Source organism: Mycolicibacterium frederiksbergense, assembly GCF_012223425.1.
Taxonomy (GTDB): domain Bacteria; phylum Actinomycetota; class Actinomycetes; order Mycobacteriales; family Mycobacteriaceae; genus Mycobacterium; species Mycobacterium frederiksbergense.
Genome location: NZ_CP038799.1, coordinates 57,672 through 172,198 on the forward strand (window position 1 = coordinate 57,672; position 114,527 = coordinate 172,198).

The 114,527-nt window shown below is 67.5% G+C and carries 106 protein-coding genes and 2 pseudogenes (2 of these 108 cut by a window edge); 39 read left to right on the top strand and 69 right to left on the bottom strand.

Features of this window, described 5'->3' with window-relative positions; all coding sequences use genetic code 11:
- Both EXE63_RS03335 and EXE63_RS03340 read right to left on the bottom strand, forming a co-directional pair.
- Positions 1-426 carry the start of a cytochrome P450 gene (locus EXE63_RS03335; RefSeq protein WP_168140793.1) on the bottom strand. 804 nt of this gene lie to the left of the window's left edge, so the window shows 426 of its 1,230 coding nt (coding positions 1-426); its start codon is at positions 424-426; the stop codon falls past the left edge of the window.
- Positions 423-1,127, bottom strand: a complete 705-nt coding sequence (locus EXE63_RS03340; protein WP_168140794.1) for an NIPSNAP family protein — start codon at positions 1,125-1,127, stop codon at positions 423-425. Before EXE63_RS03340 ends, EXE63_RS03335 begins: the two co-directional genes overlap by 4 nt.
- A gap of 67 nt (positions 1,128-1,194) precedes the next feature.
- Between EXE63_RS03340 and EXE63_RS03345 the strand changes: the two genes are divergently transcribed.
- Complete coding sequence (locus tag EXE63_RS03345; RefSeq protein WP_168140795.1) at positions 1,195-1,998, top strand: SMP-30/gluconolactonase/LRE family protein; 804 nt, start codon at positions 1,195-1,197, stop codon at positions 1,996-1,998.
- 19 nt (positions 1,999-2,017) lie between these two features.
- On the top strand, positions 2,018-2,833 hold the full coding sequence (locus tag EXE63_RS03350; protein WP_168140796.1) for a thioesterase family protein: 816 nt from the start codon (positions 2,018-2,020) through the stop codon (positions 2,831-2,833).
- Positions 2,834-2,955: 122 nt separating this feature from the next.
- On the opposite strand, the gene EXE63_RS03355 is transcribed toward EXE63_RS03350, so the two are convergent.
- From EXE63_RS03355 to EXE63_RS03365, 3 genes are all read right to left on the bottom strand, one after another.
- The gene (locus EXE63_RS03355; protein WP_168140797.1) at positions 2,956-4,260 is read right to left on the bottom strand and encodes an HNH endonuclease signature motif containing protein; all 1,305 of its coding nucleotides are present in this window, start codon (positions 4,258-4,260) and stop codon (positions 2,956-2,958) included.
- 223 nt (positions 4,261-4,483) lie between these two features.
- A complete protein-coding gene (locus EXE63_RS03360) occupies positions 4,484-6,412 on the bottom strand; it encodes a flavin-containing monooxygenase (RefSeq protein WP_168140798.1) in 1,929 nt (642 codons plus the stop codon).
- Complete coding sequence (locus EXE63_RS03365; protein WP_168140799.1) at positions 6,409-7,665, bottom strand: cytochrome P450; 1,257 nt, start codon at positions 7,663-7,665, stop codon at positions 6,409-6,411. The genes EXE63_RS03360 and EXE63_RS03365 overlap by 4 nt, the downstream gene beginning before the upstream one ends.
- Positions 7,666-7,805: 140 nt before the next feature.
- On the opposite strand from EXE63_RS03365, the gene EXE63_RS03370 reads away from it, so the two are divergent.
- Positions 7,806-10,004, top strand: a complete 2,199-nt coding sequence (locus EXE63_RS03370; protein ID WP_168140800.1) for a glycoside hydrolase family 3 C-terminal domain-containing protein — start codon at positions 7,806-7,808, stop codon at positions 10,002-10,004.
- Here the strand turns inward: EXE63_RS03370 and EXE63_RS03375 are convergent.
- Positions 9,992-11,165: pseudogene (locus EXE63_RS03375) on the bottom strand (CaiB/BaiF CoA transferase family protein). The gene EXE63_RS03370 and the pseudogene EXE63_RS03375 sit on opposite strands and share 13 nt — an antisense overlap.
- 53 nt (positions 11,166-11,218) lie before the next feature.
- On the opposite strand from EXE63_RS03375, the gene EXE63_RS03380 reads away from it, so the two are divergent.
- From EXE63_RS03380 to EXE63_RS03400, 5 genes are read left to right on the top strand one after another with little or no spacing between them, the layout of a single operon-like run.
- Entirely contained in the window at positions 11,219-12,349 is a 1,131-nt protein-coding gene (locus tag EXE63_RS03380) for a phosphotransferase (RefSeq protein ID WP_168140801.1), read from the top strand.
- Positions 12,350-12,374: 25 nt separating this feature from the next.
- Positions 12,375-12,914: a TetR/AcrR family transcriptional regulator gene (locus EXE63_RS03385; RefSeq protein WP_105366563.1), complete on the top strand. Its 540-nt coding sequence runs from the start codon at positions 12,375-12,377 to the stop codon at positions 12,912-12,914.
- Positions 12,915-12,967: 53 nt separating this feature from the next.
- Complete coding sequence (locus tag EXE63_RS03390) at positions 12,968-14,452, top strand: aldehyde dehydrogenase family protein (RefSeq protein WP_168140802.1); 1,485 nt, start codon at positions 12,968-12,970, stop codon at positions 14,450-14,452.
- On the top strand, positions 14,452-14,844 hold the full coding sequence (locus tag EXE63_RS03395) for a nuclear transport factor 2 family protein (RefSeq protein ID WP_234904354.1): 393 nt from the start codon (positions 14,452-14,454) through the stop codon (positions 14,842-14,844). Before EXE63_RS03390 ends, EXE63_RS03395 begins: the two co-directional genes overlap by 1 nt.
- Entirely contained in the window at positions 14,841-15,257 is a 417-nt protein-coding gene (locus EXE63_RS03400; protein WP_168140803.1) for a nuclear transport factor 2 family protein, read from the top strand. The genes EXE63_RS03395 and EXE63_RS03400 overlap by 4 nt, the downstream gene beginning before the upstream one ends.
- A gap of 4 nt (positions 15,258-15,261) precedes the next feature.
- Here the strand turns inward: EXE63_RS03400 and rlmN are convergent, their stop codons facing one another.
- Positions 15,262-16,359, bottom strand: coding sequence for a dual-specificity RNA methyltransferase RlmN (gene rlmN, locus EXE63_RS03405; protein WP_168140804.1), 1,098 nt, complete (start codon positions 16,357-16,359; stop codon positions 15,262-15,264).
- A gap of 277 nt (positions 16,360-16,636) precedes the next feature.
- On the opposite strand from rlmN, the gene EXE63_RS03410 reads away from it, so the two are divergent.
- From EXE63_RS03410 to EXE63_RS03420, 3 genes are read left to right on the top strand one after another with little or no spacing between them, the layout of a single operon-like run.
- Entirely contained in the window at positions 16,637-16,963 is a 327-nt protein-coding gene (locus tag EXE63_RS03410) for a WXG100 family type VII secretion target (RefSeq protein WP_168140805.1), read from the top strand.
- Between the two features lie 3 nt (positions 16,964-16,966).
- A complete protein-coding gene (locus tag EXE63_RS03415; protein ID WP_168140806.1) occupies positions 16,967-19,252 on the top strand; it encodes a TPR repeat domain-containing protein in 2,286 nt (761 codons plus the stop codon).
- Between the two features lie 4 nt (positions 19,253-19,256).
- On the top strand, positions 19,257-20,123 hold the full coding sequence (locus EXE63_RS03420) for a hypothetical protein (RefSeq protein WP_168140807.1): 867 nt from the start codon (positions 19,257-19,259) through the stop codon (positions 20,121-20,123).
- A gap of 12 nt (positions 20,124-20,135) precedes the next feature.
- Here EXE63_RS03420 and EXE63_RS03425 read toward each other — a convergent pair whose 3' ends face one another.
- The 4 genes from EXE63_RS03425 to EXE63_RS03440 form a co-directional block, all read right to left on the bottom strand.
- On the bottom strand, positions 20,136-21,005 hold the full coding sequence (locus EXE63_RS03425; RefSeq protein ID WP_168140808.1) for a phosphatidate cytidylyltransferase: 870 nt from the start codon (positions 21,003-21,005) through the stop codon (positions 20,136-20,138).
- Positions 21,005-21,562, bottom strand: coding sequence for a ribosome recycling factor (gene frr / locus EXE63_RS03430; protein ID WP_057168055.1), 558 nt, complete (start codon positions 21,560-21,562; stop codon positions 21,005-21,007). The genes EXE63_RS03425 and frr overlap by 1 nt, the downstream gene beginning before the upstream one ends.
- Entirely contained in the window at positions 21,559-22,317 is a 759-nt protein-coding gene (pyrH, locus tag EXE63_RS03435) for a UMP kinase (RefSeq protein WP_105366558.1), read from the bottom strand. The genes frr and pyrH overlap by 4 nt, the downstream gene beginning before the upstream one ends.
- 127 nt (positions 22,318-22,444) lie before the next feature.
- The gene (locus tag EXE63_RS03440) at positions 22,445-23,122 is read right to left on the bottom strand and encodes a class I SAM-dependent methyltransferase (RefSeq protein WP_168140809.1); all 678 of its coding nucleotides are present in this window, start codon (positions 23,120-23,122) and stop codon (positions 22,445-22,447) included.
- Positions 23,123-23,158: 36 nt separating this feature from the next.
- Here EXE63_RS03440 and EXE63_RS03445 point away from each other — a divergent pair, with 36 nt between their 5' ends.
- Entirely contained in the window at positions 23,159-23,593 is a 435-nt protein-coding gene (locus EXE63_RS03445; RefSeq protein ID WP_168140810.1) for a MarR family winged helix-turn-helix transcriptional regulator, read from the top strand.
- Between the two features lie 15 nt (positions 23,594-23,608).
- Here EXE63_RS03445 and EXE63_RS03450 read toward each other — a convergent pair whose 3' ends face one another.
- From EXE63_RS03450 to rpsB, 8 genes are all read right to left on the bottom strand, one after another.
- On the bottom strand, positions 23,609-25,588 hold the full coding sequence (locus tag EXE63_RS03450; RefSeq protein ID WP_168140811.1) for a primary-amine oxidase: 1,980 nt from the start codon (positions 25,586-25,588) through the stop codon (positions 23,609-23,611).
- Entirely contained in the window at positions 25,585-27,096 is a 1,512-nt protein-coding gene (locus EXE63_RS03455; protein ID WP_168140812.1) for an APC family permease, read from the bottom strand. Before EXE63_RS03455 ends, EXE63_RS03450 begins: the two co-directional genes overlap by 4 nt.
- Complete coding sequence (locus EXE63_RS03460; protein WP_168140813.1) at positions 27,093-27,812, bottom strand: ABC transporter ATP-binding protein; 720 nt, start codon at positions 27,810-27,812, stop codon at positions 27,093-27,095. Before EXE63_RS03460 ends, EXE63_RS03455 begins: the two co-directional genes overlap by 4 nt.
- 2 nt (positions 27,813-27,814) lie before the next feature.
- Positions 27,815-28,378 (bottom strand): FtsX-like permease family protein, encoded by a 564-nt coding sequence (locus EXE63_RS03465; protein ID WP_168140814.1) that lies wholly within the window; start codon positions 28,376-28,378, stop codon positions 27,815-27,817.
- Positions 28,375-29,568, bottom strand: coding sequence for an ABC transporter permease (locus tag EXE63_RS03470; protein WP_168140815.1), 1,194 nt, complete (start codon positions 29,566-29,568; stop codon positions 28,375-28,377). Before EXE63_RS03470 ends, EXE63_RS03465 begins: the two co-directional genes overlap by 4 nt.
- Positions 29,569-29,656: 88 nt before the next feature.
- Positions 29,657-31,051, bottom strand: a complete 1,395-nt coding sequence (locus EXE63_RS03475) for an amidase (protein ID WP_168140816.1) — start codon at positions 31,049-31,051, stop codon at positions 29,657-29,659.
- Positions 31,052-31,142: 91 nt separating this feature from the next.
- Positions 31,143-31,958: a translation elongation factor Ts gene (tsf, locus tag EXE63_RS03480; protein ID WP_168140817.1), complete on the bottom strand. Its 816-nt coding sequence runs from the start codon at positions 31,956-31,958 to the stop codon at positions 31,143-31,145.
- Positions 31,959-31,977: 19 nt separating this feature from the next.
- A complete protein-coding gene (gene rpsB, locus EXE63_RS03485; RefSeq protein ID WP_168140818.1) occupies positions 31,978-32,805 on the bottom strand; it encodes a 30S ribosomal protein S2 in 828 nt (275 codons plus the stop codon).
- A gap of 302 nt (positions 32,806-33,107) precedes the next feature.
- Here rpsB and EXE63_RS03490 point away from each other — a divergent pair, with 302 nt between their 5' ends.
- Entirely contained in the window at positions 33,108-33,638 is a 531-nt protein-coding gene (locus EXE63_RS03490) for a M23 family metallopeptidase (protein WP_168140819.1), read from the top strand.
- On the opposite strand, the gene EXE63_RS03495 is transcribed toward EXE63_RS03490, so the two are convergent.
- From EXE63_RS03495 to EXE63_RS03530, 8 genes are all read right to left on the bottom strand, one after another.
- Positions 33,586-34,488 (bottom strand): tyrosine recombinase XerC, encoded by a 903-nt coding sequence (locus EXE63_RS03495; RefSeq protein WP_168140820.1) that lies wholly within the window; start codon positions 34,486-34,488, stop codon positions 33,586-33,588. The two genes, EXE63_RS03490 and EXE63_RS03495, sit on opposite strands and share 53 nt — an antisense overlap.
- Before the next feature lie 31 nt (positions 34,489-34,519).
- Positions 34,520-35,680, bottom strand: a complete 1,161-nt coding sequence (locus EXE63_RS03500) for a lactate 2-monooxygenase (protein WP_168140821.1) — start codon at positions 35,678-35,680, stop codon at positions 34,520-34,522.
- Between the two features lie 4 nt (positions 35,681-35,684).
- Entirely contained in the window at positions 35,685-36,536 is an 852-nt protein-coding gene (locus tag EXE63_RS03505) for a siderophore-interacting protein (protein ID WP_168140822.1), read from the bottom strand.
- Positions 36,537-36,606: 70 nt separating this feature from the next.
- Positions 36,607-37,755 carry a DNA-processing protein DprA gene (gene dprA / locus EXE63_RS03510; RefSeq protein ID WP_168140823.1) on the bottom strand — a complete coding sequence of 383 codons (1,149 nt, stop codon included), beginning with the start codon at positions 37,753-37,755 and terminating at the stop codon, positions 36,607-36,609.
- Positions 37,752-39,263, bottom strand: a complete 1,512-nt coding sequence (locus tag EXE63_RS03515) for a YifB family Mg chelatase-like AAA ATPase (RefSeq protein ID WP_168140824.1) — start codon at positions 39,261-39,263, stop codon at positions 37,752-37,754. Before EXE63_RS03515 ends, dprA begins: the two co-directional genes overlap by 4 nt.
- A complete protein-coding gene (locus EXE63_RS03520) occupies positions 39,263-39,631 on the bottom strand; it encodes a YraN family protein (protein ID WP_168140825.1) in 369 nt (122 codons plus the stop codon). The genes EXE63_RS03515 and EXE63_RS03520 overlap by 1 nt, the downstream gene beginning before the upstream one ends.
- Before the next feature lie 90 nt (positions 39,632-39,721).
- Positions 39,722-40,219 (bottom strand): GAF domain-containing protein, encoded by a 498-nt coding sequence (locus EXE63_RS03525; RefSeq protein WP_168140826.1) that lies wholly within the window; start codon positions 40,217-40,219, stop codon positions 39,722-39,724.
- Between the two features lie 56 nt (positions 40,220-40,275).
- Positions 40,276-41,085, bottom strand: a complete 810-nt coding sequence (locus tag EXE63_RS03530) for a DUF1206 domain-containing protein (protein ID WP_168140827.1) — start codon at positions 41,083-41,085, stop codon at positions 40,276-40,278.
- Between the two features lie 179 nt (positions 41,086-41,264).
- Here EXE63_RS03530 and EXE63_RS03535 point away from each other — a divergent pair, with 179 nt between their 5' ends.
- The gene (locus tag EXE63_RS03535) at positions 41,265-41,888 is read left to right on the top strand and encodes a superoxide dismutase (protein WP_168140828.1); all 624 of its coding nucleotides are present in this window, start codon (positions 41,265-41,267) and stop codon (positions 41,886-41,888) included.
- Between the two features lie 41 nt (positions 41,889-41,929).
- Positions 41,930-42,748: a DUF1206 domain-containing protein gene (locus tag EXE63_RS03540; RefSeq protein ID WP_168140829.1), complete on the top strand. Its 819-nt coding sequence runs from the start codon at positions 41,930-41,932 to the stop codon at positions 42,746-42,748.
- Between the two features lie 5 nt (positions 42,749-42,753).
- Here the strand turns inward: EXE63_RS03540 and EXE63_RS03545 are convergent, their stop codons facing one another.
- Complete coding sequence (locus EXE63_RS03545) at positions 42,754-43,110, bottom strand: heme-binding protein (RefSeq protein ID WP_168140830.1); 357 nt, start codon at positions 43,108-43,110, stop codon at positions 42,754-42,756.
- Between the two features lie 84 nt (positions 43,111-43,194).
- Here EXE63_RS03545 and EXE63_RS03550 point away from each other — a divergent pair, with 84 nt between their 5' ends.
- The 5 genes and pseudogenes from EXE63_RS03550 to EXE63_RS33400 all read left to right on the top strand — a co-directional run.
- Complete coding sequence (locus EXE63_RS03550; protein WP_168140831.1) at positions 43,195-44,043, top strand: hypothetical protein; 849 nt, start codon at positions 43,195-43,197, stop codon at positions 44,041-44,043.
- A 51-nt stretch (positions 44,044-44,094) separates the two neighbouring features.
- Positions 44,095-45,111, top strand: coding sequence for an iron ABC transporter substrate-binding protein (locus tag EXE63_RS03555; RefSeq protein WP_168140832.1), 1,017 nt, complete (start codon positions 44,095-44,097; stop codon positions 45,109-45,111).
- Entirely contained in the window at positions 45,112-46,674 is a 1,563-nt protein-coding gene (locus EXE63_RS03560; RefSeq protein WP_168140833.1) for an ABC transporter permease, read from the top strand.
- Positions 46,671-47,729, top strand: a complete 1,059-nt coding sequence (locus EXE63_RS03565; RefSeq protein ID WP_168140834.1) for an ABC transporter ATP-binding protein — start codon at positions 46,671-46,673, stop codon at positions 47,727-47,729. The genes EXE63_RS03560 and EXE63_RS03565 overlap by 4 nt, the downstream gene beginning before the upstream one ends.
- 287 nt (positions 47,730-48,016) lie before the next feature.
- Positions 48,017-50,002 (top strand): annotated as a pseudogene (locus EXE63_RS33400) (AMP-binding protein); the annotation flags it as partial.
- Positions 50,003-50,118: 116 nt separating this feature from the next.
- On the opposite strand, the gene EXE63_RS03575 reads toward EXE63_RS33400, so the two are convergent.
- Genes EXE63_RS03575 through EXE63_RS03585 form a run of 3 tightly spaced genes read right to left on the bottom strand, consistent with a single transcriptional unit; the run spans position 50,119 to position 52,799 of the window.
- Positions 50,119-50,916, bottom strand: coding sequence for an acyl-CoA thioesterase (locus tag EXE63_RS03575; protein WP_168140835.1), 798 nt, complete (start codon positions 50,914-50,916; stop codon positions 50,119-50,121).
- Positions 50,913-52,100 (bottom strand): CoA transferase, encoded by a 1,188-nt coding sequence (locus tag EXE63_RS03580; protein WP_210000573.1) that lies wholly within the window; start codon positions 52,098-52,100, stop codon positions 50,913-50,915. The genes EXE63_RS03575 and EXE63_RS03580 overlap by 4 nt, the downstream gene beginning before the upstream one ends.
- Before the next feature lie 21 nt (positions 52,101-52,121).
- Positions 52,122-52,799 carry a hypothetical protein gene (locus tag EXE63_RS03585; RefSeq protein WP_168140837.1) on the bottom strand — a complete coding sequence of 226 codons (678 nt, stop codon included), beginning with the start codon at positions 52,797-52,799 and terminating at the stop codon, positions 52,122-52,124.
- A 48-nt stretch (positions 52,800-52,847) separates the two neighbouring features.
- On the opposite strand from EXE63_RS03585, the gene EXE63_RS03590 reads away from it, so the two are divergent.
- Entirely contained in the window at positions 52,848-53,543 is a 696-nt protein-coding gene (locus tag EXE63_RS03590; RefSeq protein ID WP_168140838.1) for a dienelactone hydrolase family protein, read from the top strand.
- A 59-nt stretch (positions 53,544-53,602) separates the two neighbouring features.
- Here the strand turns inward: EXE63_RS03590 and EXE63_RS03595 are convergent, their stop codons facing one another.
- The 4 genes from EXE63_RS03595 to rplS form a co-directional block, all read right to left on the bottom strand.
- Entirely contained in the window at positions 53,603-53,908 is a 306-nt protein-coding gene (locus EXE63_RS03595; protein ID WP_019511324.1) for a DUF2469 domain-containing protein, read from the bottom strand.
- Entirely contained in the window at positions 53,905-54,624 is a 720-nt protein-coding gene (locus EXE63_RS03600; RefSeq protein ID WP_168140839.1) for a ribonuclease HII, read from the bottom strand. Before EXE63_RS03600 ends, EXE63_RS03595 begins: the two co-directional genes overlap by 4 nt.
- A gap of 11 nt (positions 54,625-54,635) precedes the next feature.
- A complete protein-coding gene (gene lepB / locus EXE63_RS03605) occupies positions 54,636-55,451 on the bottom strand; it encodes a signal peptidase I (RefSeq protein ID WP_210000210.1) in 816 nt (271 codons plus the stop codon).
- An 85-nt stretch (positions 55,452-55,536) separates the two neighbouring features.
- Positions 55,537-55,878, bottom strand: a complete 342-nt coding sequence (gene rplS, locus EXE63_RS03610; protein ID WP_168140840.1) for a 50S ribosomal protein L19 — start codon at positions 55,876-55,878, stop codon at positions 55,537-55,539.
- A gap of 315 nt (positions 55,879-56,193) precedes the next feature.
- Here rplS and EXE63_RS03615 point away from each other — a divergent pair, with 315 nt between their 5' ends.
- A complete protein-coding gene (locus tag EXE63_RS03615; RefSeq protein WP_168140841.1) occupies positions 56,194-57,129 on the top strand; it encodes a serine hydrolase in 936 nt (311 codons plus the stop codon).
- Here EXE63_RS03615 and trmD read toward each other — a convergent pair.
- The 8 genes from trmD to EXE63_RS03655 all read right to left on the bottom strand — a co-directional run bounded on the left by trmD (position 57,126) and on the right by EXE63_RS03655 (position 64,528).
- On the bottom strand, positions 57,126-57,833 hold the full coding sequence (gene trmD / locus EXE63_RS03620) for a tRNA (guanosine(37)-N1)-methyltransferase TrmD (protein WP_168140842.1): 708 nt from the start codon (positions 57,831-57,833) through the stop codon (positions 57,126-57,128). The two genes, EXE63_RS03615 and trmD, sit on opposite strands and share 4 nt — an antisense overlap.
- Positions 57,834-57,840: 7 nt before the next feature.
- A complete protein-coding gene (rimM, locus tag EXE63_RS03625; RefSeq protein WP_168140843.1) occupies positions 57,841-58,368 on the bottom strand; it encodes a ribosome maturation factor RimM in 528 nt (175 codons plus the stop codon).
- 64 nt (positions 58,369-58,432) lie between these two features.
- Positions 58,433-58,675, bottom strand: a complete 243-nt coding sequence (locus tag EXE63_RS03630) for an RNA-binding protein (protein WP_056548932.1) — start codon at positions 58,673-58,675, stop codon at positions 58,433-58,435.
- Positions 58,672-59,148 carry a 30S ribosomal protein S16 gene (gene rpsP / locus EXE63_RS03635; protein WP_168140844.1) on the bottom strand — a complete coding sequence of 159 codons (477 nt, stop codon included), beginning with the start codon at positions 59,146-59,148 and terminating at the stop codon, positions 58,672-58,674. Before rpsP ends, EXE63_RS03630 begins: the two co-directional genes overlap by 4 nt.
- Positions 59,149-59,316: 168 nt before the next feature.
- Positions 59,317-59,736 (bottom strand): nuclear transport factor 2 family protein, encoded by a 420-nt coding sequence (locus EXE63_RS03640; RefSeq protein ID WP_168140845.1) that lies wholly within the window; start codon positions 59,734-59,736, stop codon positions 59,317-59,319.
- 15 nt (positions 59,737-59,751) lie between these two features.
- Positions 59,752-60,975 carry an osmoprotectant NAGGN system M42 family peptidase gene (locus EXE63_RS03645; protein ID WP_234904683.1) on the bottom strand — a complete coding sequence of 408 codons (1,224 nt, stop codon included), beginning with the start codon at positions 60,973-60,975 and terminating at the stop codon, positions 59,752-59,754.
- A gap of 35 nt (positions 60,976-61,010) precedes the next feature.
- Positions 61,011-62,729, bottom strand: coding sequence for an N-acetylglutaminylglutamine synthetase (gene ngg, locus EXE63_RS03650; protein ID WP_168140847.1), 1,719 nt, complete (start codon positions 62,727-62,729; stop codon positions 61,011-61,013).
- Entirely contained in the window at positions 62,726-64,528 is a 1,803-nt protein-coding gene (locus tag EXE63_RS03655; protein WP_168140848.1) for an N-acetylglutaminylglutamine amidotransferase, read from the bottom strand. The genes ngg and EXE63_RS03655 overlap by 4 nt, the downstream gene beginning before the upstream one ends.
- A gap of 113 nt (positions 64,529-64,641) precedes the next feature.
- Here EXE63_RS03655 and EXE63_RS03660 point away from each other — a divergent pair, with 113 nt between their 5' ends.
- From EXE63_RS03660 to EXE63_RS03670, 3 genes are all read left to right on the top strand, one after another.
- Positions 64,642-65,517, top strand: coding sequence for a D-alanyl-D-alanine carboxypeptidase family protein (locus tag EXE63_RS03660; protein ID WP_168140849.1), 876 nt, complete (start codon positions 64,642-64,644; stop codon positions 65,515-65,517).
- A 63-nt stretch (positions 65,518-65,580) separates the two neighbouring features.
- Positions 65,581-66,396: a D-alanyl-D-alanine carboxypeptidase family protein gene (locus tag EXE63_RS03665; protein WP_168140850.1), complete on the top strand. Its 816-nt coding sequence runs from the start codon at positions 65,581-65,583 to the stop codon at positions 66,394-66,396.
- Positions 66,397-66,487: 91 nt separating this feature from the next.
- Positions 66,488-68,101 (top strand): diflavin oxidoreductase, encoded by a 1,614-nt coding sequence (locus EXE63_RS03670; RefSeq protein ID WP_168140851.1) that lies wholly within the window; start codon positions 66,488-66,490, stop codon positions 68,099-68,101.
- A 1-nt stretch (position 68,102) separates the two neighbouring features.
- On the opposite strand, the gene EXE63_RS03675 is transcribed toward EXE63_RS03670, so the two are convergent.
- Complete coding sequence (locus EXE63_RS03675) at positions 68,103-69,170, bottom strand: amidohydrolase family protein (RefSeq protein ID WP_168140852.1); 1,068 nt, start codon at positions 69,168-69,170, stop codon at positions 68,103-68,105.
- A gap of 2 nt (positions 69,171-69,172) precedes the next feature.
- Entirely contained in the window at positions 69,173-70,732 is a 1,560-nt protein-coding gene (gene ffh, locus EXE63_RS03680; protein WP_168140853.1) for a signal recognition particle protein, read from the bottom strand.
- 91 nt (positions 70,733-70,823) lie between these two features.
- Here ffh and EXE63_RS03685 point away from each other — a divergent pair, with 91 nt between their 5' ends.
- Complete coding sequence (locus EXE63_RS03685; protein WP_436277735.1) at positions 70,824-73,007, top strand: molybdopterin-dependent oxidoreductase; 2,184 nt, start codon at positions 70,824-70,826, stop codon at positions 73,005-73,007.
- A 1-nt stretch (position 73,008) separates the two neighbouring features.
- On the opposite strand, the gene EXE63_RS03690 is transcribed toward EXE63_RS03685, so the two are convergent.
- The 4 genes from EXE63_RS03690 to ftsY form a co-directional block, all read right to left on the bottom strand.
- Entirely contained in the window at positions 73,009-75,504 is a 2,496-nt protein-coding gene (locus tag EXE63_RS03690; RefSeq protein WP_168140854.1) for a [protein-PII] uridylyltransferase, read from the bottom strand.
- A gap of 67 nt (positions 75,505-75,571) precedes the next feature.
- Positions 75,572-75,910, bottom strand: coding sequence for a P-II family nitrogen regulator (locus EXE63_RS03695; RefSeq protein WP_019511304.1), 339 nt, complete (start codon positions 75,908-75,910; stop codon positions 75,572-75,574).
- 39 nt (positions 75,911-75,949) lie between these two features.
- Positions 75,950-77,194 carry an ammonium transporter gene (locus EXE63_RS03700; protein WP_234904684.1) on the bottom strand — a complete coding sequence of 415 codons (1,245 nt, stop codon included), beginning with the start codon at positions 77,192-77,194 and terminating at the stop codon, positions 75,950-75,952.
- Positions 77,195-77,469: 275 nt separating this feature from the next.
- Positions 77,470-78,819 carry a signal recognition particle-docking protein FtsY gene (gene ftsY / locus EXE63_RS03705; protein WP_168140856.1) on the bottom strand — a complete coding sequence of 450 codons (1,350 nt, stop codon included), beginning with the start codon at positions 78,817-78,819 and terminating at the stop codon, positions 77,470-77,472.
- Between the two features lie 22 nt (positions 78,820-78,841).
- Here ftsY and EXE63_RS03710 point away from each other — a divergent pair, with 22 nt between their 5' ends.
- Positions 78,842-79,621 carry a methyltransferase domain-containing protein gene (locus EXE63_RS03710; RefSeq protein WP_210000576.1) on the top strand — a complete coding sequence of 260 codons (780 nt, stop codon included), beginning with the start codon at positions 78,842-78,844 and terminating at the stop codon, positions 79,619-79,621.
- Entirely contained in the window at positions 79,618-80,655 is a 1,038-nt protein-coding gene (gene fni, locus EXE63_RS03715; protein ID WP_168140858.1) for a type 2 isopentenyl-diphosphate Delta-isomerase, read from the top strand. The genes EXE63_RS03710 and fni overlap by 4 nt, the downstream gene beginning before the upstream one ends.
- On the opposite strand, the gene EXE63_RS03720 is transcribed toward fni, so the two are convergent.
- From EXE63_RS03720 to EXE63_RS03735, 4 genes are all read right to left on the bottom strand, one after another.
- Positions 80,652-82,355 carry an HNH endonuclease signature motif containing protein gene (locus tag EXE63_RS03720; RefSeq protein WP_168140859.1) on the bottom strand — a complete coding sequence of 568 codons (1,704 nt, stop codon included), beginning with the start codon at positions 82,353-82,355 and terminating at the stop codon, positions 80,652-80,654. The genes fni and EXE63_RS03720 overlap by 4 nt on opposite strands.
- Before the next feature lie 147 nt (positions 82,356-82,502).
- The gene (locus EXE63_RS03725) at positions 82,503-82,772 is read right to left on the bottom strand and encodes a cytochrome C oxidase subunit IV family protein (RefSeq protein WP_168140860.1); all 270 of its coding nucleotides are present in this window, start codon (positions 82,770-82,772) and stop codon (positions 82,503-82,505) included.
- On the bottom strand, positions 82,772-83,353 hold the full coding sequence (locus EXE63_RS03730; RefSeq protein WP_168140861.1) for a cytochrome c oxidase subunit 3: 582 nt from the start codon (positions 83,351-83,353) through the stop codon (positions 82,772-82,774). Before EXE63_RS03730 ends, EXE63_RS03725 begins: the two co-directional genes overlap by 1 nt.
- Entirely contained in the window at positions 83,350-84,009 is a 660-nt protein-coding gene (locus EXE63_RS03735) for a hypothetical protein (protein ID WP_168145376.1), read from the bottom strand. The genes EXE63_RS03730 and EXE63_RS03735 overlap by 4 nt, the downstream gene beginning before the upstream one ends.
- A gap of 395 nt (positions 84,010-84,404) precedes the next feature.
- Here EXE63_RS03735 and EXE63_RS03740 point away from each other — a divergent pair, with 395 nt between their 5' ends.
- Together EXE63_RS03740 and EXE63_RS03745 are read left to right on the top strand one after the other, a co-directional pair.
- Positions 84,405-85,382: an ESX-1 system-associated protein gene (locus EXE63_RS03740; protein WP_168140862.1), complete on the top strand. Its 978-nt coding sequence runs from the start codon at positions 84,405-84,407 to the stop codon at positions 85,380-85,382.
- A gap of 1,173 nt (positions 85,383-86,555) precedes the next feature.
- Positions 86,556-87,677: an EspK C-terminal domain-containing protein gene (locus EXE63_RS03745; RefSeq protein WP_168140863.1), complete on the top strand. Its 1,122-nt coding sequence runs from the start codon at positions 86,556-86,558 to the stop codon at positions 87,675-87,677.
- Positions 87,678-87,689: 12 nt separating this feature from the next.
- Here EXE63_RS03745 and EXE63_RS03750 read toward each other — a convergent pair whose 3' ends face one another.
- The 4 genes from EXE63_RS03750 to EXE63_RS03765 form a co-directional block, all read right to left on the bottom strand.
- Positions 87,690-88,460: a hypothetical protein gene (locus EXE63_RS03750; RefSeq protein WP_168140864.1), complete on the bottom strand. Its 771-nt coding sequence runs from the start codon at positions 88,458-88,460 to the stop codon at positions 87,690-87,692.
- A gap of 73 nt (positions 88,461-88,533) precedes the next feature.
- Positions 88,534-92,118 carry a chromosome segregation protein SMC gene (gene smc, locus EXE63_RS03755; RefSeq protein WP_168140865.1) on the bottom strand — a complete coding sequence of 1,195 codons (3,585 nt, stop codon included), beginning with the start codon at positions 92,116-92,118 and terminating at the stop codon, positions 88,534-88,536.
- Between the two features lie 26 nt (positions 92,119-92,144).
- Positions 92,145-92,438 carry an acylphosphatase gene (locus EXE63_RS03760; RefSeq protein ID WP_168140866.1) on the bottom strand — a complete coding sequence of 98 codons (294 nt, stop codon included), beginning with the start codon at positions 92,436-92,438 and terminating at the stop codon, positions 92,145-92,147.
- Complete coding sequence (locus tag EXE63_RS03765) at positions 92,431-92,841, bottom strand: OsmC family protein (protein WP_168140867.1); 411 nt, start codon at positions 92,839-92,841, stop codon at positions 92,431-92,433. The genes EXE63_RS03760 and EXE63_RS03765 overlap by 8 nt, the downstream gene beginning before the upstream one ends.
- A gap of 61 nt (positions 92,842-92,902) precedes the next feature.
- Between EXE63_RS03765 and EXE63_RS03770 the strand changes: the two genes are divergently transcribed.
- Complete coding sequence (locus EXE63_RS03770) at positions 92,903-93,550, top strand: Rv0361 family membrane protein (RefSeq protein WP_168140868.1); 648 nt, start codon at positions 92,903-92,905, stop codon at positions 93,548-93,550.
- Here the strand turns inward: EXE63_RS03770 and mutM are convergent.
- From mutM to EXE63_RS03785, 3 genes are read right to left on the bottom strand one after another with little or no spacing between them, the layout of a single operon-like run.
- The gene (gene mutM / locus EXE63_RS03775) at positions 93,537-94,406 is read right to left on the bottom strand and encodes a bifunctional DNA-formamidopyrimidine glycosylase/DNA-(apurinic or apyrimidinic site) lyase (protein ID WP_168140869.1); all 870 of its coding nucleotides are present in this window, start codon (positions 94,404-94,406) and stop codon (positions 93,537-93,539) included. The genes EXE63_RS03770 and mutM overlap by 14 nt on opposite strands.
- Positions 94,390-95,106, bottom strand: a complete 717-nt coding sequence (rnc, locus tag EXE63_RS03780) for a ribonuclease III (protein ID WP_210000222.1) — start codon at positions 95,104-95,106, stop codon at positions 94,390-94,392. Before rnc ends, mutM begins: the two co-directional genes overlap by 17 nt.
- Positions 95,096-95,650 (bottom strand): YceD family protein, encoded by a 555-nt coding sequence (locus EXE63_RS03785; RefSeq protein WP_168140871.1) that lies wholly within the window; start codon positions 95,648-95,650, stop codon positions 95,096-95,098. The genes rnc and EXE63_RS03785 overlap by 11 nt, the downstream gene beginning before the upstream one ends.
- Before the next feature lie 197 nt (positions 95,651-95,847).
- On the opposite strand from EXE63_RS03785, the gene EXE63_RS03790 reads away from it, so the two are divergent.
- From EXE63_RS03790 to EXE63_RS03810, 5 genes are all read left to right on the top strand, one after another.
- On the top strand, positions 95,848-97,029 hold the full coding sequence (locus EXE63_RS03790) for an LLM class flavin-dependent oxidoreductase (protein WP_168140872.1): 1,182 nt from the start codon (positions 95,848-95,850) through the stop codon (positions 97,027-97,029).
- 94 nt (positions 97,030-97,123) lie between these two features.
- Complete coding sequence (locus EXE63_RS03795) at positions 97,124-97,498, top strand: cupin domain-containing protein (protein ID WP_057166351.1); 375 nt, start codon at positions 97,124-97,126, stop codon at positions 97,496-97,498.
- A 36-nt stretch (positions 97,499-97,534) separates the two neighbouring features.
- Complete coding sequence (locus tag EXE63_RS03800; RefSeq protein ID WP_436277736.1) at positions 97,535-99,805, top strand: trimethylamine N-oxide demethylase; 2,271 nt, start codon at positions 97,535-97,537, stop codon at positions 99,803-99,805.
- 20 nt (positions 99,806-99,825) lie between these two features.
- The gene (locus EXE63_RS03805; protein ID WP_168140874.1) at positions 99,826-101,163 is read left to right on the top strand and encodes a trimethylamine monooxygenase; all 1,338 of its coding nucleotides are present in this window, start codon (positions 99,826-99,828) and stop codon (positions 101,161-101,163) included.
- Positions 101,164-101,257: 94 nt separating this feature from the next.
- Positions 101,258-102,475 (top strand): SfnB family sulfur acquisition oxidoreductase, encoded by a 1,218-nt coding sequence (locus EXE63_RS03810; RefSeq protein WP_168145377.1) that lies wholly within the window; start codon positions 101,258-101,260, stop codon positions 102,473-102,475.
- A gap of 47 nt (positions 102,476-102,522) precedes the next feature.
- Here the strand turns inward: EXE63_RS03810 and sepIVA are convergent, their stop codons facing one another.
- The 7 genes from sepIVA to EXE63_RS03845 form a co-directional block, all read right to left on the bottom strand.
- Complete coding sequence (gene sepIVA / locus EXE63_RS03815) at positions 102,523-103,260, bottom strand: cell division protein SepIVA (protein WP_168140875.1); 738 nt, start codon at positions 103,258-103,260, stop codon at positions 102,523-102,525.
- 112 nt (positions 103,261-103,372) lie between these two features.
- Positions 103,373-103,849 carry a pantetheine-phosphate adenylyltransferase gene (gene coaD / locus EXE63_RS03820; RefSeq protein WP_168140876.1) on the bottom strand — a complete coding sequence of 159 codons (477 nt, stop codon included), beginning with the start codon at positions 103,847-103,849 and terminating at the stop codon, positions 103,373-103,375.
- Positions 103,850-103,860: 11 nt separating this feature from the next.
- Entirely contained in the window at positions 103,861-104,412 is a 552-nt protein-coding gene (gene rsmD / locus EXE63_RS03825) for a 16S rRNA (guanine(966)-N(2))-methyltransferase RsmD (protein ID WP_168145378.1), read from the bottom strand.
- Positions 104,409-107,795: a pyruvate carboxylase gene (locus EXE63_RS03830; protein WP_168140877.1), complete on the bottom strand. Its 3,387-nt coding sequence runs from the start codon at positions 107,793-107,795 to the stop codon at positions 104,409-104,411. Before EXE63_RS03830 ends, rsmD begins: the two co-directional genes overlap by 4 nt.
- Before the next feature lie 58 nt (positions 107,796-107,853).
- Positions 107,854-108,417, bottom strand: coding sequence for a vitamin K epoxide reductase family protein (locus EXE63_RS03835; RefSeq protein WP_168145379.1), 564 nt, complete (start codon positions 108,415-108,417; stop codon positions 107,854-107,856).
- A gap of 86 nt (positions 108,418-108,503) precedes the next feature.
- The gene (locus EXE63_RS03840; protein ID WP_168140878.1) at positions 108,504-109,244 is read right to left on the bottom strand and encodes a DsbA family protein; all 741 of its coding nucleotides are present in this window, start codon (positions 109,242-109,244) and stop codon (positions 108,504-108,506) included.
- 9 nt (positions 109,245-109,253) lie between these two features.
- Positions 109,254-110,336 (bottom strand): alpha/beta hydrolase, encoded by a 1,083-nt coding sequence (locus tag EXE63_RS03845; protein WP_168140879.1) that lies wholly within the window; start codon positions 110,334-110,336, stop codon positions 109,254-109,256.
- On the opposite strand from EXE63_RS03845, the gene EXE63_RS03850 reads away from it, so the two are divergent.
- Positions 110,335-111,183, top strand: coding sequence for an aldo/keto reductase (locus tag EXE63_RS03850; RefSeq protein WP_168140880.1), 849 nt, complete (start codon positions 110,335-110,337; stop codon positions 111,181-111,183). The genes EXE63_RS03845 and EXE63_RS03850 overlap by 2 nt on opposite strands.
- A gap of 6 nt (positions 111,184-111,189) precedes the next feature.
- Positions 111,190-112,029 carry an aldo/keto reductase gene (locus tag EXE63_RS03855; RefSeq protein WP_168140881.1) on the top strand — a complete coding sequence of 280 codons (840 nt, stop codon included), beginning with the start codon at positions 111,190-111,192 and terminating at the stop codon, positions 112,027-112,029.
- A gap of 77 nt (positions 112,030-112,106) precedes the next feature.
- Here the strand turns inward: EXE63_RS03855 and EXE63_RS03860 are convergent, their stop codons facing one another.
- Both EXE63_RS03860 and EXE63_RS03865 read right to left on the bottom strand, forming a co-directional pair.
- On the bottom strand, positions 112,107-113,249 hold the full coding sequence (locus tag EXE63_RS03860; RefSeq protein WP_168140882.1) for a hypothetical protein: 1,143 nt from the start codon (positions 113,247-113,249) through the stop codon (positions 112,107-112,109).
- Entirely contained in the window at positions 113,242-114,168 is a 927-nt protein-coding gene (locus EXE63_RS03865) for a metal-dependent hydrolase (RefSeq protein WP_168140883.1), read from the bottom strand. Before EXE63_RS03865 ends, EXE63_RS03860 begins: the two co-directional genes overlap by 8 nt.
- Positions 114,169-114,263: 95 nt before the next feature.
- On the opposite strand from EXE63_RS03865, the gene EXE63_RS03870 reads away from it, so the two are divergent.
- Positions 114,264-114,527: the beginning of a TetR/AcrR family transcriptional regulator gene (locus tag EXE63_RS03870; RefSeq protein WP_168140884.1), read on the top strand. Its footprint extends 360 nt past the window's final position; only the first 264 of its 624 coding nucleotides appear in the window; its start codon is at positions 114,264-114,266; the stop codon falls past the right edge of the window.

The following is a 114,527-nucleotide window of genomic DNA, read 5'->3' on the forward strand; positions in this document are numbered from 1 at the left end:
GGTTCCGCGGGGCAACAGCTCGTCGAGTCGTTCGTTGGCCAATGTCCGGATCCGGTCGGCGAGTTTGGCCGCCGACCGCGGCCGGAACTGCGACGAGGTGCAGCGCCGCACGTTCTCATACAGCGGCGAATCGAAGTTCGCGTGAAACGGCATGGGATGCATGGGTGGATCGGCGACCGGGCCGGTGTTGTGGTGCTCCAGCACGGCCGCGGACGGCAGCGTCCCCTCCGACGCCACGAAGGTGCCGTCGGTGAGCCGCAGCGCCTCCCAGATGTCGGAGAACCGGGACAGCGCGTAGGTGTCCCACTTCGGCAAGTAGTACACCGGGTGCTCATCGCGCAACACCCGGTAGTACGGAAGCGGGTCGGCCATCACCTCCGGGTCGAACGGATCATACGAGAAATCCGACGTCACAGGGGCTTTCATTGCAGCGGGGACGCGGGTAGCGCGGCCAGGATCGAGTCTTCCCAGCCGTCACGCAGCGCGGGCGCCACCGACATCCAGGTGACGATCTCGGGCGGCGGGGCGTCCTTCCAGGACGGGTAGTGGTTCTCGAAGCAGTCCCACCCGCCGTCCAGCGCCCAGTAGTGGATGACCTCGTTGAACCGGAAGGTGGTGGTGAACGATCCGAGCCAGCGCTTGCCGGTGCTCTCCGACCAGGGAACATAGAGCCGTTCCAGTTCGCGGATGTAGTCGTCCTGCCTGCCGGGCTTGGTCTGCATGATCTCCTGGATCACCAGTTCGGCCGTGAACCCTTCCTCCCGCAGTTCGGCCAGGTTCCGGTTCTGCGGTGCGGCGTACATGATCCGGCCCTCGCCGTGTGCGCCGATCCCGGAAAGGTAGGCCGCCCACTCGGTGGCCGCGGCGGCATGGCTGCCGCCGCGGGCCTGCGCCTTGCCGATCCGCGCGTAGTCGGCGAACGAGTCGATCTCCCAGATGATGGTGACCTGCGGCCAGCGCCCGTTGTAGGGAGTCGTCTCCCAAAGCGCGAACAACCGAGCACCGAGCTGTTCCATCATCGGCTGGTAGGTGCCGGTGAAGCGTTCGCTGAACTCATCGCTGCCGCCGCTGCCCAGCTCGATGGTCTCGTGCAGATACAGCAGCGTGTGGCGGTGGTATTTACGCACCCAGCGAGCGTGACATTTGAGCCGTGTTTTGTAAAGGTACGGGGGCCGCGTCGGCTATCGTTGCCCCATGACCATCGAGCCGCTGGCCAACGGGTTCTGCTTCGGCGAGGGCCCACGCTGGTTCGAGGGGCTGGTCTGGTTCTCCGACATGCTCGGCGAGGCCGTGCACACCGTCACGTTGCACGGTGAGATGTCGACCCTGCCGCTGCCCGGTCACGCGCCGTCGGGACTTGGCTTCCGGCCGGACGGCACCTTGCTGATCGCCTCCACCCGGCGACGCCAAATCCTGGCCTATGACGGTGAATCCGTCTCGGTACTGGCCGATATCGCCGATCTGGTGCCCGCGGACCTCGGCGATATGGTCGTGGACTCGGCGGGCCGGGCCTACATCGGTGCGCAGGCCCGCGACGGCGGCGTGATCGTGCGGCTGGACCTCGATGGCCGGGTGTCGGTGGTCGCCGGCGATCTCAGCTTTCCCAACGGCATGGTGATCACCCCCGACGGCGCCTTCGTGGTCGCCGAATCCACGGCCCGGCGCCTGAGCGCCTTCACCCTCGCCGACGACGGCGCCCTGCACGATCGACGGGTGTTCGCCGACGGGTTGGACGGCCCACCCGACGGGCTGGCCGTGGACGCCGATGGCGGGGTGTGGGCGGCGATGACCCTGGCGCATGCGTTCGAGCGCATCACCCCCGAGGGCGTCACCGACCGCATCGACATGGCCGGGCGGACTGCCATCGCCTGCGCACTGGGCGGGCCGGAGGGACGGACCCTGTTCCTGCTGTCCAGCACCGGCGCCTACCCGGAGCGCCTCATCGGCACCAAGCTGTCCACCCTCGACGCGGTCAGCGTCGACATCCCCGCGCCCTGACCCTCTGGAGACCACGAACGTGTCGGACTGTTATTACGAGCTCCTCGACGCCGACGACCCCGTCGGCGAGCGATTCGCCGCCACCGATCTGGTGCGCAGCACCTGGTCGGCGTCCATCCAGCACGGCGCCCCGCCGTCGGCACTGCTGGTGCGCGCCCTGGAACGTTGCGAGCAGCGCGAGGACACCCGGCTGAGCCGGGTGCTGATCGACCTACTGGGACCGGTGCCCGCCGAGGGCGACCTGTGGGTGCGGGCGCGCCGCGAGCGCTCGGGGAAGCAGATCGAGTTGATCACCGCCGAGATGCTCGCCCCCGGCCCGGATGGCTCCCCGCGCGCCGTCGCGCGCGCCAGCGGGTGGCGGTTGCAGCAGCAGGACACCACCGAGGTGGTGCACGCCCCCGCCCCGCCACTGCGTCCGCTGGCCGAGGCCCGCAGCAGGGACATGGCCAAGGACTGGGACACCAACTATGTGCACAGCATCGATTGGCGTTGGCTGACAAAGCCTTTGGCCGATGGACCCGGGGAATCCTGGCTGAGCCCCCTTGTCGACGTGGTCAAGGGCGAGACGATGACACCGTTGCAGAGACTGTTCACAGTGGCAGATGACGCCAACGGGATCGGCACCAAGATCGACATCCGGCAGTGGACGTTCCTCAACACCGACCTGGTGGTGCACATCCACCGGGTACCCGAAGGACCGTGGATCGGCATCCGGGCCGAGACGAACTACGGACCCGACGGTATCGGCACCACCCTGGGCACACTGTTCGACGAGAAGGGTGCCATCGGGGCCATCCAGCAGTCGGTTCTGGTGCGCCGCAGGCAGAGTCGCTAACGGTCCGCCTCCGACCGGGGCGCCGGCCTGGTGCGGCGTGGCGGGTCCGGCGCGGTTGTCTATGCCGGTTCCCGCCGCCGCTCAATGTCTCTGTGTAGTTTTCAAGGTGCGTGGAACGTTGGTTATGCGGCGGTGGACAGGGTGGTCATGGTGCGGCGGGCATGCGATCTCAGGTGCGCCGGTTCAGGTTCATCCGGGCGGTGGGGCGGGATGAACCAGGGGTGGCGGTCAGCGCCGAGGTAGACCTGCCAGCCACCGTGGTGGATCGCGGTGTGGTGCAGTCGACACAGCAGCACGCCGTTGTCGATGCTGGTGGTGCCGCCGCTGGCCCAGGGTTGGATGTGGTGGGCATCGCACCAGGACACCGGCCTGCCGCAGCCGGGGTGCGCGCACCCACCGTCCCGTACCGCCAACCCTTTACGTATGGCGGGTGTGAACAATCGTTCGGCGCGCCCCACGTCGAGTGGGACGCCGGCGGCATCGATGGTCACCGCGGTCAGAGTGCTGTCGCACGAGACAAGCTCTGCGGTGCCTGCGGTGATGGGGCCGGTGAATCCGAGGGTGTCGACGAACCCTGTTGCGGCGGGCCGGATCAGGGTGACGTGCGGCAGCACACCACCGCTCATCGGGCGCTGCGAGCTCGACAGATAGGTGCGCATGATCTGTCCGAACGCATCCGCGCGGCGCCGCCCGACCGGGCGTGGGTCCGGGGACCCGTCCGGCAGCGGTATCGGCCGGCACAACGGGTCCAGTGCGGCCAACAGTTCCTCCGCGGTGAGCGCGTCGAGATCCAAGCTTGCCGCGACCCGGCCGTCCTCGGTCTGCACCACCGTCATGTCGTTGAGGTCGGCGTTCTCGGCGACCGGCACCGTGCCCTCGTCCTGCGGCGATGTGGCGGCCTGCGCGATGGCGATCTCGCGGGCCTTCTCGGCCACCTGCGATGGCGTGGTCTGAATCATCAGCGTCGTCACGACGCTCGCCCGCTCCTCATCGGACAGTTCGGCCCGGGCGTTGATGTGGGCGACGCCGCGTCCGACGGCGTCGGCGAATTCGATGCCGATCCCACCGAGACGCTGCTGCTGGGTCAGCGCCGGCAAGGTGTGCGCGGCCCGCCCCACCCGCGCGGCCCGGTACGCCGCCCCCGGCGCCACACCCAGGGCGGTGAGCAGATCGGCCCCCGAACCCAGGTGCTTACGCGCCGGAATCCCGGCCCGCTCAGCCGCCGCAACCGCCTGGGCGATCACATGGTCCAGCAGGTTGCGGGCCACCACCGCAGCGGCCATCACCGCCAGCAGAGGCTGTTCATCGAGGACCCGGCGCGGGCAGTCCAGCAGATGAAACAGTGTGCGATTCTCCTCCCGCACAGGCGAGGGGGTGAGGTCATCGATGAGCGCGTCAATGAAGGTGTCGAGATGGGTGGCGTCCATGTGGATACCGGCTTTCACAGAAGGTGCCCAAAGGGCACGATCAGTCACAACGGTTCGCACAGTCCCGTGGGGACCATCGAACCTCTCGGCGACCGGAGTCGCGGTCTGTGCTCACCGGGTGATGATGGGAGCAACTACGCATTCGAACTTGTGTTCGATATTACGCCGAATCAAGGACCCGCGCAAGAGAAATTCTGCCGACCTCGGAGACAGTTCGGCTGGTTTACCCCAGCTGGTGATCCGCGTCGGCGAGCACGCCGGTGCGCTTCCAGTACTCCACCGACCCGAACGGACTCAGCACGTAGACGCCGCCGTCGGGCGACTTGTACCAGGAGTGTTCGATCGACGGATGGCCCCACATCAGGGTGGCCACCTCGTCCTGGAGCTCACGGTTGTAGCGCGCGTAGGCCTCGGCGGTGGGTTCGATGGTGCGCTTGCCCCGTTCGATCACCGTCCGCAGCGCCGCACCGATGTAGCGCATCTGGCATTCCAGCATGAAGATCACGCTGCCGGCGTGGGCGAGCCCGGTACCCGGCCCGGCCATCATGAAGAAGTTCGGGAATCCGTTCACCGAAATACCGTTGAAGGCACCGGGTTTACCGTCCCAGACCGCGGATATCGGCACCCCATCGCGGCCGATCACCTCCATCGGGCAGAGCACCTCAGAGGCGCGGAAACCGGTGGCCAGCACGATGACGTCAACCTCATGGCGGCCTTCTGCGGTGTTGATCGAGGTCCCGTCGATACCGGTGATCGGATCGTTGACGAACGTCACATGCTCGCGCCGCAAGCAGCGCAGCCAGCTTCCGTTGTCCTGCAGCATGCGTTTGGCCATCGGCGGATAGTCCGGGGTGACCTTGGCGGCGAGGTCAGGGATGTCGCCGACCTGATCCTCGATCCACTTCACGAAAAACTCGCGGCGGGCGGCGCTGGCCTCGTTCGCGGTGCGCGGGAAATCGTGCCAATCCGGGTCCGCACGAACCAGTTCCAGCATCTTGTCGCTGGACTGCCACATCAGCATGAAGCGGTACCAGCGAGAGTACCCCGGCAGGTGACGCATCGCCCAGCGCTCACCGTCGGTGACGCTCGCGTGATAGCGCGGGTTGGGCGCCATCCACTGCGGCGTCCGCTGGAACACCACCAGATGATCGACCTCCTCGACGATGGCGGGGCCGATCTGGAATCCGCTGGCGCCGGCTCCGATGAGGGCGACCCGTTTGCCGCGCAGGTCCACCGCGTGATCCCACTGCGCCGAGTGAAAGGCCGGGCCCGCAAAGCTTTCCAGCCCGGGCAGATCCGGGATGAGCGGGCGGTTGAGGAAACCGACGCCGGAGATGATCGCCGAGGCGCGCCGGTGTTCTGTCGACCCGTCGGCGCCGCGCAGCGTCACCGTCCACTGGCCACTCTGATCATCCCACTGTGCGTGGGTCGCTTCCCGCCCCCAGGTCACCTGCGCATCGATCTGATGGTCCTTCATCACCGAGCGGAAATAGTCGTAGAGCTCGGGCTGGCGGGTGTAGTAGGCGCTGAAATCGCCGACGTGCTCGAAGGAATACGAGTAGAAGTGGCTCGCCACGTCCACCCGGCAGCCCGGATAGCTGTTCTCGAACCAGGTCCCACCGACATCGGGGTTCTTGTCGACGACCTCGAACGGAATTCCGGCCTCCTGCAAACGGATCGCCGCCAGCAGACCGGAGGCGCCGAAACCGACGATGAGCACCGAGAAGCCCGGTGGCGGCGTCAACCCACCCGGGGCGATGGCACGTGGGTTCCGGCCATCGAGGTCCATCTCCTCGATGTAGAGCGCCGCGTTGTCATCGGGCACCGGTTCGCACGCAATCCAGTCCATCACCTCACGGATCAGTTCGGTGCCGATCGGCGGTGTGGGTGGGCACCCGGCGTCCCGCCAGGCGCAGATGGCCTCGAGCGCGAAGAGGCGTAGCTGCGACTTGCTCGGCTCGTCGAGCTGGCCCTGAAATTCGTTCTGCACGAACTGGACCGGCCGAATCGACCCGCGGATGAAGGACGGGTCACCGGTGATCTGGACGACCGAGGCGATCAGTGCCGGGACCGACAACTGCTCGAGCGCGGCGGCGATGGTCGCGTCGTCGACGCCGTCGATCGGTTCCGTGCCGAGGTGCCGCACATTCATCGCACGTGCGCGGGTAGCCGTTTGATGCCGTGCACGAAGCTGCTGTACAACAGATCGGGCTCCCCCAGTTCGATGGTGGTGAGCCGGGTCAGCAATTCGCGGAAGATGTTCCGCAGCTCGCTCTTGGCCAGCTGGTTACCCAGGCAGAAGTGCGGGCCGCCCGCGCCGAAGCCCACCTGCGGGTTGGGTGAGCGGCTCAGGTCGAACTTCTGCGGTTCGGCGAACACGCTCTCGTCGCGGTTGGCCGAACAGTAGAACAGGCCAACCTTGTCCCCCGCGTTGATCCGCTGGCCCGCGACCTCGACATCCTGGGTGGCGAACCGCGCGAACTGCAGCACCGGGGTGGACCAGCGCACGAACTCCTCGGTGGCCATCCCGATCCGGGCGTCGAAATCCTCCATCAGCCAGTCTCTTTGGTCCGGATTGGCCGCCAGCGCCAGCATGGCATGGGTAGTCGACTGTTTGGTGGTGTCATTGCCCGCCGAGGCCAGCAGGATGAGGAACGCGCCGATCTCCTCATCGGTGAGGCGATGCCCGTCCACCTCGGCGTTGACGATGCTGGTCATCAGATCGTCGCCCGGGTTGGCGCGCCGGAACTTGGCCAGTTCCACGCCGGTACCCGAGATCAGCATGATCTCGTTGATGGTGGCCATCGCCCGCTCTTCCAGCGTGGAGAATTCGTCATCGCTCATGCTGAACAGCTTCTCGGCCGCCTTGGCCAGGGCCGGTTGGTCGGCCGTCGGTACCCCGAGCATGTCCGAGATCGTCCGCATCGGCAGCTGCGCCGAACAGGCCTCGACGAAGTCGATGTCACCGGCGCCGATGAGGTCGTCGACGATGGCGACGGCGTTGGCGTGGATCTGTTCCTCGATCCGGCGCACATTGCGCGGTGTGAAAGCCGAACTGATCAGTCGCCGATAGGTGGTGTGCTGCGGTGGATCCATGCCCAGGAAGAAGGTCGCGAACTTCTGCACCTCGGCGGGCATCGGATCGAGCGCCACCCCCTGTGCCGAGGTGAACAGATCCGGGTTCTGGCTGGCGAATTGGAGGTCGGCGCGCCGGGTCAGCGCCCAGAACCCCGGCTCTTCGATGTCGAACAGTGTCGGCAACGGCGGATGCCAACTGATCCCGTCGAGGGCCCGCAACTCGGCGAAGGTCCGGTCGCGGATATCAAACGGCTGACTCCAGAAGTCGTGTGAAGTGATGTCGAACGGGCTGTATTCGCGTGCCTGTGGCGTGCTGGCAACTGTCACGGATATTTCCTCCTCCAGCGCGTGCGACGTCGACGCCGCGACAGATTCAGCGTGACAGTTCGACAATAGTTTGTAAAGCTACGGCGATGACCGGTGGGACGCCACCTGAGCCCGCCCACGCCACGCGGCGAGGGTGAAGAATGGGAACGGTGACCGACTCCCTCGAAGAGCAGGCCGCCCTCGGCAGCGGCGCCACCTTCTGGACCACCAAGGCGGTGGGCGACGTCCCGTCCATACTGCTGACCGACGGCCCGCACGGGGTCCGCAGACAGGCCGGGAGCACCGGTGATCACCTGGGCCTGGGCCGTAGCGAACCGGCCACCTGTTTCCCGCCGGCGGTCGGGCTCAGCCAGACCTGGGATCCCGAGCTCGTCGAACGTGTCGGCGCCGCACTGGGTGCCGAAAGCCGGGCCCTGGGCGTGCGGGTGCTGCTCGGCCCCGGCGTCAACCTCAAACGGGATCCGCGGTGCGGGCGCAATTTCGAGTACTTCTCCGAAGACCCGCTGATCGCCGGGGCGCTCGGTGCGGCGTGGGTACGCGGCGTGCAGGGTCAGGGCGTGGGCGCCTCGCTGAAGCACTTCGCCGTCAACAACGCCGAAGACGACCGGATGCGATCGAGCTCGGATGTGGATGAGCGGACACTGCGTGAGCTGTACCTGCGTGCCTTCGAGCACGTCGTCACCGCGGCCCGGCCCTGGACGGTGATGTGCGCCTACAACCGGATCAACGGGGTGTACGCCGCCGAGAACACGTGGCTGTTGAGCACGGTGCTGCGCGAGGAGTGGGGTTTCGACGGCGCTGTCGTCAGCGACTGGGGCGCCGTCAGAGACCGGGTCGCCGCAGTGGCCGCGGGCCTCGATCTGGAGATGCCTGGCGGCAACGGGGCGAGCGACGCCGACGTCGTCGCCGCCGTCGAGGCCGGCACCCTGGACGCGACGGTGGTGGCCCGCGCCGCCGACCGAGTGGCCACCCTTGCCGCCCGGGTCACCGAAAACTGCAGTAGCACAGCACGCTTCGATGTGGATGCGCACCACGATCTGGCCAGGGAAGCCGCCGCCCGCTCGATCGTGCTGCTGCAGAACAAGGACAACCTGTTGCCGCTCACACCGTCCGCGCTCGCGGTCATCGGCGGGTTCGCCGTGAGGCCCCGCTATCAGGGCGGTGGCAGCTCCCATGTCACTGCGACCCGGGTCGACGTGCCACTGGAGGAGATCCGCCGCTACGCCGGTGGCCATCAGGTCACCTACTCCGAGGGTCTGACCGCCGACACCCTCGCAGCGGCCGCCGATGCCGATGCCGCGGTGGTGTTCCTCGGGTTGGCGGCCGAGGACGAATCCGAGGGCTTCGACCGCACTCACATCGACCTGCCCGCCGACCAGCTGCAGCTGCTGTCCGCGGTGGTGCAGGTGCAGCCACGGACGGTCGTCGTGCTGGCACACGGCGGGGTGGTGGCCCTCGACGGGGTGGCCGGCCTGGCCCCGGCGATCCTGGACGGCGCCCTGCTCGGACAGGGCGGCGGGCGCGGGATCGCCGACGTCCTGTTCGGCGCGGTCAACCCGTCGGGGCGTCTCGCCGAGACGGTGCCGGTGCGACTGCAGGACAGCCCGGCCTATCTCAACTTTCCCGGCGAGGACGGCCACATCCTCTACGGGGAACGGGTATTCGTCGGATACCGCTGGTACGACGCCCGTGCGGCGGCGGTCACGTTCCCGTTCGGGCACGGGCTGTCCTACACCCGATTCGACTACACCGACCTGGTCGTGGTTTCCGGCACCGAGGACCTGACGGTGCGGGTGTCGGTGGCGAACACCGGCGACCGCGTGGGCCGCGAGGTGGTTCAGGTCTACGCCGGGCTGCCGGCGTCACGGGTATCGCGCCCGCCGCGGTGGCTGGCCGGTTTTGCCGGGATCACCGTGGCACCCGGCGCGCTCGCCGACGTCGAGATCCGTGTTCCCCGTGACGAACTCGGCTACTGGGATGTGCAGGCCGGGCGGCGGCTGGTCGAGGCCGGTGAGTACACGGTGTCGGTCGGCGCGTCGAGCCGTGATCTGCGTCTGCACACCGACGTGACCGTCGACGCAGACGTTGCCCCGGCCGTCACCTTCACCGTCGATTCCACACTCGGCGAGTTGCTCGGCGACCCGGTGGCCGCCCCGATCGTGGCGGCTGCGCTGGCAAGCGCGGTGCCCGAAGGCGCGGCGGGTTCCGCACTGGGCACCGACATGCTGCGCATGCTCGGGTCCATCCCGGTCGGGCGGATGGTGTCGTTCAGCGGTGGCGCGGTCAGCCGGGCACAGCTGACCGAATTGCTCGATGAGGTGAACCGTCAGCGGTCCTGAGTGCCGCCGAGTTCGGCGAGGATCTGTTCGGTGTGCTCACCGAGTTCGGGCGCCGGACCGCGCGGACGCCACGGCGTGGCCGAGAAGTCGGCGGGGCTGGCCACCATCGGCGTGCTCGAATCCCCTCGGGCACATCAACGATGCCCCGGCGGCGTGGAACTGTTCGTCGGCGACCACGTCGTCGAGCGAATTGATCGGTGACCAGAAGAAGTCTGGTTCACCCGCGAACACCTGCTCCCATTCCGGCAGTGTCCTGGTCGCGAAGAGGCTGTCGAGTTCGGCGATGATGTCTCGGGCATGGGTGAACCGGTCCCGTGGCGTCGGATACCGGGTCAGCCACTCCGCACGCCCGACCGACCGGCACAACGCCGGCCAGTGCCGTGCCACGTCGAGGCCGACGATCCAGAATCGCCTGCCGTCACCGGCGGTGTAGTTGTTCATGCACGGGTTACCCATTGCCTCCCGCTGGCCGATGGCCACCTGCTGGCCGGACATCAGCAGGGTGTTGAGATCGAAACTCACCGTGTAGGCACCCTGGCGGTATAGCGAGGTGGTCACCAGTTGCCCTGTACCGGTGCGGGTTCTGGCCAGCAGCGCGGCGCACACCGCCGCCGCCAGCGTCATCCCCGCGGAGTGATCTCCCATGCCGCCGCGCTGAAAAGGTGGGGTGTCCCCGGGCCTGGTCAGCAGGTCGGCGATCCCGGCCCGCGCCCAGAAGGCGGCCACGTCGTAGGCGGCCCGGTCCGCATCGGGGCCTTCGGTGCCATACCCGGTGATGAGCCCATACACCAGCCGGGGGTTGTGCGCGGCCGCCGAACTGAAATCCAGGCCCAATCGGGCCAGCGCGGCCGGACGGATGTTGGTCAGGAAAACGTCTGCGCCGGTGATCAATTCGACGGCGGTCCGCCTGCCGTTGGGGGTTCCGAGATCGAGCACGATGCTGCGCTTGGACCTGTTGTCCATCTGAAAGGGCGGATTGGACGCGCTACCGAGGTCGCTGTCGAGCCCCATCATCCGACCGAATGAGCGGGCCGGATCACCGGTGGGCGGTTCGATCTTGATGACATCGGCACCCCAGTCGGCCAGGATCGCCCCCGCCGCCGGCGCCGCCACCCAGACACCGAGCTCGACGACCCGGAACCCCTCCATCGGTCCAGACATGGGAATCCCTTCAATAAGCTTTACAATATTGATTTGATTTGTAAGCTTGCACGATGCCTCCGCAGGTCAGCAGCATCGCCCCGGTGTTCGGTCTGGCTGCGCATCTCGGGCGCGGGATGCAACGTATCGCAACCGACGCCATATTCGGGCGGGCGCGCGCAATCCCCCGCCACATCGGCGGTCTGGACGCGGCCTATCTGTCGGGCCTGCTCGGGCGCAGCGTCACCTCGGTGTCACTGCTCGACGGCGACGCCGGCACCTCGTCGCGGGCCCGGCTGGCCCTGACCGGTACCGACGTGCCCGGCTCGGTCTTCGTCAAGATGCCCGCCGAGACCGCAGCCACCCGAATGATGGGCGAACTCGGACGGCTCGCCGACACCGAGGTGCGGTTCTATCGGGAGCTGTCCGGCCAACTCGGCGATGTGCCCGTCTGCCACGGCGCGGCCCTCGACCCCGTCACCGGGCGGTTCGTGCTGGTATTGGAGGATCTGGCGGCCGACGGGCAGCCGGCCTGTGAATTCCCCGACACTCTGCACCCACTGGACCCGGACCGCGCGGCGCTCATCGTGGAACTGCTGGCACGGGTGCACGCCACCTTCTGGCGACGACTGGACCCCTACCCGTGGGTCTACACGGCATCGGGCGATGCGACGTCGCTGCTGACCGGGTCACTGGCCAACGCCGCGGCCCGCCGGCTGGAGGGCAAGACCGCGATCCCGGTGCGCACGGGTCAGTTCATCAATGACAACTACCGGGCGGTGGCCACCCTGATCGACCGGGGTCCGCACACCATCATGCACGGCGACGCACATCCGGGAAATGTCTACTTCCGCAACGGAAAAGCCGGACTACTCGACTGGCAAGCGGTGCGCCGCGGGCATCCGTCCCGGGAACTGTCCTACACCTTGATCACCAGCATGACCACCGACGCTCGGGTAGGAAATCAGCGCGAACTGCTGGACGTGTACCGCGGTGCCCTGCACGCCGCGGGTGGGCCCGAGATGGACCGCGACGAACTGTGGCAGCGGTACCGCCAAGCGGCGCTCTACGCCTATGTGGCCACCGTGATCACCGCCGGGATGGGCGGGATGCAGGACGAGGGCATCGCCCTGGAGGGCCTCGGCCGGGCGGTGTGCGCGCTGGAGGAACTCGACACGGTTTACGCGCTGAAGGCCTCTTTGTGATGGCACAACCACTACCATCGGTACCGTGAACAAGCCCCTTTCCGCGCACGCCGACGCCGCCGAGGACACCTCGACGCGGCGCCGGATTCTGGCCGCGACGGCTGAGGTGCTCGGACGCAGCGGGCAGACGAAGCTGAGTCTGTCCGAGGTGGCGCTACAGGCCGGGGTGTCCCGGCCTACGCTGTACCGCTGGTTCGCCTCCAAAGAGGAACTGCTCGGCGCGTTCGGCGTCTACGAGCGCGAGATGTTCGACACCGGGATCAGTACGGCGACCGCCGGCCTGCGTGGCACCGAAAAGCTGGACGCCGCACTGCGATTCATCGTCGAGTACCAGCAGTCCTACTCCGGGGTCCGGGTCGTCGACATCGAACCCGAGGTCGTCATCGCCCAGTTGACCCACGTGATACCGGTGATGCGGGCACGGCTGCTCAAACTGCTCTCCGGGGCCAATGCCCAGGTGAAGGCGTCCACCGCGATCCGGGTGGCGATCTCGCACTACATCGTCCGCAGCGATGACGAGGGAGATTTCCTCGCACAGCTGCGGCACGCCGTCGGCATCAAGTAGCCGATTCGGCCCAAGGGGCTGACACTGCCGCGCCGATTTGTAATGCTGAGCAGATGACCAGCGTGCAGAGTGACACAGGAGTCCTGGCCGGCGAACAGCGCATGCTCATCGACGGGGAGCTTCAGCTCACCGCCAGCGGAGCGCTGTTCGATGTGATCCACCCGGCCGACGAGCAGGTGGCCGGTCAGGCCACCGACGGCACCACCGACGATATGGCGCGTGCCGTCGCCGCGGCCCGGCGCGCCTTCGACGACACCGACTGGAGCCGCGACCTCGACTTCCGCCACCACTGTCTCACCCAGTTGCACGAGGCGTTGGAACGCAACAAAGAACATCTGCGCCGGGTGCTCATCACCGAGGTGGGCTGCCCGGTCAAGGTCACCGGCAGCCAGATCGAGAGCCCCATCGAGGAAGTCAAGCATTGGGCCGAGCACGGCAAGAACTTCGAGTATCTGGCCGACAACGGCGTGCACGACACCCCGCTCGGGCCCGCCCGGCGCAAGATCCACTATGAGGCGGTCGGCGTCGTCGGCGCCATCACCCCGTGGAACGTGCCGTTCTATCTCAACATCGCCGAGACCGTGCCCGCCCTGATGGCGGGCAACACGGTGGTGCTCAAACCCGCGCAGCTCACCCCGTGGTCGGGCAGCGAGTACGGCCGCATCGTGGCCGAGGAGACCGACATCCCGCCCGGCGTATTCAACGTGGTGACCTCCGATGCCAATGCGGTGGGCGCCGCGCTGGCGGCCGACCCGCGGGTGGACATGATCACCTTCACCGGATCGACGGCGACCGGCCGGGCGATCCTGGCCGCCGGTGCGCCGACGGTGAAGAAGACGCTGCTGGAACTCGGCGGCAAGAGCGCCCACATCGTGCTCGACGATGCCGATTTCACCATGGCCCTGCCGATGGCCGCGTTGATGGCCTGCGTGATGAGTGGCCAGTCCTGCATCCTGCCGTCCCGGATCCTGTTGCCGCGCAGCCGCTATGACGAGGGCATCGAGATCATGAAGAACATGATGGAGAACTTCCCGGTCGGCGATCCGTGGGATCCGGCCAACATGCAGGGCCCGCAGATCAGCGAGACCCAGCGACAGAAGGTGCTCGGCCTGGTCAAGAACGCCGTCGAATCCGGGGCGCGCCTGGTCACCGGCGGCGGTGTGCCGGAGAAGCTACCGGTGGGCTACTACACCCAGGCCACCCTGCTCGCCGATGTCGACCCCGACAGCCAGATCGCCCAGGAGGAGGTCTTCGGGCCGGTGCTGGCCGTCATCCCCTACGAGGGCGACGACGAAGCCGTCGCGATCGCCAACAACTCCATCTACGGACTTTCCGGGGAGGTCAGCGGCGGCGATCTGGACCGGGCGTTCGCGGTGGCCACCCGGATGCGCACCGGCAACGTCACGATCAACGGCAAGAGCCACTTCGGTATCGACAGCCCGTTCGGCGGCACCAAGCAGAGTGGTCTGGGCTACCGCAACGGCGCGGAGGGCTACCGGGAATACCTGGCCGCCAAAACCATCGGCATGCCCGAATAGTGTCGGTCACCGACGCACTGGAGATCGAGGCCCTGCTGAGCCGGTATTGCCGCGCGGTCGATTCCAAGGACTGGGTGTCCTACCGTGAGTTGTTCACCGATGACGCGTGGGTCGACTACTCGGCGGCCGGACTCATCGTCGGAACCGTGGCGGACGCGGTCGAGTTTCTGGGACGCCGTCAGCAGTCGATATCGGTGGGTATGCACTACGTCACCAATATCGAGAGCACCGTCGAGCACGATCGCTCGCAGACAGTTGCCATGTGGTTCAACGCCGTTCAGTTACCGGGATCGGATGAGATCAGCTACTTTGCCGGCCGCTGGCATGACGATCTGGTGCGCACGCCGGCGGGCTGGCGCATCCGCAATCTGCGGCTGGAGGTGGCCAGATGAGCTGGGCGGACGATCAACTGGAGATCCGGGCGCTGCTGGCCCGCTACGCCCGCGGGGTGGACACCAAGGACTGGGAGCTCTACCGCTCGGTCTTCACCGCGGACGCCCATATCGACTACACCTCGGCGGGTGCCATTGCGGGTGACCGGGATGAGGTGATCGATTGGCTCTCAGCGGGTTTCGCGACGATTCCGTGGAGCATGCACTACATCACCAACATCGAGGCCGATATCGACGGCGATGCTGCGACGGCGCGGGCCATGTTCTACAACCCGATGATGCTACCCGGGATGTCGACCCAGAGCGCGTGCGGTGGGTACTACCACCACGAACTGGTGCGCACCGCCGACGGTTGGCGCAGCCGGAGCCTGCGCGAGGAGAACGTCTGGTTCAGCAACCCGCCGGCACCCTGAGGGATCAGCCCTCGGCCGCCAACTGCCCGCAGGCCGCGGCGATCTCGCGGCCGCGGGTGTCGCGCACCGTGCAGGAGACGCCCTTGGCGATGACCCGTTTCACGAACTCGCGCTCGACGGGTTTGGGGCTGGCGTCCCATTCACTGCCCGGTGTCGGGTTCAGCGGGATGAGGTTGACGTGCACCAACGGACCCAGCTTGCTGTGCAGCTTCTTGCCGAGCAGGTCCGCGCGCCACGGCTGGTCGTTCACATCGCGGATCAACGCATACTCGATGGACACCCGCCGGCCGGTGCTGTCGGCGTAGTAGCGCGCCGCGTCGAGCACCTCGTCGACGCTCCAGCGGTTGTTCACCGGCACCAGGGTGTCGCGTAGTTCGTCGTCGGGGGTGTGCAGCGACACCGCCAGCGTCACGCCAAGCCGCTCGTCGGCCAGCTTGCGGATCGCCGGCGCCAACCCGACGGTGGACACCGTGACGGAGCGGGCGCTGATCCCGAAACCCTCCGGCGGCGGGGCGATGATGCGCTTGACGGCGGCGAGCACGCGGTTGTAATTGGCCAGCGGCTCTCCCATACCCATGAAGACGATGTTGGAGAGCCTGCCGTCATGCTCGGCGCGCATGGTCGCCGAGGCGGCCCGGACCTGCTCAAGGATCTCGGCGGTGGACAGGTTGCGCTGCAGCCCGCCCTGGCCGGTCGCGCAGAACGGGCAGGCCATCCCGCAGCCGGCCTGTGACGAGATGCACACGGTGTTGCGCTGCGGATAGCGCATCAGCACCGACTCGAAGGTGCTGCCGTCGACCGCACGCCACAACGTCTTCCGGGTCTCCCCGGCGTCGCACTGAATCTGCTTGGCGGGCTCGATCAGGGTCGGGAACAGTGCTCCGGCGACCTGCTCACGCACCGCGGCGGGCAGATCGGTCATCTCATGCGGGTCGGCGATGAGCCGCCCGTAGTACTGGTTGGCCAGCTGTTTCGCCCGGAACTTGGGCAGGCCCAGCTCGGCAACGGCGGCCACCCGGCCGTCGGCATCGAGGTCGGCGAGATGCCGCGGCGGCAGAGCGCGTCGCGGGGGATCGAAAACAAGCGGAAGCGAGATGGCCATGATGTTCGTCCAGTATCTCACCGCGGACGGTGAGGCCACGAATCTTGCCGGGGATCGACTCACCGCAAGGCAGTTTCTCCCCCTCAACAACCGCGTAACTCAGTCGAGGTGATGCTGCGGACCGCACACGAAAGCTCGCGCCGGCTTCTCGGTAACAACCGGTCACCGCAACGTCAACGGTGACGTCGAAGGCGCGGTTTTAGTGTCAAGGGGTGCGCTCGCAGGCCGATATCATCGAAAGGAAACTCTTGCTCAACTCTTCGAAGGGGGACATTCGATGAGCGTGGAGGGCCTGCGGGTCGATCCGACAGAGGTTTTGATCGCCGCCGACCATGTCGACGTCGCCGCTGACAACTTGCGCGCGGACCATGGCTCTGCGCATTCCCGTATCGGCGCCGCCCAGCCCGGATGGATCGGCTCTAGTGCGGCCGCGCTGACCGCATCCGCCGCGAAGTGGGAGGAAGATTCCACCCGGCACTACAGCGAGTTGGTCGGTCATGTCGAGGCACTGAGGTCCGCCGCATCCATGTATACGGGTACCGACTCTCAGGAAAAGGCGGCCATCGACACAGCCGCATCCGGTCTCGACTCAATGGGTTTGTAATCGTTGACAACGACGCTGGCTGATATTGGCCGCTGGGACCCGGAGCAGATCGATGAAGTGTCTGAGGCGGCATCCCAGCGTGCGCGGAGCAGCGGCCAAACTGCCGAGACCCTGCGAAACCTCTCGGTGTTTCAGACATGGCAGGGCGAGTCGGGCGAGGCCGCGCAGCGCGCGATCGAGCAGTCGGCCGCGAAGCTGACAGTCTCTCAGCAGGAGGCCATTCTGGTCTCGCTCGGCGCGCAGAAATCCGCCCAGGACGTACGCGCAGTCAAGAACGAGCTGCAGAGCCTCCTTGACTACGCGGCCGCGGCTCCACACGTCCAGATCGACCTGGCCACCAATTCGGTGATCCCGCCCGACACCACCGGGTGGACTCAGGAAGAAGTAGACGCACTGGTCACCAAGACCGCCGAGGTCGAAAACAAGATGACGGCCGTACTCGCTGCCGCCGAAGAAGCCGACGCCGACCTGGCGCGGGTGCTGGCTGCGGCGACCGGCGGCGATCCGGAGCTACCCGGCGAGCAGGGCACCAACGATGGGCAGTCGCTTCAGGACGGGCGGCTCACCCCGGAGGAAATGGCGCGTTTGGAGGAAAACACCAACCTCACGCCCGAGCAGCAAGAAGCTTTGATGCGCGGTGAGCTGGTGTTGCCCACAAGCCAGATGGAATACCTGAACAACCTGTCGCGATCGCTGGATGGCAAGAGCCCAGCCGAGATTCGCTCGATGATTGATCAGATGAACGCCAACGGCCAGAACGGCGGCGCCGTCACCGACGCGCTCCAGCTGCTGGGCAACGAGAACATCAGCACGGCAGGCGAGCCCGGGGAGGGCGTGCCCACCCAAGGCGGCATGCAGAACCTGCCATCGGGCATTCGAGAGACGTTCGAGCGCCCGACGCGCGGTCCCGCCGTTCCGACGCAGGGCACCAACGAGCAAGGCAACCCGACAATCAACATGCCCGACATGGAGAAACCGTTCCCCGAGATCGACAACTACCGCGACGTCGCGGCGATCGTGTCGGCAGGAGATCCCGCGCTGCAGCAGGGCACCGCGATAGACGCGGCGCTCCTCGACAAGTCGGAGGAGATCCTGCACGGTCTGCACAATCCTCCCCACATCCCGTGGGAGGGCAATGCTGACATGACACAGCGACTGATCGACCCGGCCGTGCAGGACATGCTGTCCGCCGCGGGACGCGACCAGATGGCCGTGCACACCGAGCTCACAGGCGCCGACGGGATGACACCCAACGGCGCGTTCATCGAAGACCTGTTCACCCATCAGTGGGCAGACGACGGCGCCGCGGCTGGCACGCTACTCAACGGCACCGGCGCAATACCAACCGACCTGACCGACCCCACGCAGATGGACCAGGCCCTCCGCGCTGGGCAAATCATGCATGCGGTCGACTCCTATGTCGGCGGCGAGAACACGCCGAAGTTGCTTGACATCCCCGGCACTGACGGGCAGTCGGTCGGCCAGGTCAACCCCGAGCTCACCCAGGCACTCGCGGAGGCCAACAAGCCCTACATCGACGACATGCTCGGCAATTCCCTGGACAGCAGCCAAGGTTTTCTCCCATTGGATGACATGAAGAACCCGGAGATGCCGGTCATGCGGGATCTGTTCGCCGTGATCGACAGCAATGCGGACGCCGCGACCACCCTGAACAGCCAGGCCTATCTCAACGGCCTGCAGTACCAAGCCAACTTTGAACAGTCCATCATCGACGGCGGCACGGTCAACACCGGCGATCTGCAATCAGCGGGCACGTTACGCGGCGTCATCGATTCCGCGGCCAACATCGCCGACAATGACGCCATCGAGTACGGCAACCTGCAGGACGTGAGGGCCTACGAAAGCCGCGGACAATGGTTCGATGTCGCCAAGACCCTCGGTGGGGAGATCCCCGGCGTCTCAACACTGTTGGAGTGGAACGACAAGATGCCTGTCGACCCCCTGCACCAGATCTTCGTCGGCGATGCACCCGTGGGCGCCGACCCCACCTACATCGCCCAGCAGAGTTCCGAGATGATGCAATACGCCGTGGCCCAGCGATTGATCGACGCCAACCTGGGCGACCCGGCCGTCTTCCAGGAGTTCGGCCTGATCGACCCCGAGACCAACCAACTCAAGCCGATGAAGCAGGACGACTTTGGCGACTTTCGCTCGGCGTTCACGGATTACTTCATGGGAATCGACCCGACGGTGAAGGTCGGTATCGAGGACTACGAGGACGCGTACCGGGACGCGCTGCCCACTCCGACAGGGCACACGGGAGGATAAGGACGTGTTGTCGACGATCCGGTGGTGCGCGGTCGTACTGCTGGCAGCCCTGGGGCTGTCGGGGTGCCAAGGTGACGAGGCTCCGCCCGCGCCGACCTTCGCGAACTGGCCGCAAAGTCTGGCCGACTTCCGCTTCCGCTGGGCCGCGGAGCCAGGCATCGAATTGGTGTCGGGCCCGGCGGTGCCCTTGCGCGCGTATTTGGAGTCCTATCGGATCGGGCAACTGACTGGCGATATCGGCGACACCTACCCGGGCTTCGATCGGGCAGTGCCCGAATTGCCCGCGCCAAAGCCTGATCCCCCCGCCCAGTTGGAGGCCGTCCGACCGGTACCCGGCGTCGAGCGATTCGGTCCGCCGGGGCCGTTCTACGGCAACGAGTTCTTCCACATTCTCGAGATCACGCCGGTCGAGGATGGTTACCGCGCCTACGTGTGCGACGGCCTGTACAAGGTCTTTCGCGAGGGCGACGAGCGGGGAACGTACGTGTCCGTCGTCAAATATGCCGCGAGCCACACGGGCCTCAACGACGTCAACGGCATGAAGGTGTGGCGGGTCGAGTTCACCGACGCCCCGCCGACCGCCGATGCGCCTGCGATGGTGGCCGGCGAACAACGTGGGCCGAATCCCGCACCCGCCGGAGACGTGTTCGGTCCGTGGCGCGTCACCGGCGCCAGCGACATCGCCTGGGGAACGAACATGGACCTCGAGTACACCTCCGACGAACAGGTCGACGGCGCTCAACGGCTCTCGCAGTGCTCCGATCTGCTGCCGCACTGGCGCACTGAGCGCGACGCGAACATCAAGGCCTCGCTCGACACACCACCGTCCGCCGAGCCCGCATCACCGGGCTGGCCCGACAGCACCAGGTAGCTCAATCTCGGATCAGGTGAGCACCGTCAGCACGATCCAGGTGGCCACCGCGGACGGCAGCACCGAATCGAGCCGGTCCATCAGACCGCCGTGCCCGGGCAGCAGCGTGCCCATGTCCTTGATGCCGAGGTCACGCTTGACCTGAGACTCGACGAGATCGCCGAGAGTGCCGGTGACGACCAGCATGATCCCCAGCGGGATACCCACCCAGGCCGGCTGGTCGAGCAGGTACTGCACCGTGAGCACCGATACCGCGATGCCCAGCACCAGCGAGCCGACCAGCCCTTCCCAGGACTTCTTGGGGCTGATCGCCGGCACCATGGGGTGCTTACCGAACAGCACGCCCGCGGCGTACCCGCCGATATCGGAGGCCACCACGCCCAGCATCAGGCAGAACACCCGCCCGGCGCCGTCCTCGGGGTAGATCAGCAGGGCACCGAAGGCGCCGAACAGCGGGATCCAGGCGGCCAGGAAGATCGTCACCGCGACGTCGCGCAGATAGTTGGTGGGTGCGGCGCTCAGGCCCCCGCTGACCAGCCGCCAGATCAGGCACAGCACCACGGTCGCGCCGAACGCGCCCAGCGCGCCGGTGGCGCCGTAGGGCCAAGTCAGCCAGACGATCGCCTGCCCGCCGATCAGCAGCGGGATCACCGGGATGGAGAATCCGCCATCCCGCAGACGGCGCACCACCTCGTGGGTGGCGACGGCCATCGCCGCGGCGACGACACCCACCCAGACCAGCGGTGCGAACAGCAGAATGGCGATGAGGGATCCGCCGAGGAGGGCGCCGACGACGATGGCGGCCGGCAGGTCGCGACCTGCGCGCGACGTTTTCTTCGGCGGTTCGGGGTCTACCACTGGACTGCCCTGCTGAAAGGTCATCAGACCTCCAACAGCTCGCCTTCTTTGTGTTTGACCAGCTCGTCGATCTGGGTTGTGTACTGCCCGGTGCTCTTGTCCAGATCTTTCTCGGCGCGCCCGACCTCGTCCTCGCCGGCCTCGCCGTCCTTCTTGATCCGGGCCAGTTCCTCCATCGCCTTGCGGCGGATGTTGCGGATCGAGACCTTCGCGTCCTCACCCTTGGACTTCGCCTGCTTGACCAGCTCGCGGCGGCGTTCCTCGGTGAGCTGCGGCACCGAGATCCGGATGACGTTGCCGTCGTTGGACGGGTTGACGCCGAGGTCCGAGTTGCGGATGGCGTCCTCGATCGGCTTGAGCTGGCTGGCCTCGTAGGGCTTGATGACGACCAGACGCGCCTCGGGGACATTGATGCTGGAGAGCTGGGTGATCGGCGTCGGGGAACCGTAGTACTCGATGTTCAGCCGGGAGAACATGCCCGGGTTGGCCCGGCCGGTGCGGATCGACGACAGGTCGTCGCGCGCCACCGTCACCGCCTTCTCCATCTTCTCTTCAGCGTCGAAGAGGGTTTCGTCGATCACGGTGTCTCCTTGTCCGTGGTGACCAGTGTTCCGATCTTCTCACCTGCAACCGCTCGCGCGATATTTCCGTCGGTGAGGAGATTGAACACGAGGATCGGCATGCCGTTGTCCATACAGAGGCTGAAAGCGGTGGAATCGGCGACCTGCAGTCCCCGATCGATCACCTCGCGGTGGGTGATCGCGGTCAGCAGCGTGGCATCGGGGTTCTTGCGGGGGTCGTCGGTGAACACCCCGTCGACGGCCTTGGCCATCAGCACCACCTCGGCTCCGATCTCCAGGGCGCGTTGTGCGGCGGTGGTGTCGGTGGAGAAGTAGGGCAGTCCCATGCCGGCGCCGAAGATGACGACGCGGCCCTTCTCCAGATGCCGTCGGGCGCGCAGCGGGATGTACGGTTCGGCGACCTGCCCCATGGTGATGGCGGTCTGCACGCGGGTGTCGATACCTTCCTTCTGCAGGAAGTCCTGCAGCGCAAGGCTGTTCATGACGGTACCGAGCATGCCCATGTAGTCGCTGCGGGTGCGTTCCATCCCCCGCTGCTGCAGCTGGGCGCCGCGGAAGAAGTTACCGCCGCCGATGACGACGGCCACCTGGGCGCCGGCACGCACGACATCGGCGATCTGCCGGGCCACCAGGGCCACGACATCGGGGTCGAGGCCCACCTGCCCGCCACCGAACATCTCGCCGCCGAGCTTCAGCAGCACACGCGAATACGCGGGCCGGATGACTCCGGGGCCGGCCTTGTCTGGCTCCGCCATCAGACTCCTTGCTGTCCCGACACAGAATCGCCACCCAGGCGAATCCGCACGGACGGCGTCACCAATCCTGCCTCATGACGGCGCCCCCGCCACGTTCGGGTGGCGGGGGCGCCGTCATGAGGTGGGATCAGCCCAGGTGCGCAGCCAGCAACCACGCCCCGACCGACCTGCGGCCATTGCCCTCATCGCGGATGTCGTTGCCGGCGAAAACGCCGGCGTTGACCACCTCGTCGGGCAGATTGGCGTGAATGCGGGCGGCCCGGATCTCGTCGATCTGCCAGTACCTGCCGACCACGTCACGCAGTTCATCGGCGGTCACCGCGTTGATCGGGCCGCCGGCGGGTACCGCCGCGGCGTCGAAGACCAACACGAAATAGGCGGCTCCGGGAGCGGCCGCGCGCACGATCGACTGCTGATACCCCTCGCGCAGTTCCACCGGCATGGAGTGAAAAAGGGTGCTGTCGATGATGGTGCCGAACCGCCCGTCATACCCGGTGAAGGCGCTGATATCGGCCACCTCGAAGGTGACGTTGTCCAGGCCACGCCTGGCGGCCTCGGCCCGGGCCAACTCGATCGCGGTCGGTGACATGTCCAGGCCCACCGCGGCGAAACCCCGCTCGGCCAGCGTCAACGCGGTCGCGGCCTCGCCGCACCCGGCGTCGAGGACATCGCCGTGCACCTTTCCCGCGTCGATCAGTGCGGCGATCTCGGGTTGTGGCGCGCCGATGCTCCACGGCGGACGGACGCCCTCGAACTCCGGAGCGTCGCCGCGGTAGGCGGATTCGAACGTGTCGTCTGTGCTCATGGTTCCGGTATATCAATCTAGTTGATATGTGTCAATATGATTGACATGGCTGAGCACCCGCACGATCAGCCGCTCGGCTATCTCCTGCACCGGGTGGCACAGACACTGCGTACCGAGGTCACCACCACGGTGCTGGAGCCACTGGAATTGGGCTTCCCGCAATACATCTGCATGCGGATACTGTCCAAGGCGCCGGGCCGCTCCAATGCCGAACTGGCCCGTGATCTCGCGGTCTCGCCGCAGGCGATGAACATGGTGCTGCGCGGGTTGCAGAGCCGCGGGCTGGTCTCGCGGCCGACGAGCGTCTCATCCGGGCGGGCGCTGCCCGCGCAGTTGACCCGCGAAGGCCTTGCGCTGCTCAAGCGCACCGACGAGGGCGTGCGCGCGGCAGAGCTCCGCGTGCTCGGGCATGTCAGTGACGGCGACCGGGATGCACTCAAACGCATCCTGGCCGCCGTCGGCACAGACTGACGAGCGCTGGACGATCTAATGCCCGTGGCACGCCTTCGGCGGTGACGGCGGCAGGTCCAGCGCCGGGTTGCCGTCGAAGAAGCCGATCGGCTTGAGGTGGAAACCGGTGTACGCGCACGGCATCACCGGCCAGTCCTCCGGCCGCACGATGTGATGCGCCCCCAGGGTGTACCAGAGCACCACGTCACTGTCCTCCAGCGGCGCGTCGTCGGCGACGAACTCCGGCAGCCCCTGAACGTCGGCCGATTGGTACATGTAGTCACCGGCCGCGAACTTCTCGGCCGGGTCGTACTTCGTCACCCAGAGGTTGTGCTGCAGGAACCGGGCGCGGTCGTAGATGAAGGAGCCCTCCTGCACCATGACCGGCACGACGTCCTTGGGTACCAGCTTGTAGGCCACCGGGATTCCCAGTTCGTTCTTCTTCGACGGGTTGGTCACCTTCCAGTACCGGCCGGTCGACCAGTTCCAGTCGCGCGCACCGGCGGCCTCGGAGGCCACCAGCGTGTCCTGGGTGATCCAGGCGTTGTGGTGCGGGTTGAGCTCAGGGTCCGGCTCGGGAATCGAATCCACCTCATAGACACTGTTCCCCGCGCCGTCGACACTCATGTCGAGCCGGAAATTGAAGAAGTGCTGGTGATTCGGACCGTAGATGCCGGGAGCGACCATCTTGCCCCAGCGCGGCTGCTCACCGGATTCGACCTCGACCGCACCGGTGGTGAGGACGCCGGAGAGCTTCACCTCGACCTCGATGGAGGCATCGTTGTAGAAGTACCAGAAGAACCCGTACTCGTAGTTGCCGACGGTGCAGATCATCGAGACGACCAGCCGGCGCGACCGCCGCACCTCGACCTCACCGGTGCGGAAATCGGTGTGCTTCCAGGAGATGCCGAAATCCTCCTCGTGCATACAGATGGCATTCGGGATGGTGACCGCATTGCCGTCGGAGTCGTTCACCGTGCCGTCGAAGTAGTGGATCTCCCCGAGACAGTCGCACCCCAGGGTGAGCGGGTTGGCCGAGAAACCCATCCCGACCTCGCCCATGTCGAAGACGTTCTTGTTCCAGTGTGTGGGTGCGGTGTCGCCGTAGGGCACCACCATCTCCGACAGCGACCCCCGGTACAGGATCGGACGCGTCTGGCCGCGGTCGGTGTAGGTGACCTCGTGCAGGGTGATGCCCTCGCGCGGGTTGAACCCGATACGCAGAGACCACTTCTGCCACTGCACCTTCCACCCGTCGACGGTGAAGCTCGGCCCGTCGGGCTGGGTGATCTCGATGGGTTTGACATCATCACGGAACGCGGTGAACGCCGGCCGGTTGTTCTCGTCGAACATGAACTTCGGGTCGTAGTTACCCGCCGTCGGAGGCAGTGGCACCACGCCGTGGTCCTCGATGCCGAGCACCTCCATCTTGTCCAGGTCGAAGGTGACGATCAGCCCCTCGACCGGGCGGGCGTAGCCGTGCTCGGACGGTGCCGCCCGCATGAACGTCAGCGGACGGCAGATCAGTGGCGAGTTGTCGTAGTGGTCCCCGGCACCGTAATAGCCCGCAGGCCACGGATCGATCATCGCGAGGCTGAAGTCGGTGACGCCTCGTTTGCGCATCGCTTCCTGCCAGCGCGGGTCCTCCCGGACCTTCTCCTCCACCCCGGTCATGTGCTCGACGAGGTAGGACGGGAAGCGGCCCGGGATCGGCGTCCAGGAGTCGATCACCCGCGCGTCGATATCGACGACGGCCTCGTAGATCAGTTTGGCCGCGGCGTCATACATCGTCACGAACGCCTGCCGCGGAACCTGCGCGCCGGTAAAGGTCAGCTCCGCGGTCTTGGCCGGCTCCGCCAGGCTGATCATGACGAACTTCAGCGTCGGTGTCGCGTAGTCGGATTCGGAGATGATGGCGGCGGCTGCCTCGATCTCCGCCCCGCTCAGCGGGTCCAGAGGGTATCGGGTGGCATCCTCGGTGAGATCGGTAGTCAGCACCGTGCTGTCCATCGTCATTTGGCTGTGTCCTCTGCTGTCTTGGTGAGGTCGAAAACGGCCAGGTGGGCCAGTGCGTCGTCCTGGGAGACCTTCCGCGCCGAGCGGCGCCCGAAGATGTAGACGGTCAGGCCGAGGGCGAACATACCCAGGCTGATCCCGCCCACCCAGGTCATCCACGTCGCCTGCGGCACGTCGATCCAGGGCGTGACGAACGAGTAGTAGATGCCGCCGACGGTGCCGATGGAACCGACCACGGCGACCGTCCACACGCCGGCCATCCCGCCCGGAATCCGCCAGAACTTTTCGGTGGCATACCGATCGGCGTACTTCTTGCGGGCGACGATGACCGGGATCAGGAAGAAGAACCCGGACAGCAGCCACACGGTGCTCAAGCCGCCCTGCAGATAGATCGTGACGTTGGCCATGCTGCTCTGCGAGTACAGGCCGACCAGGATCAGCGAGGACAACACACCTTGAATCAGGATGGCCGACACCGGGTTCCGGGTGCGCGGGTTGAGGTGGGTGAAGATGCGCGGCAGGTGACGTTCCAGGCCCGAGACGAAGATCAGCCGCGAGTAGGCCACCTGGTAGGTCATCAACGCCACGATGATGATGAACGCCAGCACGATGGCGCAGATCTCCATCAGCCCGGGGAAACCGGCGACGTCGAGCATCCCGATCACACCGGTCACCGGATCGATCTGGTCACCGGGCAGCGCCATCATGGTGCCCAGCGTGGTCAGCAGGTAGATCGCGACCAGCGCCACCGACCCCCACAGGATCATCTTCGGGCCGCTCTTGCGCACCGAGAGGAACTCCGCGCCCATGTTGTACGGGGTCTCCACACCCAGCAGGTACAGCAGCACGGTGCCGTACAGGAAGCCGGCCACGGCGAAGTTGGGAATGGTGGCCTCGGCCCAGCTGAACGGCGTCGCCGATCCGTTGTTCACGGCGAACAGCAGTCCCGAGACGAAGATCGTCAGCGTCAGAATCCCGTAGACGACGAAGACGATGTTCATGATCTTCTGGTTGGCCGCGAGTTTGGCCAGTGCCAGACCGATCACGGTCCACAGGATCACCAACTGCAGGATGATGCTGGTGGTCAACCCGAGCTCGGCGTGGAAGGCCAGCAGCAGGAACTGCAGCACGACCGCCGGTGAGGATGCGGCATTGAGGATCACCGGCACCCAGGACAGGTATCCGCCGATGAAACCCCACGTCTCGCCCATCGTCCGAGTGGCCCAGATGTACACACCACCCTGCCCCGGCCACAGGTTGCCGAGCTCCACGACCGCCATTCCCGCCGGGATCAGGAAGGTCAGGATGCCGAGGACCCACATCGGGATGGCGGTCCAGCCGCCGCCGGCCATCACCGAGGATCCGGTGATCCAGCAGATGATGAACACGTATGCGGCGGTGAGGCCGAACGTCGTCATCACCTTGGGCAGGATCTGTTCGGGGACAAGCTCGGTGGTCATGAGCTTGTCGCGGTCTGCTGACGCCGGCGCCTCTAATTCTGCAGTCATACGATCTCTCCGTCCCTCATCTGAACGACACGGCTTGCTTCTTCGGCCACTCCTGCGTCATGGGTGCTGGCGACGACGGTGACACCGAGCGTCGAGCACAGGTCGCGCAGCATGCGCACCACCGTCTCCCCCGTACGGTGGTCCAGGTTGGCCGTGGGTTCGTCGGCCAACACAAGGGTGGGGTTGCTGATCAGCGACCGCGCGATGGCGGTGCGCTGCTGTTCGCCGCCGGACATCTTCGTCGGCTGGTGGTGTATCCGGTGCCCCAGTCCGACGATCTCCAGCAGTTCGGTGGCGCGCCTGCGCAGCGCCTTGCGGTCGTAGGGCTCGAACATCAGTGGCAGTTCCACGTTTTCGACGGCCGACAGGAACGGGATCAGGTTGTAGCTCTGGAAGATGAAGCCGATGGTGTCGTGCCGCAGCGCGGCAAACTGGCTCTCGCTGAGCTGGGCGGTGTCCTGGCCGGCCACCGTCACCGAGCCCTTGGTCGGCCGGTCCAGCCCACCCATGATGTTCAGCAGGGTGGACTTGCCACTGCCGCTGGGCCCCATCAGGCAGACGAATTCGCCCGGCATGACCCGGAGTTCAACGGCGATGAGGGCCTTGACCACCTCATCGCCGAGCTTGTGCAGCTTCCAGACGTCGGAGATGTCGACGACGGGAGCCGGTGTCACCGATGCGGCGACCTTGACGGGAGTCTCATCGATGGCGGTCATGGCTATCCTCCGCTGCTCAGTGATCGGATCGGTGGCCGCGATGCGGCATTCCAGGTGGGGATGATGCTGGTCGCGACGGCCGCGACGATGCTGACCACGACCCCGATGGCCGCGCCGAGCGCGAGTCCGCCGCCGTCGACACCGCCGGGTGCGAGGCCGGTGACGTCGAGAGCGATGCCGGTGAGTACGGCCAGCCCCGCCCCACCCACGGCGCCCACCACCGCGGCCACCACCGGCTCCACGAGCAGGGCGGCCACCACCGGTAGTCGTGGGATACCGTTGGCGCCAAGGACTCCGAGCTCACGGGTGCGGTTGGCGACGGTGCGGGTGGTGGCCACCGCCACCTCGACAACACCGACCAGCAGGACCGTCACCGCGATCAGCACCACCGCCGCGCCGATCTCATCGGCGTTACCGAGTGCGGCGGACTGTGCACCGATACCGTCGGACATCCCGAACACGATGACCACCAGGAAGGCTCCGGTCGCGGTGGTGACGGCGGGCAGGATCATCTCGCGCAGCCGGCGTCGCGCCGACAGCCAGCCGTAGGTGAGTCCGTACTTCATCGGCCCCCCAGCAGGTCGACGGGCCGCTGCTGCAGCAACCGGTGCACGGGGACCAACGCTCCGACGATCGCCATCGCGGGGATGAACGCCGCAACCATCCCCGCGGCCTGCCCCCACGCGGTGAGCGTCGCGATCTGCGGGATCACCAGCGCAACAGCCACTCCCGCGCCCAGCACGCCGACGAGATAGGCGGCCAGGAAGGTGATACCGGATTCGACGAGGAAGAAGTACAGCACCTCGTCGGCCAGTCCGATGCTGCTCATGATGCCGAACTCCCGTTTGCGTTCGGCCACCGCCGCCAGGAAGGAGGACACCGCGATGACGAAACCCAGGATCAGGCCGATGGTCGAGATCACCCCGAGGGTGGAGCTGGTGACCTTGCCGGAGAACAGCGCCGAGAACTTCTGCTCGAAGGTCAGCGGCCCCGCTCCGCCCACCGTGTCGTAGATCAGTCCGGGGCCGGTGGCCTCGGGCTGCACGGACGGGTCCGCCGTGGCGGGCAGACCGGTGGCGGTCCCGAACTCGCTCGCGAGGTCGCGACGGTGTTCCTGCCCGGTCGGTGCGCCGACCGTCCACCACCCGTTCTCGCCGACGACTGAGCGGGCCAGATCTGTTGACACGGTGATGGATTGGCCACTGCCGGTGATCTCGGCGAGCAGTGGCTGCCCACCGATGTCGAGGGTCTCCCCCGGTGCGATGCCGAGCCGGTCGGCGAGACCCGCGCCGACGACGGCCTGCCCGCCGGGGACCCCGTCGGCGCCGCGCAGGGACACCGTGGCACCGTCGAGGGTGGTGGTGCCCGACAGCGTCCGTGTCGTGGTCCAGCCCTGGGGCGCGGAGAAGGTGGGCGCGGCCCCGTCGGCGACCAGTGCCTGAGCGTCGGGGTCATAGTGCACGCCGCCGGCAGGCACCACCCACAGCTGGGCGTCGCCGAGCACGTCGGTGACCGAATCTTCGCCGGTGATGGCGAAACTCGCCGAGATGGTGCGCACGACGGTGACACAGGCGATCGCCAGGGCGATGCCGAGGACGGCTAGCACAAAGCGTTCAGGACGCCGCCGGATGTTCGCGACCGCGAATCGGACAAGGCACCCGAAGGTGTTTCCCGATGTGCGGGCGATCTCCGGTGACCGAACGATTGTGGGTGCGAGGGGCTCCACGAGGACGATGGTGGGCGCGCCGTGTTTCATCGAACGCGATTCGCGGTATCGGTGGAGTTACGCGAATCCTCGTGCGATTACAACAAGGTGACCCCCTCGCAACGGATTTCGTCGCCGATCAGTCCTGGATGCGCGCAAACGGGCTGGCTTCTTCGAGCTGAAAGGCCAATTGCAGCAGGCGGCGTTCCTGTCCGGTGGTCGCGCCGAACATCATCCCGATCGGCAGCCCGGTGGCGGATCGTCCCAGCGGCAGCGAGATCGCGGGGTCTCCGGTGATGTTGGCCAGCGGGGTGAACGCCACCCACTCGGTCAGCCGGTCGATGATCTGCTGATAGTCCGCAGTCGGGTCCAGGTGCCCCACCGGCGGAGTCACCTCGGCCAGGGTCGGGGTCAGCAGCACGTCGTACTGAGCGCCCAGTCGTGCGGTGATCCTGCGCGTCCGGGACAGCCGTGCGATGGTCAGCGGCATCCGGTGCAGGTTACGGGCTGCCAGTTGTTCCAGCCCGAGGGTGAGGTTGTCCAGTTTGTGACGGTCGAAGCTGGGCCCGAAGGTCTTCTTTCCGCCACGCACCAGGGCGAACGCCAGCAGCGACCAGTACAGCAGGAAGTCGTTGATGAAGGCCTGCGGAATCGGGTTGGCGATCTGGGTGACCCGGTGCCCGAGCCCCTCCAGCAGCGCTGCGGTCTTGCACGTCGCCTCGCGGATCTCCGGGCTGGCTTCGCGGGCAATCGATTCCGTGGTGAAGGCAATCCTCAGCGGGCGGTCACCGGGGCCGGTCACGTCGCCGATGGCAGGCATCTTCGGGTTGCGCCACAGCAGTTCGGCCTCCCGATAGAAGGCCGCGGTGTCGCGCACCGACCGGGTGAGGACGCCGTTGGCGACGATGCGCAGCGGCATCTGACGCATCTGCTTGTCCAACGGCAGCCGGCCGCGCGAGGGTTTCAGTCCGACAAGGCCATTGCAGGCCGCCGGAATCCGGATGGAGCCACCACCGTCGTTGGCGTGCGCGATGGGGACCACCCCAGCGGCCACGAAGGCGCCCGAGCCCGACGATGAGGCACCGGCGGTGTGATCGGTGTTCCACGGGTTGCGCACCGCACCGAGGCGGGGATGCTCGGCGGCGGCACTGAAGCCGAACTCGGAGAGCTGGGTCTTGCCCAGCGCCACCAGACCGGTGCCCAGGTAGGTGCGCGCGAAATCCCCGTCGGCCGGGGCGGCCCGCGGCGTCCAGGCATCGGTGCCGTCCATGGTCGGCATACCGGCGACGTCGGTGTTGTCCTTGACGAAGGTGGGCACGCCGGAGAAGAAGCCACCGTGCGGGCGGGCGCCGCGGGCGGTGTCGAACGCCCGGTGGGCCAATCCGTTGAGCGCGGGATCGACGGCCTCGGCGCGGGCGATCGCGGCCTCGATCACCTCGGCGCGCGATACGGCGCCGCTGCGCAGCGCGGCGGCGAGCCCGACCGCGTCCAGATCACCGAGAGCGTCATCACCGAATGCGTGGATACGTGCCATGGCGCCGACGGTACCAGCACGTACCAGAACGGTCCGCAAAAGCACAGAACCCCGCGTCACCGAGATGACGCGGGGTTCTGCTGGGTTCTTACTAGGCCTGGCCGACCTCGAACCGGACGAACCGGGTCACGGTCACGCCGGCCTCGTCGAGCAGCGCCTTGACGGACTTCTTGTTGTCCGACACCGACGGCTGATCGAGCAGCACGACGTCCTTGTAGTAGCCGGTGACGCGACCCTCCACGATCTTGGGCAGCGCCTGCTCCGGCTTGCCCTCCTCCTTGGCGGTCTCCTCGGCGATACGACGCTCATTGGCGACGACATCGGCCGGCACGTCCTCACGGGTGAGGTACTTGGCCTTCAGCGCGGCGATCTGCAGTGCGACCGAGTGTGCGGCCTCCTGCGAGTCGCCGGTGAACTCGACGAGCACGCCCACCGCGGGCGGCAGATCGGCGGCACGCTTGTGCAGGTAGGTCTCGACCTGGCCGTCGAAGTACGTCGCGCGGCGCAGAACGAGCTTCTCGCCGATCTTGGCCGACAGGTCCGCGATGGCCTGCTCGACGGTGATGTCGCCGATCTTGGCTGCCTTGAGGGCGTCGACGTCGGCAGCCTTGGCGGCTGCGGCGGCGGTGACGACCTTCTCGGCCAGCTCCTGGAACTCTGCGTTCTTCGCGACGAAGTCGGTCTCCGAGTTCAGCTCGATCAGTGCACCGTCCTTGGCTGCCACCAGCCCCTCGGCGGTGGCGCGCTCGGCGCGCTTGCCGACGTCCTTGGCACCCTTGATACGCAGCACCTCGACGGCCTTGTCGAAGTCGCCGTCACTCTCGGCCAGCGCGTTCTTGCAGTCCATCATTCCTGCGCCGGTCAGCTCCCGCAGTCGCTTGACGTCGGCAGCGGTGTAGTTCGCCATAACAGCTGTCTCCTGGAGATTAAGAGGCGTCGGTGGTGGGCTCGGCGGCAGCAGTGCTGTCGGCGGCGGGGCTGGTCGTGGCTCCCGCCAACAGCTCCTGCTCCCACTCGGCGAGCGGCTCGACGGCGCCTTCCTGGCCGGCCTCGGTCTTGCCGGCACCGGAACGGGCCTGCAGGCCCTCGGCGACCGCGGAGGCGATCACCTTGGTCAGCAGGGCGGCCGAGCGGATCGCGTCGTCGTTACCCGGGATCGGGTAGTCGACCAGGTCGGGATCGCAGTTGGTGTCCAGGATCGCGATGACCGGGATGTTCAGCTTGCGAGCCTCGGCAACCGCCAGGTGCTCCTTGTTGGTGTCGACGACCCAGATGGCCGACGGAACCTTGGCCATGTCCCGGATACCGCCGAGGCTGCGCTCGAGCTTGTTCTTCTCACGCGTGAGCATGAGGATTTCCTTCTTGGTGCGACCCTCGAAGCCACCGGTCTGCTCCATGGCCTCAAGCTCCTTCATCCGCTGAAGGCGCTTGTGCACGGTCTGGAAGTTGGTGAGCATGCCGCCCAGCCAGCGCTGGTTCACGTACGGCATGCCGACGCGGGTCGCCTCTTCGGCGATGGACTCCTGCGCCTGCTTCTTGGTGCCGACGAACATGACGGATCCGCCGTGAGCGACTGTCTCTTTCACGAACTCGTAGGCCGAGTCGATGTAGGTCAGCGTCTGCTGCAGATCGATGATGTAGATGCCGTTGCGGTCGGTGAAGATGAACCGCTTCATCTTGGGGTTCCAGCGTCGGGTCTGATGCCCGAAGTGAGCGCCGCTGTCGAGCAGCTGCTTCATGGTTACAACAGCCATGGCTGTGCCTTGCTTTCGTTGTCGGTTGACGTCCGGAATCGGGTGAATCCGGACCCTGGCGACTGCGGCTGCCGGACCTGACTCGGTTTCCCGGTTCAGGACCGCCCGGCATGCTGGTGCAACCTGAGGAGCGGGTTGCGGTGCAGACGCGCGAAGTCAGCCCACGGATGTGAGCTGCGGGGAGAAGTTTACACCGTGGGAACCTGTGCTTTGACCACGCAAGTAGTGCACAACCGCCGGTTCATCCACAGCTTGCCCGGACGGGGCTTCCTTGGCCTGGATCGAAGCGCTGAACTGGGCTGATGAGGGTTCTGACGATGCTCATCATGGCGGTATTGGCCGCCACCGCAACCGCCACCGCGACGGCGGAGGCGGGCCGGCTGCAGTGGCCGGTGCGGCCCTCGGCGGTGGTGACGCGCGGTTTCGACGCACCGTCGCCGAACTGGACGCGCGGGCATCGCGGCGTAGATCTGGCCGCAAGTGCAGGTCAGACCGTGTTGGCGAGCGCCGGCGGCACGGTGGTGTTCGCCGGTGAGCTGGCGGGCCGGCCGCTGGTGTCGGTCCAGCATCCGGGTGGGTTGCGCACCAGCTACGAGCCGGTGCGCCCGGCCGTGCGGGCCGGGCAGCGAGTGGAGGCCGGCGCCGCGCTGGGTGTGCTCCTGGACGGTCACGCGGGCTGCCCGGTGCGGGCCTGCCTGCACTGGGGTGCGATGTGGGGGCCGGCCTCGCGCGCGGACTATGTGGACCCGCTGGGACTGCTGGCGTCGACGCCGATCGTGCTCAAGCCCGTGGATGGGCCTGATCGTGCACCGCACGCAGCCGCGCGACCGTGACGTGGGTGTAGAGCTGGGTGGTGGCCAGCGTCGAATGACCGAGTAGTTCCTGGACGACGCGCAGGTCGGCGCCACCTTCCAGCAGATGGGTCGCGGCGCTGTGGCGCAGCCCGTGCGGGCCGATGTCGGGGGCACCGTCGACGGCGGCCATCGTCTGGTGCACCACGGTGCGGGCCTGCCGCTGGTCGAGGCGGGCACCGCGCGAACCCAGCAGCAGCGCCGCGCCGGACGACGCCTTCACCAGCTCCGGGCGGCCGCGGTCCAGCCAGGCCGCCAGCGCGTCCTCGGCGGGCTCGCCGAACGGCACCGTGCGCTGCTTGTTCCCCTTGCCGAGCACCCGCAGCAACCGGCGCGAGCGGTCGACATCGTCGATGTCCAGCCCGCACAGCTCGCTGACCCGGATACCGGTGGCGTACAACAGCTCGACGATCAGCCGGTCCCGCAGGGCCATCGGATCACCTTGTTGCGCACCCGAATTCAAGGCGTCCATGGCGTCGAGCGCCTGATCCTGACGCAGCACCGACGGCAGCGTGCGGTGCGCCTTCGGGGTTTGCAGCCGGACCGCCGGGTCGGTGCTCAGCAGGCCGCGGTGCAGCGCCCACGCGGTGAACGTCTTGATCGCCGAGGTGCGCCGAGCCAGCGTGGTACGCGCCGCCCCGGCACCGGCCTGGGTGGCCAGCCAGGACCGCAGCCTGGGCAGGGTCAGCGTGTCCAGACCGCCGCCGGTGAAATCGAACAACGACCGCAGATCACCCAGGTAGGCGCGGCGGGTGTGCGCCGAACGACCTCGTTGCAGCGCCAGGTACTCGTCGAACTCCTCCAGCAGGGGTTCGAGGTCGGGCTTGCTCACCGTCCTACCGTCGCAGATGCCCGCGGGCTGTCTAGTGGACGCGCCGCAGCGTGTCCGGGGTGAGATCGGCCAGCCCCGGGTAGCCGTCGATGGCCATGGTCAGATCGAGCTCGGCCAGCAGTGAACGCAGCACGTGCACCACACCGTCGGTGCCGCCGAGCGCCAGGCCGTAGACGTAGGGCCGCCCCACACCGACCGCGGTCGCGCCCAGCGCGAGGGCCTTGACGATATCGGCGCCGCTGCGGATGCCGGAGTCGAACAGCACCGGCAGACCATCGGCGGCGGCCACCACATCGGGCAGGCAGTCGATGGCCGGGATCCCGCCATTGGCCTGGCGGCCGCCGTGGTTGGAGCAGTAGATGCCGTCGACGCCGGTGTCGCGGGCGCGGCGCACGTCGTCGGGGTGACAGATGCCCTTGACCACCAGCGGCAGCCGGGTCAGCGACCGCAGCCAGGTGACATCGTCCCAGGTGACGGGCTGACCGAAGGTGGACACCCATTTCAGGATGGCGCCCTGCGGGTTCTCCTCCGGCGACTGCGGCAGGCTCGACCGGAAGACCGGGTCGCTGAAGTAGTTGGACAGGCAGTGTCCGCGCAGCTGCGGGAAGTTCGAGGTGCTCAGGTCGCGGGGACGCCAGCCGGGCACCCAGGTGTCCAGGGTCACCACGATGGCCTTGTACCCGGCCGCCTCGGCCCGCGCCACGAAGCTGGCCGCCAGATCGCGGTCCTTCGGCGTGTAGAGCTGGAAAAACCCCGGGGTGTCGCCGAATTCCGCGGCCACATCCTCCAGCGGGTCGGCGGTCAACGTGGACACCGTCATCGGCACCCCGGTGCGTGCGGCGGCGCGGGCAACGGCCAGATCGCCGTGGCCGTCGCGGCTACATATGCCGGTGACGCCGATCGGCGCCATGAACACCGGCGATCCCAGCGTGATCCCGAAGAGGTCGACGCTCAGGTCGCGTTCGGTGGCGCCGACACCCATCCGCGGCATCAGGCCCCAGTGGTCGAAGGCGCTGACATTGACGCGCTGGGTCCGTTCGTCGCCGGCACCGCCGGCGACGTAGGACCACACCGACGGTGACATCGCCGCCTGTGCCCTGGCCTCCAATTCGGCGAACGCCATCGGCAGCGAGGGCACCACCCCGGCCAGTCCCTGCAGATAGATCTCGAGCTGGTAATCGCCGAATGCCATGGGATCAGTCTCGCTGGCTCGCCTCCGCCTTGGCCAGTTCCGCCTTCCATTGCCGGAAAGTTTCTTCGGTGCGCCCGCGCCGCCAGTACCCCGAGATGGACGCCCACTTCGCCTCCACCCCGCGTTCCTTGCGCAGGTAGGGACGCAGATTGTGCATGACGGCCTGCGCCTCACCGTGGGCGAACACCTGGACCTGGCCGGGCAGCCACAACATCTCCTTGACCGCGGCGACCAGTGGCGCGTTGTCCCCGGCCTTGTCCTCGCTGACCAGGTCGGCGCGTCCGCCTCGGTAGATCCAGTGCACGTCGACCCCGTCGGGCGCCGTGAGTGCAATCTCGTCGTCGGGTCCGCTGACCTCGATGAAGGCCTTGCCGATCGCATTGGGCGGCAACGCTTCCAGCGCCGCGCTGATCGCCGGCAGACCGGACTCGTCACCGGCCAGCAGATGCCAGTCCGCGGCAGGGTCGGGTGCGTATGCGCCGGACGGCCCCATCAGGTAGGCCGGTTGGCCGGGCTGGGCGGCGGCGGCCCACGGGCCGGCCACGCCCTGCTCCCCGTGCACGACGAAGTCGATGGCGATCTGGCGCAGCGAGTCGTCGACCGATCGCACGGTGTAGGTGCGCACGGCGGGGCGCTTGTTCTCGGGAAGCACGTTGAAGCTGTCGAGCGTGAGTGGGTGCGGCAGCGAAACGATGTCGACGTCCGGGGCGACGATGACGATCTTGACGTAGGAATCGGTGTAGTCGCCGGGGGTGAAGGTGTCGAATCCGACGCCACCGAGCACCAGTCGGATCATGTGCGGTGCCAGCTGTTCAGTGCTGATGACCTCAAATGTGTGAATCGGACGTCCCGCCATAGTGAGCCTCCCACAATACTTTTAGCTGATCTCATGACCACTGTACGAGTAGCCGCCCACCGATGGTCGGCTACCGCGCTGCCGGTGCTGCGCCCCGTGCGATCCGCCACTGCCCTTCGTGGCACTCGACGCGACCGGTGATCTCCAGCAGCGCCAGCGGACCGAGTACCTGCTCAGCCGGTATGCCGGCATCCACGGCGATCTGCTCGATACTGTGCAGACCCCGCGCCGGCAGCGCCTCGTACACCAGCGCCTCTTCCCGGGAGAGCCCGTCCAACGGGGTGTGGGGATGCTCGGGATCGTCGGCAAGTTCGCCCATCTTCCCGACGATTTCGATGATCTCTTCGGCGCGGCTGATCAGCTGCGTGGATTTCCGCCGCAGCAGCACGTGGCAGCCCGCCGACGCCGCAGAGGTCACCGGGCCCGGCACCGCACACACCACCCGTCCCATCACGTCGGCCCACGCGGCGGTGTTGGCCGCCCCGCTGCGCAGGCCAGCCTCCACCACGACGGTCGCACCGCTCAGTGCGGCGACCAGCCGGTTGCGGGTCAGGAACCGGTGCCGCGCGGGCCGCACCCCGGGCGGGTATTCGGTCACCAGCAGCCCACTGCCGCCGATCCGGTGCAGCAACGCGGAATGCCCTGCGGGATAGAGCACGTCGATCCCGCCGGCCAGCACCGCCACCGTGACCCCGTCGACGCCGAGCGCCGCACGATGGGCCGCCCCGTCGATGCCATAGGCACCGCCGGACACCACCGCGACATTGCGTTCGGCCAGCCCCGCGGACAGGTCGGCGGCGACGTGTTCACCGTACGCGGTGGAGGCCCGGGTACCGACGATTGCCGCGGCCCGGGCGGCCACCTCGTCGAGCCGGGCCGGGCCGATCGCCCAGAGCACCATCGGGTGTCGGCCGGATTCCTTCTTCTGCACCAACTCGGCATTGAACACGGTGAAGGCCAGATGCGGCCATTCCGCATCGTCCGTAGTGATCAGACGACCGCCGCGACGGTCCAACATCTCCAGATCCGCTGCGGCACTGTCGATGTGTGAGCGCGCGTTGACGCGGCTCTGCATCTCTTCGGGCGCCAGTCCGGCCTTGATCCTGGTAGCCGCCTCCACCGGACCGACATCGGCCACGAAGTTGGACAAGGTCGCGCACGGTGACTCCGCCACCCGCGACAGGTAGGCCCACGCGCGCCGCACGGTGTCGTCGGTCATGACACACCGCCCTGCCGGAAGCTCAGCGCCGTCGCGACATGCTCCGGCGTCGGTGAGTTCACCCCGGCCAGATCCGCGATCGACCATGCGATGCGCAAGGTGCGGTCGGCACCACGCAGGTTGAGCTTGCCGCGGTCGACGGCGGCGCGCAGCACCGCCATCGTGGCGTCACTCGGACGGAATTGCTGGCGCAGAGCGGGTCCCGGCACCTCGGCATTGGTCCGCACCCCGATCGGTGTCCACCGCGCCGCCGCCGCGGCGCGCGCGGCGGCCACTCTGCTGCGCACCGCGGCGGTCGATTCGCCCACCTCGTGGGTGAAGGCACCCGCACGGATCGGATGCATCTCGACCTTCAGATCGACCCGATCCACCAGCGGGCCCGACAGCTTGCCCTGATAGCGGCGTTTGGCGCCGGCATTGCACAGGCAATCGTTCGGGTCGGTCGGCGCACAGGGGCACGGATTGGCGGCCAGGATGAGCTGGAACCGGGCCGGGTAGCGTGCCACGCCGTCACGGCGAGCCAGCCGAATCTCGCCTTCCTCCAGGGGAGTTCGCAGCGATTCCAGCACATGGGTGCCGACTTCGGCGTACTCGTCGAGGAACAGCACCCCGCGGTGCGCGCGGCTCACCGCACCGGGGCGCGCGATTCCCGTTCCCCCGCCCACCATGGCGGCCACCGTCGAGGAGTGGTGCGGGGCGATGAAGGGCGGCCGGGTGATCAACGGAGTGTCGGGAGACAGCGTCCCGGCGATCGAATGGATGGCGGTGACCTCGATGGCCTCCTCCTCGGTCAGCGCCGGAAGCAGCCCCGGCACCCGTTGCGCCAGCATCGTTTTGCCAATCCCCGGCGGCCCGGTCAGCATCAGATGATGCGCGCCCGCCGCGGCGATCTCCACCGCCACCCGCGCCGCGGTCTGCCCGATCAGATCCGCGAGGTCGCGACACTCCGGCGGCACATACGGCGCCGCGTCGGTGACCCGTCCCGCGAGCGCGACCTTGCCGCGGAACCAACCCTGCAACTGGCGCAGCGTCTGCACGCCCCACACGTCGATACCGTCCACCAAACTGGCCTCGGCCAGATTGTCGACGGGCACCACCACCGCCTGCCAGCCATCGCGCTTGGCCGCCAGCACCGCCGGCAGCACACCCTTGACCGGGCGGACCCGACCGTCGAGTGCGAGTTCACCGAGCAGCACCGTCTTCTCCAGCCGCGCCCACGACTTCTTCAGGTGCGCCGACAACACCGCTGACGCCAAGGCCAGGTCATACATCGAACCCACCTTGGGCAGAGTGGCCGGGGACAACGCCAGCGTCAGACGGGTGTCCGGCCACGTGTTCCCGCAGTTGGTGATCGCCGCCCGCACCCGGTCCCGGGATTCCTGCAGTGCCGTGTCGGGCAGCCCCACCAGGTGCACGCCCGGCAGCCCGCCGGTGATATCGGCCTCGATCTCCACCGTGATGCCGTCCAGACCGCGAATCGCGACGGCGAAGGCGCGTCCCAGAGCCATCAGCCGACCGCCTGCAGATGGGTGAGCTCCGGTGTGCGGGTACGGCCGAACCGCACCCCGATCACATCGATACGCACCCCCGACCAACTCCCGCCGCCACAGGCCAGCCACAACCCCGCCAGCCGTCGCAGCCGACGGACCTTGTCCGGGGTGACCGCGTACGCGACACCGCCGAACCGGTCGGTGGTGCGCGCCTTCACCTCGACGAAGACAACCACCCGCGCCGCCTCGTCCAGCGCGATGACATCCAGTTCGCCGTACCGGCACCGCCAATTGCGCTCCAGCACCGTCAAACCCAAGGCTTCCAGATGCTGCACCGCCAACTGCTCACCGAGTGCACCGATCTCGGCGCGAGTCCAGGTTTCCATGAACCCACCCTCGCCGAGACCGCCGACAGAACCGCCGCAGCCAGACGCAGAAAGCCCTAGTTATCCCCAATCACCGATTCATCCACAGGGTCAGCCCAGGGCGCCGGTGTCCTTCGCGACGATCGCCTCGACATCCGCGCGCACCCGCTCCAACTCCGCGCGCTCCTGCTCGGAGTACTCCCGGGCCGTGTCATCGAGCACACACACCGTCCCCACCACCCGGCCCTCACCGTCATGCACCGCGACACCCAGGTAATTGTGCAGACCGAACTCGGTCTCATCCTCATTGCCCGCGAACGTCTCATCGGTCCGCGAATCCTGAACGTAGAGCGCCTCATCGGTATCGACGACCCGTTCGCAGTACAGCGGTGTCCGGCTGGTGTCCTCACCGGCCTTCTTTCCGGCCGCCCCGACCGTGTAGTGCTGGGTGGCTTCACCGGCGGTGGCCGCGACCACCATGGCATCGGGTTCCGAACGCATCACCAGGACGGATTTGACGCCCAGCCGGGAGGCCAGCGCTTCGAGTTGAGGAGTGAGCGCGGACAGCGCCGGAGTGGAATCGGTGGCAAAAGGTTCGGCTGGGGTCATGGCCGCGATTATGGTCACACCTCTCCCGTCGCACAACCATTGTGCTCACCGGGCAGTCACATTCGCGAATATTTCGTCAGCGCAACGCTGTACAAGCCGTACGCGGCGAAACCGACTGCCGCCGCCAACAACGTCGCCTGACCGTACTCCGTCTGACCCAGCGCTCTCACCGACGCATCCAGTCCCGTCGCCCTCGACGGATCGTGCAAGAACGAGGCGCCCAGGACCAAGATTCCCGCCCCGAAAAGCACGATGCCCTCCCCGATATGGCCGATGAAGCCCAGCGTTGTCATCAACCGTCCACCCGGCACCGTCAGGTCTGCAAGGAACTTCCGAGATGCGCCCTTGTAGATGAAGTACCCGCCGAATGCCGCGATCGCCACACCTACGGCGACCAGAACAGCTTTACCCCCACCGGACTGCATCAACCGGGCACTCAGTCCTTCGGCCCGCTCACTCCCGCGCCTTCCCACGCCCACCGCGAACTGCACCGCCGCGAAAGCCAACGCCAGGTACACGAGCGCAAGTCCCAACGCCTTGAGCCGGTTCACCGGCGGCGTGTGCCGCTTGTCAGCATGGGTGCTCTCGCCCGGATGCAGACCCAGCACGACCTCGGCCAGTCGCCACATCGACAGCGCGAACAGGCCGAACGCCACCACCCACAACGACATCGAACCACCGCGTTGCTCGGCGAGCACCGCCAAAGCCCCGGTCTGGTCGGCCTCGCCCCGGAAACCGAACGCGATCCGCACGATGATGTAGGCGATCAAGAGGTGCAGCAATCCACTCACGGGATAGCCGGCACGGGCGATCGCCTCGACAGTGCGACTTTCGGTGGCACGGTTGACCGCGCCCTTGAACGTCATCCAGCCACTGCCAGGTCGAGCACCGTGCACGTCTACCCGCCTTGCATGTTCGAAAGGGACTCTCCGACCAACGGTATAGCGGCACGTTCTGTCGGACGGTTTCGGCATATCGCACGCCTTGACCTCAACACCCGTTGAGGTTCTACGTTGGCGGAGACAACGACGACGAGAGGAACCCAGTGGCTGAATACACACTGCCAGAACTCGATTACGACTATGGCGCGCTGGAGCCCCACATTTCCGGGCAGATCAACGAGATCCACCACAGCAAGCACCACGCCACCTACGTCAAGGGCCTCAACGACGCCCTGGCCAAGCTCGAAGAAGCCCGCGCCGGCGACGACCAGTCGGCGATCTTCCTCAACGAGAAGAACCTCGCCTTCCACCTCGGCGGACACGTCAACCACAGCATCTGGTGGAAGAACCTGTCCCCCAACGGCGGCGACAAGCCCGAAGGCGAACTGGCCGCCGCCATCGACGACCAGTTCGGATCCTTCGACAAGTTCCGCGCCCAGTTCACCGCCGCGGCCAACGGCCTGCAGGGATCGGGCTGGGCCGTGCTGGGCTACGGCAGCCTGGGCCAGCGCCTGCTGACCTTCCAGCTCTACGACCAGCAGGCCAACGTGCCCCTGGGCATCATCCCGCTGCTGCAGGTCGACATGTGGGAGCACGCCTTCTACCTGCAGTACAAGAACGTCAAGGCCGACTACGTCAAGGCCTTCTGGAACGTCGTCAACTGGGCCGACGTCGCCGACCGCTACGCCAAGGCCACCGCCAACACCGGCGGACTCATCTTCGGCTGAGTCGGGTTTCGCGCGCGTCAAAAACGGGGACACCGCAGTCCATGAACAGAAGCTCCAGCACCGTCCACGGTGCGGTGGACAAGGCGACCGACAACGACGCCTTCCAGTACGCCGCGCGTGCGGGCTACGCAGCGAGTGGAGTCCTGCACCTGCTGCTGGGCTACATCATCCTGCGGCTGGCCCTGGGCACCGGCGGCAACGCCGACCAGTCCGGGGCGCTGGCGGCCCTGGGCGCGCAGACCGGCGGCCAGGTCATGCTGTGGATGGCAACGGTCGGGCTGTTCGCGCTGGGGCTGTGGCATCTGGCCGAGGCGGTCGTGGGCTCCAAGCCCAGCGAGCGCTCCGGCGACGACGATTCACCAGCGTGGAAGCGTGCCAAGTCGGTGGGCCTGGCGATCGCCAACTTCGCGATCGCCTTGTCCGCCATGCGGTTCGCGACGGGCTCCGGTCAGTCCAGCGGCCAGCAGAACTCAGGCCTGTCCGGCCAGCTCATGCAGTCCGGCTGGGGTAAGGCACTGCTGATCGCCGTCGGTCTCGGGGTGCTCGCCGTCGGCGGCTACCACGTCTACAAGGGCGTGACCAAGAAGTTCTTCAAGGATCTGCGGGTATCCGGCGGAACCGGTATCACCGCTGTCGGTGTCGCCGGATTCGTCGCCAAGGGCCTGGTGCTCGCCGGCGCCGGCATCCTGGTCATCTTCGCCACGCTGCAGGCCGATCCGGCCAAGGCCTCCGGTCTGGACGCTGCGGTCAAGACGCTGGGCCAGGCCCCGTTCGGCAAGTTCCTGCTCATCCTCGCCGCCCTGGGCATCGCGGCATTCGGCGCGTACAGCTTCGTGCGCAGCCGCTACGGTCGGCTCTGACCCGGTCAGCTCAGGGCGTCGATGAGCGCCGCCAGCTGCCCGGGTGACACCGCCACCCCGCACTGGCGCCGCAGATCGATCAGCGGGCGCGCGATGTTCTGCAGATCGAGGAACTCGCCGGGATGCGTGAGGAAATAACCGCGCACCGAGTTCTCGGCATCGACCGTCGACTGACTCCCGGCCGCCGTGAGCACATCGTTCGCGCCGGGATGGGTGTCCAGGTAACCGCCCGCCTGCCCCAGCACCCCACTGGCGACGGTGGCGAGGTTGCTCGCCGAACAGGGTGGGGCCGCCGTGGCAGTCGGGGCAGCGATCACGGACGCGGCGAGTCCACCGACGACGAGCATGGCAAACGGTTTCATGCGTCGATCCTGCGGCACAGGCCGCCGCCCTGCACGATCTTGTCGCGAACTGGATATGTCGGTGCACCCGGTTACCGTCGCGCCATGTCGTTTCCCACCCTCGCCCGCCAGGTCGACATCCCGGCTCCGAACGGGACTTTTGACGCCGAGAGAGCCGTCGCCGCGGCCATCGATTTCTGCACCGCCCACGACGTCGCCCGGCACACCGGATACTCGGTGGTGCCGCGGCTGGATCAGGCGTTGCGCATCGCCGCGGCGACCGGCCCGGACCGGCGCTGGCGACGGATGGCCCGCTGGTCGGGGAACAACGATATCGAGGGGCTGCCCGAGACGGTGCAGCTCACCGATGAGCGTGATGTCCTCTACAACCGGTTCGTGGCCGCCCTTCCCGACGCGGACTGGCTGCCCCCGAACACGGTGACCTCGGTGAGCCGCTGGGCACGGTTCTCCCCCGCCATGCGCGAAGCCCAGAAATTGGGCCTGGGCTGGATCCTGCCTGTTCAGCGGGAGGTTCTCCTGGTCCCGATGCCCGCGACCCGCTACGCCGACAGCAGCGCATGCGTGCTGCACTGCGATACCGGCCGGCCGGCCATCGAGTGGTCCGACGGCTCTGGACCGTTCTATCTGCACGGCACCGAGTTCGACGAAGGCCTGTACCGGGCGGCGCTCGGCGGTGAGCTCTCCCTACCTGCCATGGCCGCCATCCGCAACGCCGATCAGCGCTCAATCGCCATGCGCTACTTGACGTTCGACGCGGCCGAGACCGCCGGAGCCCGGCTGCTCGACGACAACGTGTACCGGCTGGCACTGCCACCGCGCATCGCACGGCACCACGGCACGTTCGCCTACTTCACCCGGGTGGGCGAGAGCCAATCCATCCAGTGGGTGGATCCGCGGGGCAACACACCGGAGGGGTCGATGCGCACCCTGTGAATATCGCGGGTAGGCCACCCTATCCTTATCGGGGGATGAAAGGATTCCTCCATGAAACTCCGGTGGAGCCGCGTTGCCGCGGCGTTGTCCGTCATCGCCGTCGTCGCCTCGGCGACGGCGTGCTCGTCCGACGACGGGGGCGACGAACTGCTGATCTACAACGCGCAGCACGAATCCCTGACCAAGGAGTGGATCGACGCGTTCACCGAGGAGACCGGCATCAAGGTCACCTACCGGCAGGGCGGTGACACCGAACTGGGCAACCAGCTGATCGCCGAGGGCGACGCCTCCCCCGCCGATGTGTTCCTCACCGAGAACTCGCCGGCGATGGCCGCGGTCGAGGACGCCGGGCTGTTCGCCGATGTGGACGCCGCCACCGTCGAGCAGGTGCCCGCCGAGTACCGTCCCTCGACCAACAAGTGGACCGGCGTCGCCGCGCGCACCACGGTGTTCGTCTACAACACCGAGAAACTGCAGCTCGGCGAGCTGCCGCGGTCGATCATGGACCTGCAGCAGCCCGAATGGAAGGGCCGCTGGGGCGCGCCGCCGCCCAAAGCGGACTTTCAGGCCATCGTTGCGGCGATGCTGCAGCTGACCGGCGAACAGGCCACCTCCGCGTGGCTGACCGGGATGAAGACCAACGCCACCCTTCTTCAGGACAACATCGCCACCCTGCGGGCGGTCAACGACGGTGAGATCGAGGGCGGGATCATCTACCACTACTACTGGTACCGCGACCAGGCCAAAACCAAGGAGATCAGCGCCAACACCGCGCTGCACTACTTCCGCAACGAGGATCCGGGCGCATTCATCAGCATCTCCGGTGGCGGCGTGCTGGAGTCGAGCACGAAGAAGGACCAGGCCCAGCAGTTCCTGAAGTACATCACCGGCAAGGCCGGACAGGAAGTGCTGGAGAAGGGCACCTCGTTCGAATACCCGGTGGCCAGCGGCGTCCCGGCCAACCCGGCGCTGCCCGCGCTGGACACCCTGCAGGCACCGAAGGTCGACCCGTCCACCCTGGACGCGGCCATGGTGACCGACCTGATGACCAAAGCCGGCCTGCTCTAGGTGGTCTCCACCCAGCCCGACCGCCCGACCGCCCGACCGCGACCACCCGCCCGGCCGGGGCCCTTGCTGACCGGGGGGATCGGTCTGCTGGTCGCGGTGACCTTCGTGCCGCTGGGCTATGTCGCGTGGGCGGTGATCAGCACCGGTCCGACCCGCATCTACGAACTGGTGGTGCGGCCCCGGGTGGCCGAGCTGCTGTTCAACACCGTGGGGCTGGTGGTGGTGACCGTGCCGCTGTGCGTGGCCCTCGGCATCGGGGCGGCCTGGCTGGTCGAGCGCACCGATGTCGCCGGCGCCGCGGTGTGGCGACCGCTGCTGGTCGCCCCGCTGGCGGTGCCCGCCTTCATCAACAGTTATGCCTGGGTCAGTGTGTGGCCGACGCTGCACGGGTTCGGCGCCGGCGTCCTCGTCGCCACCCTGTCGTACTTCCCGTTCGTGTTCCTGCCCGCCGCGGCGACGTTGCGCCGGCTGGACCCGTCCATCGAGGAGTCGGCGCGGGCGCTGGGTTCGGGCACCGTGGGCATCTTCTTCCGGGTGGTGCTGCCGCAGTTGCGGCTGGCCGTTCTCGGCGGTGGGCTGCTGATCGGGGTGCACCTGCTCGCCGAGTACGGTGCGTTCGCGATGCTGCGCTTCTCGACGTTCACCACCGCCATCTTCGAGCAGTTCCAGGCGACGTTCGACGGTGCCGCCGGCGCCACCCTGGCCGGTGTGCTGGTGCTGCTGTGCCTGATGCTGTTGTTGAGCGAGGCGCTGCTGCGCGGCAACGCCCGATTCGCCAGGATCGGATCCGGCGCGCCACGCGCGGCGACCCCGATTCGCTTGCGCGCGGCGAACATTCCGGCCACGGCCGGTCTGGCCGCGCTCACCGTGCTGGCGCTGGGCGTACCGGTCTGGACACTGCTGCGCTGGCTGTGGATCGGCGGCACCGAGGTCTGGGAGATCGCCGATCTGAGCGAGGCACTGGGCCAGACCGCGGTGCTGGCCGCGGTGGCTGCCGCGCTCACCACCGTGGCGGCGTTCCCCTTCGCCTGGCTCGCGGTTCGCTACAGCGGCGTATTCGCCCGGACGGTCGAGGGCGCCAACTTCGTCACCAGTTCCATGCCCGGCATCGTCACCGCGCTCGCGCTGGTCACCGTGGCCATCCGGTTCGCTCCCCCGCTGTATCAGACCGCGGCACTGGTGTTGTGTGCCTACGTGCTGATGTTCCTGCCACGTTCCCTGGTGAGCCTGCGCTCGGGTCTGGCTCAGGTGCCGCCCGGACTGGAGGAGGCGTCACGTTCGCTGGGGGTGTCACCGGCGCGTAGCTTCGTGCGGATCACCTTGCGGCTCACCGCACCCGCGGCCGGTGCGGGTGCGGCGCTGGTGTTCGTCGCCGTGGCCACCGAACTGACCGCCACCCTGCTGCTCGCGCCGACCGGCACCAGGACGCTGGCGATGCGGTTCTGGTCGCTGTCGAGCGAACTCGACTATGCGGCCGCGGCGCCGTACGCACTGGTGCTGGTCTCGTTGTCGATCCCGGTGACGGTGGCCCTGTTCCGGCAAGCCACGCGGGGGACGTCATGAGCGAGCACGCCCTGGCTGTCGAGGGCCTGACCAAGACGTTCACCGATCACCCGGTGCTCGACGGCGTAAACCTGACACTCACCCCGGGCAGTATCACCGCCGTCGTCGGCGCGTCGGGCTGCGGCAAGACCACCCTGCTGCGACTGGTCGCCGGGTTCGAGGTACCCGACGCCGGCACCATCGACATCGGAGGGCGACGCGTCGCCTCCGCGTCGAGCAGCCTTGCCCCGCACCGCCGTTCCGTCGGCTACGTCGCACAGGACGGCGCCCTGTTCCCGCACCTGAGTGTCGGCGCCAACATCGCCTACGGACTCCCCGGCCGCGCCCACAGCGCAGCGGTTGCGGCCCGTGTGGCCGAACTCCTCGACACCGTGTCGCTGCAACCTTCTTTCGCGACACGACGTCCCCATGAACTGTCCGGCGGCCAGCAGCAGCGCGTCGCACTGGCCCGCGCCATGGCACGGCAACCGGCCCTGATGCTGCTCGATGAACCGTTCTCCGCCCTCGACACCGGACTGCGTGCCGCGACCCGCAAGGCGGTCACGAAGGTGCTCAACGACACCGGCGTCACCACCCTGCTGGTGACCCACGATCAGGGCGAGGCGCTGTCGATCGCCGATCAGGTCGCCGTCATGCGCGACGGGCGGTTCACCGCTGTCGGCACCCCCCAACAGGTCTACCGCAGACCCGCCGACCGGTTCACCGCCGAGTTCCTCGGCGATTGCGTGTTCCTGCCGTGCACCGTGCGTGCCGGGTCCGCCGAATGTGTGCTGGGCCCGATCCCGTTGGTCGCTCCGGCCCCCGACGGTCCCGCCACGTTGATGTTGCGGCCCGAGCAGCTGGTCGCCGTCGAGATCACCGATGCCGCAGCGGCGCCGGGGCCCGGGATCGGCATCGTGGTGTCCACCGAGTTCCTCGGTCACGACGTGCTGCTCACCATCGATGCCGGGGGTGACACCCCGCCGATCACCGTGCGTCAGCACAGCATCGCACCACCGGAGGAATCCGCGAAGGTTCGCATCGAGATACTCGGTGGCGGCCTGGTGTTGCCGTGAGCCACGTCGTCGCGCACCTGCGGGCCCACGGTGAACGGCCCGCGGTACACACCGCCGAGCAGACGCTGAGCTACCGACAGCTCGCCGACCGGGTCGACTGCGCCACAACCGAGTTCGCCGGTGACCGGAAACTGATCCTGCTCGAAACACACAACGATATCGCCACGCTGGTGCATTACCTCGGCGCCATCGCCGGCGGACATGTCGTGCTGCCGGTGCCGCCCGGCAGTGACCACGCGGATCTACTGGCAACCTATCGTCCCGATATCGTCATCGACGCCGACGGGGTGCGCCGCCGCGGCGCCCAGCACCATGACCTGCACCCTGACCTGGCACTGCTGTTGTCCACCTCCGGAAGCACCGGCTCACCGAAACTCGTCCGGCTGTCGGCGGCCAATCTGCTGGCCAACGCCGAATCCATCGCCGAGTACCTCGACATCAGCGATACTGACTGCGCTGCAACGACATTACCGATGTCGTACTGCTACGGGTTGTCGGTCATCCACAGTCATCTGCTGCGCGGGGCGGCGTTGATCCTCACCGATCTCTCGGTCATCGACGACGCGTTCTGGGAGCTGTTCGGTCGCCATCAGGGCACCTCGTTCGCGGGCGTGCCCTATACCTTCGATCTGCTGGATCGGATCGGCTTCGACACGATGAGCCTGCCGCACCTGCGCTACATCACCCAGGCCGGCGGACGCCTGGAACCCGCCCGGGTACGCCAGTTCGCCGCGCTCGGACAGCGCCGCGGCTGGCAGCTGTTCGTCATGTACGGAGCCACCGAGGCGACCGCCCGAATGGCATACCTGCCACCAGAACTCGCCGGCACCCGAGCCGAGGCGATCGGCCGGCCCATTCCTGGCGGGCACCTGTGGATAGACGCACCCGACGGCGAAATCGGGGAACTCGTCTACCAGGGACCCAATGTGATGATGGGCTACGCCCGCGACGCCGCCGACCTCTCGGCAGCTGCCGACACCGACGAATTGCGCACCGGCGATCTGGCCCGACGCGGAGACGACGGACTCTTCGAAGTCGTGGGCCGCGCCAACCGGTTCGCCAAGCTGTTCGGACTGCGCATCGATCTGCAGCGGGTGGAGTCGGCCCTGCGCGAACGCGGTATCGCCGCGCTGTGCACCGACGACGACGACACTCTCGTCACCGCCACCACCCACGACGCGCAGACGGTGCGCGGGGCCGTCACCGAGATCACCGGGCTGCCCGCCGGATCGGTGCGGGCCGTCACCGTCGACGAGCTGCCGATGCTGTCCTCGGGCAAACCCGACTATCCCGCGGTGCGTGCGCTGCGCCCCGAGCCGGCCGCCGCGACCGCACTGCGCGGCGTTTTCGCCGACGTGCTGCACCTGGACCCCGCCCACATCGACTCCCGCGCCAGCTTCGTGGATCTGGGCGGCAATTCGCTGAGCTACGTGACGATGTCGGTGCGCATCGAACGGGTACTGCACGAGCTTCCGCCCGATTGGCATCGGCTGCCGCTGCGCGACCTGGAGCAGCTCACCACCCGCAAGCGCCGCTGGACCTCCACACTGGAAACCAGCGTGGCGCTGCGTGCCCTCGCGATCGTGCTCATCGTCGGATCCCATGCCGAACTGTTCGAGATGTGGGGCGGCGCGCACATCCTGCTCGGTGTCGCCGGCTACAACTTCGGCCGGTTCTGCCTGACCTCCGTGCCGCGCCGGGACCGGGTCCGACACCTGCGCAGCACGATCGCCTGGATCGCGCTGCCCGCGATCGCCTGGGTGGCGATCACCATGACCTTCAGCGATGACTACGGCTGGTCGAATCTGTTGCTGGCCAACAAGATCTTCGGCCCTTTCGACAGCATGACCGCGGGCCGGCTGTGGTTCATCGAAGTGCTGGTGTGGATCCTGGTGCTGTTGCCCCTGCTGCTCTGGGTGCCCGCCGTGGACCGGCTGGAGCGCCGCCGTCCGTTCACGTTCGCGCTAGTGTTTCTGGCCGCGGGAGTCGCCCTGCGTTACGACGCCCCGGGTCCCGACATGGGCAAAGATGCCTGGTTCAGCATGCTGGCGTTCTGGTTCTTCGCCGTCGGCTGGGCCGTCGCGAAATCATCGAGCGCCTGGCAGCGTGCCGCCATCACCGCACTGCTCGCGGTCGGCCTCTACGGCTACTTCGGTGACCCTGTCCGGGAAGCGTTGGTCTTCGCCGGGATTGCGGTGATGATCTGGTTGCCGTCGATCCGCTGTCCGGTGCTGCTGACCGGAGTGGTGGCCGCCCTGGCCGACGCCTCGCTGTACATCTACCTGACCCACTTCCAGGTCTATCCGCTGTTCGGCGAGCACCGGCTGCTCGGAGTGCTGGCCGCGCTGGCGTTCGGAGTCGTGCTGGCCCAGGCGATGACGCGGTTGCGTCACCGCTGCGCGATGATGCCTTCCTGGACCAGGGTGGCGGCGATCACGCCGTCGGCGCGCACGAGCGACGCGGTCATCACGCCGCGCCCACGGGAGGCCGCCGGGGACCGGGATTCCAGCAGATTCCACTGATCCGCCCGCAACGGCCGATGGAACCAGATCGACGAGTCGGTGGTGCCGCTGCGATGTGTCCGGTCGGCCATCGAGAATCCGTGCTCCTGCAGAATCGGGTCGACCCCATAGAGGTCGGTGACGTACACCGCGATCAGGGTGTGGATCAGCGGGTCGTCGGGCAACCCGACGGTGGTGCGCCACCACAACCGCCGCACGAACTCCCCGCCGGCGTGCTCGTCCTCGACACGGATGTCGAGTTCGTCCAGCGGAAGTGACGGTGCCGGGCCGGGTGGCCCGGTGCGGTCCAGGGTGTCCGGGTGCGGTGGCATCGACGCCCTGGTCCCGTGCTCGGGTCCGGGTAGCGGCGCGGAGAACGACACCGTCGCGATATTGAGCAGCCGATCGTGCTGGCGGGTCTGCACCCGGCGGGTCGCCGCGGTCCGCCCGTCATAGACCCGTTCGACCTGATAGTCCGAATCGTCGCCGGCCTCGCCGCCGCGCAGGAACTGCATGTGCAGGTTGGTGGGCCGTTTCCCGGCATCAACCGTCGCACACGCCGCGGCCAGGCTCTGCGCGGCGAACAGCCCGCCGAAGGACCGCTTGCCCGCTGGTCCGGCCCCGGGGCCGGACCAGCGGTCCTCGCCGTCGGGCGCCAGCGTCAGCAGATCCAGCAGCACGCTCACGCTACGGTGCCCGCACCGGTCAACCGCTCGATCTCCGCGCCGCTGAGCCCCAGCCGCTCCAGCACGGTGGCGGTGTGATCGCCCAGCGCCGGTGCCGGGGTGGCCGGCGGATAACTGCCGTCGATCGAGATCGGCAGGCCCGGCGCCAGGTACTCCCCGATCCGCGGCTGATCCAGCGTGGTGAACAGCGGGTTGGCGGTCACCCGTTCGTCGGCGGCGACCTCGGCGAAGCTGCGGTAGCGCTCCCAGAGCACCGAGGTCTGCGTCAGTGCGTCGGTGATGTCCTGGGCGCTGCGTTCGGCGAACCACAGGGTGAACAGCCCGGTCAGCGCGTCGCGGTGCCGGTACCGCTGCCCCTCGTCGGTGAAATCCGCGCCGAGTGCCTCGCCCAGTGCGGCAACGGCTTTGGTGGTGCCGGTCAGTTCTGCGAGATCGCGGAAATGCCGTCCGGTCAGCGCGACCAGCATGAACACCACGCCGTCGCTGCTGGTGAAGTTCTGGCCGTACTGGCCGTAGAGCGAGTTGCCGATGCGCCGGCGCTCGCTGCCACCGACCATCACCTCGGTCAGGAAGCTGAGGTTGCCCGCGGTGGCCAGCGCGACGTTTTCCAGTGGGATGGCGATCTGCTGGCCGGCTCCGGTGACCTCGCGGTTGCGTACCGCGGTGACCACCGCCAGCGCCGCATACAGTCCGCACGTCACGTCCCAGGCCGGCAGCACGTGGTTCACCGGGGTGGCCAGATTGGCCGGCCCGGTCACCAACGGGAAGCCGACGGCGGCGTTGACGGTGTAGTCTACCCCGGTGGAACCGTCGCCGCGTCCGGAGATCTCGACGTGAATGAGATCCGGCCGCAGGCCCACCAGTTCGTCGTAGGAATGCCAGGCTCGGCCGGCCACATTGGTGATCAGCACGCCGGCGTCGGCGATCAGCGTGCGGATCAGTTCCTGACCCTCGGTTGCCCGCATGTCGACGGCCACCGACTGCTTGCCCTTGTTGAGCCCGGCCCAGTAGATGCTGTCGCCGTCATCGGTCACCGGCCAGCGCTTGTAGTCGGCGGCGCCGCCGACCGGGTCGACGCGGATCACCTCCGCACCCAGCTGTGCCAGCGTCATCCCCGCCAGCGGCACCGCCACGAAGCTGGAGATCTCGATGATCCGTACACCCGCCAGGGGCCCCTGCGCCACTCCAGTCACCCGGTCAAGCTATCAACCTTGGGTCAGCACGGCGCCGTCCCGGCTCGCGGTCACCAATGAGCCGCGGCCGCCGTCGATCAGCACACCGCGCAGATACCTCGAACATGAGGTCGCGCCGTCGAAGATCTCGCTCGTGACCTCTTCGGCCAGCACCGACCGGCCGTTGTCGGTGAACAGGTAGCGGTAGCGGGTCTCGGTGTGGCCCCGGCCCAGATCCTCGGATTCGACATCCAGATCGACATCGTCGGGTTTGGCGACGCCCAGTGCGGTGAGCACCGCGTCGGGCGAGAACGCCTCCAGGGTGATCTCCCTGGTGGACTCCGGGGCCAGCCGGACCGCCTCGGCGACCTCGGCGGCGTCCAGGAAGCGCACCAACCGCCAGCCGTCACCGACACCGCGCAGCACCACCCGCTCGCGACCCGGCAGCAGCTCCGCGACCACCATCTCCTTGTTCAGGTACACCGCAACAGCGCCGGAGATCTCGCCCAGTCCAGCGGCGCGGCGCCGCAGCGCCGACAGATCCCAGGGCCGGACCTTGGGGCCCAGATTGTCCTCGCCGAGCGCACGCACCGCGGCGGCGACGGCGGCCCGGATCGGGCCTTTGTTGCAGCGCAGCGGGACCTCACCCGCGTCCCGCAGGGCCCACAGCGCGGAGATGACCTCGGGTGCCAGGTCGACGGATTCAGACACGACACGTCAGGTTACGGCCCCTCGGCTCATGCCATTAGATTTGGCGGCATGTCCTCGATCGAGCTCGACACCCCGGCCGGCCCCATCGACGCGCTTGTCGACGTCCCCGAGGGCCAGGGCCCGTGGCCGGGGGTGGTCGTGGTGCACGACGCCATCGGCTACCTACCCGACAAGGAGGCGGTGTCGGCGCGTATCGCCGCCGCCGGCTATCTCACCATCACCCCGAACCTGTATGCCCGCGGCGGCCGCGCCCGCTGTATCACCAAGGTGATGCGGGCCGCGCTGACCAAGCAGGGTCCCGCCATCGAGGACCTGCTGGCCGCCCGCGACTATCTGCGGGACCGGGCCGACAGCACCGGCATCGTCGGTATCGCCGGTTTCTGCATGGGCGGCCAGTTCGCGCTCATCCTGTCCCCCAAGGGTTTCGCCGCTTCTGCACCGTTCTACGGGACACCGCTGCCGAAAAACCTGGAGGAGACGCTGAGCGGGGCGTGCCCGATCGTGGCGAGTTTCGGCGCCCGCGACCCGATCGGCCGGGGCGCCCCGGCGAAGCTGAACAAAGCCGTCGAGGCCCAGGGCATCGCCGCCGATGTGAAGGTCTACCCGAACGCCGGGCACAGCTTCGCCAATCAGCTTCCCGCACAGGCGCTCATGCGGGTCACCGGATTCGGCTACAACGAGGCCGTTGCCGAAGACGCCTGGCGGCGGGTGTTCGACTTCTTCGAGACGCATCTGCGCGGCTAACCCTGCAGGACCACCAGAGAAGCTGTGGGTCATCGCTTTTCGCCGGCGGAAACCCACCGTCAGTCGGGCAGCCGCAGTTCCGGCTTCTCCACCTCTTCGATGTTGACGTCCTTGAAGGTGATGACGCGGACCTGCTTGACGAAGCGGGCCGGCCGGTACATGTCCCACACCCAGGCGTCGGCGAGGCGCAGCTCGAAGTAGACCTCACCGTCGGCGTTGCGGGGCACCATCTCGACGCTGTTGGCCAGATAGAAGCGGCGTTCGGTCTCCACCACGTAGCTGAACTGTCCGACGATGTCCTTGTACTCGCGGTACAGCGAGAGCTCCATCTCGGTTTCGTACTTTTCGAGATCCTCGGCACTCATCTGCTCTGCTGTCCTTCGTCTAGGTTGGTCTCCATCATTCCCCACACCGTTGCGCCGCGTTGCACCGATCCCGCAACCCGCCGCACATTCGCAAAGGAATAGCGGTGCTCGCTGCAGGGACCCCGTTCCGCCAGCGCCGCCATGTGCACCGGTGTGCTGTAGCCCTTGTGCTCGGCGAAACCGTATCCGGGGTGTTCGGTCTCCATCGCGACCATCAGTCGGTCCCTGCTCACCTTGGCCAGCACGCTGGCGGCCGCGATACAGGCCGCCGCGGCGTCGCCGCCGATCACCGGCAGCGACGGCATCGGTAGCCCCGGTACCCGGAAGCCGTCGGAGAGCACGTACCCGGGCCGCAGCGGCAGTCCTGCCACCGCGCGGCGCATCCCCTCGATGTTCGCGTGGTGGACCCCGCGGCGGTCCACCTCGACCGATCCAATGATCACCACGTGATAGGCCAGCGCGTACCGGCGGATCAGCGGGAACAGCCGTTCCCGCTCGGCCTCGTTGAGCTTCTTCGAATCATCCAGTGCGGCAAGGCTGGTCAAGCGGTTCGGACCCAGCACGCAGGACGCCACCACCAGCGGCCCGGCGCACGCACCGCGACCGACCTCATCGACGCCGGCCACCGGCCCGAGGCCGTTGCGGTACAGCGCGGACTCCAGAGTGCGCAGGCCGGACCTGCGGATCACTGTTCTGGGGGGCCAACTCGCCGGCAACGCCGGAACTCCTAATCGGCCGATGCCGTCTGCGGGTTGGTACTGCTCACGCCACCCCACCGCGACGGCGGCCAGGCGATGAAACGTGCCTTGCCGATCACATTGTCGACGGGCACGGTGCCGGCCTCCGGGTCACCGGTGCAGATCAGCCCACGCTGAGCGTCGCCGGGCAGATTGGAGCAGCGTGACCGGGAGTCGGCGGAGTGGGTGCGGTTGTCGCCCATCACCCACAGCTTGTCCTCGGGCACCTTGACCGGCCCGAACTCGTTGCCCAGGCAGGGATAGACCTCGGCGTCGGCGTTCATGGTGACCGAGTCCAGATACGGTTCGACGAGTTTCTTTCCGTCGACGGTCAGGCCGGTGTCGGCACGGCACTGCACCGTCTGTCCGCCCACCGCGATGACCCGCTTGACGAGGTCGTTCTCGTCGGGCGGCACGAACCCGACGAAGGACAGCGCGTCCTGCACCACCTTGATCGCCGGGTTGTCCGAACGGATCGACTTGTAGCCGATGTTCCAGTTCGGCGGGCCCTTGAAGACGACGACATCACCGGGTTCGGGCTCGGTGAACCGGTAGGTGAGCTTGTCCACCATGATCCGGTCGCCGACACAGCCGGGGCAGCCGTGCAGCGTGGGTTCCATCGATTCCGAGGGAATCAGATAGGGACGCGCCACGAAGGTCAGCATCACGTAATAGAGAACCAGCGCGATGGTGACCAGGATGGCGCCCTCGCGCAGCGCGCCGTGCTTCTTCTTCGGTTCCTGCTCCGCTTCCGCGTCGGTTTCGGCGGTTTCAGCGGGAGCGGCGTCCTCGGCTTCGTCGGTCACGGCATCAGGGTAGCCAGCGAGGCTGGGGACCAGCCTGACAGCCTGAGCGAGCGTGTCGTGGTGCGCGCACCTGACACGATCAGCGTCAGCGCTTCTCCTTGATCTTCGCCTTCTTGCCACGCAGTTCGCGCAGGTAGTAGAGCTTGGCGCGACGCACGTCGCCGCGGGTCACGACGTCGATGTGGTCGATGTTGGGCGAGTGCACCGGGAAGGTCCGCTCGACGCCCACGCCGTAGCTCTCCTTGCGAACGGTGAAGGTCTCGCTGATCCCACCGTTCTGGCGGCGCAGCACGACACCCTTGAAGACCTGGATGCGCTCCTTGGAGCCCTCGATGACCTTGACGTGCACGTTGACGGTGTCGCCGGGGCCGAATGCCGGGATGTCGTCGCGCAGCGACGCCTTGTCGACGAAGTCAAGCGTGTTCATCGGTGACTCTTCCTTGCTGTTGGCGGTTCTTCATGGGCTGCGCGGTTACGCGCTGCCGAACCGAGGTATTCGGGCAGATCTGACTGTGCTCGTCTCCGCAGCAGGATGAACCTGCGCAGACAACTGCTCAATTGTGCCAGACGCGGCGCACGAGGCGAAATCGTCACCCTGAGCACGTCCGGTCGCGAAACGCCGCCTCCCGGCGAGGCGCGCGCGGGTGGCCGGGAGGCGATTACGCTACTGGTATCCGGGGTAGACGTTCCGACAACGTGGCCGGGACCCCCGCCCCCTTCTTCTTCATCCCTGGAGGAACCCATGCCGCGGCCGTCGACGTTTCTGGCGGTGGCCGTGGCGGCTGTGTGTACGGCTGCCACGATCTCCGGGTGCGAAGCGAAGGTGTACGGGAGCCCGCCGCCACCGCCCGCCGCGCCGCAGCTCACCGTCGTCGCGCCGCTGGGTACCTCCGCGCCCCTGCCCGAAGCGCCGCCCGAGAAGCCGACCGCAACGTTCGAGGGGCTGAAGAACCGCGAGGTTCAGGCCACCGCGGACGCCGCCGAGGCCGGTGCCGACATCACCGTGGCGGTCCTGGACCGCAACACCGGCCAGCTCGTCACCAACGGCCGCAACAGCACCATCGCGATCGCCTCGGTGGTCAAGCTCTTCATCGCCGACGACCTGCTCTTGCAGGAAGCCAACGGGGACACCACGCTGAGCCCCGAGGACCGCACCATGCTCGACGTGATGCTGCGGTCCTCCGATGACAGCGCCGCCGAGGTGTTCTGGAATCGCAGCGGCGGCGGCGCGATCATCGGCCGGGTCGTCCAGCGCTACGGGCTGGGCTCGACGCGCGCCAACGGTCGCTGGTTCAACACCATCAGCACGGTGACCGACCTGGTGCGTTATTACGACATGCTGTTGGCGGGTACCGGCGGGCTGCCGTCGGAGCGGGCCAGCATCATCCTGTCCAACCTGGCGCAGTCGACGCCGACGGCACCCGACGGCATGGTGCCCGGCGGTGTCTACCCGCAGCGGTTCGGTATCCCGGAGGGGCTGTTCGCCGAACCGGTCGCGGTCAAACAGGGCTGGATGTGCTGCATCGGCGCGGACTGGATGCACCTGTCCACCGGTGTGGTCGGCCCGGAGCGGCGCTATGTGATGGCCATCAGTTCGATGCAGCCCGCCGGCGCCGAGGAGGCGCGACGGACCATCACCGAAGCGGTGCAGACGATCTTCCCCGGCGGCAGTATCTAGTCGACATCACTGCCCGTCGCTTCGCTCGCCCCCAGCAGGTCGGGCCGGCGTTCCCGGGTGCGCTGCAGCGACTGCTCGTGGCGCCAGGCATCGATCTTGGCGTGGTCCCCGGACAGCAGCACCGGTGGCACCTCCAGGTCGCGCCAGACCGGCGGCCGGGTGTAGCTGGGGCCTTCCAACAGACCGTTCGAGTGCGAATCATCTTGATGCGATGCGGGATTGCCGAGCACCTCGGGCAACAGGCGCACCACTGCCTCGACCATCACCAGGACCGCCGACTCACCGCCGGCGAGCACGTAGTCGCCGATGGACACCTCTTCGACCCGCATCCGTCGCGCCGCGTCATCGGCGACCCGTTGATCGATGCCCTCGTAGCGTCCGCACGCGAACACCAGATGCGCCTCGGCGCTCCACCGGTGCGCGGTGGCCTGCGTGAACGGGCGGCCGGCCGGTGTCGGCACCACCAGAAGTGTGTCCGCCGAACAGATGTCGTCGAGGGCTGCACCCCACACCGGGGCCTTCATGACCATGCCGGGGCCACCGCCGTACGGCGAGTCGTCCACCGACCGGTGCACATCGTGGGTCCACTCACGCAGATCGTGCACACCGAGTGCCACGATGCCGGACTGAATCGCCTTGCCCGGCAAAGCCTGCTGCAACGCGTCGAGATAGGCGGGGAAAATCGTGACGACGTCGATCCGCATGCGGTCCCTACAGATCTTCGAGGTTGAGCAGACCCTCGGGCGGATCGATGTCCACCGTGCCCTCTGCCAGTGATACGGCGGTGACGATGGCGCTGACGAACGGCACCAGCAGTTCGGTGTCCTCGGGCGTCTTGATCGACAGCAGTTCCCCGGCCGCGGTGTGCAGCACCTCGGTCACCGTGCCGACGGCCTCACCGGCGACGGTGCGCACGGCCAGGCCCTCGAGTTGGTGATCGTAGAACTCGTCGGGGTCCTCGATGGGTGGCAGGTCCCCGGATTCGACGAGGAACAGTGTGCCGCGCAGTTCGTCGGCGGCATTGCGATCGCCGATCCCGTTGAGGCGCACCAGCAGTCGGCCACCGTGCTCGCGGACCGTGTCGATGACGAAACTGCGCTCCGGTCCCCCGCGGGGCTTGCGCCCGCGGAGCACCGAACCGGGGGCGAACCGGGCCTCCGGGTCATCGGTGCGGACGTCGACGACGACCTCACCGGTGACACCGTGGGCCTTGGCGATCCGCCCGATGACCAGCTCCATCCATACTCCCCGGTCGCTTCGCTCTCCCCCGCGAGCGGGAGGTACCCCCAGCCCGCGACGAGAATTACTGGTCGGTGTCCACCACGTCGACGCGGATTCCGCGGCCGCCGATACCGGCGACCAGTGTGCGCAGCGCAGTCGCGGTACGTCCGCCGCGGCCGATGACCTTGCCCAGGTCATCGGGATGTACGTGCACCTCGACGGTGCGGCCACGCCGGTTGGTCACCAGGTCGACCCGTACGTCGTCGGGGTTGTCGACGATCCCGCGAACGAGGTGTTCGACGGCGTCGACGACGACGGTGCTCATTCTGCGGCGGGAGTTTCGGCGGCGGCTTCGGTGGCCTCAGCCGCGGGGGCCTCGGCCTCGGCAGCATCGTCGGCCTTCTTGGCCGGGGCCTTCTTCTTCTTGAGCTGGGTGGCCTCACCGGTCGGTGCGTTGTCGGCGGCGGCCAGCGCGGCGTTGAACAGGTCCAACTTGGAGGGCTTGGGCTCCTTGACCCGCAGCGTGCCCTCGGCGCCCGGCAGGCCCTTGAACTTCTGCCAGTCACCGGTGATCTTCAGCAGTGCCAGCACGGGCTCAGTGGGCTGGGCACCGACGCTCAGCCAGTACTGCACGCGCTCCGAGTCGACCTCGATCAGGCTGGGCTCTTCTTTCGGCTGGTACTTGCCGATGACCTCGATGGCGCGTCCGTCGCGGCGGTTGCGCGCGTCGGCGACCGAGATGCGGTACTGGGGGTTGCGGATCTTGCCGAAGCGGGCGAGTTTGATCTTGACAGCCATGGTGAAGCGATCTCCTGTGATTGCCACGCTTGCAATTCAGCGACTCGGGCGGGTTGCCCGGTCCGGTTTTGCCTCTGCGTGTGTGACCGGCGTGCGGCGCATCTAACGTGTCGCGCGCGGGACAGCCGCCCATTGTGCCAGAGCAGGGGTTACCGCCCCAAATCCCGGTCAGACCACCCGGTCGAAGCACTTCTCCTCGACGCGCCGGGTCATCCGCCAGCCGTCATCGGTGCGGACGAACTCGTCGTCGTACCAGAGCCCGCAGAACAGGACCTGTTTCTCGTCGCCGCCGAGCACCATCGGGTTGAAGCACAGCGTGCGCGAGGTCGCGCTGTCGCCGTCGACCTTGACATCGAAGTTGCCGAGCATGTGGGCGTAGGCCGGGAAGTTCGGCAGCACTTGGGCCAGCCAGGCCTTCACCTCCGGGTAGCGCCCATCCACCCCGCCCATGGCGCGGTAGTCGATATAGGCGTCCGCGGTGAACACCCGGTCCAGATCATCGAAGCGGCGCGCGTCGATGGCGGTGGAGTAGTCGACCAGCAGCTGCTGGATTTCCAGACGGTCGGAGATCTCTTCGATGCTCAGCACGCCTTGATTGAACCACTACGTCGGCGGACCCACCGGGCCCTCGGCAGGAGGCCAGTGCTCCCCCGACCATTCGCCGGGCTCGGCGTGCTCGCCGCGGGACAGCGGCACCCACTGCTCGGTGGGCGCGGGCTGCTTCGACGACGGGAAGTCGCGCAGCTCGCCCTCGGCGTGCGCATCCCATTTGGCGAAGGTCAGCGGTGTCCGCAACCACGCGTGCAGCAAGTTGTAGACCGCCTCCAGCGACTCGATGTGGGTGCGTTCCCAACCGTGACTGCCGTCCAGGCCGAAGCCGACCAGCGCCGCCCGGGTGGCCGCGCCCGCTTCGATGGCCGCCGCCGCATCCGAACGGTAGTAACGGAACACGTCGCGTGCATACGGGATACCGCGTTCGTCGGCGAGCCGGCACAGCTTGCGGGTCAGGTGATAGTCGAACGGCCCGTGCAGATCTGCCATCGGGATGGTCGCGCCGTCTTCGATGGAGTGCTGACCCGGCGCGCACACCGCGTTGTCGACGGACACCAGCTCGGCGACGTCCGGTGGCAGGCCGTGGCTGGCACCGTGGCCGACCTCCTCGGTGATGGTCACCATGATGGTGGTGCGATGCGGCAGCCTGGTGCGTCGCGTCATCACATCGCGCGCCAAGGCCAGGGCCACCGCGACACCGGCCTTGCCGTCCAGGTGCCGCGAGACGATGAACCCGTCCTCGGTGAGTTCGGGACTGGTGATCAGCGCGACGAAGTCGCCGACCTGGAATCCGAGACGCTCCAGGTCCGCAGCTGTGGACACCTTGCGGTCTATGCGGACCTCGACGTCCTCCCACTGCGTCGGCTGGGTGTCGATCTCGTCGCCGAAGGCGTGCCCGGACGCCTTGAGCGGCATCACGGTGCCGGTGAAGAACTCGTCGGGATCATCGGTGAAGATCCGCACCCGCGCTCCGGTGGCGAACCGTGCGGAGAACGTGCCCACCGGGATCAACTCGAGCCGGCCGTTGTCCTTGAGGCGACGCACCATGCAGCCGATGGTGTCGGCGTGTACGACGACGGCCCGCTCGACGGTGTCGGAATCGCCGGGCAGTTCTGCATTGAGTGCACCGCGGCGGGTCAGGGTGAACGGCACCCCGAGATCGGTGAACATCTCACCGATCAATTGCATGACGGCGTCGGTGCGCCCGGATGGGCTGGGCGTCTGGAGCAGAGCCAACAGGGTGTCGACCATCCAGTCGCGATCGGCATCCGGCATCCTCGGCGCGGGCGTCTGTTCGGTTGTTCCGGCACTCACTGAGGCGGCTCCACTGGGTCGGGGTGCCACGCCCATGGCGTGGCAGCTGTACGGGGAAAGAGAAGGTCAACGAAAGCCTGTGCGGTGGGCCGGGGTTCGTGATTGGCGAGTCCCGGGCGCTCGTTGGCTTCGATGAAAACATACTCTTCGCCCTTCACCGAGGGCACGATGAGGTCGATACCGGTGACCGGGATGCCGATGGCGTCCGCCGCATCCACCGCGACCTTCGCCAGTGTCGGGTTCAGGTCGTCGGTCACATCGACGATGGTGCCGCCGGTGTGCAGGTTCGCGGTACGACGCACCACCAGGTGCTCGTTGGCCGGCAGCACTTCGTCCATGTCCCAGCCGGCATCGCGCACGGTGTCCTCGGTGACCGAGTCCATCGGGATCTTCGACTCGCCCTGGGTGGCTCCGGAGCGGCGACGGCTCTGCGCCTCGATGAGTTGGGCGATGGTGTGCTTGCCGGTCCCGATGATCTCCGCCGGGCGGCGCAGCGCGGCAGCGATCACTTTGCCGTTGATCACCACGATCCGCAGATCCTCACCCTCACAACGCTCTTCGATCAGCACCTCGGGGCAGTGCTTGCTGGCGAGCTGCAGCGCCCGGTCCAGCTCGTCGTGCCGGGTGACGCCCACGGTGATACCGGCACCCTGCTCGCCGCGGGCGGGCTTGACCACGACAGAGCCCACCGTGGCCAGGAAGCGCTTGTCCTCCTCACCAAAGGTCGCGGTGATACCTCGGGGCACCCGCACCCCCGCTTCGGCGACCACCTTGCGCGCGATCCGCTTGTCGTCGCAGCGGCTCATGGCGACGGCATTGGTGAGCTCGGACAACGACTCCCGGGTGGTCACCGTGGTGCCGCCGTGGGTGAGTTGCATGTATCCGGCCTGGGCGTCCAGGATGCGCACCGCGATCCCACGCAGCACGGCCTCGTCGGCGATGATCCGCGCGTACGGGTTCAGCTGGGCGAATTCCTCCTCCGCCTGCGCCGGAGCGAACAGACGCTCGTTGATCGCGTTCTTGCGCTTGACGCCCAGCTCCGGCACGCGGTCGAAACCCATCCGCTCATACAGTGCGATGGCCGCGGCATTGTCGTGCAGCACAGACAGATCCATCTGGGCGCGGCCACGGCGGATGAACTCCTCGACCAACGAGCGCACCAGCAGACCACCGGCCCCGGGCCGGCACAGGGTGGGGCTGACCGCCAGGCACCACAGCGATGAGCCGTTCTCCGGATCGTCGAACAGTTGTAGGTGGTCGATACCGGTGACGGTGCCGACCACGGTGCCGGTGTCGTCTTCCACGGCCACCAGGTAGATCATGTGCGGCTCGGCCTGGCTGTTGTGCCACATCAGGTCGATATCGGCGGGCACCATCCGGCATTGCAGGTAGATCTCGTTGATGGCGGCGCAGTCGGCGATGCTCTGCACCGGCCGCACCGAGACACCGGGCAGCTCCGGTGGCCGGTAGGCCAGCGGTTCGGTGAGATCCAGGCGATAGGTGAAGCTCGGGTCGATGAAGAAGTCTTGCGGGTTGAGCGCCACGAAGACGTGCGGCGCCTCCAGGTACATGCCGATGTCCCGACGCCCACTGGCCTCGGCGCGCAGCGCGGTGCCCAGCTCACCCGGATCGTCGAAAGTCTGCCCGAAGACCAGCCGTCCCCAGCCGAGGTCCTGGATGACCTCCTTGGATTCGCTGCTCTTCTCCGGGGTCATCGCGTCGCTGCCCCGTCCACATGGTGCGCCAGCCACAGTTCGAGCAACCCGAGTTGCCACAGCGGATTACCCCGCAGCGGCGTGAGGTACCCGTTCGGTTCGGCGAGCAGGCGGTCGACCTCGGTCGGGTTGAACAGGCCGCGGGCGCGGGCTCCGTCACTGTGCAGGGCGTCGCGCACCAGATCCAGGTAGGGCCCGGCCAGGTGCTTGAGCGCCGGCACCGGGAAGTAGCCCTTGGGCCGGTCGATCACCTCATGCGGGATGACCTTGCGGGCGGCCTCTTTCAGCACACCCTTGCCGTCGTGGGCGGTCTTGAGCGAGGGCGGGCAGGTGGCCGCGAGTTCGACGAGCTCGTGGTCCAGGAACGGCACCCGGCCCTCCAGACCCCAGGCCATGGTCATGTTGTCCACGCGCTTGACCGGGTCGTCGACCAGCATCACCGTGGTGTCCAGGCGCAGCGCACGGTCGGTCGCGGTGGCCGCACCGGGGTGGGCGAAGTGCTCGAGCACGTAGTCGCCGGCGATATCGGCGTCGAGGCGCCAGGCCGGTGCCACCATGGTGTTCAGCGCGGTGTGGTCGCGGTCGAAGAAGGCCTGCCGGTAGCTGGCCAGCGCGGCGCGGGGATCGTCGTCGGCGGCGTGCGCCATCGGCGGATACCAGTGATAGCCGGCGAAGATCTCGTCGGCGCCCTGTCCGGACTGCACCACCTTGACGTGCTTGCTGACCTCCTGGGAGAGCAGGTAGAACGCCACGCAGTCGTGGCTCACCATCGGCTCGCTCATGGCGCCGATCGCCCCGGACAGTGCCGGCAGCATGCGCGCGGTGTCGATCCGGATCTGGTGGTGGTCGGTGCCGTAGTGGCGGGCGATGACATCGGAGTACTTGAACTCGTCCCCCTCTTCCCCGCCGGCGGCCTCGAAGCCGATGGAGAAGGTCGCCAGTCCGTGCTGGCCGGCCTCGGCGAGCAGACCGACGATCAGACTGGAGTCCAGTCCGCCGGAGAGCAGACAGCCCACCGGGACGTCGGCGACGAGTCGCCGTTCGACCGCGGTGCGCAGCGAGGCGAGGATCGCCTCTTCCCATTCGTTCTCCGACCAGTCGGCCCGCTCCGCGGAGCGCTCGAAGATGGGCTCCCAGTAGGTGTGCTGGGTGCGGGTGCCGTCGGGCTCGATGCGCATCAGGGTGCCCGGGGGCAGTTTGTGCACGCCGCGCAGGATGGTGTGCGGGGGCGGGACCACCGAGTGGAAGCTCAGGTAGTGATGCAGGGCCACCGGATCGATCTCGGTGTCCACCCCGCCCGCGGCCACCAGCGCCGGCAGGGAGGACGCGAATCGGATGGCATCGGAAACCTCGGTCCAGTACAGCGGCTTGATGCCGAGGCGATCACGGGCCAGCAGCACGCGGCCGGAGTCCACCTCGGTGATCGCGAAGGCGAACATGCCGAACAGATGCTCGACGACCCGTTCGCCCCACTCGCGGTAGCCCTTGAGCACGACTTCGGTATCGCTGTGCGAGAAGAACCGGTAGCCCTTGCCGATCAGCTCCTGGCGGAGCTGCGGGTAGTTGTAGATGCAGCCGTTGAAGGCCACGGTGAGCCCGAGATCGGGATCGTGCATGGGCTGCTGCCCGTGACTGGAGAGGTCGATGATCGCCAATCGGCGATGGCCGAAGGCGATCCCGTCCTGGGCCCAGAAGCCTCCGCTGTCCGGGCCTCGCGGCACCATCGAGTCGGCCATTTTGGCGATGGCCCCTAGGTCTGCCGACCGGCCGCGAGCAACCTCGCCGGCGATGCCGCACATTCTTTTCGTCCCCCTCGATGGTGTTCGGCCACTCTGGTTCGCGCTGGTCTTACGTTACCTGTGTGCGCTCTCGCCAAACGTCCGGTGCGGAAAGGTAGTTAGGCTCACACCCCATGCGAAGGCTCGTTGCCGGTCTGATCTCCGTCCTGTTGCTCTGCTCCGTCGGCACCGGCACGGCCGGCGCCGAGCTGGGCGTCGATCAACCTCTGGGCTCGGTGCCGATACCGGACGGACCTGCGCAGGCGTGGGTGATCGCGGACATGGACAGCGGCGCGGTGCTGGCGTCGAAGGACGGGAGCGGGCGGTACGCCCCGGCCAGCACCATCAAGGTGCTGTTGGCCATGGTGGTGCTCGACGAACTGCCCCTGGATGCGACGGTGGTCGCCAACGAGGCCGACACCCGGGTGGAGTGCAACTGCGCCGGGGTGGCCGCCGGGCACACCTACACGGTGCGCCAGTTACTGGAGGGCCTGTTGCTGGTGTCGGGCAATGACGCGGCAAACACGTTGGCGACCATGCTCGGCGGTCAGCAGGCGGCGGTGGCGAAGATGAATGCGAAGGCCGCCTTGTTGGGTGCCCATGCCACGGTGGCCGGCAGCCCGTCCGGTATCGACGGTCCCGGCATCGATATGTGGTCCTCGCCGCACGACCTGGCGGTCATGTTCCGGGCGGCGATGGCCAATCCGGTGTTCGCCCAGATCACCGCACAGCCGACGGCAGTGTTCCCCGGCAAGGCCGGCGATCGGGTGCTGGTCAATCAGGACGAACTGCTGGGCCGCTACCCCGGCATGCTGGGCGGCAAGACCGGATTCACCGACCTGGCCCGCAAGACCTTTGTCGGCGCCGCCCAGCGTGACGGTCGGCGTCTGGTGGTCGCGCTGATGTTCGGATTAGTCCGCGAGGGCGGCCCGACGTACTGGGATCAGGCATCGGCGTTGCTGGACTGGGGGTTCGCCCAGGACCGCTCGGCAGGCGTCGGCAGACTGTAGTCGAGACCCGACGGAGACCGTTCCGCGCACGTAACGAGTCCTGCCGACCGTAACCTCGCGCACGTGCGACATCTGCTCGCGGCGACCGCGCTCGCCCTCAGCACGGTCATCGCGGCGCCCGCACAGGCCGCACCCACCGTGGAACCCGCTGGCGCACAAGCCTTCGCGAACGGACCGGCGCAGGCGTACCTGCTGGCCGATCTGGATACCGGCGCGGTTCTGGCCGCCAAGGATCCAGGCGGCTCCTACGCCCCGGCCAGCACCATCAAGGTCCTGCTGGCGATGGTGGTACTCGACAATCTTCGACCCGACAACTTCGCCCGTGCCAACGCGTCCCATACCAAGGTTGAATGTTCTTGTGTCGGACTGAAACCGGGGCAGCCCTACACGGTGACGCAGTTGCTCAGCGCGCTGCTCATGGTGTCGGGCAACGACTCTGCGAACATGCTGGCCGATATGTTGGGCGGCCAGCGGGCGGCGGTCGCCGCGATGAACCGCAAGGCCGCCGGCGTCGGCGCACGCGGCACCAAGGCATCGTCGCCGTCCGGGCTGGACGGCCCCGGCTGGGAGTCGATCACCACCCCGCACGATCTGGCCGTCATCTTCCGCGCCGCGCTGCGGTATCCGCTGATCGCACAGATCATGCGGGCCCAGTCCGCACCCTTCCCCGGCAAGACCCTGTCCAACCAGAACGAACTGCTGACGCGGTACCCCGGCGATCTGGGCGGGAAGACGGGTTTCACCAACCGGGCCCGCAAAACGTACGTCGGGGCCGCGCAACGCGGGAACCGCCGCCTCGTTGTGGTACAGATGTACGGAACCGGTGACCTGTACGACCAGGCGATCAGCCTTTTGGACTGGGGATTCAGCCAACCCTGAGGGGGAGCTCCCCACAACCGCCCCCGAACAAGTAAGGTCACCCTAATTTGAGCGCCGGACACCCGTCCATGCGCGTGACCAAGGGGGCAACGTGTCCGGCCAGGCTGATCTCTCACTCATCGTCGCCTTCGGCACCGATATGGGGAACTCCGAAGATGCCGCGATGACGTTCGCCGAGGCCGTCGCGGCCATCGGCATCGAGGTCGAAGCGGTGGAACTGAACCAGGTCGAGGTCTCCGAGCTGCAGAAGACCACCCACTTCATCACGGTGGTATCCACCTTCGGCGAGGGCGAGTTCCCCGATTCGGCGACCCTGTTCTGGGAGGCGATCAGCGCCGACACCGAACGCCTCGAGCACCTCAGCTTCGCGGTCCTGGCCCTCGGCGACAGCTCGTATGAGTTGTTCTGCAATGCCGGCCGGCTACTCGATGAGCGTCTGGAGGAACTGGGCGCCAAGCGGATGACCGATCGGGTGGACGTCGACGGCTTCTATGAGGACCCGGCCAAGGCGTGGACCGCCGAACTGGTCAAGCAGCTGACCGCCGAGCAGGGCGAGGGAGGAACCGCGGAGGACTCGGCGGCCCCGGTCCCCGAACGCGCCGAACCCCGCGAACGCAACGTTGCTGCCGTCGCGCGCCTGGCGGTCAACCGGTGGCTCAATTCGACCGACTCCGACAAAGAGGTCCGGCACTTCGAAGTGGACCTCACCGGCACCGGGATCGCCTATCACGCAGGCGATTCCATCGCGGTGCACGCCACCAACGATCCTGCACTGGTCGAGGCGCTGCTGTCCGGACTCGGGGTCGGCGCCGATTACGCGGTCAGTGGCCATGACCAACCACTGGGCGCGTTGCTCACCGAACATTTCGAGATCCGCACACCGTCACGCGCGCTGCTGAGCCTGGCCGCATCGCGCACCGCCGATGAGGAGGTCGCCGAGACCCTGCGGTCCGGGGACACCCATGGCGGCACCGAGGGCTCCTGGCTGTACGGCAAGGACGTGCTGGACATCATCGCCTTGGCCGACCTCGACGTCGACGAGGTCATCGACACGCTGCGCCCGCTGCAGTTCCGCGACTACTCGATCGCCTCCAGCCCACTGGTGCACCCCGACAGCGTGCATCTGACCGTGGCCAGCGTGCGCTACGACGTGCAGGGGCGCAGGCACGGCGGTGTCGCGTCGACCTACCTGGCCGACCGCTGCGAGAAACTACTGGTGCACCTGCGGCCCAACAACCACTTCCGGCTGCCCGCCGGCGATGTGCCGATCATCATGATCGGCCCCGGCACGGGTATCGCACCGTTCCGCGCGTTCCTGCAGGAGCGCGCGGCCAGTGCGGCGACAGGGCGGTCGTGGCTGTTCTTCGGAGACCGCCGCCGCGCGACCGACTACCTGTACGGCGAGGAACTGGACGAATTCGTCTCGTCCGGGGTGCTGACCCGCCTGGACCTGGCTTTCTCGCGCGATCAGGACGCCAAGGTGTATGTGCAGCAACGCATTCAGGAGAACGCCGAGGAGTTCTACAGCTGGCTGCGCGACGGTGCGCACGTCTACGTGTGCGGAGACGCAGACCGGATGGCCAAGGACGTGGACGCCGCGTTGCACGACGTCATCGCCCGGGTCGGCGGCATGGATGCCGCGGCTGCACACGCCTACGTCAACGACATGATCAAGAGCCACCGCTACGTGCGCGACGTGTACTGAGCTACTTCCAGACCCGGCCGCGCAGAATCACCAGGTCGGGGTCACCCACCCCGACTTCGCGCGGGTCCTCGGCGAAGCACAGCAGGTCCGCCGACGCACCGTGTTCCAGCGCCGGGCGACCCAGCCAGGCCCGGGCATCCCAGCTCGCCGCGCCGAGCGCCTCGGTCGGACTCATCCCGACACCCTTGAGAGCCTCGATCTCATCGCCGATGCGACCGTGGGCGACCATCCCGCCCGCGTCGGTGCCCGCGTAGATCGGCACCCCGGCCTCATGGGCGGCACCGACGCGCTGTGTGCAGGAGGCGTACAGATCACGCATGTGCCTGGCGTAGGTCGGGTACTTGCCGGCCGCCTCGGCGATACCCGGAAAGTTGTCGATGTTGATCAGCGTGGGCACCAGTGCGGTGCCGTGCGCCAGCATCAGTTCGATGGTGTCGTCGGTGATCCCGGTGCCGTGCTCGATGCAGTCGATGCCGGCGTTGATCAGCCCGGGCAGCGCGTCCTCGCCGAACACGTGCGCGGTGACGCGCGCACCGTTGGCGTGCGCGGCCGCGATGGCCTCGACCAGCACCTCATCGGACCACAGCGGCGCCAGGTCGCCCACTCCCCTGTCGATCCAGTCGCCGACGAGCTTCACCCAGCCGTCGCCCCAGCGCGCCTGTTCGGCGACGTAGGCCGGCAGCTGTGTTTCGTCCTCGATATCGATCGGCAGGCCCGGCATATAGCGCTTGGGCCGGGCCAGGTGCCTGCCGGCGCGGATGATGCGGGGCAGGTCGTCGCGGTCATCGAGGCTGCGGGTGTCGACCGGGGAGCCGGCGTCGCGCAGCAGCAGAGCACCGGCGTCACGTTCGGTTTCGGCCTGGCCGATCGCCTCGTCGAAACTGGTCGCTCCGTCGGGCCCGAGCCCCACGTGGCAGTGCGCGTCGACCAGGCCCGGGATGATCCAGCCGCCGTCAAAGACGGTGTCGGCGTTGGCGATCGGCTCGGCAGACAGCGTGCCCTGCTCGATCCACCACTGCACCTCCTCGCCATCGGGTAGGCCCCGGCCGCGAAGATGCAGTGCCGCCATTCCTAGTTCTGTCCCGGGAACTTCAGCTTGGACAGATCGATATTGGCCAGGCCGGGCGGCAGCTCGTCGAGGCCCTTGGGCATCCCGGTCAGATCCGGGAACCCGGCGGGCAGACCTGCGCCCATCGGATTCTTCGGCGGCGTCGGCCCCCGGCCCTTCTTCTTACCGGCCTGCTTGTTCTTGCCCTTGCCGGCCTTGCGCGGGGAGCTCTTGCGCCCGAACGGCATTCCCATCTGGCCTGCCATCTGGGACATCATCTTTCGGGCCTCGAAAAAGCGGTCGACAAGCTGATTGACCTCGCCCACCGAGACACCGGAACCGTTGGCGATGCGCAACCGGCGGGAACCATTGATGATCTTCGGGTCGGCCCGCTCGGCGGGCGTCATGCCACGGATGATGGCCTGCACGCGATCGAGTTGACTGTCGTCGACGGCGGCCAGTGCGTCCTTCATCTGCCCGGCGCCAGGCAGCATGCCCAGCAGGTTCCCGATCGGGCCCATCTTGCGGATGGCCAGCATCTGCTCGAGGAAATCCTCCAGGGTCAGCTCGCCGGAGCCGATCTTGGCGGCGGCCGCCTCCGCCTGCTCGGCGTCGAAGTGCTGTTCGGCCTGTTCGATGAGCGACAGCACATCGCCCATGCCGAGGATGCGACCGGCCATCCGGTCGGGGTGGAAGACGTCGAAGTCTTCGAGCTTCTCGCCGCTGGAGGCGAAAAGGATCGGCACGCCGGTGATCTCGCGCACCGACAGCGCGGCACCACCGCGGGCGTCACCGTCGAGCTTGGTGAGCACGACGCCGGTGAAGCCGACCCCGGAGCCGAAGGCCTCGGCGGTGGTGACGGCGTCCTGGCCGATCATGGCGTCGAGCACGAAGAGCGTCTCGTCGGGCTTGACGGCGTCGCGGATGGCCGCGGCCTGGCTCATCAGCTCCTCGTCGATACCGAGGCGGCCCGCGGTGTCGACGATGACGACGTCGTAGTGCTTGGACTTGGCCTCGGCCAGCCCCGCGGTGGCCACCGAGACCGGGTCGCCGCTGGTCATCTGGTCGATGGTCACGCCGTCGGGTGAGACCCCGGGGTGTGGTGCGAACACCGCGACACCGGCGCGCTCGCCGACGATCTGCAGCTGGCGCACCGCGCCGGGGCGCTGCAGGTCACAGGCCACCAGCAGCGGGGTGTGTCCCTGCGCCTTGAGCCAGCGCGCCAGCTTGCCTGCCAGCGTCGTCTTACCGGAACCCTGCAGACCGGCGAGCATGATCACCGTCGGTGGGTTCCTGGCGAAGGCCAGTTGTCGGGTCTCCCCGCCGAGGATGCCGACGAGTTCCTCGTTGACGATCTTGACGACCTGCTGGGCCGGGTTGAGCGCGGCAGAGACCTCGGCGCCCTTGGAACGTTCCTTGATGCGGTTGACGAACGCGCGCACCACGGGCAGCGAGACGTCGGCTTCCAGCAGGGCGAGCCGGATCTCCCGCGCGGTGGCGTCGATATCGGCGTCGGTCAGCCGACCCCGGGCGCGCAGGCCCTGCAGTGCACCGGTCAACCGGTCAGAGAGCGATTCAAACACCCGATAAGCCTAACGGTCGGAGTTCTGGCCCGAAGCGGCCCGCTGACGCTAATCTGTCAACGCACGATGACAGATTTGGCCGGAGGCCCCCATGACAGCGATCGACGTCCCCCTCCCCGAGGTGCGCAGCGACCTCGACGAGCCGATGAGTGTGACGCACATCAGCCAGTGCACGCTGTGCGAGGCACACTGCGGTATCCACGTCACCGTCACCGATGACCAGGTCAGCCGCATCACCGGCAACCCCGACGACGTGTTCTCCAAGGGCTACATCTGTCCCAAGGCCACCGCGATGGGCGGCCTGCACCACGATCCGGACCGGCTGCGCACCCCGATGCGACGCGTCGGGGACTCCTTCGAACCGGTGAGTTGGGCCGAGGCCTTCACCGAGATCGGCACCCGACTGCGGCGTGTCCGCCGCAGGCACGGCTTGCGCGCGCTCGGCATGTACCTGGGCAACCCGGCTGCGCACAGTTCCGGGGCCATGTACGGACTCGCATTGCGCATCGCGCTGCTCACCCCGAACTTCTACTCCGCGTCGTCCATCGACCAGATGCCGCACGAGTACGCCGCGTGGCGGGTGTTCGGGTCCAACGTCCTGGTGCCGATCACCGATATCGACCGCACCCAGCGGCTGGTCATCCTGGGGGCGAACCCGGCGGTGTCCAACGGTTCGCTGTCGATCATGCCGGGCGCCAAACGACGCATCAAGGCGGTCCGGGACCGTGGCGGAAAGGTCGTGGTCATCGACCCTCGCCGCACCGAGACCTCCCGGCTCGCCGACCAGCACGTCGCGGTACGCCCGGGCGGCGACATCTACTTGCTGATGGGCATGCTGCATGTGCTCATCAACGAGAACCTCTGCGACACGGCGTCCCTCGACAAGGTGGCGACCGGACAGCGGGAACTCGCCGACCTGGTGGCCCATGCCACCCCGGAGGCCATGGCCGCCCGCGCGGGAGTCGATGCCGACGAGATACGGACGCTGGCCCGCGAGCACGCCGCCGCCGAGTCGGCGGCGATCTACGCCCGCATCGGCATCTGCCAGCAGGAGACCGGCACGCTGGTGAGCTGGCTGGTCATGGTGATCAACACGGTCACCGGAAACCTGGACCGGCCGGGCGGCACGATGTTCTCCACCCCGATCGTCGACGTACCGCGGCTGGCCAAGTTCATCCCGGTCGGGCACGGCCTGTGGACCGACCGCTCCGGCCGGTACAAGGCGTTCCGCGCCGAACTGCCCGCGGTGGCGATGGCCGACGAGATCCTCACCGAGGGCCCGGGACAGATCCGGGCGATGATCACCTACGCGGGCAACCCGGTGTCCTCGATCCCGCAGAAAGGCCGGCTCGCCGAGGGCCTGGCACAGCTGGATCTGTATGTGGCAGTGGACATGTACATCACCGAGACCACCCGGCACGCCGATTTCATCCTGCCACCGGTATCCCCACTGGAACGCGAGGACGTCGGCCTGCTCACCACCGTCTTCAGCGTACGCAACAACATTCGCTATCAGCACCGCAGTTTCGAGCCGGCGATCGGCGCCCTGGAGGACTGGGAGATCCTGAGCCGGTTGACCTTTGAACTGCTCCCGGCCCCGCTGCGCCAGTTCGCCGCACCGTTGCGGGAGAAGTTCATCGCGTTCGCCAACCCACTGCGGGTCACCGCCGCCGCACTGGCCACCGGCCCGTACGGGAGACTGCGGCGCGGCCGCAAGGGCATCACCATGAAGGCGCTGCGCCACAGTGCCGGCGGGATCGATCTGGGCCCGCTGCAGCCCCGGCTGGGCAAGGTGCTGGCCACCTCGGATCGCCGGGTGCACCTGGCGCCGGAGGAGTTCATCGCCGACGCCGCGGCCCGACTGGCCACCCCGGGCGAGGAGCCCGATGCCGGTCGGCTGCAGCTGATCGGCCGACGGAACCTGCGCAGCAACAACTCCTGGCTACACAACGTGCCGTCGATGACGGGCGGACACAACACCTGCACGGTGCTGATGCATCCCGAAGACGCGGTCGCGCGCGGCCTGGCCCAGGGCGACACCGTGCGCGTCACCTCGGAGATCGGGCACATCGACATCCCGCTGGACATCAGCGACGAGATGCGGGTGGGCACCGTCGCCGTGCCGCACGGGTGGGGCCACCGCGACACCGGATGGCAGCACGCGAACACCCTCGGCGGCGCCAACGTCAACGATCTGCACGACCCCGATCAGGTGGACACCTTCACCGGCACGGCGGCAGTGAACAACACCTGGGTCACCGTGACCGCGCCCTGAGTCAACTGGCTTCGGACACCTTGCGCGCAGGGGCGGGCAACATCGCGTACAGATCGCGTTCCAGGTCGGCACGGGCCTCGGCGATCTTGACGGCGTCCCCACCGGCGGCCAGCGCGGGCACCGTGATGCTGAAGACGTCGATCACCACCGACCCCAGCGTGGTGACCTTCGCCCAGTTGATGTCCAGGCCGTCGCGTTCGATGACGGCGGTCAGGCGGGACAGCAGACCGGGCCGGTCGGTCGCGCGGACCTGAACGAAGAACTCACCGGGAGCGCCGCCGTCGGTCCACAGGATGCGCGGCGGGGCGATGGTGTGGGTGACCGGCACCGAGGCCGGGGTCTCCCCCGCCCGGTGCGGAGCGGCGGCCGCGCTTTCCAGGTCCCGGCGCTCAAGAGTCTCGATGACGTCGAGCTGACCGTCCAGGGCGAGGATGAACTGCTGGCGCAGCAGTTCGGCGGCCGGTGGCGTCCCGAAATGCGGTGAGACCGCGAAGGTGTTGATGGCCACCCCGTCGCGGCTGTTGACCGAAGCCGAGTGCACCCGAAGGGCATTGAGCGCCAGCACACCCGCGGCCTTGGACAGCAGACCGCGGCGATCCGGCGCGATCATCGTGACGTTGTGGATGTGCGGGCCTTCGCCGGCCACCATCTCGACGTGAACCACCCCGTCGGCGGCCAACTCCAGGTAGCGGGGGTCGACGGGATCCGGTGTGGGCAAAGGTTCCCCGGCCATCACCAACCGGCACCGGCGCACCAGATCGCCGATGAGCGAGGATTTCCAATCCCCCCAGACCCCGGGCCCGGTGGCCAGCGAGTCCGCCTCGGCCAGCACGTGTAGCAGTTCCAGCAGCTGGTAGTCGCCGCCGAGCGCATCAACCACGGTCTCGATGGTCTTGGGGTCCTGCAGATCTCGGCGGGTGGCGGTATCGGGTAACAGCAGGTGGTAGCGCACGATCTTGGACAGCACCTCGACATCGGAGGGCCACAGGCCCAGCCGGGTGCCGATCTGGGCGGCGAGTTCGGCGCCGATGACGCTGTGATCGCCGCCGCGCCCCTTGCCGATATCGTGCACCAGCGCACCGAGCACCAGCAGGTCGGGCCGAGACACCCGGGTGGTGAATGCACTTGCCCGGGAGACGGTTTCGACCAGATGGCGGTCGACGGTCCAGATGTGCACGACATCGCGCGGCGGCAGGTCGCGCACCGCTCCCCACTCGGGGAACAACCGGCCCCACAGCCCGGTGCGGTCCAGCGCCTCCACGGTGTTCACCGCCGCCGGCCCCGCCGACAGCAGCACCAGCAGGTCCTTGAGCGCCTCGCGCGGCCACGGGGTGCGCAGTTCGGGTGCGGCGCCGGCCAACCGGCTCAGTGTGGACGCGGCGATCGGCAGCGCAGTGGTGGCCGAGGCGGCAGCCACCCGCAGGATCAGGCCCGGATCGCGTTCGGGTTTCGCGTCACGAGCCAGGATCACCTCCCCGTTGAACTCGATGACGCCCTCGTCCAGAGGTCTGCGGGCAGGGCGGCGCAATGCGGCGAATCCGCGGCGCGGCAGGGCATTCCCCGCGGTGCGGATGCCGGCGTCGACGTAGTAGCTGATGGTCCGGGCCGCATCGGAGATGGTGCGGGCCAGATCGAAGCGGTCCCCGATGCGCAGTGCCGCGCCGATCTCGTCTGCGTACTGGGCCAGCACCTGTTCGCGGCCCCGTCTGGAGACGCGGTGCAGTTCGGTGCGGACGTTGAGCAGCGACAGGTGTGCCTCACCGAGGGTGCCGGTGGGTGAGGCCAGCAGCCGGCTCGGGTAGACGTCCGCGAGTTGGGCGATGGCCAGGCCGTTGAGCAGCTGCACGTCTCGCAGGCCGCCGCGGCCGTTCTTGAGGTCGGGTTCGGCACGGTGCGCGATCTGCCCGCTGCGCTCCCAGCGTGCCTGGGTGTGCGCGACGAGTTCCTCGTAGCGCGAGGCGATTCCGATCCGCCACTGGCGGCGTGCGCCACCGGTCAGCAGCGCGGACAGTTCGGCGTCCCCGGCGATGTGGCGGGCATCGAGCATGGCCATGCCGGCGGAGATGTCCTCTCCGGCCACTTTCAGCGCCTCGGGCACGGTGCGCACGCTGTGGTCGATGTGGATGTTGGCATCCCACAGCGGGTACCAGAGCAGTTCGGCGACCCTGCTGACGGCCTCGGCCGGCATGTTGTCGTGCAGCAGCATGAGATCCAGGTCGGAGTACGGCAGCAGCTCACCGCGACCCAGGCCACCGGTGGCGACGATGGCGAACCCGCTGGTGGCGGTGATCCCGATCTCGGCTGCCTTGGTGGACAACCAGAATTCGTTGAGATCCAGCAGCGCGTCGCGGAGTGCGGCCGAATCCAGTTGCTTGCCACCGACGTCGAGCAGTTGCTTTGATGCCTTGGCCAGATCGGTGGCCGGACGCGGCGATCCCGCTGCCGGAGCTTCCCATCGGGAAGCGCCGGCAGCGGGATCTGGTGTCTGATCAGTCATTTCGGTCCTCCCCCGGCCCTACATTCGAACGGTCACATATTTGGCCGGGAAACGACCCTTGAGCTGACTAGAGCGCGTCGACTCCCCGCTCACCGGTGCGCACGCGCACGACGGTCTCCACGGGGCTCACCCACACCTTGCCGTCACCGATCTTTCCGGTGCGGGCCGCCTGCACGATGACGTCCACCACCTTGTCCACGGCGGAGTCGTCGACGACGACCTCGACACGGACCTTCGGCACGAAGTCCACCGAGTATTCGGCGCCCCGGTAGACCTCGGTGTGCCCCTTCTGGCGCCCGTAGCCCTGCACCTCGCTGACGGTCATTCCGAGGATGCCCGTCTGCTCCAGGCCCGTCTTGACGTCTTCGAGAGTGAACGGTTTGACGATCGCAGTGATCAGTTTCATTTAGTCGATTCCTTCCAGGACTCAGTCAATTGTTCCCGATCATGCGAGTTCATAAGCGGTTTCTGCGTGCTCGGTCTCATCGATACCGGTGTCTTCGTCTTCCTTGCTGACTCGCCAGCCTAGTGGCTTGACGACAAAGGCGATGATGGTCGTGAGCACGGCGGTGAACAGCAGTGCCACCCCGGCGATCACGATCTGGACGACCAGCTGCTTGTAGTCGCCGCCGACGAACAGGCCGGCGTCGGTGGCGAAGAAGCCCAGCGCGACGGTGCCCCACAGGCCGGCAACGAGGTGCACGCCGACGACGTCGAGCGAATCGTCGTAGCCGAACTTGTACTTCAGGCCGATTGCCAAGGCCGACAACACACCCGCGATCGCACCGACGACCAGCGACCAGATCGGGGTCAGGTTGCCGCAGGCCGGGGTGATGGCGACCAGACCGGCGACCACACCGGAGGCGGCACCCACGCTGGTGGCGTGGCCGTCACGCAGACGCTCCACGATCAGCCAGCCGAGCATCGCGGCGGCGGTGGCGGCGGTGGTGTTGACCCAGACCAGACCGGCGAGCATGTCGGCGCCACCCTCGGAGCCGACGTTGAAGCCGAACCAGCCGAACCACAGGATCGCGGCACCGAGCATCACGAACGGGATGTTGTGCGGACGGAAAGCGGTCTTGCCGAATCCGACCCGCTTGCCCAGCAGCAGCGCGAGAACAAGTGCGGCCATACCGGCGTTGATGTGAACGACTGTGCCACCGGCGAAGTCGATGGGTGCGACGTTGGCCGCACCTTCCTCGTCGACACCGAACAGCTTGGCCGCCAGGCCCTGGTCGCTGGCCGAGAGCAGGCCACCGCCCCAGACCATGTGCGACAGCGGGAAGTACACAATGGTGACCCAGAGGCCGCCGAAGACCAGCCAGGTGCCGAACTTCATGCGCTCGGCGACCGCGCCGCTGATCAGCGCGACGGTGATGACGGCGAAGGTCAGCTGGAAGGCGACCCACACGATGGCCGGAACGGTGCCGAAACCGCCGTAGACGAAGGTCTCGACGCCGTCGATCTCGCGGACCTCGGCGAGCTGGTTCACACCGAACAACGCGAACGGGCTGTCGAAGAACAGGCCGGGCTGCTCACCGGTGTGTCCTGCGGAGAAGGACATCGAGTAGCCCCACAGCACGTAGATGACGCTGACCAGGCCCAGCGAGCCGAACGACATCATCATCATGTTCAGGACGGACTTCTGCCGTGACAGACCACCGTAGAAGAACGCGAGGCCGGGCGTCATGAACAACACCAGGGCTGCCGAGATGAGGACCCAGGCGGTGTTACCGGTGTCCAATCCATCCGGGCCGAACGGCAGGAAACTATCGTCCGGCAAAGCCGTGACGACGTCGCTTAAGGCAAAGACCACTTTGTGTGAACCTCCTCGGGATTTCGCCGATGAATCGGCCTCCCGAAGAGACTCTTTTGCGCGCGTTTCATCCGTGGTTCACAGATGTTTCGCATGCGTGAACGGATTGGCCTTGTCTGTTACACCTGTGTTTCTGCGTTGCCAAACGGCTATCCGAGGAGGGCGTCGACGAACGCGGCGGGTTCGAACGGCGCCAGATCGTCGGGTCCTTCGCCGAGCCCGACCAGCTTCACCGGGACACCGAGCTCCTGCTGAATGCGGAAAACGATGCCGCCCTTGGCAGTGCCGTCGAGCTTGGTGAGCACCACTCCGGTGATGGCAACAACCTCGGCGAACACCTTGGCCTGCGGCAGGCTGTTCTGCCCGATGGTGGCGTCCAGGACGAGCAGCACCTCATCGACCTTGGCCCGCTTTTCCACGACACGTTTGACCTTGCCGAGCTCGTCCATCAGGCCGGTTTTGGTGTGCAGGCGTCCGGCGGTGTCGATGACGACCACGTCGGCGCCGTTCTGGATGCCCTTGTCGACGGCGTCGAAGGCGACCGAGGCGGGGTCGGCACCCTCGGGGCCACGCACCGTGTCGGCGCCGACGCGGGAACCCCAGCTCTGCAGCTGATCGGCGGCGGCGGCACGGAAGGTGTCCGCGGCGCCCAGCACGACGCGACGCCCGTCGGCGACCAGGACGCGGGCCAGCTTGCCGACGGTGGTGGTCTTGCCGGTGCCGTTGACGCCGACGACCAGCAGGACCGACGGCTTGTTTTCATGTGGCAGCGCACGGATGGAGCGGTCCAGGTCCGGGCGCAGTTCGGAGATCAGCACCTCTTTGAGCACCCCGCGCGCGTCGGCCTCGGTGCGCACGGAGGCGCTGGCCATCTTGGCGCGCAGCGCGGCGATGACGTTCTGGGTGACGACCGGTCCGAGGTCGGCGATCAGCAGGGTGTCCTCGATCTCCTCCCAGGACTCCTCGTCGAGGTCGCCGCCGCCGAGCAGGCCGAGGACGCCGCGGCCCAGGGTGCTCTGCGATTTGGCCAGGCGCCCGCGCAGGCGTTCCAGTCGGCCTTCGGCCGGAGCAATCGCCTCGATCTCGGGGGCTGCGGCCGGTTCCGGCTCGGGAGTGGGCTCCGGCTCGGGGGCCGGCTCGGGCTTGGGCGGCTCGGGAGTGGGCTCGGGGGTCGGCTCGGGCTTGGGCGGCTCGACGACGGGCGGCTCGGGCAGTTTGACTTCGGCGATGGTGCGCTTGGGGGCGTCGCGCGGCACGGCGGCGTCGTCGCCCACACCGGGCAGCCCGGTGGGGTCGACCTTCTCGGCCTCCGTGGTGGCCGGCCCGCTGAACGTGATGCCCGATGAGGCCTTATAGCCACCCGACTTGTCGATCTGGGTGGTGGTGTCCGGCGCGGACAGGGAGATCCGCCGCTTGCGGTAGCGCACCAGCCCGACGACCAGCGCGGTGACAAGCAGGACGGCTACGACCGCAATCGCGATCCATAAGGCATCTGACACCCGGCCATTGTCTCAGGCGACACTGGCTGCCATGTTCGAGCACCTGATCGCCGAAGGCGCGGCCGCCGACGTCACCGGCTGGGATTTCTCCTGGCTCGACGGTCGGGCCACCGAACAACGCCCGCCGTGGGGCTATGTCCGGCTGATGTCGTCGCGGCTGAGCCGGGTCGATGCCGCCTTGGACGTCCAGACCGGCGGCGGCGAGGTGTTCCACGAAGCGCTGACGGCTGCCGAGCCGCGCCCGACCGTGCTGGCGGCCACCGAGGCGTGGCCGCCGAACATCGCCGCGGCGGCACGGCTGCTGGACGGGGTGACCGTGTCGGCGGCTCCCGAGACCGAGCTGCCGTTCCCCGATGCGTCGTTCGAGCTGGTCACGAGCCGTCATCCCGCGACGATCGCGTGGGGTGAGATCGCCCGCGTGCTGCGGCCCGGCGGGTCCTACCTGGCTCAGCATGTCGGCCCGGCGAGCGCCTTCGAGTTGATCGAGTTCTTCACCGGACCGCAGCCCGAAGCGCGCCGGCGTCGCCGTCCCGAGGCCGAGGCCGCCGCGGCTGCTGCCGCCGGGCTGGATGTCGTCGACCTGCGGGTGGCCAGGACACGCATCGAGGTGTTCGACGTGGCCGCGGTGGTCTACCTGTTACGCAAGGTGATCTGGTGGGTGCCCGACTTCACCGTGGAGCGGTACCGCGACAGGTTGACCGAGCTGCACGCGCGCATCGAAACCGAGGGGCCCTTCATCGCGCATTCCACCCGGCATCTCATCGAGGCGAGGCGTCCGGATGTGGCAGTCTCGGGCTGGTGACCATCGGCCCCGGTTTCGATGACCGCATCCAGGTGCGCAAGCGGCGTCACATCGATGTCTGCCTGTCCGAGGTCGTCCAGTATCAGACCGTCACCACGGGCCTGGAGCGCTACCGGCTGCCCTATAACGCGCTGACCCAGACCAGCCTGGCCGGCATCGACCTGGGCACGGAGTTTCTGGGGGTGCCGTTGCGGGCGCCGGTGCTGATCGGTGCGATGACCGGCGGGTCGGAACTCTCGGGCACCATCAACCGCAATCTGGCCACCGCGGCGCAGGCGCTGGGTGTGGGCATGATGTTGGGTTCGCAGCGGGTGATGCTCGGCGAGGAATCGTTGCCCAGCTTCCAGGTGCGCGAGGTTGCACCGGATGTGTTGTTGGTGGGCAATATCGGACTGGCTCAACTGAACCGTGCAATGGTGCCAGAACTACGCCGCGCCCTGGTAGATGTGGGCGCCAATGCCCTTGCGGTGCATACCAATCCGTTGCAGGAGGCGGTGCAGTACCAGGGTGACACCGATTTCACCGGTTCTGTGGCCCGGCTGCGCGAGGTGGTCGAGACGGTCGGGTATCCGGTGCTGCTCAAGGAGGTCGGGCATGGGATCGGGGCGGCCGCGGCGACGTCGTTGATCGATGTCGGGGTGGCCGCGGTCGACGTGGCCGGTGCCGGCGGGACGTCGTGGGCGCGGGTGGAGCAGTTCGTGCGCTACGGCGGGATCAATGATCTGGGCCTGGCTGAGTGGGGCGTGCCGACGGCGCAGGCACTGGTCGAGGTGCGTTCGGTGCTACCGAGGGTGCCGCTGGTGGCCTCCGGCGGGATCCGCACCGGAATGGACGCGGCGAAGGCGATCGCGTTGGGTGCCGATGTGGTTGCGGTGGCGCATCCGCTGCTGGTGCCCGCCATCGAGTCGGCGGCGGCAGTGCAGGAGTGGTTGGAGCGCTTCATTTCTGAGCTGCGGGTCTGCCTGCACGGGTGCGGCACGCCTGATCTGACGGCGTTGCGCGCCGTGGGCGTCGACCCGGTGAGAGCACGCTAGAAGGGCGGGTCGCTGTTGCTCTCTGCGCGTTCGAGGGCGAGTTCGAGTTGGTTGCGTGCGCGTTCGGTGTTGATGCGTTGGGCGCGGCCTTGTGCGCGGGTGCGTTGTCGGACCGGCATCTTGGTGTCGCGGTCGGTGTCGTTGATGAGGCTGATCGCGCGTTTTCGGGGGATGGGCGTCTGGATGTTCCAGTGCGGGAACAGGATTGCCGCCCCGGGAGCTTTCTTGTAGGTATGCCCGGTGGGGGATGTCCATTGGATGCTGCCGTCGGGTTTCGCTGCCAGTTCCCAACCACCGAATGTCTTGACCAAATGGTGCAGGCGGCAGAGCGGCCCCAGGTTGCCCGGATGGGTGGCCCCGGCCGGCCACGGGATCAGATGATCCAAGTCGCAGCGGTGGGCGGCCCGGTTGCAGCCGGGGAAGCTGCAGGTCATGGCGCGCATGCGGACGAAGGCGGTTAGGGCTGTGGAGGGCCGGTATTGGCGTTCGGCGGGCAGGTCGGCGATCTCCGATAGCGGCTTGACGGTGGCGCCGCCGGCGACTAGTTCGGCGAGCATGGCGGCGGGGATGATGGCGCCGTCGAGCATCACCCCGGGGCTTGGGTTGCAAGCCGCAGGTTCGGGGCCAGCCGCGGGCGCGGCAGGCTCCGCGGGCTCGGTGCTGGCCGCAGGCGCGGCAGGCTCCGCGGGCTTGGTGCTGGCCGCGGGCTCGGTGCGGGCAGCCGGCGCCGCGGGCTCAGACTCCGCAGCCGGTGCCTGCGGCTCATGCTCCGGCGCAGCGGGCTCGGTCTCCGCAGTCTCAGTCGGTTCCGGCTCGGCCTCCGGGGTGCCCGCAGTACCCGGCGTGCTCTGCGGCGGGGTGTCCTCACCTGCGGCGGGCACCTGGTCGGTGAGCGCATAGATGGTGACCGCGCCCGCACGCGGGTCTTTCCCGCTGCCCGCACAGTTCACATCCCCGCATTCGCAGGCCAACCGTTCCAGGGCAGGGCCGACCGCACCCAGAGCGGCCAGGGCCGCGGCACGCAGTTCCCCACGGCGGCGGGGGTCGTTGGGGCAGACGGTGTCGGCCAGGGCGTCGAGCCGTTGTTCGAGGATCTTCTTGTCGGTGATCCGCAGCCTGCCCCAGAAGGAGGCCACCCCGTTGGGGTCGTCCTTGTCGTCGAACTCCACATAGAGGTCCTTGGCGGCCCGCCGGGACCGCACCACGGCGTCGGGGTCGAATTTCTCCACCCAGAGGTCGACCGCGCCGATCAGCTGTTTCTCCGAATGCGCCCCATACGCGCCCGCTTCGCCGGAAATCGCCGCATCGATCAGGGCGATCGCGTCCTCGTCGACGACCAGATGGGTGCGCCAGGTGATCGCATCGATCACCGTCGACGAGATCACCCCCTTGGCGAACAAGGCCGCGGTGCGGGGTAGCCGGTCACGCAGGGCTTGGGCGATGCGCATCTGCTTGGACGCCGCATAGGGATTGAGGTTGCAGGCCGCCGCGACCGCGGCCTGGGCCCACGCCCAGCCATCAATCACCTGATGAGCAACGGTGTCGTCCTCGTCATCGCACTGGCGGGCGACGACTTCGCCGATCAACGCCAGCCGCTGCGCGGCAGCCATCGACTCGATCTGGGTCATGGCCGTGACCGCCGAGATGAGCGCTTCATCGCTCAACTCCGCGAGTGCGCCCCGATCCAAGACTTCGAACATATGTGCGATTCTACCGGCCGGGTCCGACATCGGAAAGCGGTCTTTCGTCGCGCTGTGGATAACTGATTTGGTTGACTGCAAGGCAGCGGGCCGGCAGGTCAACGCCGCCGGGAACCTTCCCTCATGTTGGCTCGAGACGATCCAGGTTCAGAGCCAGAGGTAGAGCGCAGACAGCAGCGCCCACATCCCGAGGCAATACGCCTCGAACGCGGCCCGCAACGGAATCGGGGCGTGGCGCAGCTCCATGAAATCGAGGCCAACGAGGCGCACCTTGATCGCGGCGATGCCCAGGACCAGGACGGCGACCAGGGAGCCGGTGCCGTGTTCGGCGCCGACGGCCCAGGACACGATCGTCGCGGCGACCAAGAACAGCCAGCTGGCGCCGGCGCGGTTCTTCAGCAGATTGAGGACGGTCATCAGCTCACCAGGTAGAGCAGCGCGAACAGGAAGATCCACAGCAGATCGACCAGGTGCCAGAAGCAGGCGGCACCCTCCACGAGTGCGGTGCGGGTGTCGCTGAGTTCGGGCCGCCGGGTTTGGGTCAGAACGAAGGACAGCGCGCCGAGGCCGAGGCACACGTGGAACAGGTGCAGCCCGGTAAGGATGAAGTAGTACAGGTAGAAGTCGTTGGCGCCCGGGCCGTGCCCGGCGGTGCCCAGCGAGATGTACTCGTAGACCTTGAGTGCGATGAACAGCACGCCGAAGACCATCGCCGCGGCAGTGGCCCTGGTGGCGATCCGCCTTTGGCCCGCGCGCATTCCGTTGAGGGCGAGCACGACGCAGAGCGAACTGGTCAGCAGCACAAGGGTATTGATGACGCCGACACCGATGTGCAGGGTCGTGCGGGCGGCGTCGAAGATCTCGGGGGCTTTGGCGCGTTCGACGAGGAACGTCACGAAGAAGGCGCCGAAGACGAGCATGTCGCCGAACAGGAAAACCCAGGTGCCGCTTTCGCCGGGGATCCGCTTCTGGTGTGGCGGCGCTGCTGGCACTGTCACGCGGGCTGGAGCGCCTGTTGTTCGGCCTTGATCGACCTGAGCATCACCGCGGTGGTGGAGAACAGCCACACCACCAGGACGAGACCGGGGATGTAGAAGGCGAAGATTCCGTCCCAGGCCAGCGGTCCGTCGTTGAAGACGACCACGACGCAGCCCGGTAGCGACAGCGTCGCGACCCACAGGTTGAGGTAGCCGTACCAGCGCGGAAAGGTCGGCGGGTCGGTCTTGTCGATGAATGCCGCGGCCGCCAAGGTGAGGTTCTGGATGATGATGGTGCCGACAATGCCGATGAACCACAGCCAGAAGACGTCGTTGAGGGCCTGGGTGAGTTCGGCAGAGCGTTCCTCGGGGCGGTAGGCGGCGACGCCGAGGAAAAACTGCGGGAACAGCAGGGCTGGCACGAAGACGGTGGCGGCCATCAGTTGAGTCATCGAGAGCATGCCCCAGTGGCCCTCGACCCGGCGGATGCGCAGGATGATCGCGGCCAGGAATGGCAGGGCGAGGACCGCGCTGAGCAGCGCGCCCGAGACGCCGAACCGGATCCAGAGTTTGTGCTCGACGAAGAACTCGGCGATCTCGTCGGGTGAGGATGCTGGTGACAGCGGCGGGAAGAGTTGGGCGATACCGGAAAAGCTGGTGCCGTACAGGATGATCATGATGGTTCCGCACCAGGCGCCGATGCGTTGCAAGGTCAGCTCCACAGGTGGGACGTTACCGTTTCCGATCTCCCGTTTTGACATTTTTGACATAACTTTCAGCGGTACTGCAGTGAAAGAAGTGCATTGGGGTGCGTTCCTGCTCACTTAAAATGAGATTCGGGCCATGTGGCTAGCATCGGTTGAGGGATGTTCGACGGCAACGGGGGTGGATCGGTGACGGCGCGCGATTATCAGGGGTGGCGCCAGTGACGAATCCACCGCCGCCAGGTAATTGGGGGCCCCCGCAGCCGCCCTACGGTCAGGGCCAGCCGCCGTACGGATCCGGCCCGTGGCCGCCACAGCAGGGCTGGGGCCCGCCGCCTCAGCCGCCCAAGAACAACAGCCTGAAGTGGTTGTTGATTGGCGTGGCAGTGCTGCTGGTGATCGCCATATCCGTAGGCGCCACACTGCTTTTCACGCGAGATGGCGGCGGCGGTGCCACGCAGACGGCCAACGGCAACCCGCCGGCAGCCGGTGAAATTGCGAGCGCGAACGACACGGGGCCGGTTTCGATCATTACCGAGGATCCGACCTGTGAGCCATGGCGGCCCATTATCAGCACACTGGCGAAACAGGAACGGCAAGGCTGGGAATCTCGACCTTACGACATACCCGCGTCGCAATGGACAACTGAACAACGTCAGATGTTCGAAACAGTTGCCGATGCCATGCGTCAGGCTGCGGATCAAACGGTCGCTTTGGCCAAGCTCACGCCACATCGAGTGATGCGAGAACTGTACGAGCAATCGATCGCCTATTGGCGAGCCTATGCAGACAGCATCCCTACGTACGAGCAAGGGGACAACTATCTGGCAGGCACGGCCACTGACACTTCCGGCGCACTAGTCGCGATCTGTGATGCAATCTCGCAAGGGTCCGCTGCTTCACGCGGCCCTCTGGTGCCAAACCAGGATCCACCGGCGGCGACATCTACCTCCGGATCACCAGATTCACCTCAACCTTTCATGGCACAAACAGGAAACCCTGTTTGCGCCGATTGGAAACGCCTTTCCGATAATTTCGACCGCGACGGTGCTGCGTGGCGTGATGCAGATCCCAACATTCCCTCGTCAGAGTGGGATTCGCAGCGACGACAGTTGATGATGGAAGTCGCACCAGTTATGAAAACGCTCGCAGATGACTTGGCGCTTCAGGGATTAAAGAGCAATGATCCGATCGTTTCCGATTTCTCTATGCTGGCCGCTCAATATTGGCGTGCATTTTCAGTCGCTATCCCTAGCTACACGGTGGCCGACAGCCATCTTTCAGCGGCCGCCGCATATCTGACATACGCGGTATTCAACGCATGCGCTGCGGCAATCGGGGGCTAGGTCATAATGGCGTTTCCGAAGCCTACAGGTAAATACGCCGATCGAATGCTAGAGCCCGGCGGCTGGCCGGGTATTGATGAAATGGTGCTCCACGATCGAAGTGCTAAACTAACCGCAAAATTGCAAGCGCTGACGCACGTGCTGGAAGACTGGCTCCACGAAAAGACCGAAATTTCTTCAGGCACCATTTGGTCTGGATCGGGGGCTAATGCGGGTTTAGGTGCGGTCGCAACTTCGATAGACTCTATGGCCAACCAACAGTCGACATTTGTGAGTACCATTAGTTGGTTGGCATCAGTATTTGCAACCGTTCTAAATACGAAGATATCGATCTTCAACCGGGTCGTGGCTACTGAAGCTGAAATCGCCGCACTGGAGAGCACAAGCCTTAACCCTGAGGCCAGATCTAATAAGATCGAGAGCCTAGTCAAGGCTGCATATGACGCCAATGTCGCTGAAGTCGCGGACGCTGCTAATTCCTCTAGATTCGCGGGCTGGAGCCTTGCTCCCGATCAGACCCAGCGGACCCTCGAGACCCTACTCAAATCTGAGCCGCAGCCGACGACACCCTCGGCGCCGCCGCAATCACCTTCTACTTCAAACGCGCAACCAACTCGACCAACCACTGCACCCATCGCCAACATCCGCAATAGCCCAACGGAAACGTCGCCGGAGCAGATGCCCGCAAAGTCCCCGGAAGCATCGGTGTATCCGACGCCAGTCGCGGCGCAAGCCCCAGACAGAGGGCCAAAAGAGACTTCACCCGCCCCAGTGTCACAAAGTCCGGCGCCCACAGCGGAGACACCCACACCAGTTACCAATCCAACAAACATTCCGACTACTGTCTCCCCTCAGCCGCACACACCGCCGCTAGGAGCACCTCCGAGCCCGCCGCGGACTGGCGGTGTTCAGGCAGGCCCCGGATCGCCAGCCGCAACTCCACCGACCACACCTGTCTCTAGTGGCAGCCCCAGCCCCAGCCCTGGCCCCGGCCCCAGCATCGGCGGCACCCAAAGCCCAAGCACCGGAACCGGCGGGGGCGGACCCCAAGCACCCGCAGCCACGGCCGGCCCAGGGCAAGGGTCCGGCCCCGCACCGGTCAGCACGCCCCAGCAGGACTTCCAGAAGGGCTTCACCGACGCCACCAAGGCCGCCAACGCCAACCCGATGCCGGTGAACCAGACACCACTCGGCCCCTCGGCACCACCATCGCAACCAGTCGCACCGGTCTACCAGCAGGCCGACACCACCGGCTCCACGGCACCGGCCGCAGCCACCAACCACAGCACGCCGGTGACCAGCGCTCCGACCCCCTCCGCACCACCGGCGCCCGCCGCACCCACCGGCGCCCCGCCCATGCCGCTGGGAAACCCGTCCACCCCGGCACCCGCAGCACCTATTCCGCCGGGCGCCGGCCCCGTCGGCCCCGCCGTCGCTCCCGCCTCCACCAACCAGGGCGCCGCCGGTGGAGCCGCAGCGCCGGTTCCGATCTCAGCCGCCCGCGCCGAACGCGACGCCATCGCCAACGCCGCCACCGCCAACGCAATGCGCCGCAGAGGACCCAATCCCCGCCAACTCGCCCGCCACATTGCCGCCGCCCTCAACGTCGGCATCACCGACCCCAGCCTGTTCTGGATCACCGCCATCACCTCCGACGGCCAGATCCTCACCGCCAACAACTACGGCCTGGCCTACATCCCCGAGCACGTGCACCTGCCCGAACAGGTCCGCATGGTCACCGCTGACGAAACCATCCCCGCCCAGACCCGCGGCACCTGGGCCACCTATCCCCTACTGGCAGTGCAGGAATGGGCCCGCCACCACAACGTCACCCTGCAGGCCGTGGCCGGCACCGAAGAGAATCTCAAAGGCTTCGACCTCGGCGCCGCGCGGGATATCATCACGGCCGAGGACATGCCGGACAGCGGAAAGATGCAGGGCCGCAACCGGTTAGAAGTGATCGCGCCGGAAGTCGCCACCAAACTCGCCGGTATCAGTGCCACCGGGCTGACCGAACTGCTCCCGCCGGCCCCCGCCGACAACACCCCGCCCGACGACAACAGGATCAACCTGCTGCTGGAGGTCTGCAAACCACTACTCAGCGCCAACCCCGATCGCGCCGGCGCACACCTGAAGGCGATGGTCGCCTACGCCGATCATCTGCAGAACGTCGCACTGTTCCGTGCCCACACCGCGCAAGACGCCGAGCTGCAGCGGGCCGCCATCGCGGAATGGATTTACTGGCAACACATCAGCGTGCTCAGCGCCGACGCGCTCGCCGCAACGGTGAGCTGAGCGGCGCCATACCTACAGGTTGATCGTCGGATCCGCGCGGGTGGCCGGCCTCGACGAAGGCGGAGCGGGCGTCGATGGGGCGCGCTCGCCCTCATCCTGTCCCGGCGCGGCGCCAGCAGGTGGCTCCTCAGCGCGATGCTTGCCACCGGGCTCAGCCGCCTCGCCCTTTTCGTCGGGCTCGTTGCCGCTGAACTGCTCGACCATCTGCTGGACCTGATCCCCCACCTGCTGCGCGCCCTGCATCGCCGACTGCGGCAGCGACGCGGCCATGCCGCCGATCTGCTGCGGGATCTGGCCGGCTTGCTGGGCCATCTGCATGGGCATGCCCATCATCCCGCCCATGGCACCCATGCCGCCGCCCGCACCCCCGCCGGCAACGGCTGCCGCGGCGGGCGCACCGGCCGCAGCCACACCACCACCACCTCCGGAACCCGTTGCCGGGGAAGCAATTTCACCACCACCGGCTGATCCGCCGCCGGCCGGCTGGTTCATCGTCTCTTCGATCTTGCTCTTGAGGTGTGAATCGGCACTCAGATACCGCCGGGCCGCTTCGACGACGGACTCCGCGGTGCCGATGGCGGCCTGCTTCAACGGCGGCAGACCCTCGATGATCGGGGCCTCGGCCTTGGGCACATCGGCCGACAACGCCTGCGACAACGCGTCCGACCCATACGAGGGGGTGAACGCCTCCGGCGCATCGGGCAGACCCTGGGCCGCAGTCAACAGCCGCTGCCCCGCCGCACCGAGCATCTCGGCATCCACTTTCAACGGTTCGAGTGTCATGAAGCCCCCTCCCGCGACACACTCCTCGCCCAAAAACCCTACCGGAGCCGCGCACCCCGAAGAGACACCAAAATCAACCCGTGGTCGCGAGGTCCTGCCCGCGCATGCGTTGCGAAATCACCTGCGTGATGCCATCGCCCTGCATGGTGACGCCGTACAGCGCGTCGGCGATCTCCATCGTGGGTTTCTGGTGCGTGATGACGATGAGCTGCGATTTCTCCCGCAGCTGCTCGAACAACCCGAGCAGTCGGCGCAGGTTCACATCATCCAGCGCCGCTTCGACCTCGTCCATGATGTAGAACGGGGACGGCCGCGCACGGAAGATCGCGACCAGCATGGCCACCGCGGTCAGCGACTTCTCGCCACCGGACAGCAGCGACAGCCGCTTGACCTTCTTACCGGGCGGGCGCGCCTCGACCTCGATACCGGTGGTCAGCATATCGCCGGGGTTTGTCAGCAACAGCCGGCCCTCACCACCGGGGAACAGCGACGCGAACACCTGGGTGAATTCGCGTTCCACATCGGCGTAGGCCTCGGTGAACACAGTCAGGATGCGGGCATCGACATCCTCGATGACATCCAGCAGGTCCTTGCGGGCGCCCTTCACGTCCTCCAGCTGGGTGGACAGGAAGTTGTAGCGCTCCTCCAGCGCCGCGAACTCCTCCAGCGCCAGCGGATTGACCCGGCCCAGCTCGTTGAGCTCGCGTTCGGCTTTCTTCGCGCGTCGCTCCTGGGTGGGCCGGTCGAACGGCATCGGCGCGGGCGCGGTGACCTGCTCGCCGCGCTCCTTGGCCTGCTCGTACTCGGCCATCTCCAACTCGGTCGGCGGCAGCGGATTATCGGGTCCGTACTCGGCGATCAGATCGGCGGCGGCCAACCCGAACTGTTCCAGCGCCTGCTGCTCGAGCTGCTCGATACGCAGCGCCGCTTGGGCTTTGGCCACCTCGTCGCGGTGCAGTGAATCGGTCAGCGCATTGATCCGGGCGCCCAGCTCGTTGACCTCGGTGCGGGCCCGGTTCAACGCCTCGGTGCGCTGCGAACGCTCGGCCGCCACCTCGTCGCGAGTGCGCGAGGCCAGCGCCACCGTGGCCGCCAACCGGGCCGCGATCAGCCGACCCGACTCGGCCACGGCGATCGCGACGGTCGCCGCATGCTCGCGGGCCTCCCGGGCCCGAGCCGCACGCAGCCGCGACTCACGCTCGGCCGCGGCCGAGCGGCGCAGCGAATCAGCACGTCCCCGAACGGCATTCGCGCGTTCCTCGGCGGTGCGCACCGCCAGGCGGGCCTCCACCTCGGTGGCCCGCGCGGTCTCGGCGGCCAGCGTGAACTCCTGGCGATCCTCGGTATCGTCGACCTCGAACATCGGCGACTGCTGCGCGTTGTGCAGCCGGGTCTCCAGTTCGGTGAGCTCCTCGACCGCGGTCGTCCGGCCGGCCTCCAGCTCGTCGCGTTGCTTCATCAGCCGCTGCCATTCGGCGTCGGCGTTCCGAGATTCCTGACCGAGCCGACCCAGCTGCTCGTAGATCGACGAGATCGCGGCGTCGGATTCGTTCAGCGCCGCCAATGCCTGCTCGGCCGCGTCCTGGCGGGCCGCCTGTTCCTCTTTGGCGCCGGCCAGGGCCGCCGTCACCTCCCCGGCCTGACGTTCCACATTGGTGAGTTCTGTTCGGGCCTTCTCGATTTCGGAAGCGATCTCCAGCGTCGAGACCTTGCGGTCCGATCCGCCGCTGACCCAGCCGGCACCGACCTGGTCGCCCTCGGCGGTCGCGACCCGCAGATGCGGCCGCTCGGCCACCAGACTCAGCGCCGCCGACAGGTCGTCGACAACGGCCACACCGGACAGCAGCGCGCTGATCGCGCCGCGCAGCCGGTCGGGAGCCTCAACCAGATCGATCGCCCACTGCCCGCCGGCGGGCAGCGCCTCGCCGTTGTGGGCGGGATGCACGGGCCAGTCACCGAGCAGGATCGATGCCCGTCCCCCGTCGGCTTCCTTCAGCGCGGCGACGGCCGCACGGGCAGCGCCGACGTTCTCGGCGGCCAGCGCGTCGGCTGCCGGGCCGAGTACCGTCGCCACCGCAACCTCGTAACCGGGGCGCACCCGCACCAGCTTGGCGACCGACCCGAAAAGCCCTGTGCCGTGGTTCTCCGACAGCCAGGCGGCACCGTCCTTGCGCGCCAGGCCCATCGACAGCGCATCGATACGGGCGTGCAGCGAGGCGGCCTGCCGTTCGGCGGCCCGCTCGGCGGACTGGAGTTCGGCGACCCGCTCGTCGGCGGTGCGCAGCGCGGTGATCGAACGGTCGTGCTGATCGTCGAGACCGACCTCGCCCTCGTCCAGTTCGCCGACGCGGGCCTGCACGTTCTCGAAGTTGGCCTGGGCCTGCTGAACTCGGGTCGCGGCTTCCTCGATGCGGGCAGTCAGCCGAGCCACCTCGTCATCGGTGGATTCCACCCGGCTGCGCATGGTGTCGACCTGTCCGGACAGCCGGGCCAGACCTTCCCGGCGATCGGCCTCGGCGCGCGCGGCCGCCCGGTGCGCCTGCTCGGCGTCGGCGGCGATGCGTTCACGTTCGGCGAGTTCGGCGCGAGCGTATTCCAGGGTCTCGCGCGAGGCCTCCAGTTCCGCGAGCAATTCCTGCTCACGTGCGGCGACCTCGTCGGCCTCGGCCTCCAGGGCGTCGGGGTCGCGGCCGGAGTCCGTTTCCGGTTCGGCGTCGAGCAGCTGGGTGCGGTCATTGGCGATGCGTACCGTCGCGCTGACCCGTTCGGCCAGCGCGGACAGCCGGAACCAGGTCTGCTGGGCGGCCTCGGCGCGTTCGGTCAGCTCGCTCACCGCGCTCTCGTGGGCGGCCAGCTCGACCGTGGCGACCTCCAGCCGCGTCGTCACGTCGTCGTGCTCGCGGCGCAGCGTCGTCTCGGCCTGGTTGGTGTCGTTGAACTCGGTCTGGCGCACCAGCAGGTCGTGGGCGGCCAGCCGCAGCCGGGCATCGCGCAGATCGGCCTGGATGGTCTGGGCGCGGCGGGCCATCTCGGCTTGGCGGCCCAGCGGTTTGAGCTGGCGGCGCAACTCGGTGGTCAGATCGGTCAACCGAGCAAGGTTGGCCTGCATCGAGTCGAGCTTGCGGACGGCCTTTTCGCGGCGCTTGCGGTGCTTGAGCACCCCGGCGGCTTCCTCGATGTAGGCGCGGCGGTCCTCGGGACGCGATTCCAGGATCTCCGAGAGCTTGCCCTGCCCGACGATGACGTGCATTTCCCGGCCGATGCCGGAGTCGCTGAGCAGCTCCTGCACGTCCATCAGGCGGCAACTGCTGCCGTTGATCTCGTACTCGCCGGCGCCGTCGCGGAACATCCGCCGCGTGATGGACACCTCGTTGTACTCGATGGGCAGCGCGTTGTCGGAGTTGTCGATGGTCAGCGTCACCTCGGCGCGACCCAGCGGCGCCCGCGAGGAGGTGCCGGCGAAGATGACGTCCTCCATCTTGCCGCCGCGCAGCGTTTTGGCGCCCTGCTCGCCCATCACCCAGGTCAGGGCGTCGACGACGTTGGATTTACCCGACCCGTTGGGCCCGACGACGCAGGTGATGCCCGGCTCGAAGCGCAGAGTCGTCGGCGCGGCGAAGGACTTGAAGCCCTTCAGCGTCAGACTCTTGAGATGCACGAGGTGAAACCCTACCGTCGCGGGGGTTAACGTTCGCTGAAGCCGTCAATCGGGTCGCCCGCCGCCGACCAATCGGCCATCACGGCATCCACCGTTCCCGGAGTCTGACCGGATTTCAGGTGGTCCAGCAACCGCTCACAATCCGGCCGGGGTCCTTGTGCCACGACGTGCACCCGCCCGTCGGGCCGGTTCGATGCATACCCGGACAGCCCGAGTTCCAACGCCCGAGCGCGTGTCCACCAGCGGAAACCCACGCCCTGCACGTGTCCGTGCACGTAGGCGCTGAGGCGGACCGGCTGATCCGGGCCGGCGTCAGCCAAGGTTCTTCACCTCGAAGGTCACCTCGGTGCCCGACTTGAGGGTGCGCCCGACGGTGCAGACCTGGTCGATGGCGCGCTCGACGACGACCCGCAGCCGCTTCACCTCGTCCTCGGACAGCCCGGACAGATCGATCTCCAGGGTTTCGGCCAGCAGCGGGTACCGCTCCTGCTCCCGATCGGCCGCCCCGGACACCCGGATGGTGGTGGCGTAGTCGTCGCCGAGGCGACGCCGCAGCGGCGCATCGCTGCTCATCCCGCTGCACGCGGCTAAGGCGATCTTCATAAGCTCACCGGGGGTGAAGACGCCCTCGACGTCCTCGGACCCCACCAGCACCTCCGCGCCCCGCGTGCTGCGCCCGGTGTAGCGGCGCACGCCGGTCCGCTCGACCCACAGTTCTGTCATTCCGGCGAGTCTACGGAGGCGCGAGTTAGTGTTGAACGACACCAGCTGAGGAGCTATCGCCGTGACGCACTACCCCCCGCAGCAACCGGGGCCGCAGGGACCGTGGGGTCCACAACAGCAGGGTTCGTGGGATCCCCAGCAGCCGCCGGCCTACGAGTACCCGGCCTACGAGGTGCCGCCACCGGCGCAGCCCTACGGCCAGCAGCCCTACGGCTACGGCGCTCCACCTCCGGGTTATCCGTACGGCTATCCGCCGCAGCCCCCGAAGAAGAGCAACGGCACCTGGTGGATTCTCGGCGGCGTGGCCAGCGTGCTGGTCGTCGCGGCGCTGGTGGTCGGCGGGGTGTTCCTGTTCCGATCCGGTGACCAGATCCTGGTGTCCACCGACGAAGCCGAGATCCAACAGCTCGTCGAGGAGTTCGGCGCCGCCGGGAACACCGGGAAGTTCTCCGATCTCGGTCAGTACTTCTGCGCCGCGGAGGCCGGGATGTTCGGCGCCCTCGGCGAACTCGGCGACATCCTGGAGGGCATGGACGTTCCGCAGAGCGCCCCGACCACCGAGGTCACCGCGACCGACATCACGGTCAAGGGCGATGTGGCGTCGGCCAGGATGAATGCGGGCGGACCGTTCGACACCGCCTACTTCCGGAAGGAATCGGGCGAGTGGAAGGTCTGCATGTCCGCGGCCGTGGAATTCAGCCAGCGCTAGAAGTGCGCCGAATCCGCGGCGGCGGTTGACATTTCGGACAGTAGTACGACGAACGGTTCATGAACTTGTCGCGCTGCATCACCGCACCGCAGCGCCGGCACCCTTGATCGACGCGCCCGTAGGCCTCCAGCGAGCGCTCGAAGTACCCGGATTCGCCGTTGACGTTCACATACAGCGAATCGAACGACGTCCCGCCCTGGCTCAGCGCGCCGGTCATCACCTCGGCGGCGGCGTCCAGCAGCTCGGCCAGTTGCCGTCTGGTCAGCGCCGACGCCAGCCGGCCGCCGTTGATCTTGGCCCGCCAGAGCGCCTCGTCGGCATAGATGTTGCCGATCCCGGAGACCACCGTCTGGTCGAGCAGCTGGCGCTTGATCTCGGAATGCTTGCGCCGCAATACCGTGACCACACCGTCGCGGTTGAATTCGGGGTCCAGCGGGTCGCGGGCGATGTGCGCGACGGGTTCGGGCACCTCGGTGCCGTCGATGGTCACCAGATCGGTGAGCATCCAGCCCCCGAACGTGCGTTGGTCGACGAAGTTCATCGAGACACCGTTGTCGAGCGTCGTGGCGATCCGCAGATGCGACGGGTTCGGGACATCACCGAGCAGCATCTGCCCGCTCATCCCGAGGTGCACGACCAACGCGTCACCGCTGGAAAGGGTGAGCCACAAGTACTTTCCACGCCGGCCGGTTCCGGTGATGGTGGTGCCCCGCAGCCGCGCGGCCAGGTCGATGGAGCCGGCGAGGTGCCTGCGCGCGGCGCGTGGGTGCAGCACCTGCACATCGGTGATGGTGCGGTCAAGGATGTGTGCGGCCAGCCCCCGCCGCACCACCTCGACCTCAGGGAGTTCCGGCATCCCCGGTCTCGTCGTCGCCCGCGGCGTCGATGGCGCTCCATGCTGCGGCGGCCGCCTTGAGTTCTGCCTCTTTCTTGGTGCGCCCGACGCCGCGACCGAACTGGCGCTCGGCGATCACCACGATCGCGGTGAATTCCTTGTCGTGGTCCGGCCCTTGAGCGGTGACGGTGTAGGCCGGCGGGCCCAGGCCCCGGGCGACGGACAGTTCCTGCAGGCTGCTCTTCCAGTCCAGCCCGGCACCGAGCGTCGGTGCGGTGTCCAGCAGTTCGCTGAACAGCCGCAGGATCGCGTCCCGCGCGATCACGTTGCCCTGGTTCAGATAAATTGCGCCCAGGAGGGATTCGACACCGTCGGCGAGGATGCTGGACTTGTCGGCGCCGCCGGAGCTCTCCTCCCCCTTACCGAGCAACAGGTGGTCGCCGAGCCCGAGTTTGCGCCCGACATCGGCCAGCGCCTGGGTGTTGACGATGCTGGCACGCAGTTTGGCCAGGTCACCCTCGGGACGATCGGGGTGGCGGTGGTAGAGCTCCTCGGTGATCGTCAGGCCGAGCACCGCGTCGCCGAGAAACTCCAGGCGCTCGTTGGTGGGCAGCCCGCCGTTCTCATAGGAAAAGCTTCGGTGAGTCAGGGCGATGGTGAGCAGATCCTCGGGCAACCGCACGCCAAGGGCTTCGATCAACGACTCGTGCTCAGCCGTCACTGGCATCTCCGGCTTGGTCCTTCAACGCGGCCAGCTTCGCCCAGCGGGGGTCGATCTTGTCGTGCGCGTGCCCCGGCTCGGCGTCGGCGAGCGCGACACCGCAGTCCGGGCACAGCCCGGCGCAGTCCTCCCGGCACATCGGCGAGAACGGCAGCACCAGGCCGACGGCGTCCACCAGAGACTGCTCGATGTGGACGCGGTCATCGACGACGTGGCCGACCTCGTCTTCCTCGGTGGTCGCTTCGGTGGTGCTGCCCGGGTAGGCGAACAGTTCGGTGATGTCGACGGACACCTCACCACTGACCGGTTCCAGACAGCGCACACATTCGCCGGTGGTGGGCCCGGAGACAGTGCCGGTGACCAGGGCGCCCTCGGAAACAGATTCGATGCGCAGGTCCAGTTCCAGCGGGGCACCCTGCTCGATACGGATCAGGTCCAGCCCGATGCGCGACGGCGACGGCACCGTCTCGTGCACCTCGATCATCGAGCCCGGCCGCAGACCCAGCCGCGAGATGTCGATCGCGAGGGGATTTTTGCCAGCCATGGGACCAATCCTACTTCGGCGCTGTTGCCGCGCCGCCGCACCCGACACCCGATCACCGAGATTTTTAGTCGGTGGCGGCGCTGTGGCCGGTGAGGGTCGGTGCCGATGCGGAACGCACGACGGATCGGGCGTTGCCGGCCGCTGGGGAGGTCGATACTCGTGGACACGAAGAGGACTTGCTGCGTAAGGACGGATCTGTGACCGTGAAGTTGCACTGGTTTCTGCCCACCTACGGCGACAGCCGGCTGATTGTCGGTGGCGGGCACGGCACGCCGGCCGGTGCCGCCGGGGGTGACCGCGAGGCGTCCATCGACTACTTGGCGTCGATCGTGCGGGCCGCCGAACGGTTCGGCTTCACGGGTGCGCTCATCCCGACCGGCGCCTGGTGCGAGGACGCGTTCGTGACTGCCGCGCTGCTGGCCCGGGAGACGACCTCACTGGCCTTCCTCGTGGCGTTCCGACCGGGACTGGTGAGCCCGACGCTGTCGGCACAGATGGCCGCCACCTTCGCCCGGCACGCGCCCGGACGCATCCTGCTCAACGTCGTGGTCGGCGGGGAGGCACACGAGCAGCGCGCCTTCGGTGACCATCTGGACAAGGACGCCCGATACGCCCGCGCCGACGAGTTCCTCGACGTGGTGCGCCGGCTGTGGGCCGGCGAGACGGTCAGCCTGGACGGCGAGTACATCAAGATCGAGGAGGCCGCGCTGGCGGTGCCGCCCAGCCCGGTCCCGCCGCTGTACTTCGGTGGCAGCTCCAAGGCCGCCGGCCCGGTCGCGGCCCGCCATGCCGATGTCTACCTCACCTGGGGTGAGCCGCCGGCCGCGGTCGCCGAGAAGATCGCCTGGATCCGCGCGGAAGCCGAAACCGCCGGGCGTACACCGCGCTTCGGCATCCGGCTGCATACCATCTCCCGCGATACTCCCGAGGACGCGTGGGCGCAGGCCGGCGCACTGATCGGCGCGCTCGACGAGGAGACCGTACAGGCCGCCCAGGCGGGGCTGGCGCGCAGCCAGTCCGAGGGCCAGAAGCGGATGCTGGCGTTGCACGCGGCCAACCGGACAGACGGAACCTGGAGCGACGCACGCAGTTTGGAGATCGCGCCGAATCTGTGGTCGGGCGTCGGGCTGGTTCGCGGCGGGGCGGGCACCGCCCTGGTCGGCAGTCACGCCGAGGTGGCCGACCGAATCGCCGAGTACGCCGAGATCGGCATCGACGAGTTCATCTTCTCCGGGTATCCGCATCTGGAGGAGCTGTACTGGTTCGGCGAGGGGGTGGTGCCGATCCTGCGGGAACGTGGGTTGTTCAACGTCGGATTCGGCGCGGAGACGCCGATGGCACCGAGCATGTCGATTCCCTTCGTCGGGTCCGCGCGCTAACGACACAGGCACGTCGGCGTAATCTCACCGAAATCCGTGCGTGGTTTCCTCACATCAGACGCTGTTTCATGCGAGAGATCACGATGGAGGTTCTGTGACGAGTACGGCCGCGCCCATCTTCCAGGTGACTTCGGGTTTCTGGGAGTCACTTCCGCAGATGCCCTTGGAGCAGTACCCGGGCACCGAGGGTTTCATCGACGACGTCTACGCCAACCCCGACGGGGTGCCCATGTGCTCGGGGTACTTCGAGCTGCGCAATACCGATGCGCCGCTGGACTATTACTACGCCTACGACGAGATGAAGGTCGTCCTGGAAGGTGAGTTCCGACTGGAGAACCCGGACACCGGACAGGTGCAGATCGCACGGGCCAAGGACGCCATCTTCTTCCCGAAGGGCTCGCGCATCCTGTTCTCGACCCCGGACCATGCGCTGGCGTTCTACGTCGGCTACCGGTCGTTCGCGCCCTGATCTCGCTGCCGGACTCCCATGATCGAATGTTTCCGGGTGGCACCCGGCTCGGTCACCGCGCTGTCGGTCACCGGCGGCGACCGTTTCGAGGTGATCGACCGGCACGGGCGCCAGGCCGTGGAACTGACCGTGCTGGCCGCCGATCCGCGCGCGGTGAGCGGGTCCGCGCCGGATGCGCCCGCCACGGTGCTGCGTGGCCTGGTAGCCGGCCCCGACGAGAACGGCTATGCCGCCGGGCGAATCCTGGGACTGCTGTCACGCCACGTCGATCAGCACCAGGCCCGGGCCACCCGGTTGTTCGGCGCTGACTCCGCGGCGGGCGCCCGACTCGGTTTCGCCGTCGACGCCGACGCGGTCGTGCTCATCGCCGCACCCGCGGCCCCGATGAACCTGGCGCTCGCCGAACCGAATCCACCCTCGGAGGTGCTGGTCGAGGTGCACCGGGCCAGGCCGCTGCCGGTGCGGGAGCGCGAGCTGCCCGCGCCGCTGGCCGAACCGCTGTGGGACCTGCGCATCGATGCGTCGACCGCGTCGTCCTATGAGATCCGGGCCGGGCAGTTCGTCCAGATCATCGACGTCCAGGGCCGGCAGTGTTCGGACTTCCTGGCCCTCGATGCCCGGGGGCTCGACGGCGGTCACGAGTACGGGCTGGACGCCACGACCACCCGCACCATCGGTGGCGGCGCGTACCCGCAGCCCGGATTGTTCGGCAAGTTCTTCGACAGCCGGGCGCAGCCGCTGGTCGAGGTGGTGCGCGACACCGTGGGCCGGCACGACACCTTTGCGCTGGCCTGCACCGCCAAGTACTACGCCGATTTCGGCTACCCCGGCCATGTCAACTGCACCGACAACTTCAACGCGACACTGGCCCGGTTCGGGGTGGCCGCCCGCGCAGGGTGGCCGGCGCTGAACCTGTTCTACAACACCGCGTTCGACGCGGCGCACCAGCTGACCTCCGATGAGCCATGGTCACGCCCGGGCGACTACGTGATGCTGCGGGCCTGCACCGACCTGGTGTGCGCGTCATCGGCCTGCCCGGACGATATCGACCCCGCGAACGGTTGGACGCCCACCGACATCCACGTCCGCGTCTACGACTCCACCAGGAGGTTCTCTGTGGCGGTGGGACACCGGTTGACCCCGGACTCCGAACCCGTGCTGACCAAGCCCACCGCGTTCGCCTCGCGGACCGGCGCACTGACCTCCAATTTCACCGATTATCAGGGCTATTGGCTGCCCAACAGCTTCGACGGCCACGGACCGCAACAGGAGTACTGGGCGTGCCGGGAACGCGCCGCGGTGATGGACCTGTCGGCGCTGCGCAAGTTCGAGGTCCTGGGCCCCGATGCCGAAGCCCTGCTGCAGGCCACGCTGACCCGCGATATCCGACGGCTGTCCCGCGGGCAGGTGGTGTACTCGGCGATGTGCACCGAGTCCGGCGGCGTCGTCGATGACTGCACGGTGTTGCGCCTGAGCGACAACAACTTCCGCTTCATCGGCGGTGACCCCCATGACGGGATGTGGCTGCGCACCCACGCCGAGAAGCTGGGACTGCAGCAGGTGTGGATCAAGGAGTCCACCGATCAGATGCACAATATCGCCGTGCAGGGCCCGGCCAGCCGTGAGCTGCTCGCCGGGCTGATCTGGACTCCGCCGACCCAGCCGGCGCTGCGGGATCTGGGGTGGTTCCGGTTCCTGATCGGGCGGCTCGGTGGGCCCGATGGGATCCCGCTGCTGGTGTCCCGAACCGGGTACTCCGGCGAACTCGGCTACGAGCTGTGGGTGCATCCCCGCGATGCCGAAACTCTCTGGGACGCGGTGTGGCTGGCCGGTGAACCGCACGGACTGGCACCCCTGGGTCTGGAAGCCCTGGAGATCCTGCGTGTCGAGTCGGGGCTGATCGCGGCGGGCCACGAATTCGACGATCAGATCGACCCCTTCGAGGCCGGTATCGGGTTCACCGTCCCCCTGAAGACCAAGACAGACGATTTCGTGGGCCGGGCAGCACTTCTCGAACGCAAGGCCCACCCGCAACGCACACTGGTCGGGCTGCGTCTGGACGGCAACGAGACCGCCGCACACGGGGACTGCGTGCACATCGGGCGCGCCCAGGTCGGCGTGATCACCAGCGGTGTCCGCTCCCCCATCCTGGGAGCCAGTATCGCGTTGTGCCGCATCGCCGTCCAGCACAGCGATCCCGGCACCCGTGTCGAGGTCGGCAAGCTCGACGGGCACCGCAAGCGTATCCCGGCCACCGTCACCACTTCGGTGTTCTACGACCCCGACAAGACCCGACCCCGCTCATGACGTCCCCCGAGGAGAACCCGATGACCAGAACCGCCGTGATCGGCGCCGGCCCCTGCGGACTGGCCCAGCTGCACGCGTTCGAGCAGGCGCGACAGGACGGCGTCGACGTCGGCGAGGTGGTGTGCTTCGAGAAGCAGAGCGACTGGGGTGGGCTGTGGAACTACACCTGGCGCACCGGTCTGGACTCCCACGGAGACCCGGTGCACGGCAGCATGTACCGCTACCTGTGGTCCAACGGGCCCAAGGAATGCCTGGAGTTCGCCGACTACAGCTTCGACGAGCACTTCGGCGGCCCGATCCCGTCATTCCCGCCGCGCGAGGTGCTCTACGACTACATCGTCGGGCGGGCGAAGAAGAGCAATGTGCGCCAGTTCATCCAGTTCGACACCGCGGTGCGTGACATCACCTTCGACGGAGACTCCTTCACCGTCACCGTCGAATCATGGGAGTCCGGTGCCGGCGTGCTGCGCACCGAGACGTTCGACCACGTCATCGTCGCGACCGGGCACTTCTCCACCCCGTATGTCCCGGAGTACCCGGGCTTCGAGTCTTTCCCGGGCCGCATCCTGCATTCCCACGACTTCCGCGACGCGGTCGAGTTCGCCGGAAAGAACCTGCTGATCCTGGGCAGCAGCTATTCCGCCGAGGACATCGCTCTGCAGTCCCTCAAGTACGGGGCCGGGTCCATCACGATCGCCTACCGCAACGCACCGATGGGATTCGGCTGGCCCGACGGCATCACCGAAGTCCCTGCGCTGCAACACCTCGACGGGCGCACCGCGCATTTCGCCGACGGCACCAGCCGCGACGTGGACGCCATCATCCTGTGCACCGGATACCAGCACCACTTCCCGTTCATCGACCCCGGACTGCGGCTGGAAACCGCGAACAACCTGTATCCCGCCGGGCTGTACAAGGGCGTGGTGTGGACGGCCAACCCGAAGCTGCTGTACCTGGGCATGCAGGACCAGTACTACACCTTCAACATGTTCGACGCGCAGGCCTTCGTGGCCCGTGACGTGGTGCTGGGCCGGCTGCCGCTGCCCGCCTCCGAGGCGATGGCCGACGATGTCGACGCCTGGCTGACCAGGTACGCCGCCGTGGACACCGTGATGGAGCAGATCGACTTCCAGACCGCCTACGTGCGGGATCTGATGGCGCTCACCGATTACCAGGCCTTCGATCTGGAGCTGGTGCGGCAGCATTTCGTCACCTGGGAACACGACAAGGACGAGAGCATCACCGGATATCGCGACAAATCGTTCGCCTCACCCTGTACCGGCACGATCGGGCCCGTCCCCAGTTCCACCTGGTGGGAGGAACTCGACGACAGCCTGGCCCGTTTCCTGCAGCGCTGAGTGCTCAGAATCTCGCTGAGCCCAACGGGTGACCGGTCCGCGGTCGGCGGGAACGCTCGGCGAAGTGACTCCTTCGCATCTTCGCTCCGTGACCATCGGCACCGCCGCTGGGACCACCAGGATCGCCGACACCGACCAGGCCCTGGCGGCGGCGTCCGAGTTGTCCGCGGCATTCGCCGCCGATGCCGGTGCCCGCGACGCCGGCCGGGTGCTGCCGCACGATCAGGTGCAAGCGCTCAAGGAGTCCGGTCTGCTCGCGCTGTCGGTCCCCGTCGAGCATGGCGGGATCTCCGCACCCGCGGCGGTCATCGCCGAGGTGTTCCGGTTGTTCGCGCACGGCGACCCGTCACTGGCGCAGATCCCGCATTCGCACTACACGTTCCTGGAGGCAGTGCGGCTGCAAGGCAGCAATGCGCAGCAGGCATTCTTCTTCGAGAAGGTCTTGGAGGGAGCACTTTTCGCCAACGCACAGTCCGAACGCGGACCGCACCCCATCGATGTGGACGCCACCACGCTGGTCCGCGACGGCGACCACTACGTCCTCGAAGGACGCAAATTCTATTCCACGGGTGCGCTGTTCGCCGACTGGGTGATCGTGCGGGCCTCGCTGCCGGCACGCGCTGGGGACACCCCGACGTCGTCCACACCGAAGGCACTGGCCTTCGTGCCCGCCGGCACCCGGGGCCTGCGAGTCGTCGACGATTGGGACGGGATGGGACAGCGCACCACCGCCTCGGGGACCGTCACCCTGGATGCCGTGCGGGTGCCGGTCGAGCAGGTGGTGGCATTCACCCCCATCTTCAGTGCGCCCAGCGTGTACGGGGCGCGCGCGCAGTTGTTCCACGCCGCGCTCGACGTCGGGATCGCCACCGCGGCACTGGCCGAAGGGGTCCGTCAGTCCGCCAAGGCCCGACCGCATTTCGAGGCCGGGGTGGACACCGCCGCCGATGATCCGACGGTCGTGCAGCTCGTCGGCGAGCTGACCGTCACGGTGCGCGGCGCGCAGGCGTTGCTGGCCGAGGCGGGCCGCGCGGTGGACGCCGCAGCCGCCGAACTCGACTCCGACAGTGCCGCTGCGGCTTCGGTGTCCGTCGCAGTGGCCAAGGTGGCCGCCACCCGGGCGTCATTGGAGGCGTCGAGCGCGCTGTTCGAACTGGGCGGCACCCGCAGCGCGTCCGGTGCGGCGAACCTGTCGAGGTACTGGCGCGACGCCCGCACCCACACGCTGCACGACCCGACCCGCTGGAAGTTGCAGCACATCGGCCGCTACACCCTGTCGGGCACCACACCGCCGCGGCACGGCCAACTTTGAGGCCTACCCGGTGGCTACCGGGTTGCTACCGGGTTGCTACCGGGTGGCTACCGGGTGGCGTAGTCGTGTGTCCCGGCGGCGGTGCGCAGCTGGTGGCGTCCACGGCTCACAGAGCGCAGGGTGCCGTTGAGGTAGTCCTCGAACTCGGCGAGCTTGCTGTCGACGTAGATATCGCATTCGCCGCGCAGCCGGTCGGCCTCGGCGTGCGCGGTGTCGACCAGTCGGGTGGCCTCACTGGTGGCGGTCTGCACGATCTCGGTCTGCGACACCAGGCGCTGCTGCTCCTTGATGCCCTCCTGGACGGCCTTCTCGTAGGAGATGTTGCCGTTCTCGATGAGACGATCGGCCTCGGCCTTGGCGCGCCCGGTCGCGGCCTCGTACTCACGCTTGGCGGTCGAGGCGATGCGGCTCGCCTCTTCGCGGGCCTCGCCGACCATCCGCTCGCTGTGCGCACGCGCCTCGGCGACCATCCGGTCGGCCTGCGACTTGGCGTCGGCGACCATCCGGTCGGCCTCACCGCGGGCGTGGTTGACCATCGAATCGGCCTCGGCCGATGCGGTGGCCACCATGGACTGGGAGTGGTCCTTCGCCTCGTTGAGCATCGCGTCCCGGGCATCCAGCACATCCTGGGCGTCGTCGAGCTCACCGGGAATGGCGTCCTTGATGTCGTCGAGCAACTCCAGGACATCGCCGCGGGGCACCATGCACCCGGCCGTCATCGGCACGCCACGGGCTTCTTCGACGATTGCGCTGAGTTCGTCAAGCGCCTCAAACACTCGATACACGGCAACACCCTCCAGGCGTAGTTGTTAGTAACCAGTGTGCCTGGTGTTACGCCTGTGACTCGGCTTTCCCGGCCGGTGTGTCGCGTAACGGTGCCATGACAGGGCGGAGAGGTCAGCCCTTGAGCTTTTCGCGCAGCCGCGCGTTCACCGGTTCGGGTAGCAGGTCGGCGACATCGCCGCCGAGCTGAGCGACCTCCTTGGCCAGTGAGGACGACACGAACGAGTACTGCGGCCTGGTCGCCACGAAGAAGGTGTCGACGCCGGCGACGTGCTTGTTCATCTGCGCCATCTGCACCTCGTACTCGAAATCGGTGCCGGTGCGCAGCCCCTTGACGATGGCGGTCAGCCCGCGCTGCTTGGCGAAGTCCACCACCAGACCGGAGCCGGACTCGACGCGCAGATTCGGCAGATGCGTCGTCGACTCACGGATCAACTCGATGCGCTCATCGGCGCTGAACATCCCCTTCTTGTTCGGGTTCACCAGCACGGCCACCACGACCTCGTCGAACTGGGCGGCCGCCCGCTCGAAGACATCGAGATGACCGAGGGTGACGGGGTCGAATGATCCGGGACATACAGCGCCACTCATGGACGGAGACGCTACGCGATGACGCCGAACTCCAGTCGGGTGTCGCCGTAGCGGCGCTCCTCCTCGGCCGCCCAACCGTCCGGCCAGACGATCGGCGGCCCGCCCGCCGCGCGCTCGATCACCGCGAGCGCGCCGGGGCGCACCCAGCCGTTCGCCAGGAGTGCGGCCAGGACGCGTTCGACGGCACCGGCGTCCACCTCATAGGGCGGATCGGCGAACACCAGATCGACCGGTCTACCCGTGGATTGGACCACCTTGTCGACCGGGGTCCGGCGTACCACGGCTCCCCTGGCCCCGAGCGCGGCGATATTGGCTTCGATCACCGCGACGGCACGACGGTCGGACTCGACCAGCAACGCCGAGGACGCACCACGGGACAACGCCTCCAGCCCCAGCGCACCGGAACCGGCGTACAGATCGAGCACCGCGATCCCGTCGAGATCCATCCGCGCCTGCAGCACGTTGAACAACGACTCCCGCACCCTGTCGGTGGTCGGACGGGTTCCGCTGGCGGGCACCGAGATTCGGCGTCCCTTGAACTGTCCGGCGACGATCCGGGTCAGGTTGACACCACTGCCAGCAGGTCCCCGCCCTCGACCTGGGCGGTGCCGGTGACGGCGATGCGTTCGATGGTGCCGGCCTTGGGTGCGGTGATGGCGGCTTCCATCTTCATGGCCTCGATGGTGGCGATGGTCTGCCCGGCGTCGACCTTCTCGCCGGTCTGCACGCCGATGGTGACCACACCGGCAAACGGTGCGGCGACGTGATCGGGGTTGGTCTTGTCGGCCTTCTCGGCGGCCGCGACATCGCTGGCGATGCCGCGGTCACGCACCAGCACCGGGCGCAGCTGCCCGTTGAGGATGCACAACACGGTGCGCATGCCGCGCTCGTCGGCATCGGAGATGGCTTCCAGCCCGATCAGCAACTCGACACCACGCTCCAGGAAGACCCGGTGCTCCTCGCCCTGGCGCAGCCCGTAGAAGAACTGATTGGCACTCAGCCGCGAGGTGTCACCGAACTGGTCGCGGTGGGCCTCGAATTCCTTTGTCGGACCGGGGAACAGCAGCCGGTTCAGCACGGCTTGGCGCTTGATACCGGGCTGGGTGAGCACCGTCTCGTCCTCGGCGGACAGGGCCTGCTCGGGTTTTGCCGCCGCGCGCCCGGCCAACGCCTTGGTGCGCAGCGGTTCGGGCCAGCCACCGGCCGGGTCGCCGAGTTCACCGCGCAGGAACCCGATCACGCTGTCGGGGATGTCGTATTTGTCGGGGTCGGCGGCGAACTCCGAGGCGTCCGCGCCGGCACCGACCAGCGCGAGCGCGAGATCGCCGACCACCTTGGAGGACGGGGTCACCTTCACCAGCCGGCCCAACACCCGATCGGCCCCGGCGTAGGCGTTCTCCACATCCTCGAACCGATCACCCAACCCGAGGGCGATGGCCTGGGTGCGCAGGTTGGAGAGCTGCCCGCCCGGGATCTCGTGGGTGTACACCCGCCCGGTCGGGGCGGGCAACCCGGCCTCGAACGGGGCGTACACCTTGCGCAGCGCCTCCCAATAGGGCTCCAGGTCGCACACCGCGGACAGGTCCAGGCCGGTGTCGAATTCGGTGTGCGCGGTCGCGGCCACGATCGCCGAGAGCGCGGGCTGACTCGTGGTGCCCGCCAACGGCGAGGACGCCCCGTCCACCGCGGACGCGCCTGCGGTCCAGGCTGCCAGATAGGTGGCCAGCTGCCCGCCCGGGGTGTCATGGGTGTGCACGTGGATCGGCAGGTCGAAACGCTCCCGCAGTGCGGTGACGAGTTTGGTGGCGGCCTGCGGGCGCAGCAGCCCGGCCATGTCCTTGATGGCCAGCACATGCGCCCCGGCCGCCACGATCTGATCGGCCAGGCGCAGGTAGTAGTCCAGGGTGTAGAGATCCTCGGCCGGGTTGCTCAGATCGCCGGTATAGGACATCGCGACTTCGGCGATGGCGGTGCCGGTTTCGCGCACCGCGTCGATGGCCGGGCGCATCGAGTCGACGTTGTTCAGCGCGTCGAAGATCCGGAAGATATCGACACCGGTGGCCGTCGCCTCGTCGACGAATGCCTGCGTCACCAGCTCCGGGTACGGGGTGTACCCCACGGTGTTGCGCCCGCGCAGCAGCATCTGCAGACAGATGTTGGGCATCGCCTCCCGCAACGCCGCCAGCCGCTCCCACGGGTCTTCCTTCAGGAACCGCAGCGCCACATCATAAGTCGCGCCACCCCAGCACTCCACCGACAACAACTGCGGCGTCATCCGCGCGATGTAGGGAGCCACCAGTAGCAGACCTGTGGACCGCACCCGGGTGGCCAGCAACGACTGGTGAGCGTCGCGGAAGGTGGTGTCGGTGACTCCCAGCGCCGGTGAATCACGAAGCCACGCCGCGAAACCCCCCGGCCCGAGTTCTTCGAGCTTCTGCTTGGATCCGGCGGGCGGGGTGGTGCTCAGGTCCAGTTCGGGCAGCTTGTCCTGCGGGTAGACCGTCGTGGTCCGCTCACCGTGTGGCTTGTTGACCGTGACATCGGCCAGGTAGTTCAGGATCTTGGTGCCGCGGTCGGCCGGGGTGTGCGCGGTCAGCAACTGCGGGCGCTCGTCGATGAACGAGGTCGTGACCCGGCCGGCCCGGAAGTCCGGATCGTCGATGACGGCGAGCAGGAACGGGATGTTGGTGCTGACACCGCGGACCCGGAACTCCGCCAGCGCGCGCCGCGCCCGGGCGGCGGCCATGGTGAAATCCCTACCGCGGCAGGTCAATTTCACCAGCATGGAGTCGAAGTGCGCACTGATCTCGGCGCCGGTGTGGGTGCCGCCGTCCAGCCGGATGCCCGCGCCGCCGGGTGAACGGTACCCGGTGATCCGACCGGTATCGGGGCGGAAACCATTGGCGGGATCCTCGGTGGTGATGCGGCACTGCATGGCAGCGCCCCGGATCTGGATCGACTCCTGGCTCAACCCCAGGTCCGAGAGGCTCTCCCCCGCCGCGATCCGCAGTTGCGAGGACACCAGATCCACATCGGTGATCTCCTCGGTGACCGTGTGCTCCACCTGGATGCGCGGATTGCACTCGATGAACACGTGGTGACCACGCTCGTCGAGCAGGAACTCGATGGTGCCCGCGCAGAAGTAATTGATGTGCCGCGCCAGCGCGACCGCGTCCGCACAGATCTTCTCCCGCACCGCCGGGTCCAGATTCGGTGCCGGGGCGAGCTCGATGACCTTCTGATGGCGGCGCTGCAAGCTGCAGTCGCGCTCGAACAGATGGATCACATTCCCGGCACCGTCGGCCAGGATCTGCACCTCGATATGGCGCGGGTTGATGACCGCCTGCTCCAGGTACACCATCGGGTCACCGAACGCCGACTCCGCCTCACGGCTGGCCGCCTCGATCGCCTCCGCCAGTCCGCCGGCTTCCGCGACACGGCGCATCCCGCGCCCACCGCCACCGGAGACCGCCTTGACGAACAACGGGAACGTCATCGACTCGGCCACCGACACCAGCTCATCCACCGACGCCGAGGGCTCCGAGGACGCCAGCACCGGCAACCCGGCCGCCCGCGCCGCCGCGATCGCGCGGGCCTTGTTGCCGGTCAGCTCCAACACATCCGACCCCGGGCCCACGAACGTGATGCCCTCGGCCGCACACGCCGCGGCGAGTTCCGGATTCTCCGACAGGAAGCCATAGCCGGGGTACACCGCGTCCGCGCCGGCATGCTTGGCCACCCGGATGATCTCGGGCACCGACAGATACGCCCGCACCGGATGACCCTCGTCACCGATCTGATAGGACTCATCGGCCTTGAGCCGGTGCAACGAATTGCGGTCCTCGAACGGATACACCGCGACCGTCGAGATGTTCATCTCGGTCGCCGCACGGAAAGCGCGGATGGCGATCTCGCCGCGATTGGCCACCAGAAGTTTGGAAATCACGGCGCTACCCTAACTTCGCTGTTGTTACCTGGATGTAACACCGGCGTCGCCGCCAGGGTCACACCAGGGTCGACCAATAGTTCCAAAAACGAACCAAGATCAACAGCAGCACCGCGGTGAACCACAGCGCCACCAGCGACCAGCGCCACTGGTAGATCACGCCCGCCACCCCGGTGCCGGTATCGGCACGCAGAGCGATCGACGCGACGATCACCAGCAGTGGGACGGTCACCGCCCAGACGACCATGCAATAGGGGCACAAGGCCCCGATGCGGTACAGGCTCTGGAAGATCAGCCAGTGCACGAACACCACGCCCAGCGCCGTGCCGACGGCCAGCGCCGCCCAGTACCAGCGCGGCAGATTGACCCGCGCGACGGTCAGCACACCGGTGACCAGCACGACGGTGAAGGCGATGATGCCGAGCAGGGAGTTGGGGAACCCGAACACCGAGGCCTGCGGTGTCGTCATCACCGAACCGCAGGACAGCACCGGGTTCAGGCTGCACGACGGGATGTAGCTCGGATCGATCAGGATCTCGATCTTCTCGACGGTCAGCGTCGCGGCCGCGGCGAGTCCCAGAACGCCGGCGACGAGCACGCCGATCGCACTGGACCGGCGCACCCCGCTCTGCTCGGCCGGAACCTCGGCCGATTCGGAGTCATCCCCCGGGTCGCTGCGCTCCTGCCCGCCGCGAGGTGCCGCGACGGTCACGATGCTTCGGGCATCCCGGGAACGTCGCCGACGATCTCCTTGACCTTCGCGACCAGGGCCTCGGGCGTGCTGTATTCGTAGTCCTCGCCGTTGATGCGCACGGTCGGGGTGGCGTTGATCTCGGTGGCGGCGGCCATGCCGGCAGCCATATCCACGTAGCGGCCCTTGTCGATGCACTCGGGCACCTTGCCCGCGGCGCCGGCCTGGCGCGCGGTCTCGATGAGCTGCGCGTCGGTCGGGTAGGCGCCACCGGTCTCGCTGGGCTGCTGGGCGTAGAGCGCGCCATGGAACCTGCGGAAAGCCTCGGTCGATTCATCGGCGACGCAGTAGGCGGCCCCGCTGGCACGTGACGAGTAGTTCTGGTTGCTCGGGCTGTTCAGGATGCCCACCATGTAGTAGTCGACCGCGATCGCGCCGCCGTCGATGAGCTCGTTGATGGTGGGGCCGAAGGCCTTCTCGAAGGCGCCGCAATGCGGGCAGAGCGGATCCTCGTAGATCGACAGCACGAGCTTGGGCTCGATCCCGTCGTCCTTCTTGACCACATTGCTCGACTCGACGCGGACCGCGCGGGCCTCGCCGGCTTCGGGCTTCGTCTCGCCCGACAGGACGATGTAGAGCACCAGTGCGACCGCGAAGAGCACCACGACCGAGGTGAGCCCGATCTGGACGAAAAGGTTGCGCTTGCGGTCGGCGGCCTTCAAGTCGTAGCTGGCCTGCTTCTTCGGTTTGTTCGCCACGGGTGCAGCCTACCGGCTCAGATGAGCCCGCAGCGCCGAGGTCAGGTCGGTGAGCGCCACCTCGCTGCCGCCGCCGAGGGGGAAGAAGTTGGCGAAGCCGTGCGTCAGCGATCCGTACTCACGCAGGTCCACCGGGACGCCCGCGGCCGCGAGCGCCCCGGCGTAGGCGGCCCCCTCATCGCGCAGCGGGTCGAACCCCGCGGTCAGCACCAACGCCGGCGACAGTCCGCTGAGATCGGTCGCGCGCAGCGGGGCCACCCGGATATCGGTCGGCGAGATATCGGCGCCGCCGATGTAGTGGTGGTTGAACCAGTCGATATCGGCCTTGGTCAGGAAGTAGCCGTCGGCGAACAGCGTCCGCGACACGGTCTCGCCCCCGGGGTCGACCATCGGGTAGATGAGCAGCTGCAGGACCGGCAGTGCCACCCCGGAGTCTCGGGCGGCCTGGGTGACGACCGCGGCGAGGTTCCCGCCGGCGCTGTCCCCGCCGACGGCCACCCGATGCGGATCGGCGCCCAGCTCGTCGGCGTGTTCCACCGCCCAGCGATAGGCGGCGATGCAATCCTCGCCGGCGGCCGGCGCCTTGTGCTCGGGAGCCAGCCGGTAGTCCACGGACAACACGTGCACGCCGGAGTCGTGGCAGATGCGACGGCACAAACCGTCGTGGGTGCCGAGGCTGCCGACCACAAACCCGCCACCGTGCAGGAAAACCAGCAGCGGCGCCCCGGGCTCGGCGGCGTAGTGGCGGACGGTCAGCTCACCGGCCGGTCCCGGGATGGTGAAATCCCGCACCGGCACGACGACCGGCGTGCTCAGCGCGGCGGCGACGCTGTCGAGCTGCTTCCTGGCGACCACGACATCGTCGCTGGCGACGAGGCCGCCCACCCCCGAGACCCGCTGCGCGTTGAGCATCAGCTGCAGGGTGGTGTCCAGCGTGTTGCCCTCGATGGTGACCGAACGCCGCCCCAACAGCACCCGCTTGACGGGATCCGGGATGCGCGCCATGACCGGCAGCGACAGCCTGCTGGCGACATTGGCGAACTTCAAGCGGAACGGGCTCGGATTCTGCCGTGCTGGCAGACTCTGCGTCATGACTGGCCTTTCGAATCCCACACTGTTGCTCAACGACGGTAATTCCATCCCCACGGTCGGGTTGGGAGTTTGGCAGACCCCGGCCGAGGAGACCCGCCGGGCGGTCGAGGCCGCCCTGGCGACCGGCTACCGGCATATCGACACCGCGGCGGCATACCGGAACGAAACCGAGGTGGGCCAGGGACTCACAGCCGCCGCCGACAAAGGTGTGGCACGCGAAGATGTGTTTCTCGTCACCAAACTGTGGAACTCCGAGCACGGATATGACAAGGCGCTCAAGGCGTTCGACGGCAGCGCCGAGCGCCTCGGCGTCGACTATGTGGATCTGTATCTGATCCACTGGCCGATGCCCGAGGTCAACCAGTTCGTCGACACCTTCAAGGCGTTGGCCGCATTGCGTGACGAGGGCCGGGTCCGGTCCATCGGCGTCAGCAATTTCGCGCCCGAACATCTGCGAACCCTGGTGGAGGGCACCGGCATCGTGCCCGCGGTGAACCAGGTCGAATTGCACCCCAGGTTCCCCCAGCAGGAGTTGCGGGAAGTGCACGCCGAGCTGGGTATCGCCACCGAGGCGTGGAGCCCACTCGGGCAGGGCGCGTTGCTGAGCGACCCCACGGTGGTCGCGGTGGCCGAAGCGCACGGCAAAACCCCAGCCCAGGTCTTGATCAGATGGCATCTGCAGCTGGGTAATATCGTCATCCCGAAGTCGGTGAACCCCGACCGGATAGCGAGTAACTTCGACGTGTTCGATTTCGAGCTGACCGCGCAGGACATCGAGTCCATCGCGACACTCGAGGACGGCACCCGAATGGGCCCCGATCCGCGGACCTTCAACTGGACAGGCTAGGTAGACATGACATCGGCAGCTGCGGCGCCAAACATCGGCTTGAGCGATGAGAACACCATCCCGGCTCTCGGCATCGGAGTGGGCGAGCTCTCCGACACCGAAGCCGAGCGCGCGGTCGCGGCCGCGTTGGAAGTCGGTGTCCGCCTTATCGATACCGCAGCTTCCTATGGCAACGAGGCGGGCGTGGGCCGGGCCATCGCGGCGTCGGGTATCCCGCGTGCCGAGATCTTCCTCACCACCAAGCTGGCCACCGAGGATCAGGGTTTCCAGGCGTCGCAGGACGCCGCGCGCGCCAGCCTGGAGCGTCTCGGCCAGGAGTACGTCGACCTCTACCTGATCCACTGGCCCGCCGCCGCCAACGGCAAGCATGTGGACAGCTGGGGTGGCCTGATGCGCATCCAGGGCGACGGACTCACCAAGTCCATCGGTGTCGCGAACTTCACGTCCGAGGACCTGTCGACGATCATCGACCTGTCCTTCGTGGTGCCGGTTGTCAACCAGATCGAGCTGCATCCCCAGCTGGTGCAGACCGAGCTGCGCGCCGACCACGCCGAGCGCGGCATCGTCACCGAGGCCTACAGCCCGCTGGGTGTGGGCAAGCTGCTGGACAACCCGACGGTCATCTCGGTCGCCGCCGAGTACGGCAAGACGCCGGCGCAGGTGCTGATCCGCTGGAACCTTCAGCAGGGCAATGTGGTCATCCCACGGTCGGCCTCACCGGAACGCATCGCGCAGAACTTCGACGTGTTCGACTTCGAGCTGGCGCAGGAGCATCTCGCGGCGCTGACCGGTCTCGATGACGGGACCCGGTTCCGCCCGGATCCGGCCACCTACACCGGCACGTAACGCGCTTCTCTGCGCGAGCAGACACATATGGCCCCCAGAACCGAGGTTTCGGGGGCCATATGTGTCTGCTCGCGGGGTCACGAGACCTGCGCTGGCACCTTCTTGGTCTGCGCCGCCGAGACCGTCAGCGCGGCACACGCACTCAGGCCGGCGATGACGAAACACAGTGCGGTGTACCAGAGGCTGCCGACCGGGTCACCGTTGTCGGTGACGCCGTCGACCGCCCCGAAGTAGGCGGGCAGCGCGGTCACCCACAGCACGGCCATCACGGCCAGATAGCCGACGCCGAAGCGGACCATGAGCGGGTTCGCGTAGCGCGTCTCGGTGGCACCGGCCGGTGTATTGCGCAGCCGCTGCCACTGTTTGACCAGCACCGGCACCGCGACGACGGCGATCACCACGAGTTCCAGGGCATAGACCACACCCATCACCGTGAAGTTGGTGAACGACCCGATGATCGTCGCGGGCGCGGGCAGCAGCACCGTGCCGATCGAGGCCAGCACGCCGATGACAATGGTCCGCCACACGATCTGCCATCCGGTGAAGCGTCGCCCCCGGTCGGCGTGGCGGCCGATGAAGAACTGCACGCAGAAGGCCAGCGACATCGGCCACAGCGCGGCGAACACCACGACGCTGGGCAGCGGCACCGAGTCCAGGAACGGCTGGTTCATCGGGTGATCCAGCGTCCACTCCCACCAACGCAGTTGCGGGCCCAGGTGATCGAAGATCTCGTAGAACGCGTGATGCACGAAGCCGACACACACCGCCCCGACCAGGGTGCCGTAACGGCGAAACACGCCAAGGGTTCTCACGATCTCGAAGGCGATCGTTGCCATCATGGGATAGATCGCCACGATGTAGAGCGGCAGCCGTCCCCACAGGAAGTCGACGGTGAACACGTTGTGCGCGAACATCGTGTCGACGTACTCGGCGATCCCGAACTGCGCCGGAAAGTACAGTGGCGGTTCGATGATCAGTAGATAGGCGATGGCGCCGAACCACAGCGCGATATTGGTGGCGTCACCGTGGCGGCGGAGCCGGATGACCGCGTACACCAAGGCCAGAATGGCGCCGGCGATGACCGTGAGTTCCAGCACCGGCAGCGTCCAGTTCTCCAGACCGAACGGGCTGCGCAGTTCCACCAGCCCGCCGGCCTCCGCGCAGGAGAAGCCCAGACGTTCGGCGAGTTGCTCGAACGTCGGTGCACACAGGTCAGACATCGGCTGCCTCCTTGTTGGCGCTGTACCACTTGGTGACGTCGTATCCGGCGTCGAACCGATCGAACCATTGCGCGGCCAGCGCGGGCAGCTTTTCGTGTTCCGGGTTGTGCCCGGGGATCTGGCTGCGCACGATGCCGGCCATCGCGGCGGCCATCTCCCGCTTGGGCAGGTGGGCGAACGCGTTGGCGAGCGGCCCGTAGTTGGGGCGACGACCGATGCGGGTGAGGAACTGGTTCTTGCGCCGCTCCAGGGCGAAGGTCGACACCGCGTCGACCTTGCGGACCTCCAGCGGGATGTGCTCGTTGAAGCCGTCGCAGGCCAACCGGACCACGTCCATGACATGTTTGAAGATCGAGGGCGCCACCCGCATCCGGTACCACGGGTCGTCGACGAGCCCGTCGTAGATGATCAGCGCGGAACTGCGGTGCTCGACCTCTTCGACGAAGTGCCAGAGGAACAGCGACGCGACGCGGTCGTCGCCGGGGGCGAACAGCGTGTCGTCGTGGTCGAGCATGAGCTTGAAGACCGGCGTGAACGTGGCTTCGAGATCGGCGGTGTAGGCCAGCCGGTACTTGAGCGGCTTGGTCTCCACGAGATCGTCGAAGGCCGCAATCACCTCGTCGAGGGTCTCCTTGAGCGCCGGGTAGGCCTTGATCAGACCGCGGGCGTGCTGGCGGTGGGCCATCGAGTGCTGGCCCTCCTGGCGGGTGAAGGCGTCGGCTTCCTCGGCGATGACCGGGTCGGTGATCAGCGGTTTCGCCTCTGCCATGGTGGTCACGATCATCTTCTCGAACGCGATGGCCAGAAACGACACCGCGTTGGCCATCGCGGAGAACGCCGGGTTGGTCTCATTCCAGAGGAACGGCACGTCGTGGTCGGCGAAGCCGAACCGCATCTTGCGCACTTGGAGGTTCGTCATGCCCGGGAAACTATCACACGATCATACGCTTCTACGTCTAACTGTATGATCGTAGCTGCGTGCTACCGTCGCGTACCGCCGAGAGGAAGATGGCCATGGCACGCAGGCGCGGGTGGGGCGGTAACCCACCCGAGACCGATGAAGAGGCCACCCAGCGCATCATCACGGCCGCCGTCGACCTGATCAGCGCCACCGGATCGGCCGTATCCCTGGCCGAGGTCGCCAACTCGCTGGGCATCATCCGCCAGACCGTCTACCGCTACTTCCCCACCTCCGACGCCCTGATGCGCGCGGTGGCCATGGGTTCGGTCGATGCTTTCCTGGACCGTCTGGCCGACAGCGTGCGCGGTCTCCATGAC

What these genes read in the sequence shown, in the direction of transcription:
- EXE63_RS03345 (WP_168140795.1), top strand. Translation starts at nt 1,195, where the DNA reads ATGACCATCGAGCCGCTGGCCAACGGGTTCTGCTTCGGCGAGGGCCCA.
- EXE63_RS03355 (WP_168140797.1), bottom strand. Translation starts at nt 4,260, where the DNA reads ATGGACGCCACCCATCTCGACACCTTCATTGACGCGCTCATCGATGAC.
- EXE63_RS03360 (WP_168140798.1), bottom strand. Translation starts at nt 6,412, where the DNA reads ATGAATGTGCGGCACCTCGGCACGGAACCGATCGACGGCGTCGACGAC.
- EXE63_RS03370 (WP_168140800.1), top strand. Translation starts at nt 7,806, where the DNA reads ATGGGAACGGTGACCGACTCCCTCGAAGAGCAGGCCGCCCTCGGCAGC.
- EXE63_RS03380 (WP_168140801.1), top strand. Translation starts at nt 11,219, where the DNA reads ATGCCTCCGCAGGTCAGCAGCATCGCCCCGGTGTTCGGTCTGGCTGCG.
- EXE63_RS03390 (WP_168140802.1), top strand. Translation starts at nt 12,968, where the DNA reads ATGACCAGCGTGCAGAGTGACACAGGAGTCCTGGCCGGCGAACAGCGC.
- EXE63_RS03400 (WP_168140803.1), top strand. Translation starts at nt 14,841, where the DNA reads ATGAGCTGGGCGGACGATCAACTGGAGATCCGGGCGCTGCTGGCCCGC.
- rlmN (WP_168140804.1), bottom strand. Translation starts at nt 16,359, where the DNA reads ATGGCCATCTCGCTTCCGCTTGTTTTCGATCCCCCGCGACGCGCTCTG.
- EXE63_RS03410 (WP_168140805.1), top strand. Translation starts at nt 16,637, where the DNA reads ATGAGCGTGGAGGGCCTGCGGGTCGATCCGACAGAGGTTTTGATCGCC.
- EXE63_RS03425 (WP_168140808.1), bottom strand. Translation starts at nt 21,005, where the DNA reads ATGACCTTTCAGCAGGGCAGTCCAGTGGTAGACCCCGAACCGCCGAAG.
- pyrH (WP_105366558.1), bottom strand. Translation starts at nt 22,317, where the DNA reads ATGGCGGAGCCAGACAAGGCCGGCCCCGGAGTCATCCGGCCCGCGTAT.
- EXE63_RS03440 (WP_168140809.1), bottom strand. Translation starts at nt 23,122, where the DNA reads ATGAGCACAGACGACACGTTCGAATCCGCCTACCGCGGCGACGCTCCG.
- EXE63_RS03445 (WP_168140810.1), top strand. Translation starts at nt 23,159, where the DNA reads ATGATTGACATGGCTGAGCACCCGCACGATCAGCCGCTCGGCTATCTC.
- EXE63_RS03450 (WP_168140811.1), bottom strand. Translation starts at nt 25,588, where the DNA reads ATGACGATGGACAGCACGGTGCTGACTACCGATCTCACCGAGGATGCC.
- EXE63_RS03455 (WP_168140812.1), bottom strand. Translation starts at nt 27,096, where the DNA reads ATGACTGCAGAATTAGAGGCGCCGGCGTCAGCAGACCGCGACAAGCTC.
- EXE63_RS03460 (WP_168140813.1), bottom strand. Translation starts at nt 27,812, where the DNA reads ATGACCGCCATCGATGAGACTCCCGTCAAGGTCGCCGCATCGGTGACA.
- EXE63_RS03465 (WP_168140814.1), bottom strand. Translation starts at nt 28,378, where the DNA reads ATGAAGTACGGACTCACCTACGGCTGGCTGTCGGCGCGACGCCGGCTG.
- EXE63_RS03470 (WP_168140815.1), bottom strand. Translation starts at nt 29,568, where the DNA reads ATGAAACACGGCGCGCCCACCATCGTCCTCGTGGAGCCCCTCGCACCC.
- EXE63_RS03475 (WP_168140816.1), bottom strand. Translation starts at nt 31,051, where the DNA reads ATGGCACGTATCCACGCATTCGGTGATGACGCTCTCGGTGATCTGGAC.
- tsf (WP_168140817.1), bottom strand. Translation starts at nt 31,958, where the DNA reads ATGGCGAACTACACCGCTGCCGACGTCAAGCGACTGCGGGAGCTGACC.
- rpsB (WP_168140818.1), bottom strand. Translation starts at nt 32,805, where the DNA reads ATGGCTGTTGTAACCATGAAGCAGCTGCTCGACAGCGGCGCTCACTTC.
- EXE63_RS03490 (WP_168140819.1), top strand. Translation starts at nt 33,108, where the DNA reads ATGAGGGTTCTGACGATGCTCATCATGGCGGTATTGGCCGCCACCGCA.
- EXE63_RS03500 (WP_168140821.1), bottom strand. Translation starts at nt 35,680, where the DNA reads ATGGCATTCGGCGATTACCAGCTCGAGATCTATCTGCAGGGACTGGCC.
- EXE63_RS03505 (WP_168140822.1), bottom strand. Translation starts at nt 36,536, where the DNA reads ATGGCGGGACGTCCGATTCACACATTTGAGGTCATCAGCACTGAACAG.
- dprA (WP_168140823.1), bottom strand. Translation starts at nt 37,755, where the DNA reads ATGACCGACGACACCGTGCGGCGCGCGTGGGCCTACCTGTCGCGGGTG.
- EXE63_RS03515 (WP_168140824.1), bottom strand. Translation starts at nt 39,263, where the DNA reads ATGGCTCTGGGACGCGCCTTCGCCGTCGCGATTCGCGGTCTGGACGGC.
- EXE63_RS03520 (WP_168140825.1), bottom strand. Translation starts at nt 39,631, where the DNA reads ATGGAAACCTGGACTCGCGCCGAGATCGGTGCACTCGGTGAGCAGTTG.
- EXE63_RS03525 (WP_168140826.1), bottom strand. Translation starts at nt 40,219, where the DNA reads ATGACCCCAGCCGAACCTTTTGCCACCGATTCCACTCCGGCGCTGTCC.
- EXE63_RS03530 (WP_168140827.1), bottom strand. Translation starts at nt 41,085, where the DNA reads ATGACGTTCAAGGGCGCGGTCAACCGTGCCACCGAAAGTCGCACTGTC.
- EXE63_RS03540 (WP_168140829.1), top strand. Translation starts at nt 41,930, where the DNA reads ATGAACAGAAGCTCCAGCACCGTCCACGGTGCGGTGGACAAGGCGACC.
- EXE63_RS03545 (WP_168140830.1), bottom strand. Translation starts at nt 43,110, where the DNA reads ATGAAACCGTTTGCCATGCTCGTCGTCGGTGGACTCGCCGCGTCCGTG.
- EXE63_RS03550 (WP_168140831.1), top strand. Translation starts at nt 43,195, where the DNA reads ATGTCGTTTCCCACCCTCGCCCGCCAGGTCGACATCCCGGCTCCGAAC.
- EXE63_RS03555 (WP_168140832.1), top strand. Translation starts at nt 44,095, where the DNA reads ATGAAACTCCGGTGGAGCCGCGTTGCCGCGGCGTTGTCCGTCATCGCC.
- EXE63_RS03565 (WP_168140834.1), top strand. Translation starts at nt 46,671, where the DNA reads ATGAGCGAGCACGCCCTGGCTGTCGAGGGCCTGACCAAGACGTTCACC.
- EXE63_RS03590 (WP_168140838.1), top strand. Translation starts at nt 52,848, where the DNA reads ATGTCCTCGATCGAGCTCGACACCCCGGCCGGCCCCATCGACGCGCTT.
- EXE63_RS03595 (WP_019511324.1), bottom strand. Translation starts at nt 53,908, where the DNA reads ATGAGTGCCGAGGATCTCGAAAAGTACGAAACCGAGATGGAGCTCTCG.
- rplS (WP_168140840.1), bottom strand. Translation starts at nt 55,878, where the DNA reads ATGAACACGCTTGACTTCGTCGACAAGGCGTCGCTGCGCGACGACATC.
- EXE63_RS03615 (WP_168140841.1), top strand. Translation starts at nt 56,194, where the DNA reads ATGCCGCGGCCGTCGACGTTTCTGGCGGTGGCCGTGGCGGCTGTGTGT.
- trmD (WP_168140842.1), bottom strand. Translation starts at nt 57,833, where the DNA reads ATGCGGATCGACGTCGTCACGATTTTCCCCGCCTATCTCGACGCGTTG.
- rimM (WP_168140843.1), bottom strand. Translation starts at nt 58,368, where the DNA reads ATGGAGCTGGTCATCGGGCGGATCGCCAAGGCCCACGGTGTCACCGGT.
- EXE63_RS03630 (WP_056548932.1), bottom strand. Translation starts at nt 58,675, where the DNA reads ATGAGCACCGTCGTCGTCGACGCCGTCGAACACCTCGTTCGCGGGATC.
- rpsP (WP_168140844.1), bottom strand. Translation starts at nt 59,148, where the DNA reads ATGGCTGTCAAGATCAAACTCGCCCGCTTCGGCAAGATCCGCAACCCC.
- EXE63_RS03645 (WP_234904683.1), bottom strand. Translation starts at nt 60,975, where the DNA reads ATGCCGGATGCCGATCGCGACTGGATGGTCGACACCCTGTTGGCTCTG.
- ngg (WP_168140847.1), bottom strand. Translation starts at nt 62,729, where the DNA reads ATGACCCCGGAGAAGAGCAGCGAATCCAAGGAGGTCATCCAGGACCTC.
- EXE63_RS03655 (WP_168140848.1), bottom strand. Translation starts at nt 64,528, where the DNA reads ATGTGCGGCATCGCCGGCGAGGTTGCTCGCGGCCGGTCGGCAGACCTA.
- EXE63_RS03660 (WP_168140849.1), top strand. Translation starts at nt 64,642, where the DNA reads ATGCGAAGGCTCGTTGCCGGTCTGATCTCCGTCCTGTTGCTCTGCTCC.
- EXE63_RS03675 (WP_168140852.1), bottom strand. Translation starts at nt 69,170, where the DNA reads ATGGCGGCACTGCATCTTCGCGGCCGGGGCCTACCCGATGGCGAGGAG.
- EXE63_RS03685 (WP_436277735.1), top strand. Translation starts at nt 70,824, where the DNA reads ATGACAGCGATCGACGTCCCCCTCCCCGAGGTGCGCAGCGACCTCGAC.
- EXE63_RS03690 (WP_168140854.1), bottom strand. Translation starts at nt 75,504, where the DNA reads ATGACTGATCAGACACCAGATCCCGCTGCCGGCGCTTCCCGATGGGAA.
- EXE63_RS03695 (WP_019511304.1), bottom strand. Translation starts at nt 75,910, where the DNA reads ATGAAACTGATCACTGCGATCGTCAAACCGTTCACTCTCGAAGACGTC.
- EXE63_RS03700 (WP_234904684.1), bottom strand. Translation starts at nt 77,194, where the DNA reads ATGACGCCCGGCCTCGCGTTCTTCTACGGTGGTCTGTCACGGCAGAAG.
- EXE63_RS03720 (WP_168140859.1), bottom strand. Translation starts at nt 82,355, where the DNA reads ATGTTCGAAGTCTTGGATCGGGGCGCACTCGCGGAGTTGAGCGATGAA.
- EXE63_RS03725 (WP_168140860.1), bottom strand. Translation starts at nt 82,772, where the DNA reads ATGACCGTCCTCAATCTGCTGAAGAACCGCGCCGGCGCCAGCTGGCTG.
- EXE63_RS03735 (WP_168145376.1), bottom strand. Translation starts at nt 84,009, where the DNA reads ATGATCATCCTGTACGGCACCAGCTTTTCCGGTATCGCCCAACTCTTC.
- EXE63_RS03750 (WP_168140864.1), bottom strand. Translation starts at nt 88,460, where the DNA reads ATGACACTCGAACCGTTGAAAGTGGATGCCGAGATGCTCGGTGCGGCG.
- EXE63_RS03765 (WP_168140867.1), bottom strand. Translation starts at nt 92,841, where the DNA reads ATGACAGAACTGTGGGTCGAGCGGACCGGCGTGCGCCGCTACACCGGG.
- mutM (WP_168140869.1), bottom strand. Translation starts at nt 94,406, where the DNA reads ATGCCGGAACTCCCTGAGGTCGAGGTGGTGCGGCGGGGGCTGGCCGCA.
- EXE63_RS03785 (WP_168140871.1), bottom strand. Translation starts at nt 95,650, where the DNA reads ATGGCTGGCAAAAATCCCCTCGCGATCGACATCTCGCGGCTGGGTCTG.
- EXE63_RS03805 (WP_168140874.1), top strand. Translation starts at nt 99,826, where the DNA reads ATGACCAGAACCGCCGTGATCGGCGCCGGCCCCTGCGGACTGGCCCAG.
- coaD (WP_168140876.1), bottom strand. Translation starts at nt 103,849, where the DNA reads ATGAGTGGCGCTGTATGTCCCGGATCATTCGACCCCGTCACCCTCGGT.
- EXE63_RS03850 (WP_168140880.1), top strand. Translation starts at nt 110,335, where the DNA reads ATGACTGGCCTTTCGAATCCCACACTGTTGCTCAACGACGGTAATTCC.
- EXE63_RS03845 (WP_168140879.1), bottom strand. Translation starts at nt 110,336, where the DNA reads ATGACGCAGAGTCTGCCAGCACGGCAGAATCCGAGCCCGTTCCGCTTG.
- EXE63_RS03855 (WP_168140881.1), top strand. Translation starts at nt 111,190, where the DNA reads ATGACATCGGCAGCTGCGGCGCCAAACATCGGCTTGAGCGATGAGAAC.
- EXE63_RS03860 (WP_168140882.1), bottom strand. Translation starts at nt 113,249, where the DNA reads ATGTCTGACCTGTGTGCACCGACGTTCGAGCAACTCGCCGAACGTCTG.
- EXE63_RS03865 (WP_168140883.1), bottom strand. Translation starts at nt 114,168, where the DNA reads ATGACGAACCTCCAAGTGCGCAAGATGCGGTTCGGCTTCGCCGACCAC.